General features: G+C 68.9%; 100 protein-coding genes, 1 tRNA gene, 1 other RNA gene and 2 pseudogenes (2 of these 104 only partly in view). 64 read left to right on the plus strand and 40 right to left on the minus strand.

The window, feature by feature from the left end:
* A protein-coding gene (gene rpoD, locus E2F49_RS12775; RefSeq protein ID WP_055246552.1) for an RNA polymerase sigma factor RpoD crosses the window boundary here: on the plus strand, nucleotides 1-1,706 show its 3' portion. The gene continues 178 nt to the left of window position 1, outside the view; the window shows 1,706 of its 1,884 coding nt (coding positions 179-1,884); its start codon lies off the left edge, out of view; its stop codon occupies nucleotides 1,704-1,706.
* 429 nt (nucleotides 1,707-2,135) lie between these two features.
* Here the strand turns inward: rpoD and E2F49_RS12780 are convergent.
* Together E2F49_RS12780 and E2F49_RS12785 are read right to left on the minus strand one after the other, a co-directional pair.
* Nucleotides 2,136-3,803 (minus strand): annotated as a pseudogene (locus tag E2F49_RS12780) (type IV secretory system conjugative DNA transfer family protein); the annotation flags it as partial.
* A 42-nt stretch (nucleotides 3,804-3,845) separates the two neighbouring features.
* A complete protein-coding gene (locus tag E2F49_RS12785) occupies nucleotides 3,846-4,400 on the minus strand; it encodes a hypothetical protein (RefSeq protein ID WP_133394246.1) in 555 nt (184 codons plus the stop codon).
* Nucleotides 4,401-4,904: 504 nt separating this feature from the next.
* On the opposite strand from E2F49_RS12785, the gene E2F49_RS12790 reads away from it, so the two are divergent.
* From E2F49_RS12790 to E2F49_RS12860, 15 genes are all read left to right on the plus strand, one after another.
* Nucleotides 4,905-5,276, plus strand: coding sequence for a hypothetical protein (locus E2F49_RS12790; protein ID WP_208004898.1), 372 nt, complete (start codon nucleotides 4,905-4,907; stop codon nucleotides 5,274-5,276).
* 8 nt (nucleotides 5,277-5,284) lie between these two features.
* Complete coding sequence (locus tag E2F49_RS12795) at nucleotides 5,285-6,145, plus strand: VirB8 family type IV secretion system protein (protein ID WP_133394247.1); 861 nt, start codon at nucleotides 5,285-5,287, stop codon at nucleotides 6,143-6,145.
* Nucleotides 6,142-6,915, plus strand: coding sequence for a TrbG/VirB9 family P-type conjugative transfer protein (locus E2F49_RS12800; protein WP_133394248.1), 774 nt, complete (start codon nucleotides 6,142-6,144; stop codon nucleotides 6,913-6,915). Before E2F49_RS12795 ends, E2F49_RS12800 begins: the two co-directional genes overlap by 4 nt.
* A complete protein-coding gene (locus E2F49_RS12805) occupies nucleotides 6,912-8,099 on the plus strand; it encodes a TrbI/VirB10 family protein (RefSeq protein WP_243713596.1) in 1,188 nt (395 codons plus the stop codon). Before E2F49_RS12800 ends, E2F49_RS12805 begins: the two co-directional genes overlap by 4 nt.
* A gap of 8 nt (nucleotides 8,100-8,107) precedes the next feature.
* A complete protein-coding gene (gene virB11, locus E2F49_RS12810) occupies nucleotides 8,108-9,145 on the plus strand; it encodes a P-type DNA transfer ATPase VirB11 (RefSeq protein ID WP_133394249.1) in 1,038 nt (345 codons plus the stop codon).
* 55 nt (nucleotides 9,146-9,200) lie between these two features.
* Complete coding sequence (locus tag E2F49_RS12815) at nucleotides 9,201-9,959, plus strand: lytic transglycosylase domain-containing protein (protein WP_133394250.1); 759 nt, start codon at nucleotides 9,201-9,203, stop codon at nucleotides 9,957-9,959.
* A 54-nt stretch (nucleotides 9,960-10,013) separates the two neighbouring features.
* On the plus strand, nucleotides 10,014-10,391 hold the full coding sequence (locus tag E2F49_RS12820; RefSeq protein WP_133394251.1) for a TrbC/VirB2 family protein: 378 nt from the start codon (nucleotides 10,014-10,016) through the stop codon (nucleotides 10,389-10,391).
* Nucleotides 10,384-10,704, plus strand: coding sequence for a VirB3 family type IV secretion system protein (locus E2F49_RS12825; RefSeq protein ID WP_133394252.1), 321 nt, complete (start codon nucleotides 10,384-10,386; stop codon nucleotides 10,702-10,704). The genes E2F49_RS12820 and E2F49_RS12825 overlap by 8 nt, the downstream gene beginning before the upstream one ends.
* Nucleotides 10,705-10,706: 2 nt before the next feature.
* Nucleotides 10,707-13,184, plus strand: a complete 2,478-nt coding sequence (locus E2F49_RS12830) for a VirB4 family type IV secretion/conjugal transfer ATPase (protein ID WP_133394253.1) — start codon at nucleotides 10,707-10,709, stop codon at nucleotides 13,182-13,184.
* Nucleotides 13,185-13,218: 34 nt separating this feature from the next.
* Nucleotides 13,219-13,968 (plus strand): hypothetical protein, encoded by a 750-nt coding sequence (locus E2F49_RS12835; RefSeq protein ID WP_133394254.1) that lies wholly within the window; start codon nucleotides 13,219-13,221, stop codon nucleotides 13,966-13,968.
* 18 nt (nucleotides 13,969-13,986) lie between these two features.
* Nucleotides 13,987-15,012, plus strand: coding sequence for a TrbL/VirB6 family protein (locus tag E2F49_RS12840; protein WP_133394255.1), 1,026 nt, complete (start codon nucleotides 13,987-13,989; stop codon nucleotides 15,010-15,012).
* Nucleotides 15,013-15,041: 29 nt separating this feature from the next.
* Entirely contained in the window at nucleotides 15,042-15,491 is a 450-nt protein-coding gene (locus tag E2F49_RS16820) for a DUF4189 domain-containing protein (RefSeq protein WP_133394256.1), read from the plus strand.
* 313 nt (nucleotides 15,492-15,804) lie between these two features.
* Complete coding sequence (gene gap / locus E2F49_RS12850; protein ID WP_133394257.1) at nucleotides 15,805-16,809, plus strand: type I glyceraldehyde-3-phosphate dehydrogenase; 1,005 nt, start codon at nucleotides 15,805-15,807, stop codon at nucleotides 16,807-16,809.
* 111 nt (nucleotides 16,810-16,920) lie between these two features.
* Nucleotides 16,921-19,632, plus strand: a complete 2,712-nt coding sequence (locus tag E2F49_RS12855) for a DUF2339 domain-containing protein (protein ID WP_133394258.1) — start codon at nucleotides 16,921-16,923, stop codon at nucleotides 19,630-19,632.
* Nucleotides 19,629-20,993 (plus strand): DUF3999 family protein, encoded by a 1,365-nt coding sequence (locus E2F49_RS12860; protein WP_165971237.1) that lies wholly within the window; start codon nucleotides 19,629-19,631, stop codon nucleotides 20,991-20,993. Before E2F49_RS12855 ends, E2F49_RS12860 begins: the two co-directional genes overlap by 4 nt.
* Before the next feature lie 36 nt (nucleotides 20,994-21,029).
* Here E2F49_RS12860 and rpiA read toward each other — a convergent pair whose 3' ends face one another.
* The 7 genes from rpiA to E2F49_RS12895 form a co-directional block, all read right to left on the minus strand.
* Nucleotides 21,030-21,680 (minus strand): ribose-5-phosphate isomerase RpiA, encoded by a 651-nt coding sequence (gene rpiA, locus E2F49_RS12865; protein WP_133394260.1) that lies wholly within the window; start codon nucleotides 21,678-21,680, stop codon nucleotides 21,030-21,032.
* A complete protein-coding gene (locus E2F49_RS12870) occupies nucleotides 21,677-22,156 on the minus strand; it encodes an EVE domain-containing protein (RefSeq protein ID WP_055246580.1) in 480 nt (159 codons plus the stop codon). The genes rpiA and E2F49_RS12870 overlap by 4 nt, the downstream gene beginning before the upstream one ends.
* Complete coding sequence (locus tag E2F49_RS12875) at nucleotides 22,153-22,746, minus strand: 5-formyltetrahydrofolate cyclo-ligase (protein ID WP_133394261.1); 594 nt, start codon at nucleotides 22,744-22,746, stop codon at nucleotides 22,153-22,155. The genes E2F49_RS12870 and E2F49_RS12875 overlap by 4 nt, the downstream gene beginning before the upstream one ends.
* Nucleotides 22,747-22,800: 54 nt before the next feature.
* Nucleotides 22,801-22,985, minus strand: a non-coding RNA gene (gene ssrS / locus E2F49_RS12880) — 6S RNA.
* A 92-nt stretch (nucleotides 22,986-23,077) separates the two neighbouring features.
* Nucleotides 23,078-23,377 carry a cell division protein ZapA gene (locus tag E2F49_RS12885; protein ID WP_055246585.1) on the minus strand — a complete coding sequence of 100 codons (300 nt, stop codon included), beginning with the start codon at nucleotides 23,375-23,377 and terminating at the stop codon, nucleotides 23,078-23,080.
* On the minus strand, nucleotides 23,374-23,595 hold the full coding sequence (locus E2F49_RS12890) for a TIGR02449 family protein (protein WP_055246587.1): 222 nt from the start codon (nucleotides 23,593-23,595) through the stop codon (nucleotides 23,374-23,376). Before E2F49_RS12890 ends, E2F49_RS12885 begins: the two co-directional genes overlap by 4 nt.
* Nucleotides 23,596-23,626: 31 nt before the next feature.
* A complete protein-coding gene (locus E2F49_RS12895) occupies nucleotides 23,627-25,837 on the minus strand; it encodes a putative bifunctional diguanylate cyclase/phosphodiesterase (protein ID WP_133394262.1) in 2,211 nt (736 codons plus the stop codon).
* Between the two features lie 128 nt (nucleotides 25,838-25,965).
* Between E2F49_RS12895 and E2F49_RS12900 the strand changes: the two genes are divergently transcribed.
* Both E2F49_RS12900 and E2F49_RS12905 read left to right on the plus strand, forming a co-directional pair.
* Nucleotides 25,966-26,517: a UPF0149 family protein gene (locus E2F49_RS12900; RefSeq protein ID WP_425481380.1), complete on the plus strand. Its 552-nt coding sequence runs from the start codon at nucleotides 25,966-25,968 to the stop codon at nucleotides 26,515-26,517.
* 1 nt (nucleotide 26,518) lies between these two features.
* Nucleotides 26,519-27,841 carry an aminopeptidase P N-terminal domain-containing protein gene (locus E2F49_RS12905; RefSeq protein WP_133394263.1) on the plus strand — a complete coding sequence of 441 codons (1,323 nt, stop codon included), beginning with the start codon at nucleotides 26,519-26,521 and terminating at the stop codon, nucleotides 27,839-27,841.
* 48 nt (nucleotides 27,842-27,889) lie between these two features.
* On the opposite strand, the gene pepQ is transcribed toward E2F49_RS12905, so the two are convergent.
* Nucleotides 27,890-29,239 carry a Xaa-Pro dipeptidase gene (gene pepQ, locus E2F49_RS12910; protein WP_133394264.1) on the minus strand — a complete coding sequence of 450 codons (1,350 nt, stop codon included), beginning with the start codon at nucleotides 29,237-29,239 and terminating at the stop codon, nucleotides 27,890-27,892.
* 147 nt (nucleotides 29,240-29,386) lie between these two features.
* Here pepQ and E2F49_RS12915 point away from each other — a divergent pair, with 147 nt between their 5' ends.
* From E2F49_RS12915 to E2F49_RS12990, 15 genes are all read left to right on the plus strand, one after another.
* Nucleotides 29,387-30,370 (plus strand): LLM class flavin-dependent oxidoreductase, encoded by a 984-nt coding sequence (locus E2F49_RS12915; RefSeq protein ID WP_133394265.1) that lies wholly within the window; start codon nucleotides 29,387-29,389, stop codon nucleotides 30,368-30,370.
* A gap of 72 nt (nucleotides 30,371-30,442) precedes the next feature.
* Nucleotides 30,443-31,474, plus strand: coding sequence for a Holliday junction branch migration DNA helicase RuvB (gene ruvB, locus E2F49_RS12920; RefSeq protein WP_133394266.1), 1,032 nt, complete (start codon nucleotides 30,443-30,445; stop codon nucleotides 31,472-31,474).
* A 19-nt stretch (nucleotides 31,475-31,493) separates the two neighbouring features.
* Complete coding sequence (ybgC, locus tag E2F49_RS12925; protein WP_055246596.1) at nucleotides 31,494-31,934, plus strand: tol-pal system-associated acyl-CoA thioesterase; 441 nt, start codon at nucleotides 31,494-31,496, stop codon at nucleotides 31,932-31,934.
* A gap of 6 nt (nucleotides 31,935-31,940) precedes the next feature.
* Nucleotides 31,941-32,738 carry a protein TolQ gene (gene tolQ / locus E2F49_RS12930; RefSeq protein WP_243713597.1) on the plus strand — a complete coding sequence of 266 codons (798 nt, stop codon included), beginning with the start codon at nucleotides 31,941-31,943 and terminating at the stop codon, nucleotides 32,736-32,738.
* 65 nt (nucleotides 32,739-32,803) lie between these two features.
* Nucleotides 32,804-33,241, plus strand: coding sequence for an ExbD/TolR family protein (locus E2F49_RS12935; protein ID WP_133394267.1), 438 nt, complete (start codon nucleotides 32,804-32,806; stop codon nucleotides 33,239-33,241).
* 2 nt (nucleotides 33,242-33,243) lie between these two features.
* Nucleotides 33,244-34,218, plus strand: coding sequence for a cell envelope integrity TolA family protein (locus E2F49_RS12940; RefSeq protein ID WP_133394268.1), 975 nt, complete (start codon nucleotides 33,244-33,246; stop codon nucleotides 34,216-34,218).
* Nucleotides 34,219-34,446: 228 nt separating this feature from the next.
* Entirely contained in the window at nucleotides 34,447-35,769 is a 1,323-nt protein-coding gene (tolB, locus tag E2F49_RS12945) for a Tol-Pal system beta propeller repeat protein TolB (protein ID WP_055246604.1), read from the plus strand.
* A gap of 66 nt (nucleotides 35,770-35,835) precedes the next feature.
* Nucleotides 35,836-36,348 (plus strand): peptidoglycan-associated lipoprotein Pal, encoded by a 513-nt coding sequence (pal, locus tag E2F49_RS12950; protein WP_055246606.1) that lies wholly within the window; start codon nucleotides 35,836-35,838, stop codon nucleotides 36,346-36,348.
* A gap of 8 nt (nucleotides 36,349-36,356) precedes the next feature.
* Entirely contained in the window at nucleotides 36,357-37,178 is an 822-nt protein-coding gene (gene ybgF / locus E2F49_RS12955) for a tol-pal system protein YbgF (protein ID WP_133394373.1), read from the plus strand.
* Nucleotides 37,179-37,182: 4 nt separating this feature from the next.
* Nucleotides 37,183-37,863, plus strand: coding sequence for a 7-carboxy-7-deazaguanine synthase QueE (queE, locus tag E2F49_RS12960; RefSeq protein ID WP_133394269.1), 681 nt, complete (start codon nucleotides 37,183-37,185; stop codon nucleotides 37,861-37,863).
* Between the two features lie 69 nt (nucleotides 37,864-37,932).
* On the plus strand, nucleotides 37,933-38,610 hold the full coding sequence (gene queC, locus E2F49_RS12965; protein ID WP_133394270.1) for a 7-cyano-7-deazaguanine synthase QueC: 678 nt from the start codon (nucleotides 37,933-37,935) through the stop codon (nucleotides 38,608-38,610).
* 71 nt (nucleotides 38,611-38,681) lie between these two features.
* Nucleotides 38,682-38,757: transfer RNA gene (locus E2F49_RS12970), tRNA-Lys, on the plus strand.
* Nucleotides 38,758-39,541: 784 nt separating this feature from the next.
* Nucleotides 39,542-45,973 (plus strand): Ig-like domain-containing protein, encoded by a 6,432-nt coding sequence (locus tag E2F49_RS12980; RefSeq protein WP_165971238.1) that lies wholly within the window; start codon nucleotides 39,542-39,544, stop codon nucleotides 45,971-45,973.
* Nucleotides 45,974-45,984: 11 nt separating this feature from the next.
* Entirely contained in the window at nucleotides 45,985-49,674 is a 3,690-nt protein-coding gene (locus tag E2F49_RS12985) for an outer membrane protein (RefSeq protein ID WP_208004900.1), read from the plus strand.
* Nucleotides 49,675-49,676: 2 nt separating this feature from the next.
* Nucleotides 49,677-51,113, plus strand: coding sequence for a DUF11 domain-containing protein (locus E2F49_RS12990; RefSeq protein WP_133394271.1), 1,437 nt, complete (start codon nucleotides 49,677-49,679; stop codon nucleotides 51,111-51,113).
* Nucleotides 51,114-51,135: 22 nt separating this feature from the next.
* Here the strand turns inward: E2F49_RS12990 and recQ are convergent, their stop codons facing one another.
* Nucleotides 51,136-52,968, minus strand: coding sequence for a DNA helicase RecQ (gene recQ, locus E2F49_RS12995; protein ID WP_133394272.1), 1,833 nt, complete (start codon nucleotides 52,966-52,968; stop codon nucleotides 51,136-51,138).
* A 109-nt stretch (nucleotides 52,969-53,077) separates the two neighbouring features.
* Here recQ and E2F49_RS13000 point away from each other — a divergent pair, with 109 nt between their 5' ends.
* Both E2F49_RS13000 and tkt read left to right on the plus strand, forming a co-directional pair.
* Nucleotides 53,078-54,397 (plus strand): dicarboxylate/amino acid:cation symporter, encoded by a 1,320-nt coding sequence (locus E2F49_RS13000; RefSeq protein ID WP_208004901.1) that lies wholly within the window; start codon nucleotides 53,078-53,080, stop codon nucleotides 54,395-54,397.
* Nucleotides 54,398-54,486: 89 nt separating this feature from the next.
* A complete protein-coding gene (gene tkt, locus E2F49_RS13005; protein ID WP_133394273.1) occupies nucleotides 54,487-56,475 on the plus strand; it encodes a transketolase in 1,989 nt (662 codons plus the stop codon).
* Between the two features lie 246 nt (nucleotides 56,476-56,721).
* On the opposite strand, the gene E2F49_RS13010 is transcribed toward tkt, so the two are convergent.
* The 10 genes from E2F49_RS13010 to E2F49_RS13055 form a co-directional block, all read right to left on the minus strand.
* Nucleotides 56,722-57,039, minus strand: a complete 318-nt coding sequence (locus E2F49_RS13010) for a BolA family protein (protein WP_133394274.1) — start codon at nucleotides 57,037-57,039, stop codon at nucleotides 56,722-56,724.
* A 74-nt stretch (nucleotides 57,040-57,113) separates the two neighbouring features.
* Nucleotides 57,114-59,102 carry an acetyl-CoA hydrolase/transferase C-terminal domain-containing protein gene (locus tag E2F49_RS13015; protein WP_133394275.1) on the minus strand — a complete coding sequence of 663 codons (1,989 nt, stop codon included), beginning with the start codon at nucleotides 59,100-59,102 and terminating at the stop codon, nucleotides 57,114-57,116.
* 99 nt (nucleotides 59,103-59,201) lie between these two features.
* Nucleotides 59,202-59,660 (minus strand): hypothetical protein, encoded by a 459-nt coding sequence (locus tag E2F49_RS13020; protein WP_133394276.1) that lies wholly within the window; start codon nucleotides 59,658-59,660, stop codon nucleotides 59,202-59,204.
* Between the two features lie 71 nt (nucleotides 59,661-59,731).
* Nucleotides 59,732-60,283, minus strand: a complete 552-nt coding sequence (locus E2F49_RS13025; RefSeq protein ID WP_133394277.1) for a flavin reductase family protein — start codon at nucleotides 60,281-60,283, stop codon at nucleotides 59,732-59,734.
* 55 nt (nucleotides 60,284-60,338) lie between these two features.
* Nucleotides 60,339-60,953: a molybdenum ABC transporter ATP-binding protein gene (locus tag E2F49_RS13030; protein WP_133394278.1), complete on the minus strand. Its 615-nt coding sequence runs from the start codon at nucleotides 60,951-60,953 to the stop codon at nucleotides 60,339-60,341.
* Nucleotides 60,953-61,660 (minus strand): molybdate ABC transporter permease subunit, encoded by a 708-nt coding sequence (gene modB / locus E2F49_RS13035; protein WP_133394279.1) that lies wholly within the window; start codon nucleotides 61,658-61,660, stop codon nucleotides 60,953-60,955. The genes E2F49_RS13030 and modB overlap by 1 nt, the downstream gene beginning before the upstream one ends.
* A 3-nt stretch (nucleotides 61,661-61,663) precedes the next feature.
* On the minus strand, nucleotides 61,664-62,458 hold the full coding sequence (modA, locus tag E2F49_RS13040) for a molybdate ABC transporter substrate-binding protein (protein WP_133394280.1): 795 nt from the start codon (nucleotides 62,456-62,458) through the stop codon (nucleotides 61,664-61,666).
* A gap of 19 nt (nucleotides 62,459-62,477) precedes the next feature.
* Nucleotides 62,478-62,990, minus strand: coding sequence for a molybdopterin-binding protein (locus tag E2F49_RS13045; protein ID WP_133394281.1), 513 nt, complete (start codon nucleotides 62,988-62,990; stop codon nucleotides 62,478-62,480).
* Between the two features lie 83 nt (nucleotides 62,991-63,073).
* On the minus strand, nucleotides 63,074-63,940 hold the full coding sequence (locus E2F49_RS13050; protein WP_133394282.1) for an MBL fold metallo-hydrolase: 867 nt from the start codon (nucleotides 63,938-63,940) through the stop codon (nucleotides 63,074-63,076).
* Nucleotides 63,941-64,022: 82 nt separating this feature from the next.
* Nucleotides 64,023-64,844 (minus strand): S1/P1 nuclease, encoded by an 822-nt coding sequence (locus E2F49_RS13055; protein ID WP_133394283.1) that lies wholly within the window; start codon nucleotides 64,842-64,844, stop codon nucleotides 64,023-64,025.
* 160 nt (nucleotides 64,845-65,004) lie between these two features.
* On the opposite strand from E2F49_RS13055, the gene E2F49_RS13060 reads away from it, so the two are divergent.
* From E2F49_RS13060 to pyk, 3 genes are all read left to right on the plus strand, one after another.
* Complete coding sequence (locus tag E2F49_RS13060; protein WP_133394284.1) at nucleotides 65,005-66,180, plus strand: phosphoglycerate kinase; 1,176 nt, start codon at nucleotides 65,005-65,007, stop codon at nucleotides 66,178-66,180.
* Nucleotides 66,177-66,818 (plus strand): HAD hydrolase-like protein, encoded by a 642-nt coding sequence (locus E2F49_RS13065; RefSeq protein ID WP_133394285.1) that lies wholly within the window; start codon nucleotides 66,177-66,179, stop codon nucleotides 66,816-66,818. The genes E2F49_RS13060 and E2F49_RS13065 overlap by 4 nt, the downstream gene beginning before the upstream one ends.
* Nucleotides 66,819-66,943: 125 nt before the next feature.
* Nucleotides 66,944-68,434, plus strand: a complete 1,491-nt coding sequence (pyk, locus tag E2F49_RS13070) for a pyruvate kinase (RefSeq protein WP_055246647.1) — start codon at nucleotides 66,944-66,946, stop codon at nucleotides 68,432-68,434.
* Between the two features lie 30 nt (nucleotides 68,435-68,464).
* Here pyk and E2F49_RS13075 read toward each other — a convergent pair whose 3' ends face one another.
* Entirely contained in the window at nucleotides 68,465-69,340 is an 876-nt protein-coding gene (locus tag E2F49_RS13075; protein WP_133394286.1) for an energy transducer TonB, read from the minus strand.
* 10 nt (nucleotides 69,341-69,350) lie between these two features.
* The gene (gene gshB, locus E2F49_RS13080) at nucleotides 69,351-70,313 is read right to left on the minus strand and encodes a glutathione synthase (RefSeq protein WP_133394287.1); all 963 of its coding nucleotides are present in this window, start codon (nucleotides 70,311-70,313) and stop codon (nucleotides 69,351-69,353) included.
* 183 nt (nucleotides 70,314-70,496) lie between these two features.
* Here gshB and pilG point away from each other — a divergent pair, with 183 nt between their 5' ends.
* From pilG to E2F49_RS16855, 5 genes and pseudogenes are all read left to right on the plus strand, one after another.
* Complete coding sequence (pilG, locus tag E2F49_RS13085) at nucleotides 70,497-70,901, plus strand: twitching motility response regulator PilG (protein ID WP_055246655.1); 405 nt, start codon at nucleotides 70,497-70,499, stop codon at nucleotides 70,899-70,901.
* Between the two features lie 17 nt (nucleotides 70,902-70,918).
* Nucleotides 70,919-71,284, plus strand: a complete 366-nt coding sequence (locus tag E2F49_RS13090) for a response regulator transcription factor (protein WP_055246657.1) — start codon at nucleotides 70,919-70,921, stop codon at nucleotides 71,282-71,284.
* Between the two features lie 29 nt (nucleotides 71,285-71,313).
* Nucleotides 71,314-71,844: a chemotaxis protein CheW gene (locus E2F49_RS13095; RefSeq protein WP_165971242.1), complete on the plus strand. Its 531-nt coding sequence runs from the start codon at nucleotides 71,314-71,316 to the stop codon at nucleotides 71,842-71,844.
* A gap of 32 nt (nucleotides 71,845-71,876) precedes the next feature.
* Nucleotides 71,877-73,898 carry a methyl-accepting chemotaxis protein gene (locus E2F49_RS13100; RefSeq protein WP_133394288.1) on the plus strand — a complete coding sequence of 674 codons (2,022 nt, stop codon included), beginning with the start codon at nucleotides 71,877-71,879 and terminating at the stop codon, nucleotides 73,896-73,898.
* A gap of 520 nt (nucleotides 73,899-74,418) precedes the next feature.
* Nucleotides 74,419-76,167: pseudogene (locus tag E2F49_RS16855) on the plus strand (FimL-related protein); the annotation flags it as partial.
* Here E2F49_RS16855 and E2F49_RS16830 read toward each other — a convergent pair.
* A complete protein-coding gene (locus E2F49_RS16830; protein WP_425481384.1) occupies nucleotides 76,100-77,479 on the minus strand; it encodes a pentapeptide repeat-containing protein in 1,380 nt (459 codons plus the stop codon). The pseudogene E2F49_RS16855 and the gene E2F49_RS16830 sit on opposite strands and share 68 nt — an antisense overlap.
* On the opposite strand from E2F49_RS16830, the gene E2F49_RS16835 reads away from it, so the two are divergent.
* The 3 genes from E2F49_RS16835 to E2F49_RS13115 are packed head-to-tail and all read left to right on the plus strand — an operon-like array spanning nucleotide 77,365 to nucleotide 82,662.
* Entirely contained in the window at nucleotides 77,365-80,493 is a 3,129-nt protein-coding gene (locus E2F49_RS16835) for a response regulator (RefSeq protein ID WP_425481385.1), read from the plus strand. The genes E2F49_RS16830 and E2F49_RS16835 overlap by 115 nt on opposite strands.
* Nucleotides 80,486-82,198: a chemotaxis protein CheB gene (locus E2F49_RS13110; protein WP_133394290.1), complete on the plus strand. Its 1,713-nt coding sequence runs from the start codon at nucleotides 80,486-80,488 to the stop codon at nucleotides 82,196-82,198. Before E2F49_RS16835 ends, E2F49_RS13110 begins: the two co-directional genes overlap by 8 nt.
* Entirely contained in the window at nucleotides 82,195-82,662 is a 468-nt protein-coding gene (locus E2F49_RS13115; RefSeq protein ID WP_133394291.1) for a chemotaxis protein CheW, read from the plus strand. Before E2F49_RS13110 ends, E2F49_RS13115 begins: the two co-directional genes overlap by 4 nt.
* Before the next feature lie 51 nt (nucleotides 82,663-82,713).
* Here the strand turns inward: E2F49_RS13115 and E2F49_RS13120 are convergent, their stop codons facing one another.
* Together E2F49_RS13120 and bioA are read right to left on the minus strand one after the other, a co-directional pair.
* A complete protein-coding gene (locus E2F49_RS13120; protein WP_133394292.1) occupies nucleotides 82,714-83,451 on the minus strand; it encodes a 16S rRNA (uracil(1498)-N(3))-methyltransferase in 738 nt (245 codons plus the stop codon).
* The gene (gene bioA, locus E2F49_RS13125; RefSeq protein ID WP_133394293.1) at nucleotides 83,442-84,845 is read right to left on the minus strand and encodes an adenosylmethionine--8-amino-7-oxononanoate transaminase; all 1,404 of its coding nucleotides are present in this window, start codon (nucleotides 84,843-84,845) and stop codon (nucleotides 83,442-83,444) included. Before bioA ends, E2F49_RS13120 begins: the two co-directional genes overlap by 10 nt.
* Before the next feature lie 53 nt (nucleotides 84,846-84,898).
* Here bioA and nudE point away from each other — a divergent pair, with 53 nt between their 5' ends.
* The 5 genes from nudE (at nucleotide 84,899) to E2F49_RS13150 (ending at nucleotide 87,846) form a co-directional block, all read left to right on the plus strand.
* Complete coding sequence (gene nudE, locus E2F49_RS13130; protein WP_133394294.1) at nucleotides 84,899-85,450, plus strand: ADP compounds hydrolase NudE; 552 nt, start codon at nucleotides 84,899-84,901, stop codon at nucleotides 85,448-85,450.
* Nucleotides 85,443-86,255, plus strand: coding sequence for a 3'(2'),5'-bisphosphate nucleotidase CysQ (gene cysQ / locus E2F49_RS16660; protein ID WP_133394295.1), 813 nt, complete (start codon nucleotides 85,443-85,445; stop codon nucleotides 86,253-86,255). Before nudE ends, cysQ begins: the two co-directional genes overlap by 8 nt.
* Nucleotides 86,256-86,332: 77 nt before the next feature.
* Nucleotides 86,333-87,160 (plus strand): nucleoside triphosphate pyrophosphohydrolase, encoded by an 828-nt coding sequence (gene mazG, locus E2F49_RS13140; RefSeq protein ID WP_243713598.1) that lies wholly within the window; start codon nucleotides 86,333-86,335, stop codon nucleotides 87,158-87,160.
* Nucleotides 87,157-87,486 (plus strand): YnfA family protein, encoded by a 330-nt coding sequence (locus E2F49_RS13145; protein ID WP_055246676.1) that lies wholly within the window; start codon nucleotides 87,157-87,159, stop codon nucleotides 87,484-87,486. The genes mazG and E2F49_RS13145 overlap by 4 nt, the downstream gene beginning before the upstream one ends.
* A 57-nt stretch (nucleotides 87,487-87,543) precedes the next feature.
* Nucleotides 87,544-87,846 (plus strand): Mpo1-like protein, encoded by a 303-nt coding sequence (locus tag E2F49_RS13150; RefSeq protein ID WP_133394297.1) that lies wholly within the window; start codon nucleotides 87,544-87,546, stop codon nucleotides 87,844-87,846.
* Between the two features lie 9 nt (nucleotides 87,847-87,855).
* On the opposite strand, the gene E2F49_RS13155 is transcribed toward E2F49_RS13150, so the two are convergent.
* On the minus strand, nucleotides 87,856-88,200 hold the full coding sequence (locus E2F49_RS13155) for a DMT family protein (RefSeq protein ID WP_133394298.1): 345 nt from the start codon (nucleotides 88,198-88,200) through the stop codon (nucleotides 87,856-87,858).
* A 149-nt stretch (nucleotides 88,201-88,349) separates the two neighbouring features.
* Here E2F49_RS13155 and E2F49_RS13160 point away from each other — a divergent pair, with 149 nt between their 5' ends.
* The 5 genes from E2F49_RS13160 (at nucleotide 88,350) to E2F49_RS13180 (ending at nucleotide 94,008) form a co-directional block, all read left to right on the plus strand.
* The gene (locus E2F49_RS13160; protein WP_055246682.1) at nucleotides 88,350-89,063 is read left to right on the plus strand and encodes a response regulator transcription factor; all 714 of its coding nucleotides are present in this window, start codon (nucleotides 88,350-88,352) and stop codon (nucleotides 89,061-89,063) included.
* A gap of 20 nt (nucleotides 89,064-89,083) precedes the next feature.
* Nucleotides 89,084-90,394: a sensor histidine kinase gene (locus E2F49_RS13165; RefSeq protein WP_055246685.1), complete on the plus strand. Its 1,311-nt coding sequence runs from the start codon at nucleotides 89,084-89,086 to the stop codon at nucleotides 90,392-90,394.
* Between the two features lie 154 nt (nucleotides 90,395-90,548).
* Complete coding sequence (locus E2F49_RS13170) at nucleotides 90,549-92,033, plus strand: efflux RND transporter periplasmic adaptor subunit (RefSeq protein ID WP_243713599.1); 1,485 nt, start codon at nucleotides 90,549-90,551, stop codon at nucleotides 92,031-92,033.
* Nucleotides 92,030-92,776 (plus strand): ABC transporter ATP-binding protein, encoded by a 747-nt coding sequence (locus E2F49_RS13175; protein ID WP_243713600.1) that lies wholly within the window; start codon nucleotides 92,030-92,032, stop codon nucleotides 92,774-92,776. Before E2F49_RS13170 ends, E2F49_RS13175 begins: the two co-directional genes overlap by 4 nt.
* The gene (locus tag E2F49_RS13180) at nucleotides 92,773-94,008 is read left to right on the plus strand and encodes an ABC transporter permease (protein ID WP_133394300.1); all 1,236 of its coding nucleotides are present in this window, start codon (nucleotides 92,773-92,775) and stop codon (nucleotides 94,006-94,008) included. The genes E2F49_RS13175 and E2F49_RS13180 overlap by 4 nt, the downstream gene beginning before the upstream one ends.
* Before the next feature lie 65 nt (nucleotides 94,009-94,073).
* On the opposite strand, the gene E2F49_RS13185 is transcribed toward E2F49_RS13180, so the two are convergent.
* Nucleotides 94,074-95,297 carry a S8 family peptidase gene (locus E2F49_RS13185; RefSeq protein ID WP_133394301.1) on the minus strand — a complete coding sequence of 408 codons (1,224 nt, stop codon included), beginning with the start codon at nucleotides 95,295-95,297 and terminating at the stop codon, nucleotides 94,074-94,076.
* Between the two features lie 329 nt (nucleotides 95,298-95,626).
* Nucleotides 95,627-96,283 (minus strand): SGNH/GDSL hydrolase family protein, encoded by a 657-nt coding sequence (locus E2F49_RS13190; RefSeq protein ID WP_133394378.1) that lies wholly within the window; start codon nucleotides 96,281-96,283, stop codon nucleotides 95,627-95,629.
* Nucleotides 96,284-96,550: 267 nt separating this feature from the next.
* Here E2F49_RS13190 and E2F49_RS13195 point away from each other — a divergent pair, with 267 nt between their 5' ends.
* Genes E2F49_RS13195 through E2F49_RS13215 form a run of 5 tightly spaced genes read left to right on the plus strand, consistent with a single transcriptional unit; the run spans nucleotide 96,551 to nucleotide 99,966 of the window.
* Nucleotides 96,551-96,931: a diacylglycerol kinase gene (locus E2F49_RS13195; RefSeq protein ID WP_133394302.1), complete on the plus strand. Its 381-nt coding sequence runs from the start codon at nucleotides 96,551-96,553 to the stop codon at nucleotides 96,929-96,931.
* A gap of 52 nt (nucleotides 96,932-96,983) precedes the next feature.
* A complete protein-coding gene (locus E2F49_RS13200; RefSeq protein ID WP_133394303.1) occupies nucleotides 96,984-97,763 on the plus strand; it encodes a TerC family protein in 780 nt (259 codons plus the stop codon).
* Between the two features lie 4 nt (nucleotides 97,764-97,767).
* Nucleotides 97,768-98,667, plus strand: coding sequence for a prolipoprotein diacylglyceryl transferase (gene lgt / locus E2F49_RS13205; protein ID WP_133394304.1), 900 nt, complete (start codon nucleotides 97,768-97,770; stop codon nucleotides 98,665-98,667).
* Nucleotide 98,668: 1 nt separating this feature from the next.
* Nucleotides 98,669-99,463: a thymidylate synthase gene (locus tag E2F49_RS13210; RefSeq protein WP_133394305.1), complete on the plus strand. Its 795-nt coding sequence runs from the start codon at nucleotides 98,669-98,671 to the stop codon at nucleotides 99,461-99,463.
* Entirely contained in the window at nucleotides 99,460-99,966 is a 507-nt protein-coding gene (locus E2F49_RS13215) for a dihydrofolate reductase (protein WP_208004905.1), read from the plus strand. The genes E2F49_RS13210 and E2F49_RS13215 overlap by 4 nt, the downstream gene beginning before the upstream one ends.
* A gap of 26 nt (nucleotides 99,967-99,992) precedes the next feature.
* Here the strand turns inward: E2F49_RS13215 and E2F49_RS13220 are convergent, their stop codons facing one another.
* The 10 genes from E2F49_RS13220 to E2F49_RS13265 all read right to left on the minus strand — a co-directional run bounded on the left by E2F49_RS13220 (nucleotide 99,993) and on the right by E2F49_RS13265 (nucleotide 109,428).
* Entirely contained in the window at nucleotides 99,993-100,841 is an 849-nt protein-coding gene (locus E2F49_RS13220) for a symmetrical bis(5'-nucleosyl)-tetraphosphatase (RefSeq protein ID WP_133394306.1), read from the minus strand.
* Complete coding sequence (gene apaG / locus E2F49_RS13225; RefSeq protein ID WP_133394307.1) at nucleotides 100,841-101,224, minus strand: Co2+/Mg2+ efflux protein ApaG; 384 nt, start codon at nucleotides 101,222-101,224, stop codon at nucleotides 100,841-100,843. Before apaG ends, E2F49_RS13220 begins: the two co-directional genes overlap by 1 nt.
* 38 nt (nucleotides 101,225-101,262) lie before the next feature.
* Complete coding sequence (gene rsmA, locus E2F49_RS13230; RefSeq protein ID WP_133394308.1) at nucleotides 101,263-102,072, minus strand: 16S rRNA (adenine(1518)-N(6)/adenine(1519)-N(6))-dimethyltransferase RsmA; 810 nt, start codon at nucleotides 102,070-102,072, stop codon at nucleotides 101,263-101,265.
* Between the two features lie 16 nt (nucleotides 102,073-102,088).
* Entirely contained in the window at nucleotides 102,089-102,430 is a 342-nt protein-coding gene (locus tag E2F49_RS13235) for a tRNA-binding protein (protein WP_133394309.1), read from the minus strand.
* On the minus strand, nucleotides 102,427-103,407 hold the full coding sequence (gene pdxA, locus E2F49_RS13240) for a 4-hydroxythreonine-4-phosphate dehydrogenase PdxA (protein ID WP_133394310.1): 981 nt from the start codon (nucleotides 103,405-103,407) through the stop codon (nucleotides 102,427-102,429). The genes E2F49_RS13235 and pdxA overlap by 4 nt, the downstream gene beginning before the upstream one ends.
* 1 nt (nucleotide 103,408) lies before the next feature.
* Nucleotides 103,409-104,722, minus strand: a complete 1,314-nt coding sequence (locus E2F49_RS13245; RefSeq protein WP_133394311.1) for a peptidylprolyl isomerase — start codon at nucleotides 104,720-104,722, stop codon at nucleotides 103,409-103,411.
* Nucleotides 104,719-107,187 carry an LPS-assembly protein LptD gene (gene lptD / locus E2F49_RS13250; protein WP_133394312.1) on the minus strand — a complete coding sequence of 823 codons (2,469 nt, stop codon included), beginning with the start codon at nucleotides 107,185-107,187 and terminating at the stop codon, nucleotides 104,719-104,721. The genes E2F49_RS13245 and lptD overlap by 4 nt, the downstream gene beginning before the upstream one ends.
* A gap of 135 nt (nucleotides 107,188-107,322) precedes the next feature.
* On the minus strand, nucleotides 107,323-108,234 hold the full coding sequence (locus E2F49_RS13255; protein WP_133394380.1) for a histone deacetylase family protein: 912 nt from the start codon (nucleotides 108,232-108,234) through the stop codon (nucleotides 107,323-107,325).
* Nucleotides 108,235-108,276: 42 nt separating this feature from the next.
* On the minus strand, nucleotides 108,277-108,828 hold the full coding sequence (locus tag E2F49_RS13260) for a cob(I)yrinic acid a,c-diamide adenosyltransferase (protein ID WP_133394313.1): 552 nt from the start codon (nucleotides 108,826-108,828) through the stop codon (nucleotides 108,277-108,279).
* A 9-nt stretch (nucleotides 108,829-108,837) separates the two neighbouring features.
* A complete protein-coding gene (locus E2F49_RS13265; protein ID WP_133394314.1) occupies nucleotides 108,838-109,428 on the minus strand; it encodes a hypothetical protein in 591 nt (196 codons plus the stop codon).
* A gap of 88 nt (nucleotides 109,429-109,516) precedes the next feature.
* Here E2F49_RS13265 and ubiH point away from each other — a divergent pair, with 88 nt between their 5' ends.
* Genes ubiH through E2F49_RS13280 form a run of 3 tightly spaced genes read left to right on the plus strand, consistent with a single transcriptional unit; the run spans nucleotide 109,517 to nucleotide 112,211 of the window.
* A complete protein-coding gene (gene ubiH / locus E2F49_RS13270) occupies nucleotides 109,517-110,740 on the plus strand; it encodes a 2-octaprenyl-6-methoxyphenyl hydroxylase (protein ID WP_133394315.1) in 1,224 nt (407 codons plus the stop codon).
* Nucleotides 110,737-111,915 (plus strand): FAD-dependent oxidoreductase, encoded by a 1,179-nt coding sequence (locus E2F49_RS13275; protein ID WP_133394316.1) that lies wholly within the window; start codon nucleotides 110,737-110,739, stop codon nucleotides 111,913-111,915. The genes ubiH and E2F49_RS13275 overlap by 4 nt, the downstream gene beginning before the upstream one ends.
* Nucleotides 111,916-111,920: 5 nt before the next feature.
* Nucleotides 111,921-112,211, plus strand: coding sequence for a hypothetical protein (locus E2F49_RS13280; protein ID WP_133394317.1), 291 nt, complete (start codon nucleotides 111,921-111,923; stop codon nucleotides 112,209-112,211).
* A gap of 10 nt (nucleotides 112,212-112,221) precedes the next feature.
* On the opposite strand, the gene E2F49_RS13285 is transcribed toward E2F49_RS13280, so the two are convergent.
* Nucleotides 112,222-112,752 carry the 3' portion of a DUF808 domain-containing protein gene (locus E2F49_RS13285; protein ID WP_133394318.1) on the minus strand. The gene runs 405 nt beyond the window's last position, so 531 of the gene's 936 nt are visible here — the last part of the coding sequence; its start codon lies beyond the right edge, outside the window; it ends in the stop codon at nucleotides 112,222-112,224.

Below are 112,752 nucleotides of genomic sequence, written 5' to 3' on the forward strand. Positions count from 1 at the left end.
AAGTGGCGCCCGATGCCGAGACCCTGCTGCTGGCCGGCGAGTCGAGCGGCAACCGCGAAGTCGACGAGACCGCCGCGGAGGAAGCCGCCGCCGCGCTGACGTCACTCGATACCGAGGGCGGTCGCACCACCGACCCGGTGCGCATGTACATGCGCGAGATGGGCACGGTCGAGCTGCTGACCCGCGAGGGCGAAATCGCCATCGCCAAGCGCATCGAGGAAGGCCTCAACCAGATGATGGCCTCTGTGGCCAGCTTCCCGTGGTCGGTCCAGCTGCTGCTCGAAGAGTACGAACTGCACAAGGACGGCAAGAAGCGTCTGGCCGAAGTCGTGGCCGGCTTCAACGACCAGCTGCTCGAAGAACTCGCCGCCGAGGAAGAAGCCGCCGCGGGCAACGCGCCGGCGCCTGCGGCCGAAGCGGAAGACGACAGCGACAGCGACGACGACGACTCCGACGATTCCTCCGATGAGGAAGAGAGCACCGGCCCGACCGGTCCGGATCCGGCGGAAGTCCTGCGCCGCATGGACGTGATGGCCGACCTGTTCAACAAGTTCCAGAAGTCGTACGCCAAGAACGGTGCGACCGCCAAGCCGGTGGTCAAGCTGCGCGCGGAAATGGCCGAGGTCTTCATGACCTTCAAGCTGCCGCTGCCGCTGACCGACCTGCTGGTCAAGAAGCTGCGCGACGTGGTCTCGGAGATCAAGGATCACGAGCGTCGCATCCTCGACCTGTCGACCCGCGTGGCCAAGATGCCGCGCAAGGATTTCATCCGCGCCTGGGACGGCAACCAGACCAATACGGGCTGGGCGGACGAGATGATCAAGCGCAAGCAGAAGTGGTCGTCGGGCCTGAAGGACGTGCGCGACCAGATCGTCGCCGAGCAGGAAGCCACGCTCGCGATCGAGAAGGCCATGGGCGTCACCCTGGGTGACCTGAAGGAAATCAACCGCGCGATGGCCTACGGCGAGGCCAAGGCCCGCAAGGCCAAGAAGGAGATGGTCGAGGCCAACCTGCGCCTGGTGATCTCGATTGCCAAGAAGTACACCAACCGCGGTCTGCAGTTCCTCGACCTCATCCAGGAAGGCAACATCGGCCTGATGAAGGCGGTCGACAAGTTCGAGCACCGTCGCGGCTTCAAGTTCTCGACCTATGCCACGTGGTGGATCCGCCAGGCGATCACGCGTTCGATCGCCGACCAGGCGCGCACGATCCGCATCCCCGTGCACATGATCGAGACGATCAACAAGCTCAACCGCATTTCCCGCCAGATGCTCCAGCAGTATGGCCGCGAGGCCACGCCGGAGGAGCTGGCCAAGGAAATGGACATGCCGGAAGACAAGATCCGGAAGGTCATGAAGATCGCGAAGGAACCGATCTCCATGGAGACCCCGATCGGCGACGACGAGGACTCGCACCTGGGCGACTTCATCGAGGACACCAACGTGGAGTCCCCGATCGACGCGACCACCAACACCAACCTGATGGAAACGGTACGCGACGTGCTCGCCGGCCTGACCCCGAGGGAAGCGAAGGTGCTGCGCATGCGCTTCGGCATCGACATGAACACCGACCACACCCTCGAGGAAGTCGGCAAGCAGTTCGACGTCACCCGCGAGCGCATCCGCCAGATCGAGGCCAAGGCGCTGCGCAAGCTGCGTCACCCCTCGCGCAGCGAACAGCTGCGGAGCTTCCTCGACGTCGAGTAAGCGCGTCGCGTTCGAGACTCGGAAAAGCCCGCCGCACGGCGGGCTTTTTCGTGTCCGGGCGGCCGCGCGAACCCGTACTGGGACCCACTTCGCGCGGCACCGCTCTCTCACCCGGCACGCGATCTGCGTTGCGCGTCGATCGTCTGCCAGAAGCCACCCCCGCGAGCGGAGGAAGGTTGGGTGGCAAACCGTCCGATGCACGCGTCGGCGCGGATGCGAATCCGTTTGATCGCGGCCTGTTCGCGCGGGCCTCGACCATGCGTGCGCCTGCAGCGCCTCTTCCGGGGCCAAGCGCTGTTCGATCTGCTAAAGGACTGCCCGGCGCAGCATCTAGCCGGGCGCGCGCTCGACTTCGGATCTGACGGCCAGCGGTCGCTCCGTCCGCGTCGAGCGCGCTGCAGGCGCCGGGCCGGCCGCTGCGTCCGCATCGAGCGACAGCGGCGCGACCTCGACCCGCGGCAGCAACCGGCGCGTGAAATGACGGTCTTCGTAATAGCGGATCTTCCGGCAAAGCGCGGGCCAGGCCATGCCCTCGTACAGAATGATCTGGCGTTTCGGCCCCATCGCCTTGAGTTCCTGCGGCAGCATCAGCGCACGCTTCTCCAGCACCTCGTTGTCCGACACGCCATGGCCGCGTCCGTGCGACCGCGTGCGGGCCCGCCGGCGCACGGTGGTGAAGCCGAGCATCTCGGAATAGTCGTTCGCATCCTGCTGTTCACGGGGCGCGTAGACGATCTGCAGCGCATGGTTGGTCAGGATGGTGCGCGAGAGCTCCTTGCCGTAGACCGCATCGAGTTGCGCCATCGACTGCACGATCGGCAGCAGGCGCAGGTTGTAGCCGGCCATGTAGGCGACCGAGCGGGCGATGATGTCGACGCGGCCGATCGCGGTGAACTCGTCCATCAGCAGCAGGCACTGGTGGCGCAGCGACGGATCGTTCTGCGGCAGTACGCGGGTATTGACGTTGATCAGCTGGCTGAAGAACAGGTTCACGATCAGCCGGCTTTCGGCGAGTTTGTCCGGCTGGATGCCGACGTAGATCGTCATCCGCTTGCGGCGGACGTCGCGCAGGTCGAAGTCGTCGGCGCTGGTCGCGGCATCGAGCACCGGATTGAGCCAGGGATTGAGCGGCTCGCGGAACGTGCCGATGATCGATGCGAAGGTGACATCGGCCTGCGACAACAGCCCCGAGAACGCGGTTCTCGCCTGTGCACCGAGGAACGGGGCCGCGGCGAGCGCCTGCAGATGCTGCTTGAGATCGGCGCCGTTCCCGGACGCCAGCCGCAACACCGCGCCGAGTGTCGGACGCGCGCTGGCGGGGCGAGCATCGGCGAGTTCGAACAGGTACAGCGCGAAGGCGAGAAACGCGTTGCGCGCCTGACCGACCCAGAAGCGATCCTTGTCGTCGCCGTCCGGATACAGCATCGCGGCGATCGCCTGCAGGTCGGAGACCCGGAACGCGGGGTCGGCGGACACGTAGGTCAGTGGGTTCCAACGATGCGTGCGCCTGTCCTGCGCGAAGGGATTGAACAGATGGATCTGGTGGCCGATCGACGCACGCCAGCCGGACGTGAGATCGAAGTTCTCCTGCTTGATGTCAAGCACCACGGCGGATTCGCGATAGTCGAGCAGGTTCGGAATCACCACGCCCACGCCCTTGCCCGAGCGCGTCGGCGCGGCGAGCACCACGAACTGCTGGCCCGGCAGCCGCAGCAGGCGTCCGCGGTGCCGGCCGACGACAATGCCGTCGGCCCCGCGACGCAGCAGACCGGCGCGGGCGAGATCCAGCAGACCGGCGAAATGCGCACGGCCGTGGAGGTTGCGGTGGCTGCGCAGCTTGAACAGCATCACCAGCAGCGCCAGCCACACCAGCAGCACCAGTCCGAAGGCGATGCCGCCGGCGGTCCAGATCCGCCAGGCAAACGGCGCGACCTGCGGATGCGCCACCACGCGCGCATAGTCGATCCACGTACCGGGCCCGAGCGCCGATGTCTCGAGGCCCAGCAGCATGAGGACAAGATAGCCGGCGAGGTACAGCGCGGCGATCACGGCCGCGACCGTGACGGCTCCTGCCGCGATCAGGCGCTCAGTCGACATGGCGGGCTCCATCCGCATCTCGACAACCGCCCGGCCGCGCGCTCACGGCTGGCCACGCCGGGTGTCGACGAGGACGTAATCCTCGTTGCCGGTCCACCGCGTGAGGCCGTCTTCGAGCTTGATGCAGGGACGGCCGTCGCAGGCCGTGATCGCGACCTGCTGCAATGCCTCCAGGACCTCGGCACGCACGCCCGCCATTTCGGCGCGCTCGAGATTCAGACGTGCGAGATATCCGGTCGCGCCCACGACCGCTACCGCACCCAGCGCCAGTGCGAGCAGGGCGCCACCGCCGAGCAGACGCGCGTGCGCGCCGAGGCCGGTCTGCGCATGGTCCAGTCGCGCAAGCAGATGCTCGAGCCGACCCGCGACGACCTCGGCACGGGCCGTCGTCGCGTCGAACTCGCCGGTCAGCGCATCGCGCACCGCTAATGTCGTCGCCTGCAGCAGTGCATCGCGTCCGGCTGCGATGTGCTCGGTCACGTGCGCTGCGGCCGTCTGCAGCGCGCCGGCAGCGTCGCGCTGGTCATCGGCGGCCTGCTCGCACTGACGCGTCAGATGCGCCGCCAGCAGCGCCGCATTCGCGACGAACTCGTCCATCTGCTCCCGATCCATGGCGTTCGCAATCCCACGTCTGTGTGTTGACGAGGATGCGGGTTGAGGCTGCAGATTCCGGCGTGATTTCTCCGATGCGACAGGTCAGGGAATCACGCGCCGGAGTGCGGAGATCGTGTCACCGGATGTCGGCGAAGCGGCGAGAGCGCCCTGGCGTTCCGAGGGGCGGGATGCGTGGAACGGGCTGAAAAAGCAGGGGAATACACGCTTTTCCACGAGACGCAGAATGCGCTGCGCGACGGCCTGCCGATTGTCCGAAGACGCAACGGCGCAGCGTTGACGCTGATTTCCGGCCTCGATTAGGTTCGGGCCGTCATCGCTCCGGGACGCCAGTGGCGCAGCCGGAACCTTCAGGGGACGCGCACGCTCGATCGTGGTTGAGCTGCAGAACGCAGACGGGTGTGCGCACATCGGGGATGGGTTGCCGTGATCGTCAGATGCATTGCGAAATGGATGTCCGTCAGCTGCGCCGGGATCTGCGTGCTCGTGATGTCCGGATGCGCCACACCGCAGGCCGCCGAGCCCCGCGGCAAGTGGCGACCGATCCACCAGTTCGCCGAATCGCCGCAGGCGATCCCGCTGCAGCGCGCCTACGTGTTCCAGGCATTTCCGTCCGACCCGACCCTCAAGGCGCTGCTCACGCGCTGGTCTGCCGATGCCGGCGTCGGGCTGTCCTACCGGCATGCGAACGACTACACGCTGCATGCGCCGGTGGCGCAGCTGCGGACGACGAGTCTTGAGCAGGCCGCGCAGGCCCTGTCCATCGCGTATGCAGCGCAGGGCGTGCGGGTCTCCGCAGAACGCGGCGGGCTGGTGGTCAGCGCGGTTGCGGGGGCAGCAACCGACGGCATCTCCGATTGAGCGCCGCCATGTCCGTCCAGCAGACCGACTCGCCGGCGATCGAACGCGCCATCGTACAGGGCGTCAGTTTCGAGTTGACCGTGGTCGACCAGATGCGACGCAGCGAGCGCCGGGCCTGGCGCATCGCCGCCTGCGCGGTGGCGATGTCGCTGCTGCTCGCCGGTGGTTACGTGCTGTTCCTGCCGCTGAAAGAGCGTGTGCCCTATCTCGTGATGGCCGACCCCTACACCGGCACGGCGAACGTGGCGCGACTGACCGGCAACTTCAACGAGCGGGACGTGACGATGGAAGAGGCGATCAACAAGAGCAACGTCGCCCAGTTCGTCCTAGCGCGCGAGTCCTACGATTCGGGGCTCATCGGTCAGCGCAACTGGCGGACCACGTTGTCGATGGCGGGCCCGGCGGTGGCGCCGGCATACATCGGCCTGCATGCCGAACACAATCCCGAGCGGCCGTTCCGGCTGTATGGCAGTGCGCGCTCGGTGCGCGTGCGGATCCTGAGCATCGTGCTGATCGGCGGCGGCGAGGGGCAGCGCCCTACGGGCGCCACGGTGCGCTTCCAGCGCAGTCTCTACGACAAGTCCAATGGGCGCGCCGAGCCGCTGGACGCGAAAATCGCGACGCTGGAGTTCGGCTACCACGCCGAGTTGCGGCTCAATGACGAAGACCGCCTGATCAACCCGCTGGGGTTCCGCGTCTCGAACTATCGCGTCGACCATGACTTCGCGGCCGCGAGTCCGCCGGAGCGGGAGTTTCCCGCGCCTCGTGACACGTCGCACGCGCCTACGCCTCCGCCCGCGATGCCCGAGGCATTCGACGAAGCGCCGATGGATGGATCGGGCGCTGCGCCGGCAGGAGTTCTCCCATGAATCGATCGCTCTCGACGCCATGGACCGCGGTTCTGCTCGCATTCGCGTGGTCCGCCGGACCAGCGCCCGCCTCGGCGCAGACCGTGGAGACCTACGCCTATCAGCCTGACGCCATCTACCAGGTCCGCGCCGGCCTCGGCATCACGACCCAGATCGAACTCAGCCAGCACGAGGACATCCTCGACTACAGCAGCGGCTTCAGCGGCGGCTGGGAGATCAGTCGTCGCGACAACGTGTTCTACGTCAAGCCGCGCAACGTGGACGTCGATACCAACCTGCTGGTGCGAACCGCTGCGCACGCCTACATCTTCGAGCTGAAAGTCGTGGCCACGGACTGGCGCTCGCTCGACCAGGCACGCGCGGCGGGCGTGCAGTACAAGATCCGCTTCGGCTATCCGGCCGACACGCGATTCGCGGCCGACGCCGCAAGCGCGCCGGAAACGCCTGCGGAACTCAGTACCGCGGTGGATCCCGGCCGGCACTACCACTTCCGGTACGACTACACCCAGCACCGGCGCACGCCGCACTGGCTGGTGCCGTCGACCGTCTATGACGACCGCCGCTTCACCTACATCCGCATGGGCGACCGCGGCCGGTTTCCCAGCGGCAATTTTCCGGCCGTGTTCGCACGCGACAACGAGGACGGCGACGAGTTCGTGGTCAATTCGACGGTCGAAGACGACGTGATCGTCGTCCACGGCACCTATCCCTTCCTGGTCGTGCGCCATGGCGCGCACGTGGTCGGTCTGCGCAGGAGTGCCGAGCCGTGAGCGGACATCCGAATGAACCGGATCGCCCGGCCGCCGGGGCCGGCAATCCCTACGAGGCGCGCGCAGGCGTGCAGCCGCTGGATCTGGACGCCGATGCACCGGTCCTGCGTGCATCGGAGGTCCAGCGCCTCAACCGGCGTGCGCTCGTGTTTCTGGCCGGCATCGTGCTGCTGCTCGGCGGACTCGCGTTCTGGGTCTTCGCTGGCGGTTCGGGCGTACAACCCGAACAGGTCCGGACACCGACACCGGAACAGGTGGTGATCCCGGCCGCGCCACGCGACCTGCCGGAGTTGCCGGTGCCACGGCCGGTCGCGTTGGAACCGGAGCTGCCACCGCTGCCGGTGATCGACGACCCGCGTCCGCCCGCGGCATCCGGCGGCCTGATGGAGGCGATGCCGGGCAGCGGCATGTTCTCCGGCACGCCGTTGCCCTCGCTCCTCGAGCGGCGCATGCAGGATGCCGGAGGCGCTGCGATGGCAGGCACCCCGGAACTTCATGGCGGCGGCATGCCGGGCGTGCCCGGGATGGGGGCTTCCGCCACGACGCCGTCGGTCACCCAGGCGCCCGCCGATGGTCCGACCAGTGCGCGTCCGCTCTACGCGCCCGACACCCTGCTGCTGCGCGGCACCTACATCCGCTGCGTGCTGCAGTCGCGCGTCATCAGCGACTTCCCCGGCTACACCTCCTGCATCGTCACCGAGCCGGTGTACTCGGTGAACGGCCGGCGCCTGCTGCTGCCGCGCGGCTCGAAGGTCATGGGCTACTACAACGCCGACAGCGTCATCGGCGACCGCGCGGCGATCGTCTGGGACCGCATCACCACGCCGACCGGCCTCGACGTCAACATGCGCAGCCCCGGTGTCGACAACCTCGGCGCGGCCGGCAATCCCGGTCACTACAGCGCGCACTGGGGCCAGCGCATCGCATCGGCCTTGCTGATCAGCGTGCTCAGCGATGCGTTCAAGTACGCCGGCGCCGAGCACGGACCCCAGCAGAATTCGATCGGCAACGGATTCGTGGTGCAGAGCCCTTACGAAAGCAACACCGCACGCACGCTGGAGCGGATGGCCAACATGGCGCTGGAGCGCAACATGGCGCGGCCACCGACGGTCACGATCAACCAGGGCGCGCTGGTCAACGTCTACGTCGCACGCGACGTCGATTTCTCCGCGGTCGTGCGCTGAGGCCGGACATGGACCTGCCCGCTGCCACCGTCGCCAACCTGTCGAACCGGTTCCTCGACTACCAGTACACGGTACTGGGAATCGAGGCGCACATGCAGTCGCCGGACGTCACAGAAATCTGCATCAACCGCCCCGGCGAGCTGTATCTGGAAACGCGTGCGGGTTGGCGTCGTGAGGAGGTGCCGTCGCTGACCTTCGAACGCGCGCGCCAGTTCTGCACATCGATCGTCAACGAGAGCAACACCGGACAGCGCATCACCGACGCCGACCCGATGGTGTCGCTGACGTTTCCGACCGGACAGCGTGCGCAGTTCGTGATTCCGCCGGCCTGCGACGCCGGGCGGGTGTCGATCACGATCCGGCTGCCATCGCACGCCGCGCGCACGCTCGACGATTACGAGCGCGACGGCTTCTTCGCCGACATTCCCGAACAGGCGACGGCGATCGCCGATCATGATCTCGAACTGCTTGCGTTGCGCCGTGCGCGCGATTATGCGCAGTTCTTCCGCAAGGCCGTGCGCTATCGCAAGAACATCGTGGTGTCCGGCGCGACCGGCAGCGGCAAGACCACCTTCATGAAATCGCTGGTCGATCACATTCCGGACCAGGAACGGCTGGTCACGATCGAGGACGCGCGCGAACTGTTCCTCGCCCAGCCGAACATCGTGCATCTGCTGTATTCCAAGGGTGGGCAGGGCACCGGCAACGTCACAGCCAAGAGCTGCATGGAAGCCTGTCTGCGTATGAAGCCGGACCGGATCATCCTGGCCGAGCTGCGTGGCGACGAGTCCTTCTACTTCATCCGCAACTGCGCGTCGGGCCATCCGGGGTCGATCACCAGCTGCCATGCCGGCAGCACCGCCCAGACCTGGGACCAGCTGGCCCTGATGGTCAAGGCATCCAGCGAGGGCGCGGGCCTCGAATTCGATGTGATCAAGCGCCTGCTGCGGATGACGATCGAGATCGTGGTCCACATCAAGGCGCATGCGGGCCGCCGGTTCATCACCGGTATCGACTTCGATCCGGAGCGGGGGCTGGCGGCATGAGTCTGACGCACGTCACATCTGCGCAACTGTGCCGCCCCGCATTGGAGAAGATCTGATGCTGCCGGGCATGGAGCTGATGGGCTGCACCGATCTCGCCGTGCCGGCAGAGGTGATGCATCACGTCGTGGGGGTCGAGTCGTCATGGAATCCGTTCGCGATCGGCGTGGTCGGCGGACGACTGGCGCGCCAGCCCCGAACGCTGGAGGAAGCCCTGTCGACCAGTCGCATGCTTGAGCGCGAGGGATACAACTTCTCGCTGGGTCTGGCGCAGGTCAATCGGCACAACTTCGCCAGACAGGGCCTGCAGACCCACGAGCAGGCGTTCGACGTCTGTCCGAACCTGCGTGCCGGCGCGCGCATTCTCGCCGACTGCCATCGCCGGGCGAACGGCGATTGGGGCAAGGCCTTCAGCTGCTACTACTCGGGCAACTTCACCACCGGGTTCCGGCACGGTTATGTACAGAAGGTGCTGGCGTCCTGGCAGGGCGCGGCGTCGGCGTCCGCGATTCCGGTGATCCGGCGTACACCGGCGGCGTCGGTGACGCAGCGCACGCCGGCCCTGCCGTCACGCGTGACACGGCGTGTCCAGGAAGCTGCAGCCGTGCAGCCACCAACGGGCGCTGCACCGCAGGCGCCCGCGCCGGCCGCCGAACTCGAGCGCCTGGCGGCGACTCCCGAGTCCGGTCCCTCCACGGATGACGCACCGGTCACGGTGCAGCTGACCGGCGCGCGCCCTGCGCCCGCTGCCGCTCCCGCGGCCGAGAGTTCGCAGACCGGGCAACGCCCGGCGCGCGATACGGCCTTCGTGTTCTGAACTTCCTTCGCGCGCAGCACGGCCGCCCGTACCGATCACCAGAGGAGACACACGATGCAATCGAACATTCGCAAGTCCGTCCACCGGATCTTGGGCCCCCTGCAACGTCCGGTCGCCACGACCGCGATGCTGGCGCTCGTGCCCGGGATCGCCCTGGCGCAGGACGTCGCGGGCGCGACCACCCGCGTCCAGAGTTTCTTCGGCAACATCAATGCGCTGCTGAATGTCGCGTCGATTGCCGTGGTCACCATCGCGATCATTTTCGCGGGCTACCAGATCGCCTTCAATCACAAGCGCATCGGCGATGTCGCACCGGTCCTGATCGGCGGCTTCCTGATCGGCGCCGCGGCACAGATCGCGAAGATGCTGCTGCCGACCGATGTGACATCCACCGCACTCGTCATCGCCGGGCAGCTGTCGACCTATGCGTAAAGACGTGCTCTTCCGCGGCTGCACGCGCCCGCCCATGTTCATGGGCGTGCCCTACGTGCCGTTCGCGATCGGCGCCGGGGCGTGTCTGCTGCTCACCTTCTACATCGACATGTTCTTCCTGGCATTGCTGCCGGTCGTGGTCATGGTGATGCGGCAGATGGCCCGGCGCGACGAAATGATCTTCCGCCTGCTGGGCCTGCGCTGGACGTTCCGGCTGCGCGCCCGCAACGTCGATCGCAAGGCAGAGGGTGTCTGGGTGTTCACGCCCAATACCTACCGTCCCACCTTCCACGCTGGACCGGAGGTCGGCTGAGCATGCGCGCGCCCGCCACCTCGATCGCAGAGTTCGTGCCGTTCTCGGCCCATGTCTCGGCCCACGTGGTCAAAACCACAGGCGGCGACTATCTACTGACGTGGCGACTGGCGGGTCTGCCCTTCGTGGGACGCGAGGCCTGGGAACTCGAGCATCGCCACGGCAGCTTCAACCGCCTGTTGCAGACGCTGCGCGCTCCCGATTTCGTCAACGTGGCGTTCTGGGTGCACGACGTGCGCCGACGCGGCCGCATCGGCATGCGGGGCGACTTCGCGCAGGCCTTCAACCAGGACCTGTCCGATGCCTACTTCGCGGCGCTGTCGTCGCAGAAGATCATGCAGAACGAGCTGTATCTGACGATGCTGTTCCGACCGGTCGTCACCGGCCGCAAGTTCGTCGAGAGATCCAGCGACCGGACGCGCCTGCAGGCCGAGCAGGACCAGCATGTCGCCAAACTCGACGAGCTGGCGGGCAACGTGGAGGCGGTGCTGAAGGACTATGCCCCGGTGCGGCTGGGCATGTACGAGGGCGCCAGCGGCGTGGTGTTCTCCAGCACGCTGGAACTGTTCGCCTATCTGCTCAATCGCATCGACGAGCCGGTGCCGGTGCTGCGTGCCCCGGTCTGCGACTACCTGGCGGTCAGCCGCCACACGTTCTCGGCCCGCAGCGGTGACTTCGTGGTCAGCCCGCCCGGCGCGGACCATCGTTACGGCGCGATCCTCAACATCAAGGAATACACCGACGCCACCTGGCCGGGCATCCTCAACACGCTCAAGTACCTGGATTTCGAGTACGTCATCACCCATTCCTTCAGCCCGATGGGGCGGCAGGACGCGCTCAAGGTGCTCGACCGGACCAAGGGCATGATGATCTCCTCCGGCGACAAGGCCGTCAGCCAGATCGTCGAGCTCGACCATGCGATGGACGAGATCGCCTCGGGCAACTTCGTGCTTGGCGAGTACCACTTCATCATGGCCCTGTACGCCGCCGACCAGCAGGCGTTGGCGCAGCAGATCGCCACCGCGCGCGCCGAGCTTTCGAACGCCGGCTTCGTCTCGGTGAAGGAGGATCTGGCCGTCAGTGCGTCGTTCTATTCGCAGCTGCCGGGCAACTGGAAATTCCGCACACGACTGGCCAGCTTGAGTTCACTGAATTTCCTCGGCCTGTCGCCGCTGCACAACTTCGCGACCGGCAAGGCGGCGCGCAACCCCTGGGGCGATGCGGTCACGGCCCTGCAGACCACCAATGGGCAGCCCTACTGGTTCAATTTCCATGCCACTCACCCGGCCGAGGACTCGCTGGGCGAGAAGGCCATCGGCAACACCATGGTCATCGGCAAGTCGGGCACCGGCAAGACCGCGCTGATCAACTTCCTGCTCAGCCAGGTGCAGAAGTTCGATCCCGTCCCGACGATCTTCTTCTTCGACAAGGATCGCGGCGCCGAGATCTTCGTGCGTGCCTGCGGTGGTGCCTACCTGGCCTTGGAGAACGGGGCGCCCACGGGCTTCAATCCCTTCCAGTGCGCGCGGACCGATGCCAACGTCCAGTTTCTGGCCGGACTCATACGCACGCTGGCCGGGAAGACCCAGTACACCGCGCGCGAGGACGAGGACATCCGTCGGGCGGTCGAGAGCATCCTCGACATGCCACCGCCGTTGCGCTCGATGGGCAACTTCCAGAAGAGCCTGCCCAACATGGGCGACGACGGCCTGTATGCGCGCCTGCGCAAGTGGACTGCCGGCCATGCGCTGGGCTGGGTGTTCGACAATCCGATGGATCTGATCGATCTCGATCGCGCCCACATCATCGGGTTCGACTACACCGATCTGCTCGACAACCCGGAAGTGCGGGTGCCGGTGATCAACTATCTGCTGCATCGGCTCGAAGCGCTGATCGACGGCCGGCCGCTGATCTACGTGATGGACGAGTTCTGGAAGATTCTCGATGGTGGCGGCGCGCTCAAGGACTTCGCCCGCAACAAGCAGAAGACCATCCGCAAGCAGAACGGCCTGGGCATCTTCGCAACCCAGAGTCCGGAAGATGCACTGTCCAGCGACATCTCCGCCGCCCTGATCGAACAGACCGCGACGCTGATCCTGCTCCCCAACCCGAATGCCGCGCGCAAGGACTACGTCGACGGCCTGAAGCTGACCGATGCCGAGTTCGAGGTCGTGCGTGCGCTCGACGAGCGCTCGCGGTGCTTCCTGGTCAAGCAGGGCCACGCGTCCACCGTGTGCCAGCTGAACCTGCGCGGCATGGATGACGCGCTCGCGGTGATCTCGGCGAGTACCGACAACATCGACGTCATGCACCGCGTACTGATCGAAGCGGCGTCGTCGAGAGGTGTCGATGTCGGCGACCTTGCGCCAGAACAGTGGTTGCCCGCGTTCCAGGCGCAACGCAAAGGCGCCGACCGTGAAACAGGACGACCGGGCACGTCCGATACTCGACCGCGCGAGGTTGTCGCGGAAGACCGATGAACGCGCCAGTGCCCGCAGACACAGGAGGTGTCCCATGAAACGCATCGAGCCTTCGAACACCTATGGTTTCGCGAGCGGGCTGCAGAGAACCTGCGGTATCCGCGTCGCCTGGCCGCGCGCGAGGCGACGGTTCGCCGTCGCGATCGCCGTGGCTGGCGTTTTGGCGACGGGCGTCGCCGCAGCCGCCTGGCAGGTCCATGACCGCGACACCTATCGTCAGGTGCAGGAACTCCGCGAACGCATCGGCGGTAACAGCAGCAACACCGTGGTCGGCGAGCTGCAGAAGGTCAACACGCGACTGCGCGTGGACCACACACCGACCGGCGCGACCGTCGCGATGGTGGCCGAGCCGGAAGGCACCGCGAAGCTCGACCCCACGTCGCCATCCGCCGCGCCGCTCAGCATCGGCCGGATGTGCCCGTCCGGCGTGCTGAGCGCACTGGGCGAGCGGCAACGCATCCTGTGCCGGGAACTGGTGCAGACCGAACTCGCCCAGTACACGTTCTCGATGCGCATGTTCGAACGGGCCGCCGAGCATCACGCCAGGCTCGAAGCCATCGAGCAGCGTCGCCGCGCGCTGGGGATCGAGGACTATGCGGACCTGCAGTCCAATTCCAACGAGTTGCTGGCACTGACCGCGCTGATGGACAACGACCGCGACCGCTACCAGACCTACATGCGTGCCTACGAGGCGCGCGTGGCCCACATCCGGCAGACGCAGATCGCGCTGACGCGCAACGTGTTCAAGGGCAGGGGTGGCGTGGACGTGCCCACTTCGCTGTAAACGCACCGGGAGTTCGACATGGACAGTCTGGCCGGCTTCGCCCAGTGGGCATTCTTCGCGCTGATCTTCGAGTTTCTCAATTCGCAGATCGCCTCGTTCCAGTCCGGCCTGATCGCGCGCGGCACCCGGTTCGTCAGCGGCATGGCCCTGACGCTGTGCACACTCTGGGTGCTGATGCAGGGTTTCATGATCGTCACCGGCCGCAGCCGCGAGTCGATGATGGGGCTGGTCGTCGGTTCCCTGCGCGTGTTCCTGATCGTCTCGGCCGCCACCGCGATGTCCTTCGCAGGCACGAACCTGACGAACTTCCTCGCCGACGGCCTGCCGCGATCGATCAACACCGTCGTCGCCGGCATCGACGAGAAACCCGAGGACTCGATCGACAAGAATCTCAAGATCATGGGCCTGATCTTCGCCCTGGTCGACACGGTCGGCATCGGCGACGACGACCCGCAGAACAAGGACATCCAGAACCGCACGGTGGTCCTGACGGGCATCGGCATCGCAGGCCCCTCGGTCGTCGGCGGCGCGATGCTGCTGCTCTACAAGATCGCCCTGGTGCTCTTCGTCGGCTTCGGGCCGCTGTTCATCCTGTGCCTGATGTTCGACCAGACCAAGGAACTCTTCAAACGATGGCTGCTCTACGGACTTGGCACGATGTTCAGCCTCGCGGTCCTGTCCTTCATGGTGTCGGTCGCCACGAAACTGGTCGCGATCACCGCTGCGGCGCTCCTGCTGCAGTACACCCTGATCACGCAGGACGGATTCGGCATTCCCGGCATCGTGCCCTCGGGCGGCCTCAATGCGGCCGCTATGCAGCAGGGTGGCATCGGCCTGCTGATGTCGGTGCTGATGGTGATGGCGCCGCCGATGGCCGCGATGTTCTTCAGCGGGACGCTCGGGCAGTTCGTGGCGAACTCGAGCTTTGGTAGTGTTGGTCGCAACAGCTCTGGTCAGGACTCTGATTTCCGCCAGAAGACTCTGCCAGATGAGACAAGTGGAACGACGTCCGAAACAACGAGATCGGGTCAGAAAACGCGATAACTTGGCACCGAAGCTAAGGAGGGTTTGATATGCGGTTTCTGTTTCGGTTGGCCGTCGCCATCATCGCTCTGTCTGCAGGCGCTGTGCATTCGCAAGAACCTGGATCACAGCAGTACAACTCTGTTTTTCTTCCAGCGCATGGCGTTGGAGATACGCAGCAGCCTCGTAGGCGTCTTTCTTGGGGAGCATTTTCTGTCAGCGAAGCCGATGAGAACGAGGCTGCACTCAGCGGTTGGGCCGTCGGATATCAGACTGAGGCAGACGCCAGTGCTGCTGCGCTGATGATGTGCTCTGAGCGAGGTGGGATTAACTGCACAATCAATCTTGCCTTCGCGAATCAGTGCGCAGCTGTCGCTACATCTGATAACGAAACTGTTGCCTCTAGGGAAGACACGCTCCGGCAAGCACGCAAATCTGCTATGCAGGCTTGCGGGCGCGATTGCGAGATCTTGTACGCAGGGTGCTCGAACGGCAGATGATTTTCATCGAGACGTTCTACTCATAGTGAATTCTCCAGCAGCTAAGGCTTGAGAGCAGCGCATAGCTAGTTGGAGCGGCTGCACGCGGCCCTGCGAGCTTAGGGCGGTGTGTCACTGGGTCCAGCGTGGAGACCAGAAGTGTTTCGCCCTAGCTCTGATCGCGATCATCGAGCGATGCTCTGAAGCCGCTTCGGACCGGCAGCGCACCCAACTGCTAGAATGCGGAGCGCTGTCCAACCGGTGCAGGCGCGCCGCGCGGCCACGTCCCTTATCCATTCTTGCCGCGTGCGCGCGGCTGCAGGAGTCCGGTTCCATGGCGATCAAGGTAGGCATCAATGGCTTCGGCCGCATCGGCCGCAACGTGCTGCGTTCGGCAGTCGAGAACTTCGGGGACGACATCGAGATCGTCGCGATCAACGACCTGCTCGAGCCCGACTACCTGGCCTACATGCTGTCCTACGATTCGGTGCACGGCCGCTTCAAGGGCGAGGTCTCGGTCGACGGCAACACCCTGACCGTCAATGGCAAGTCGATCCGCCTGACCCAGGAGCGCGACCCGGCCAACCTCAAGTGGGACGAGGTGGGCGCCGAGGTCGTGATCGAGTCGACCGGCCTGTTCCTGACCAAGGACACCGCGCAGAAGCACATCGACGCCGGTGCGAAGAAGGTCATCCTGTCGGCGCCGTCGAAGGACGACACGCCGATGTTCGTCTACGGCGTCAACGACAAGACCTACAAGGGCGAGGCGATCATCTCCAACGCCTCGTGCACCACCAACTGCCTGGCGCCGATCGCCAAGGTCATGCACGACAAGTGGGGCATCAAGCGCGGCCTGATGACCACCGTGCACGCGGCGACCGCCACCCAGAAGACCGTCGACGGTCCGTCCAACAAGGACTGGCGCGGCGGCCGCGGCATCCTTGAGAACATCATTCCCTCATCGACCGGCGCGGCCAAGGCCGTGGGCGTGGTGATTCCCGAGCTCAACAAGAAGCTGACCGGCATGAGCTTCCGCGTGCCGACGTCCGATGTGTCGGTGGTCGACCTGACCGTCGAACTCGACAAGCCGGCCACGTACGAGGAGATCTGCGCCGAGATGAAGGCCCAGAGCCAGGGCGCGCTGAAGGGCGTGCTGGGCTACACCGAGGACAAGGTCGTGGCGACCGACTTCCGCGGCGAGACCTGCACCTCCGTGTTCGACGCCGAAGCCGGCATCGCGCTGGATCCGACCTTCGTCAAGCTGGTCAGCTGGTACGACAACGAGTGGGGCTACTCCAACAAGTGCCTCGAGATGGTGCGCGTGGTGGCCGGCAAGTAACCGCCGCGTCGATTCCCGCGATACCCGAAGCCCCGCACACGCGGGGCTTCTTGTGTTCGGGGCGCCCGTGGGTAAGGTGGCCGGGTGCGCCGTCCGGCGCGGCGGGGTGCCATGGAAGAACTCATCGTATTGATCGGTCTGGCGCTACTGACGGTGCCGGTGCTGCTGGTGGTGGGACTGGCCATGCTGTTCGGGCTGCGCCGTCGGGTGGCCGAACTCGAGGACATGACCGAGCGCCTGCGCGCCGAGGTGGCATCGCGCGCGATGCCGACATCGGGCGCCGGGCCTGTCTGGACGCGCGCGTCCGCCTCCGCGCCTCCGGCGGCAACACCCGTCGAACCACCACCCGCGCCGCTTCCGCCGCAGTCCACGGACGATACGCTGCAGCCCCCGACGACCGCGCCGGCGGCGGCACCGCCTCCGCTGCCGCCCGTGCCACCACGCGACACATGGCGCGATGCGGATCGTCCCGCGCCGCCGCCTCCGGACACACCTGCCGCCCCGCGACGTCCGGATGTATTCGCGCGCGGGCTGCGTCTGGTGAAGCGGTGGTTCACCAGCGGCAACGTGCCGGTGAAGATCGGCATGCTGGTGCTGTTTGCCGGCGTCGCGGCGCTGCTCAAATACGCCAGCGACCAGGGCCTGCTGCAGGTGCCGATCTCGCTGCGGCTGGCCGGCGTCTCGCTGGCGGCGGTCGCCGGTCTGGTGTTCGGCTGGCGCCGTCGGATCAGCCACCGAACCTTCGCGCTGAGTCTGCAGGGCGGCATGATCGGCATCCTGCTGCTGGTGGTGTTCGCGGCGTCGAAGATGTTCGGGCTGATCGCGCCGGAGTTCGCGTTCGCCGCCAGCGTGCTGCTGGTCTTCGGTGCCGGTGCGCTGGCCGTGCTGCAGGGCGCGATGGCGCTGGCGGTGTTCGCGGTGCTGGCCGGCTTCCTCGCGCCGATCTGGCTGTCGACCGGCAGCGGCAACCATGTCGCGCTGTTCGGCTACTACGCGGTGCTCAACGCGGCGATCGTGACCATCGCCTGGTTCCGCGCCTGGCGTTTGCTGAATCTGCTGGGCTTCGTCTTCACCTTCGGCATCGGCACGCTGTGGGGCGTGCTCGACTACGAAGCCGCGGACTACCGCTCGGCGCAGGCCTTCCTCGCCCTGTTCTTCGCGATCTATCTCGCGGTTCCGCTGCTGCATGCGCGTCGCCGGCCGGTGGGCAAGCGCGATCTGATCGACGGCTGCCTCGTGTTCGGGACGCCGCTGATCGCGTTCTCGTTGCAGGCGGGCCTGATGCGCGAGGACACGACGACGCTGGCGCTCGTCGCCCTGGGTCTGGGGGCGCTGTATGCCGGTCTGTCGTGGTGGTTGCGTCGCGGTGGCCGTTACGAGGTCCTGCAGCAGTCGTACGCGCTGCTGGCGGCGGGCTTCGCGACGCTGGCGGTGCCGCTGGCGCTGTCGGCGCAGGCGACCGCCTGCGTGTTCGCGCTCGAAGGCGCCGCGCTGGTGTGGCTCGGCCTGCGCCAGCAGCGGCGTCTGCCGCGCTGGTCGGGCATTGCCCTGCAGGGCGCTGCGGTCGTGGCTTATGTCTTCGCAGCCGGGAACACGGTCGTCGACGACACGCCATTCGCGCACGGCCTGTTCGTCGGGGCAATGCTGTTCGCGTTGTCCGGTCTGGCGATCGCGGCCGCGTATGCGCACTGGCGCGCGGTCGTGTCGGCACGGCTCGCCTATCTGTGGGCGATGCTCTGGTGGCTGGGCGCGTGGACGCTGGAACTGCAGCGGGTGCTACCGGGCGCCGCGTTCCCGGATGCGCTGTTGGTCCTCATGGCAGTCACCGGCTGGCTGGCCGCCGAGCGCAATCGCCGCGTGGCCGATCCCCTTCTGGCGGGCACGAGCTGTCTTGCACTCGTCGCGGCGCTGCCGCTGGCCGTGCTGCAGGCCGAGGCGCATCAGCACCCCTTTGCCGGTTACGGCATATGGGCCTGGCTGGTGTTCGCAGCCCTGGGCGTGCGCGCGCTGGTGTGCCTGCGCACGGGCGAGGGCGGCTTTGCCCGCGCTGCGCAGTTCACCTGGTGGCTGCTGTGGCCGTTCGCCCTGTCGCTGCTGCTGGTGCAGGTGGTCGATCGCGTCGTCGGCGGCGATGCCTGGACCTTGGTCGCGGCGATCCTGCCGTGGCTGGCGATCACCGCGATCGCGCTGCTGCGCTGGCCGTGGCTCACGCATCCGCTCGGCCGGGACTTCGACGCGATGCGCATGCCGTTCCGCAGCGTGTGTTGCGCGCTGCTCGCGCTGTGGTGGCTGCTCGCGCTACGCAGCGCAGGCGACCCGGCGCCGCTGCCGTGGGTCGCGGTGGTCAATCCGCTGGACCTGGCGCAGATCGCCGTGTTGATGCTGCTTGCGCGCTGGATGTGGCGCGGTGATGCGCCCATCGGTGCGCGTGCCCGTGTGCCGGTGCTGTCGGCCGGCGCCTTCCTGCTGGTCACCGCGATCACACTGCGTGGCGCGCACCACTGGGGCGGCGCGCCCTGGGATGCGACGCTCGCCTCCAGCAGCCTCGCGCAGACCAGCCTGACGATCGTCTGGAGCGTGCTGGGCGTGCTGGGCTGGGTGCTCGGTTCGCGCCGCGGCCAGCGCGTGCTGTGGCTTGCGGGTGCGGCATTGATGGGCATCGTGCTGGCCAAGCTGGTCATCGTGGACCGTGGCCACCTCGGCAACCTGTGGGGCATCGGCTCCTTCATCGCCTACGGCCTGCTATGCACGGTCGTCGGCTTCTTCGCACCGGCGCCACCGCGCGCCGCCACGCCCGAACCGGCACCGGAGGCCGGCGCATGAGCATTTCGATCCGACGCGTTCGCGCCCTGGCCTGCGGCCTCTTCCTCGCGTCCGCGGCGGTCGCGGCGGACGACGGCGCGTTCGTCGCGCAATGGCCGCTGACCCTGCCATCGGGCGACGCCGGGGCCTATCAGCTCGAACTCGACGCGGCCGTCTACGCCACCACGGTGTCGCCTGCGCTGCGCGATGTCGTCGTCGTCAACGGCGACGGGCGTCAGGTACCGGCGCTGCTGCAGGCCGCGCCGCCGCCGGCCGCGCGGAAAGCGACGCAGGCGCTGGCCTGGTTCCCGTTGCCGGCCGATGCCGCCCGCGCCGGCAGCGACATCGCCGCGATCAGCGAGCTCGATCCCGACGGCCGCCTGCGCCGCATCCAGTGGCGACCCGCCCGCGAGAACGCGCCACCGGCCGCTCTGCTGATCGATGCGAGCGCAGCCACCGCGCCGCTGCAGGCGCTGGTGCTGGACTGGGGCGTCGCCGAGACGGCTTTCGAACGCACGATGCGTGTCGAGGCGTCGGACAATCTGCGCGACTGGCGGCCGGTGTCCGCGGGCGGACGCCTGCTCGACCTTCGGCGCGGCGACGACCGGTTGGTCGAGCGGCGGATCGCCTTCGACGCGCCGGTGCGCACGCGCTATCTGCGGCTGTTGCCGGGCGCGGGTGCCGGCGTGATGCCGGCCATCGTGTCGCTGGTCGGCGAAACCAACGCGGCTGCAGACGCGCCGACCCTCGCCTGGCAGGACCTGCAGGCCCCGGGCCCGGTCGATGCGGACGGCGGCTTCGTGTACCGGCTCGATGCACGTCTGCCGGTGACCCACGTCGACATCGGATTGGAGGGCAATGCGACCGCGCGCTGGACGCTGTCCGTGCGCGAAGCCGACGACACGCCGTGGCGCACGCTCACCAGCAACTGGCTGGTCTACCGCGTCGGCGCGGATGCGGCCTCGCGCACACCGCCATTGGCGCTCGACGCGACGCTGCGCGCGCGCCAGTGGCGTCTGGTGCCGGATTCGCCACATACCGGTGCCACGCCGAAGCTGCGTCTGGGATGGCAGCCCGAACGCCTTGTGTTCGTGGCCGAGGGAGCGCCGCCGTTCGCGCTGCGCGCAGGCAGCGCCACCGCCGTGCGCGGTGATGCGCCGGTCGCGCCGCTGCTGGCGGACCTGCGCGCACGCAATGGGGGCAACTGGCAGCCGGCCGCAGCCACGCTCGGCGCACGCGCCGAACTCGCGGGCGCCGCTGCGCTGGAAAACACGCCGCCGCGCGACTGGGGTACATGGCTGCTGTGGGGCGTGCTGCTGCTCGGGGTGTTGCTGATCGGCGGCTTCGCGCTGAGCCTGCTGCGCGCGCCGAAACCGCAGTGAAGCCGCCGGGCGCCTGTGCGCCCGGCGGCCGTGCGATCAGTCGAGAACGGTCGGTGTTGCGGTACCCACGATCACGACGTCCGCCTTGCGGCGTGCGAACAGGCCGACGCTGACCACACCCGGAATCTGGTTGAGCCTGGCCTCCAGCGCGACGGGATCGGTGATCGACAGGTTGTGGATGTCGAGCACCCAGTTGCCGTTGTCGGTCTTGACGCCTTCGCGCCAGACCGGCTGGCCGCCGGTGGTTTCGAGGATCGTGCGTGCGACCAGGCTGCGGGCCATCGGGATGACTTCGATCGGCAGCGGGAACGCGCCCAGCACCGGCACCTGCTTGGCCGGATCGATGATGCAGACGAACTTCTCGCTGGCCTCGGCGATGATCTTCTCGCGCGTCAGCGCCGCGCCGCCGCCCTTGATCAGGTGCTTGCCCGGATCGCATTCGTCGGCGCCGTCGACGTACAGCGACAGCGGGCCGGTGGCGTTGAGGTCGAGCACCTCGATGCCGTGCGCGCGCAAGCGTTCGGTGCTCTGGTCGGAACTCGACACCGCGCCCTCGATGCGGTGCTTGATCTTCGCCAGCGCATCGATGAAGAACGCCACCGTCGAGCCGGTGCCCACGCCGACGATCATGCCGTCCTCGACGTATTCGATCGCCTTCTCGCCGGCCAGACGCTTGCCTTCGCTCATCGCTTCTTCTCCAAGGACAACAGCAGTTTCCACTGTGCGGCCGTGACCGGCAGCACCGACAGGCGCGCGCCCTTGCGGATCAGCGCGAACTCCTCGCCCAGCTCGGCCGCGTGCTCGCGGATCTCGCTCAGCGGAATGGGGCGGGCCAGCGTGCGCACGTAGCCCACGTCGACCATGAACCAGCGCGGCGTCTCCTGCGTCGCCTTCTCGTCGAAGTACTTCGACGACTTCTTGAACTGGGTCGGGTCCGGATACGCGGCGCTCGCCACTTCGGCGATGCCGTAGATGCCCGGCACGTCCGCATTCGAGTGGTAGAAGAACACCTGGTCGCCGACCTGCATGCCGTCGCGCATGAAATTGCGCGCCTGGTAGTTGCGCACCCCGGTCCAGGGTTCGGTGCCCACGCGGGCGAGGTCGTCGATCGAGAATTCGTCCGGCTCGGACTTCATCAGCCAGTAGCGCTTGCGGGTGCTCATCGCGTCTCGTCGGCAGCAGTGGTCGGAAAGAGGATGCCCGATTCGGTGCAGATCGCATCCAGCGGCACGTCCCAGTCGGCGACGTCCAGCGCGTCGACCTGCTGCAGCGCGAACGCCGCGCCGACCAGCAGCGGTGGCGCGGCCTGCGCCTGCCGGAACGCGAACGTACGGTCGTACCAGCCGCCGCCCATGCCGAGCCGATGCCCGCGTGCGTCGAAGCCGACCAGCGGGGTGACGACCAGCGCCATTTCGCGCGCATCGAGCGCCGAGGCGGGTTCGATGTCGGGTTCGGGAATGCCGTAGCGGTTGGTGACCAGCGGGTCGCCGGCACGCCAGGGCGCGAAGCGCAGCGTGTCGTCGTGGAGCACCGGCAGGCAGTAGATCAGGCCTGCCGGCAGACGCATCTGGAGGACGTGCAACCCGATCTCGCCGTCGCTGGCCCAGTAGCCGGCCACGTAACCGGTGGCCGGCAACGCGGGCAGGGCGAACAGCTGGGTGGCGAGTCCCTCGGCGGCGGCGATGCGCGCGGGCGCCGGCAAGGCGCGACGCTGGTCGCGCAGACGGCGGCGGAGGGCGGAGCGGTCGGTCATGCGGCCGGACTCGTCGTCGGAAGTGCCGGCGACGCGGCGGGCGGGCAGAAAAATACGTTCTCCGCCGATGTCGATGCCTGCGAAACGACCTTGAACCCGAGGTTCAAGTGGGAACGCTGGGATTCCTTCGGGCTTTCCGCTCGAGGGCGGACCGGCACTCCCGGTTTCCTGACGTCCCCGGTGTCGTTATTAAGGGACAAGGCGAATGTTTTGCACGCTGTCGAACACGGCAGAGAACGCAGGCGCAGTATAGCCAAGCGCGTGGATCGATGCCGCCCGTTCGTCGGTCGCGATTGCGGAAATTCAGCTGCGTGCGTGCAGCGCGAAGGCGTCAGCGCTGCTCGGCGTCCAGCGCATCGAGCTTGCCGTGCAGGGCGGCAAGGGCATCATCGACCGCGCGCGAACCGTGCGACTGGCCGTCGCCGAGCAGCTGCAGCTCGTGGGCCAGATTGAGCGCGGCGAGGATGGCGACGCGATCCACCGCGGCCATGCGGTTGGCGCCACGGATCTCGCGCATGCGCGTGTCGAGCACGCGGGCGGCAGCCATCAGGCTGTCGCGTTCGCCCGGCGCCACGCCGACGGTGTACTCGCGGTCGAGCACGCGGACGCTGACGGCCTCGTTGCCACTCATGTGTGCTGCTCCAGGGACTTGAGCCGGGCGATCATCGCCTCGACGCGAGAGCGCGCCTGTTCGTTCTTCGACAGCAGCTGCGCGCGCTCGCCGGTGATCGTCTCCTGCTGCTGGCGCAGGCTGCGGTTCTCGTCGCTGAGCACGCGGACCCGTTCGATCAGCGCATCGACGCGCGACGTCAGTCTCTGGAGCTGGGCGAGAACGTCGGGCTGGGTCATGGCCGCACGATAGGCAGGGTGCAGGTGCCGGTCAAGGCAGCGTCGCGAGGCGTTCCAGGCGCGTGCCGTGCGGCGCATCCGGACGCCAGTTGCGGATGAAGGCCAGGCATTGCAGCGCGTCGAGTGGCGGCGAGATCCAGAAGCCCTGGATCTCGTCGCAGCCGCGGTCGGCCAGAAAGCGCATCTGCGCTTCGGTTTCCACGCCTTCGGCGACCACGCGCAGGCCCAGCGAGTGGCCCATCGCGACGATGGTCGGGGTGATCGCGGCATCCTCTGCGTCGTGCGGCAGGCCGTCGACGAAGGCCTTGTCGATCTTGATCGTGGTGATCGGCAGGCGCTTGAGATAGGCCAGCGAGGAATAGCCGGTGCCGAAGTCGTCGATCGCCAGCGATACACCCAGCGCGCGGAAGGCTTGCAGGCGCGCGGCGGTCTGTTCCGCATTGGCCATCAGCACGCTTTCGGTCAGTTCGAGTTCCAGCAGGTGCGGCGGGATGCCGATGTCCTCGAGCACGCGCGCGACCACGCCGGTGAAATCGCCGCGCAGCAGCTGTAGTACCGAGACGTTGACCGACACCGTCATCTCGTCCAGACCATGCTGGCGCCAGCGCTGCAGCACCAGACAGGCCTCGCGCAGCACCCATTCGCCGATCTCCAGGATCAGGCCGCTTTCCTCGGCGATCGGAATGAAGTCGCTCGGCGCGATGTCGCCATGCTCGGGGCTCGACCAACGCAGCAGCGCTTCGACGCCGGTGATGCGCGCCGGCGACAGCGACATGCGCGGCTGGAACACCAGACGCAGTTCTCCGCGGTCGAGCACCTTGCGCAACGCGCCCGACACCGTCGCGCGCTGGCGCACGGCCAGATCCATGTTGTCGTCGTAGCGCATGAAGGTGCGCCGGCCGGCGGCCTTGGCCTGGTACATCGCGGTGTCGGCCTGCTTGAGCAGTTCGGTCGGCACCTGCGCGTGGTCGGGATAGAGGCTGATGCCGATCGACGGCGAGATCGAGATCTCACGGCGGTCGTCGAGCGCCAGCGGCGCCTCGAAGGCGTTGATGATCTCGCGGGCGATGCGCTCGGCATCGTGCGGGCGTTCGAGATCCTCCAGCACCACGGTGAACTCGTCGCCGCCCAGCCGCGCCACCGTGTGCTGCTCGCCGACCGTCTGCTGCAGGCGCACCGCCGCCGCGCGCAGGATGCGATCGCCGGCGGCGTGGCCCAGCGAATCGTTGATGTCCTTGAAACGGTCGAGATCGAGGAACAGCACCGCCAGGCGCGTGTCTTCGCGATGCGCGCGCACGATCGCGCGCGACAGCCGCTCCGACAGCAGCGAGCGGTTCGGCAGGCTGGTCAGGGTGTCGAAGTTCGCCAGATAGCGCAGTTCCTGCTCGGTGCGCTTCTGCTGGGTGATGTCGTTGAACACGCAGACGTGCAGCACGCTGTCGTCGTCGGCATCGCGCACGGTGCGCAGTTCCATCGCGGTCAGCAGCTCGTCGCCATCCTTGCGGCGCTGCCATACCTCGCCGCTCCAGTGGCCCTGGCGGCCGGCCTGGGCGCGGATGTGACGGTAGAAGGCGCTGTCGTTCCGCTCGCTGTCGAGAAGCGCGGCGCTGCGGCCGAGCACTTCGGTTTCGGCGTAGCCGGTCATGCGCAGGAACGCGGGATTGACCGACACGTAGCGGAAGTCGGCATCCATCACCGCGACCGCCTCGCCCATGCTGCGCAGCACGGCCGCGGCGATCTGGCGTTCGCGTTCGGCCTCGCGCGTGGCGGTGATGTTGAGCGCGGTGCCGGCGATGCGCAGCACGTTGCCGGTGTCGTCGCGCTCGACCGCGCGTCCGCGCACCCGCATCCACGCCCAGCCCCCTGCGCCGTCGGCCACGCGCACCTGTGCCTGGTAGCGACTCACCTCGCCATCGAGATAGCGCCGCAGCGTGTCGCGCGCGACGATCTGGTCGTCGGGATGCACGAGGGCCTCGAACGGCAGGCTGTCCTCGAGCGTGCGGCCGTCGGTGCCGGGCTCCTCCTCAAGCAGCCGGCGCAACTGGCCGCTGCCGACGTCGTAATCCCAGTAGCGCTCGCCCGTCGCCCACAGCGCCAGCTTGAGCCGGTCGCGCCGGTCGTCGATCTCGGCCAGATAGGCGCGCTCACTGCTGCGCCGACGCACCACCATGATCACCAGCAGCACGAGCAACGCGATCAGCACCGCGGCGCCGGGCACGTGCAGCTGGCTGGGATCGATCACGCGTCGGCACTCCGTGCCGGGATGGGCGCCCGGAGTGTAGGCATGCGGGCGCTGCGGCAACAAGCGGGCGGGGCGGCCGCGACGGGGCCGTTGGTACACTGGCGCACCCGCATTCCCGAGTGCCCGCCGTGTCCGACACCCTGCCCAGCCTTGCCGAAGTCGACGCCGAGATCCGCCACCTGCAACTGGCGATGCCCGGCAGCGAACTGCACGGTGGACTGGCCGGCTGGCTGGCCGGGGGCGGCGACGATGCGGCCGGCTGGCTGGCGTCCGTGATGGCAGACCCGACGCTGGCCGCACCCGCCGCCGGCAGCGCGCTGGATCGGCTGCGCACGGCGACCGCCGCCCAGCTCGAGGACCGCGACTTCGCGTTCGCCCTGCTGTTGCCCGAGGACGGCCAGCCGCTGTCGCAGCGCAGTGCCGCGCTGTTCGACTGGTGCCGTGGGTTCCTCGGTGGCTTCGGCCTGGCCGCGGGCCAGCGGCCGTCGCTGTCGGAGGAGGGGCAGGAAGCGCTGGCCGATCTGGCCCGCCTCGCCGCCGCACAGCCCGAAGACGACGGCACGGACGACGCCGGCGAGGAAGACGCGCTGGCCGAGATCGAAGAGTTCGTGCGTGTGGCCGCGCTGCTGCTGCACGGGGATGCGGCACTGGGCCCGCGTCACCGCAACCGGTTGAACTGAGATGCCGGGCGCGACCGGCATCACCGCGGCCAGCTACCAGAAGCGCCGCCGGCAGCTGATGCGGCTGGCCGGCGACGACGCGATCCTCGTGCTGGCCAGCGCGCCCGAGCGGATCCGCAGCCGCGACACGCATTACAGCTACCGGCCCGATTCCGACCTCTGGTATCTGACCGGCTTTGCCGAACCCGACTCGGTGCTGGTGCTGGTGCCCGGCCGCGCGCATGGCGAGGCGCTGCTGTTCTGCCGCGAGCGTGACCCCGAACGCGAAGGCTGGGACGGCCCGCGCGTCGGGCCGGAAGGCGCCGTCGAGGCGCTGGGCATGGACGATGCCTATCCGATCGACGACCTCGACGAGATCCTGCCGGGTCTGCTTGAAGGCCGCTCGCGGGTCTACTACCACTTCGGCCGCGACACCGAGTTCGACCTGCAGCTGATCGGCTGGCTCAATCGCGTGCGCGCACAGGTGCGGGTCGGCGCGCAGCCACCGCACGAGTTCCTCGAGCTGGGGCATCTGCTCGACGAGATGCGGCTGTTCAAGGATGCCGGCGAACTCAAGCTGATGCGCCGCGCGGCCAAGATCAGCGTCGAAGCCCACGCCGCGGCGATGCGTGCGGCGCGCCCGGGCATCCACGAATACGCGCTGCAGGCCGAACTGGAATACGTGTTCCGCCGCAACGACGCGAGTCCCGCGTACGAGAGCATCGTCGGTGCCGGCGCCAACGCCTGCGTGCTGCACTACCGCGCCAACAACGCGCAGGCGCGCGATGGCGATCTGGTGCTGATCGACGCCGGCGCCGAGTACCGCGGCTACGCCGCCGACATCACCCGCACCTTCCCGGTCAACGGTCGCTTCACACCGGCGCAGCGCGCGCTGCACGACGTCGTGGAATCCGCGCAGCAGGCCGCGCTGGCGCAGGCGCGACCGGACGTGGCCTACGAGGCCGGGCATAACGCCGCTGTCGAAGCGTTGACCGAAGGTCTGCTGCGACTGGGGCTGCTCAAGGGCAAGCTGGCGAAGCACATCGCCGACGGCAGCTACAAGCGCTACTACCGCCACAAGACCGGGCATTGGCTCGGCCTCGACGTGCACGACGTCGGCGATTACCGGATCGACGGCGAGTCGCGGCTGCTGGAGCCGGGCATGGTCTACACGATCGAGCCGGGACTCTATGTGCCGGTCGACGACACCAGCGTCGATGCGAAGTGGCGCGGCATCGGCATCCGCACCGAAGACGACGTGCTGATCACCAAGGCCGGGCACGAGGTGCTGACGGCGGGCCTGGCGCGGACCGCCGACGAGATCGAGGACTTCATGGCGCGCTGATCGGCGCGCCGGCAGTCAACGGGCGCGGCCGGAAGCCGCGCCGAGGTTTCAGGCCGCGTCGTCCACCGGCCACGCATCGCGCGTGAGGTTTTCCGGCGCGCCGTCGGTGCAGACCACGTTGTCCTCGATGCGGATGCCACCGTAGGGGCGGAAGGCCTCGACGCGGTCCCAGTCCACCGCATCGCCCTTGCCGGCCTCGCGCAGGTCTTCGAGCAGCATGTCGATGAAGTACACGCCCGGCTCGATGGTGACGACCATGCCCGGTGCGAGCGGGCGGGTCAGGCGCAGGAAGGGATGGCCGGCCGGGGTGGCGATGCGGCCGCCGGTCTCCGACGCGGTGAAGCCGGCGACATCGTGTACCTGCAGGCCGATGCTGTGGCCGATGCCGTGCGGGAAGAAGGCCGCGCTGACGCCGGTCTCGACGGCTTCTTCGGGCGACACCCGCAGCACGCCGAAATCGCGCAGCACACCGGCCAGCGCGAGGTGCGCGTCGAGGTGGATGCGCACGTAGTCCACGCCATCGCGGACCCGGTCGCACATCGCGCGCTGGGCGGCGTCGACCGCGTCGATCATCGACTGGAACTCGCAGGCGGTGTCGGCGGCGTAGGTGCGGGTGATGTCGGCCGCATAGCCGGCGTGACTGGCACCGGCATCGATCAGGAAGCTGCGCACCGGGTCGGGCGCCAGCCGCCCGAGCTCGGTGTAATGCAGCACCGCGGCGTGTTCGTTGAGCGCGACGATGTTGCCGTAGGGCAGCTCGTTCGCGTCCTGACCGGCCGCCTGGCAATAGGCCAGGTGGATGCCGAACTCGCTGGCGCCGGCGCGGAACGCGCGTTCGGCGGCGGCATGTGCGCGGACCGCGCGACGCGTGGCCTCGCGCAGCATCGCCAGCTCGTAGGGCGTCTTGTAGGCGCGGTGGAACTCGAGATGGTCGACGACCGCCTGCGGATTGTTCGGCTTGTAGGCGCCGTACTGACCCAGCGCGCTCTGCGGCTCGCCGAGGATCGCGCAGCGCGCCGCGTTCTTGGGCAGATGCTGCTGCGCTTCTTCCGGCTTGCGGATCACCACGATGTCAAAGTGTTCGACCCAGTCGCCCGACGGCGCCTCGGGCACGACATGCCAGTAGTCGCGCGGCTGCAGATAGACCAGCTTCGGGCGTGCGCCGGGCGTCACCACCAGCCAGCTGCCCGGATTGCGGTTCAGCGGCAGCCAGGCCTTGAATTGCGGATTCGCCGCGTACGGGTAGTCGCGGTCGTCGAAGACCTGGTAGTGCAGGGTGCCGCTGGGGATCACGAGATGGTCGAGGCCGGCGCGTTCCAGTGCGGTGGCGGTGCGCGCCTGCAGCGTCGCGAGGTGGTCGGCGTAGAGGCTGGCGGCGGACGGTGCAGGCGTGGACATCGCGATCCCGGGGTGGCGAGTGATCGGGCCATTCTGCCGGAACGCCGCAGGCGCTGCCGATGGCGGAACACTGCAACGCCATCGCTGCGCTGGTGTTCGCGTCCGGCCGCCCCAAGGTCGATGCCATCCCCCGCATCGCGTCCGCTCATGATCCCCTTCTCGATCCTCGACCTCGCCCCCGTCACCGAAGGCAGCACGGCTGCGCAGTCGTATGCCAACTCGGTCGATCTGGCCCAGCACGCGGAACGGCTCGGCTACACCCGCTACTGGCTGGCCGAACACCACAACATGCCCGGCATCGCCAGCGCCGCGACCGCGGTGCTGATCGGCCATATCGCCGGCGCCACGTCGACCATCCGCGTCGGCTCGGGCGGCGTGATGCTGCCCAACCATGCGCCGCTGCAGGTCGCCGAGCAGTTCGGCACGCTGGCCTCGCTGTATCCGGGGCGCATCGATCTCGGCCTCGGCCGCGCGCCGGGCACCGATGGCGCCACGATCCGCGCGCTGCGCCGTTATTTCGATGGTGCCGAAGGCTTCCCGCGCGACGTCGCCGAACTGCTGCAGTACTTCGAACCGGTGCAGCCGGGCCAGGCCGTGCAGGCGGTGCCGGGCCCCGGTCTGGACGTGCCGGTGTGGCTGCTCGGGTCCAGCCTCTTCAGCGCGCAGCTGGCGGCGGCGATGGGGCTGTCGTTCGCATTCGCCTCGCATTTCGCCCCGGCAATGATGGAAGACGCGCTGGCGCGCTACCGTCTCACGTTCAAGCCGTCGAAATACCTGCAGGCGCCGCACGCGATGCTCGCGCTCAACGTGGTCGCCGCCGATACCCGCGCCGAGGCCGAGCGCCTGTTCACCACCCAGCAGCAGAGCTTCGTGCGCCTGCGCCGGGGCGAGATCGGCCTGATTCCGCCGCCGATCGACGACATCGAAGCGTTCTGGACGCCGCAGGAAAAGGTGATGGTCGCCCAGGCGCTGGCCTGCGCGGTGGTCGGTGATCCGCAGGATGTCCGCGACGGCATCGCCGATTTCGTGGCCAGGCACCGCCCGGACGAGTTGATGCTGACGGCCAACATCTTCGACCACGGCGCCCGCAAGCACAGCTTCGCGCTGGCCGCGGAGGCGATGCGGCACTGAGTCGATCCTGCAAGGGCGGCGCGAGCCGTCTCTGCAGGCGCGTCGGGCCGGTCGCCATGCGATCATGCGCGGATGACCGCAGACCGCATCATCGCCGCCGACGCCACCCGCGAGGACGACGCCATCGAGGCGAGCATCCGGCCACAGCGGCTGGACGACTACCTCGGCCAGGTGCCGGTCCGCGAGCAGATGGCGATCTTCATCGAGGCCGCCAGGCAGCGCCGCGAGGCGCTCGACCATGTGCTGATCTTCGGACCGCCCGGCCTGGGCAAGACCACGCTGAGCCACGTGATCGCCAATGAACTCGGCGTCGCCTTGCGCGTAACGTCCGGGCCGGTGATCGAGAAGGCCGGCGATCTCGCCGCGCTGCTGACTAATCTGCAGCCGCATGACGTGCTCTTCATCGACGAGATCCACCGCCTGTCGCCGGTCGTGGAGGAAGTGCTGTACCCGGCGATGGAGGATTTCCAGCTCGACATCATGATCGGCGAGGGCCCCGCGGCGCGTTCGATCAAGATCGACCTGCCACCCTTCACCCTGATCGGCGCGACCACGCGCGCGGGCCTGCTGACCGCGCCGCTGCGCGACCGCTTCGGCATCGTGCAGCGGCTGGAGTTCTACAGCACCGAGGAACTGACCCGCATCGTGCGCCGTTCCGCGCAGATCCTGGGCATGGCCTGCGAAGCCGACGGTGCGGGCGAGATCGCCCGGCGCTCGCGCGGCACGCCGCGCATCGCCAACCGCCTGTTGCGCCGCGTGCGCGACTACGCGCAGGTCAAGGCCGGCGGGCGCATCGACCGTGACGTGGCCAATGCCGCCATGCAGATGCTCAAGGTGGATCCGGAAGGCTTCGACGATCTCGACCGGCGCCTGCTGCACCTGATCATCGAGAACTTCGACGGTGGCCCGGTCGGGGTCGAGTCGATGGCCGCCGCGCTGAGCGAAGAGCGCGGCACGCTGGAAGACGTGATCGAGCCGTATCTGATCCAGCAGGGCTATCTGGTCCGTACTGCGCGCGGGCGCATGGCCACGACCAAGGCCTGGCGCCATCTGGGCCTGGAGCCGCGCCGCGACGCCGCGGCCGTGCCCGGCAATCTGTTCTAAAACACCGGAGTCCTGCCGCATGAGCGCGACCGCGTCCGGCGTTGCCGGTTTATTCAGTTGGCCGACACGCGTCTATTGGGAAGATACCGACGCGGGTGGCGTCGTCTATCACGCGCAGTACGTCGCGTTCATGGAGCGCGCACGCAGCGAGTGGTTACGTGCCCACGGCTACGGACAGGCCACGCTCCGCGACGATCACGGCACCGTGTTCGCGGTGCGGGCGATGCGGATCGATTTCCGCAGTCCGGCGCGGCTCGATGATGCGCTGGAGGTCAGCGTGGCGTTGCGACAGTGCCGCCGTGCGAGCGCGGTGTTCGTGCAGGAGGTCCGCCGGAACGGCGATCTGCTGCTCGACGCCGAGGTGCGGATCGCGGCGCTGTCGGCCGAGGATTTCAAGCCGCGTGCCATCCCCGACACGCTCTACACCCAACTCAAGTCACTCGAAACGTCAGCGGAGTAAGCCTGGATGAGCCCAATGCCCGTGTTGTTGCAGTCCGCCGCCCAGGTGCAGGCGCTGCCCGAAGAGGCCGCCGCAGGCGCGACCGAACTGGCGAACACCGGGGCCGCAGCGGCCGCGACCGCGCCGCTGCCCAACGACCTCAGCATTCTCGAACTGGTCCTGCACGCGTCGATTCCGGTGCAGCTGGTCATGCTGCTGCTGCTGTTCGCGTCGATCTCCTCGTGGGTCATCATCTTCCGCAAGAAGCGCCTGCTCGATCGCGCCGAGAAGGAAGCCGACCGCTTCGAGGAGCGCTTCTGGTCCGGTGCCGAGATCAGCAAGCTCTACGCCTCGGCGACCGAGCGCAACCGTGAGATCGAAGGTCTCGAAGCGATCTTCGAGGCCGGCTACCGCGAGTACTCGCGCCAGCGCCAGCGCCGCGGCATCGACAGCCGCACCCAGCTCGAAGGCGCCCAGCGCGGCATGCGCGTGGCCGGCGCCCGCGAGATCGACGGTCTGGAGCGGAATCTCGAGTACCTCGCCAACGTCGGTTCGATCGCGCCCTATGTCGGTCTGCTCGGCACCGTGTGGGGCATCATGATCTCGTTCCACGGCCTGGCCAGCGTCAAGGAAGCGACCATCGCGACGGTTGCGCCCGGCATCTCCGAAGCGCTGATCGCGACCGCGATGGGTCTGTTCGCCGCGATCCCGGCGGTGTGGGCCTACAACCGCTTCGCGACCAAGGTCGAGCGTGTCGCCACGCGTTTCGAAGCCTTCTCCGACGAGTTCTCCTCGATTCTCGAACGCCAGAGCGGCGCCGACTGACCCCGACGCGCGCGTGCGCGCGTTCTTTCGATCGCGCTCGACCGTCCACGTATCCGGAACCCGCCATGTCGTCGATCTCCCTTCGCCGCTCCAAGCGGCGCAAGCTCAAGAACGAAATCAACGTCGTGCCCTACATCGACGTGATGCTGGTGCTGCTGATCATCTTCATGGTCACCACGCCGCTGATGAATCTGGGCACCGACATCAATCTGCCCGATTCGAACGCGATGTCGCTCGGCTCGCCGCAGGACCCGGTGGTCGTGAGCGTCTATCCCGACGGCGCGCTCGCGCTGATGGTCGAGCAGCAGAACACCTCGGTCACGCGCGAGGATCTCGTCGCGCGCCTGCGCGGCATCCACAGCCATAACCCCGACGCGACGATTCTCGTGCGCGGTGACAGCGCGGCCAGCTACCAGCTGATCATGAATGCCATCGATGCCATCAACACCGCCGGCATCAACAAGGTCAGCCTGATCAGCCGCCCGTCGGAAAGCGCGGACTGACGATGCGCGAGTCGCGTTCCGACAATGTAGTGTCGATCGGACTGGCGCTCCTGGTCCACCTGCTGATCTTCGGGCTGATCTTCCTTGGCGCGATCTGGAGCGCGTCGTCGCGGCCCGACTCCGCGATGGGCTCGCCGGTCTCGGCCGACATCATCGATCCCAACGCGCTCAGCGCGGCCGATCGCCGCGCGCTGGCGTCGCGTCCCGAACCGTTGCCCGATCCCGAGCCGAAGCCCGAGCCCACGCCGGACCCGGTGCCCGAACCGTTGCCCGAGCCGGTCGAAGAACCCGTGGCGGCGCCGCCGCAGCCGCTGCCCGAACCGCGCCCCGAGGACGCCGTCGAGCCCCGTCAGGTCGCGCCGCAAGAAGTGATTCCAAATCCCGACGAGGTTTCGCAGGAAGCGGTGCGCCGCGACGCGATCGCCGCCGAACAGCGCGAGAAGGAACAGGAGGCCAAGCGGCGCCAGGCCCAGATCGAGCTTGCCGAGCAGCAGAAGCAGCGCGAGGCCGAAGAGAAGCGTCGCCTCGCACGCCAGGAACTCGAGAAGCTGCGCGCCGAGCGCGAACGCACCGAACGCGAAGCCCGTCAGGCCGAGCAGCGCCTGAAGCAGATCGCCGACCGCAACGCGCAGCAGGCCTCGGAGCAGCGCGCCGCCGCGTCGGCGAGTCCGCCGCCCGGACGTCCTGATGGCGACAGCGGCCTGGCCGCGAAGTACGCCGCCGCCTTGCAGGAAGCGATCCGCCGCAACTGGCGTCGTCCTGACAACGTGCCGCTGGGCCAGCGCTGCCGTCTCTACATCACCCAGTTGCCGGGCGGCGAGGTGTTGAACGTCGAGTTCGATGCGTCCTGTCCGTATGACGCGCAGGGTCGCCGTTCGGTCGAAGCGGCAGTGCGCGCCGCCGAGCCGCTGCCGTACGCGGGGTTCGAACCGGTGTTCAACCGCAGGCTCAATCTCAACTTCACCGCGCAGGACTGACGTGTGGGGGCGGCGCGCGGCCGGGTGCCCGGTTCGCGACGCAGTGCGGATCAATATGCCGATGGGAATGCGGACCAAGCGCTTGCCATGGGTGGCGGCGTCGACGGTCTCGCGTACTGACGTCTCGCCCTGACCTTCACGCCTCCGGACGGATGATTGGCCGTCCATTCATCCTGCGCGGCGGACCACCCGCCAAGCTGCCCCGACTTCGTGACTACCGGTAATCCGATGAAGCCCATCCTGATCCGCGGCCTGCTGGCCCTGTTCGCGCTCGCCTTGCCCATGCTCGCCAGTGCGCAGCAGCAGGGCCTGGAAATCGACATCACCGGCGGCAGCGCCCAGGCGATGCCGATCGCCGTGGTGCCCATGCCCTACCAGGGCAGCGCCGCCGCCCCCGACACCGACGTTGCCGCGGTCATCCGCGCCGACCTCGACCGTTCGGGCCAGTTCCGCACGCTGCCCGAGCGCGACATCGTCGAGCGCCCAACCCGCGGCAGCGAAGTGCAGTACCCGACCTGGCGCGCGCTGCGACAGGACTTCCTCGTCGTCGGTCGCGTCGTCGATGCCGGCGGCGGCAGCTACCGCGTCGAGTACGAACTGTTCGACGTCGCCAAGCAGGAGCGCATGCTCGGGCTGGCGATGACCGCACGTCCGAACGCGATGCGTGACGTCGCCCACCAGATGGCCGACGCGATCTACGAAAAGGTCACCGGTGTCCGCGGCGCGTTCTGGACCCGCATCGCTTACGTCACGCAGACGGGCCTCGGCGACAGCGCGCGCTACGCGCTGGTCGTCGCCGACTCCGACGGCCACAACCCGCAGACCGTGGTGCGCTCCAACGAGCCGCTGCTGTCGCCGGCGTGGAGCCCGGACGGCCGCCGCATCGCCTACGTCAGCTTCGAGCGCGGCAACTCGGCGATCTACATCCAGGACATCACCAGCGGCGGTCGCGAGCTGGTCTCCAGCTTCCGCGGCATCAACGGTGCGCCCTCGTTCTCGCCCGACGGTCGCCGCCTGGCGCTGTCGCTGTCGCGCAGCGGCAACCCCGAGATCTACGTGATGGACCTCGGCAGCAAGGCGCTGACCCAGGTCACCAACCACTTCGCCATCGACACCTCGCCCACCTGGGCGGCCGACGGCGGCAGCATCTATTTCATCTCCGACCGCGGTGGTCGCCCGCAGGTCTACCAGGCGCCGGCCTCCGGTGGCAGCGCCACACGCGTGACGTTCGAGGGCAGCTACAACGCCGACCCGTCCGTCTCGCCCGATGGCAAGAAGATCGTCGTGGCGCAAGGTTCAGGCAACGTGTACCGTATTGCACTGCTGGATCGCAGCCTGGGGTCGCCCCGCTGGTCCACGCTGTCGCCAGGGTCGCTCGACGAATCGCCGAGCTTCGCCCCGAACGCCGGCATGGTCCTGTACGCGGCGCGTGAGGGGCGCAGGGGTGTGCTGTATTCGGTCTCGTCCGACGGGCGGGTACGGCAGCGCCTCGTCCTCGCCGACGGTGATGTGCGCGAGCCGGCGTGGGGTCCGTTTAGGGAACAGCGCTGACGCTGCCTGCACGTCCCGTCCAATAACAATTGCCCTGTTGTTCATAGAAAACCAAGGATCGACGAGATGAAGACGACCACCCGTGTGATGCTGGCCGCGCTGCTCTGCACCGCCGCTGTAGCGTGTTCCAAGAAGGTGAAGGAAGAGGCCCCCATGGATACGGGTCCGTCGACCGGTACCGTGGCTCCGACCCAGCCGACCGCGGGTGCCTACACCCCGGCCGACCTCGACAGCGATGCATGCCTGCGTCAGCGCGTCGTCTACTTCGATCTGGACCAGGACACCCTGCGTCCGGAATTCCAGGCCGTGATGGCCTGCCACGCCAAGTACCTGCGTGACCGCAGCTCCTCGCGCATCTCGCTGGAAGGCCACGCCGACGAGCGCGGCAGCCGCGAGTACAACCAGGGTCTGGGCGAGCGTCGTGGCAATGGCGTCTCCTCGGCGCTGCAGGCCAACGGTGGCTCGGCTGCGCAGGTCGCCGTCGTCAGCTACGGCGAAGAGCGTCCGGTCTGCAATGACTCGAACGAAGATTGCTGGGCCCGCAATCGTCGCGTCGAGATCATCTACACCGCGCGTTGATGCGTTCGATGCGTCATTGGCTGGTGCTCCCAGTCGCGTTCGCGGCGACCCTCGTGGTCGCCGCGCCCGCATGGGCGCAGCGGGCGAGCCTCGCCGATCGCGTGGCTTCGCTCGAAGCGCGCGCGGGTGACACCAGCGCGAACATGCAGATGCTCAACCAGGTGGAACAGCTGCGTCGCGAAATGCAGGCGCTGCGGTCCCAGGTCGAGGAACTGCAGCAGCAGAACGAGCAGCTCAAATCCAGCAACCGCAGCCAGTACCTCGACATCGACGGCCGGCTCAACCGCCTCGAGAGCGGGCAGGGCGGCGGTGGCGGTGGTCTGGAGTTGCCCGATCCGGTCGGCGATGCATCGCCGGCTCCGGCGGCCGGCGCGAATGCGCAGGCCGCTCGCGACAACAGCGCCACGGGCGCTTCCTCTGCGCCTGCGACGGTGGCACCCGCCGACGAGCGCGGCGCCTACGAGCAGGCCTTCAACGCCTTGAAGAACGGCGAGTACGCCGAATCCGCCAGGCTGTTCCAGGCATTCCTGCAGCAGCATCAGCAGGGCGGGTACGCGCCGAATGCGCTGTACTGGCTCGGCGAAAGCTATTACGTCACCCAGAATTACGCGCTGGCGCAGGAGCAGTTCCTTTCGCTGCTGCAGCGCTATCCGCAGAGCGACAAGGCCCCGGGCGCCATGCTCAAAGTCGGCTTGTCGCAGTACGGCCTGAAAGACCTCGACGGCGCCGAGACCACGCTCGCCGATGTCGGCAAGCAGTATCCCGGCACCGATGCGGCACGCACCGCGTCCGACCGGCTCCGCGCGATCCAGCTCTCGCGCCTGCGTTGATTCCATGACCGCCGTCGCGCCCGATGCGGTCGCCGCATCCGCGGCCGACCGGCTCAAGCTCACCGAAGTCTTCCTGTCGCTGCAGGGCGAAGCCCGTGATGCGGGCTGGCCGACGGTATTCGTTCGCCTCACCGGCTGCCCGCTGCGTTGTACCTACTGCGATACCGCATACGCATTCCACGGCGGGCAGTGGTGGACGATCGACGACATCCTCGCCGAGGTCGCGCGCCACGGCGTCCGGCACGTCTGCGTGACCGGCGGCGAGCCGCTGGCACAGAAGCGCTGCGTCGGCCTGCTGCGCCGCCTGTGCGATGCCGGCTACCAGGTGTCGCTGGAAACGTCGGGGGCCATCGATATTGCCGCTGTCGACACCCGTGTGAGTCGCGTGCTCGACATCAAGACGCCTGCATCGAACGAAGCGCACCGCAACCGCTGGGAAAATCTAGCCCTGCTGACCCCGCACGACCAGATCAAGTTCGTCGTGTGCTCGCGCGCCGATTACGAGTGGGCGCGCGACATCGTGCTGACCAAGGGCCTGCAGCACCTGTGCGACGTGCTGTTCTCGCCGAGCAAGGGCGAGATCACCGGCCGCGAACTGGCCGACTGGATCGTCGCCGACCGCCTGCCGGTCAAGTTCCAGATGCAGCTGCACAAGCTGCTGTGGAACGACGAGCCGGGTCGCTGAGTCCGGCGCCGACTGTATCACTGCGCTAGCCTTGGCGCCTGTCGTTTCTCCATTGCATCCGATATCTCCATGAAAAAAGCCGTCGTCCTGTTGTCCGGAGGCATGGACTCCGCCGCCGTCGTGGCCATCGCCCAGGAGCAGGGCTTCGACGTGCACGCCCTGAGCGTGCGCTACGGCCAGCGCCACACCTCCGAACTCGACGCTGCGGCGCGTGTGGCAGCGGCGATGGGCGTCACCGCGCACAAGACCGTCGACGTCGATCTGCGCAGCATCGGCGGCTCGGCGCTGACCGACGACATCGACGTGCCGGAAGCGGGCAGCGCGGGCATTCCGGTGACCTACGTGCCGGCACGCAACACCATCATGCTGTCGCTGGCGCTCGGCTGGGCCGAAGTGCTGGGCGCGGCCGACATCTTCTGCGGCGTCAACGCAGTCGACTACTCCGGGTATCCGGATTGCCGGCCGGAGTTCGTCGACGCATTCGAACGCCTGGCCAATCTCGCGACCAAGGCGGGTGTGGAAGGTGCGGGCATCAGTGTCCATGCGCCCCTGCAGCACATGGGCAAGGGCGACATCGTGCGCGAGGGCGTGCGCCTGGGCGTCGACTTCGGCCTGACCGTGTCCTGCTACAACGCCGACGCACAGGGCCTGGCCTGCGGTCACTGCGACGCGTGCCGCCTGCGCGCGGATGGATTCGATGCCGCCGGCGTCCCCGACCCGACGCATTACGCCCATGCGCCCGGCTGAGGCCGACGCGCTGGCCACATTGCGCTAGAATGCGCCCCCTGCATCGGCCAAAGCGCCGATGACTGTCTTCCGGGTCGTTAGCTCAGTCGGTAGAGCATCGGACTTTTAATCCGCTGGTCGATGGTTCGAATCCATCACGACCCACCAGCCTCTTCATCTCCAGGCGTCAGTCCGGCGTCGGCATCCGTGCTCGCGGGTCAAGGGTCGCGTGCGCGCAGAAGCGCGGTTGCAGCCGATTCTTCGACAGGCCCAGCGCTGGATGCGTGTGACGCTTGCATTCCCAGCACGCGGCGGTCGCGCACGGACGGCGGATCGATCGCAGGCAAGTTCCTTCCCGCGTAATTGGCGGGCGCTCGCGCTTGCTGGATCGGGCATCCATCGTGCATGCGACTGGTTGTCCTGCCAGTTCGGCCTGCCTCGTCGTGGGGGAGGGCGAGGCGCGATACGCCGCCGAGGGTATGGAATCAACGCGCCATCCCCAAGTGGCCCAGTGATGTCTCGTCGCGCCCGCGAGTACTGGTGAGGTGTCCTTGATATAGGCCCTTCGACACCCGGCCAAGACGAGCCCCGATATCCCAGCCGCGTTCTACGCCTGCGATTTGGCGCTGCTCCGGGAGGAGGGTGGGTCTACCGAGCGAGGGAGGCCCGCTGCAGCGGTTTGGTGGCATGCCCTCGCCGCTCCAGGGCTCTCGCAGAGAGGGACTGGCCCTGGGACCCGGCAACTGAAGGCAACGCAATAGGACAAGTCTCAAAAGCACATGAATTGCGGAACTGCATCACATAGAATGCGCGAAGTTTGCCGCACGTTCGGCGTGCGGGCGGTTCGAAAAAAGGGGCGCTGCGGTCGTGTTCGCACGGTACGCAGGCAGAAACGGGCGGCCTGGTGTCGCCCCGGCGACCCGGAAGGGCGCTGGATCAAGGGGCTCAACACGTGTTCGACAACGGAACGACCGGTCCGGTCCGGGCGCTTGCCCGCGGCTTCTTCCTCGCGCTCGGCCTGGTGGCGGCCGCCGCCTCCGTCAGCAACGTGGGCGCACAGACGACGGTGGTCAACACCGCGACGGTGACGACACCCGCCGGTGTGACCGATCCCCAGCCCCAGAACAACACGTCGAGCGTCACGCTCAACGTCTCGCCCGCGGCGACCGCGATCGACTTCTGCGCGGCGGACGACATCTACAGCATCGTCAACGGCGCCGAGATCTACCGCTATACGCCGGCGACGGCGAGCGACGTCCGTGTGGACGCCCTGCGCATGCCGGTCGGCAACAACGTCAATGCGCTGATGATCAGCCCGGCCGTGAACGGACAGGCGAGCCGCCTGCTGTTCCACAGTGGCACCACCGGCCCTGCGGCAACGCGCGGAAAGATCTGGGCCTACGACGCCACGCATCCAACGTCCCCAGGCTGGTACGACACCGGTGCGACGATCAATGCCGACCTCCCGCGTGCCGGCATGACCACGCAGGGCGTCGGCTATCTCGTGTCGTCGGTGAGCACTGCGGGGGGCGTCTCCACCGCGCAGGTCTACACGCTGACGCCATCGGGCGCCTACGGGTACACGGTCTCGGGCCCGCAGACGCTGACCTACGATACGCGTCCGTCCGACACGGGCTCGGGCGACATCGCCTTCGACCAGGACGGCTTCGGCTGGCTCGTCGCGGGCGCGGACCTGTACCGCGTGGACGTCGCGACGATGCGCGCGACCAAGCAGACCGCGTTCACGAATGCGCCTTCCGGTACGAACTACGCGGGGGCGGCCTTCGATCGCGGTGGCCGTCTGCATGTCGTCGTCAATGCCAGCGGCGCGTACTACGAGATGAACCTGGGCACGGCAACGATGCGCCAGGTCGCCACGTCCACATCGACCGTTGCCAACGATCGCGGTCGCGATCTCGCCTCGTGTCCGCATCCGCGCGTGACGCCCGCGCAGCTGGCAGTCACCAAGACGCTGTCCCAGGTGAACGGTGTGGCCGCCGTTTCCAGCCAGAAGATCTCCGCCGGAGATCGTCTGACCTACTCGATCCAGGTGTCGCACAGCGGCGGCACCGTGGCTGCCACGCTGTATCCCGGCGACGTCGTCGAGACCATTCCCGCGCACACCACGCCGGTTCCCGGTCTCAATACCGAGTTCATCTGTACGACGACGACGTGCAGCAACAACGCCAACGCAAACGTGATCGTCGGCGGCAGCAAGACCTACCAGTTCACTGTGGACGTCGACCAGACGCTCGCGCCATCCGTCACGTCGATCACCAATACCGTCGCTGTCGACGGCGTGACCTGCGGTACCGCGGGGAACGTGTGCTCCGTGACGAACGCGGTCTCGCAGCCGATCAGCGCCGTCGACGACACCTTTGGTCCGGTCGACGGCGTCGTCGGCAATGCGAACGTCGGCAATGTGCTGACGGGCGACACCCTGGGCGGCATTGCGGCAACGCCATCCACCGTGACGATCACGCCCGGCGTGCTGCCGACCGGCATTACGGTCGACCCGGCAACGGGCGTGATCGGCGTGCAGCCGGGGACCGCCGCAGGCACGTACGCGTTCGAGTACACGATCTGTGAGATCGGCAACACGTCCAACTGCGATACGGCAACCGTCACGGTGACCGTGCAGGACGTGATCGTCGCGAACGACGACGCGATTCCCGAGGTCGATGGCGCGACGGGCAATCCGAATGCCGGCAACGCGTACGACAACGACACGCTCGGCGGCGCCCCGGTCGATCCGGCCGACGTCAGCGGTCGCGTGGTCACGCCTGCGACACCGATCAACGGCGGCCCGGTACCGGTGCTCGATCCGGCGACCGGCATCGTCAGCGTGCCGCCCGGCACCCCGGCGGGCAACTACACGATCGGCTACGAGATCTGCGAAGTCCTGAATCCGACGAACTGCGCGACGGCCACGATCACCGTGCCCGTCGGCGCATCGCCGATCAGCGCGATCGACGATTCGTTCGGTCCGGTCGACGGCGCCGCCGGTAATCCGAACGCCGGCAATGCCTACGGCAACGATACGCTCGGCGGCGCCCCGGTCGATCCGGCCGACATCATCGGACGCGTGGTCACGCCGGCGACGCCGATCAACGGCGGCCCGGTCCCCGTGCTCGATCCCGCGACCGGCATCGTCAGCGTGCCGCCCGGCACGCCGGCGGGCAGCTACACGATCGGTTATGAGATCTGCGAAGCGCTGAATCCGACGAACTGCGCGACGGCCACGATCACCGTGACCGTCGGCGCGTCGACGATCAGCGCGCTCGACGATCCGCTGGGGCCGGTCAACGGCGCCGCCGGTAATCCGAACGTCGGCAACGCCTACGACAACGACACGCTCGGCGGCGCGCCGGTCGATCTGGCCGACATTATCGGTCGCGTGGTGACGCCGGCGACGCCGATCAGCGGCGGCCCGGTACCGGTGCTCGACCCCATGACCGGCATCGTCAGCGTCCCGCCCGGCACGCCGGCGGGCAGCTACACGATCGGTTACGAGATCTGCGAAGCGCTGAACCCGACGAATTGCGCGACGGCCACGATCACCGTGACTGTCGGTGCGTCGACGATCAGCGCGCTCGACGATCCGCTGGGGCCGGTCAACGGCGCGACGGGTAATCCGAATGCCGGCAATGCCTACGACAACGACACGCTCGGCGGTGCTCCGGTCGATCCGGCCGACATCACCGGACGCGTGGTCACGCCGGCGACGCCGATCAACGGCGGTCAAGTCCCCGTGCTCGATCCCGCGACCGGCATCGTCAGCGTGCCGCCCGGCACGCCGGCGGGCAGCTACACGATCGGTTACGAGATCTGCGAAACGCTGAATCCGACGAACTGCGCGACTGCCACGATCACGGTCACCGTAGACGCACCGGTGATCTCCACCGAGGACGACATCTACAGCGGCGTCAACGGTGCCTCGGGCAATCCTGCGATCGGCAATGTGCTCGACGGCGACACGCTCAATGGCACGGCGATCACCGATCCGTCGCTGGTCGACATCACGATCGTCGGCGCGCTGCCGCCGCAGGTCACCGTCGACCTCGCGAGCGGCGTGATCGGCGTGGCGCCGGGCACCCCGGCGGGCGACTACACGTTCGACTACACGATCTGTGAAGTCCTCAACCCGACCAACTGCAGCACCGCGTCGGTGACGATCACGGTGGTGCCGCCGGTCATCAGCGCGGTCGACGACGCCTATACCGGCGTCAACGGCGCCTCCGGCAATCCGAACGTCGGCAATGTGCTCGATGGCGACACGCTCAACGGCACGCCGATCACCGATCCGTCGCTGGTGACGATCACCACCGGTGCGCTGCCGCCGGGCGTGACCGTCGATCCGAGCACGGGTGTCATCGGTGTCGCACCGGGCACGCCGGCCGGTCCGTACACGTTCGACTACACGATCTGCGAAGTCCTCAATCCGTCGAACTGCGAGACGGCGTCGGTGACGATCACGGTCGATCCGCCGGTGATCGCTGCGGTCGACGACCGCTACACGGGCATCAATGGGGGCTCGGGCAATCCCGTGGTCGGCAACGTGCTCGACGGCGACACGCTCAATGGCGTTGCAGTCGATCCGGCACTGGTGACGATCACCACCGGCACGCTGCCGAATGGCATCACCGTCGACCCGACCACGGGCGTCATCGGCGTCGCGCCGGGCACGCCGGCGGGCAGCTACACGTTCGAGTACACGATCTGCGAAGTGCTGAACCCGGCGAACTGCAGCACGGCGACCGTCACGATCGTCGTCGACCCGCCGGTGATCACCGCGGTCGATGACCGCTACAGCGGCGTCGATGGGGGTTCGGGCAATCCGAACGTGGGCAACGTGCTCGATGGCGACACGCTCAACGGCGCGCCGATCGCCGATCCGTCGCTGGTGACGATCACCACCGGCACGCTGCCGCCGGGCGTGACCGTCGACCCGACCACGGGCGTCATCGGTATCGCACCTGGCACGCCGGCGGGCAGCTACACGTTCGAATACACGATCTGCGAAGTGCTGAATCCGTCGAACTGCAGCACGGCCTCGGTGACCATCGTCGTCGAGGCACCGGATGTCACCGCGGTCGACGACTCCACCACGACTGACCAGAACACCCCGGTCACCATCCCGGTGCTGGGCAACGACACGCTGGGCGGCGCGCCGGTGAATCCGGACGACGTCACCATTACCGTGACGCCGCCGGCCAACGGCAGCGTGGTGGTGAACCCGGACGGCACCGTGGTCTACACCCCGGCGCCGGGCTACTCGGGCGAGGACCGCTTCACCTACACCGTCTGCGAAACGCTCAATCCGGACAACTGCGCGACGGCGACCGCCGTCGTGACCGTGCGTCCGAACGTGGTCGAGGCGATCGACGACGACGCGGGCATCGCGGAGTCGGGCGTGCCGCTGCAGATCGTCGTCGTCGGCAACGACCGCAGCACCGGTGCGCCACTGGATCCGGGTTCGGTCACGGTGATCACGCCGGCCGGCCACGGCAGCGTGGTCTGCGCGAACGGCATCTGCACCTACACGCCGGAATTCGGCTTCTCGGGCGAAGACCGCTTCACCTACCGCGTCTGCGATACCTCGGTGCCGGCGCCGGTCTGCGACACGGCGACCGTCACCGTGCGCGTGCAGGACGTTTCGCCGCTGCGCGTGACCAAGACCGCCAGCGTGCGCGAGGTCAAGGTCGGCGACCTGGTGCGCTACACCGTCGTGGTCGAGAACGTCGGCAATGCCGTGGTCACCGGCGCCAGCGTGGTCGACACGCCGCCTGCGGGCTTCAGCTACGTCGACGGTTCGCTGGCGAGTGGAGACGGCCGTGCGTTGTCGGTGTCGGGCGTGCGCCCGATCCGCATCGCCAGCCTCGACCTCGCGCCGGGCGACAGCGTGACGATGACCTACCTGCTGCGCGTCGGCGCCGGCATCCGGGCCGGCGGCCACATCAACCAGGTGCAGGCGCAGAGCGGCAGCGGCATCGCCCTGTCGAACGTGGCGACGGCGCAGGTGCAGACCGCGTTCGATCCCATGCTCGACGACAGCCTCGTGTTCGGCACCGTGTTCGACGACCGCAACGGCGACGGCTGGCAGGCCAGCGCGGCGATGCGTGGCGTGCGCGTGCAGGGCGGTTTCGCACCGGACGCCTACGTGGCCGGTTCGACGACCATCGACACCGGCTCCGGCGCACAGCCGGTTGCCGATGCCAGCGCACCGCTGCTGCACGGTATCGAGGTCGACGCGATCGCCGGGCGCCAGTCGGTGGCCGATCCGGTCGAGGCAACGCAGGTGGTGATCCGCCAGCGTCTGCGCAGTGCCGCGTTCACCGGCGACTTCGTGCTGACGTCCGCCGAGGGCGCGACGCTGCGTATGGCCGCCGACGGCAGCACACGTCTGGAGCGCAGCGGCGATGCGGCCAAGGGCCTGTCGGCTGCCGAGCCGGTCGTGTCGCGTCGCGTCCTGACCGATGCCGAAGGTCTGATCGTCGAGTACGTGATCGGCAATGCCGGTATCGACGAGCGCGGCATTCCCGGCGTGCGCATCGCCTCGGTGGAAGGCTTGCTGATCGAGACCGACCAGTACGGCCGCTATCACCTGGTCGATGTGCCGGGCGGCACCAGCGCGCACGGTCGCAACTTCATCCTGAAGGTCGATCCCGCGACGCTGCCGCCGGGCACCGCGTTCACCACGGCCAACCCGCTGGTGCGTCGCGTGACCCCGGGCCTGCCGGTGCGCTTCGATTTCGGCGTGCGTCTGCCGGTGGTGGAACTGGAACAGCCGGGCGAGACGGTCGAGCTGGAGATCGGCGAGGTCCTGTTCGCGCCCGACAGCAGCGCGCTGCGCGACGACATGCAGCCCGCGATCGACGCGATGGCGCGGGAGGTCGACCGCCACGGCGGCGGCACGGTCGTCGTCACCGGCGAGGGCGGCCACGAGGCGCTGGCATTTGCGCGGGCGGCTGCGGTGCGTGATGCCTTGCAGTCGGCGGTGACGCCGGCGGCGGCGTCGGGCCTGCAGGTCGAACTGCGGACATCGGTCGCCGATCCAAATGCGCTGGTGGCCGGCGTCGGCAACGGCGACGTGCTGCTCGGCACGGTGCTGTTCGATACCGATCGCGCCAGCATCCGCCCGGAATTCGCCGGCCTGCTGGACGCCGTGGCCGCGCGTCTGGAAGCACTCGGTGGCGGGGTGGTCGGCATCGTCGGTCATACCGATGTGCGCGGCTCGCATGCCTACAACGTCGATCTGGGCCTGCGCCGTGCGCGTGCAGTCTACGACGCACTGGCCACACGATTGAGCCCGGAGGTGCGTGCGAATACGCGGGTCGAGGCGAGTCGGAACACGACGGCGCCTGTCGGGGAGGCACGCAAGTGAAGGGGCGCAACATGAAGATCAAACTGCTCGACGCCACCCTGATCGGCATGCTCGCCGGCATGGCGTCGGCAGCCGCGACCGCGCAGGATGCGGTCGCCGTGGAGACCTCTGCCGGGGAGGCGCCGCAGGCCGCGCTCGACTGCGACAGCGATGGCTGCCGCAGCGGCGAGGAAACGCTGTTCCGTCTGCGCACGCGCAGCTACGACCAGCCGGTGACCACGGGCACCAGCGCACGTTCGTCGTCGGCCGCGCTGCAGCCCGACCGCCGCGTCAGCGTGGCGCTGGAACAGCCGGGCCGCGCGACCGCGCTGGGCCGCTTCTCGGTGCAGCTGCCGGGCGGCGGTGCGATCTGGGCGACCGAAGATCCCGATCTCGGCCAGCCCGAGCTGTCGGTGTCCGGTCCGTCGATGGTCCCCTTCGAAGCCGGTCGCATCACGCGCCCGGTGCGCTTCTATGCGCGCAGCAACTACGTCGACTTCATCGATCGCCTTGAGCTGACGCTGTATCGCGCAGGCGATGCCGACCTGATCGAGCCGATCGCGCAGTTCGACCTGCCGCGCGCCGGGTTCGCGGACGGCGAGTGGGACGGCACGTTGCCGGCCGGCCGCCAGTTCCGTCCCGGCGACGAACTCGTGTACGTACTGCGTGCCTACGACGCCGACGGTCACTTCGACGAGACCTACACCCATCGCCTGCAACTGGTCACGCCGGCCGAAGCCGAACGTGGGGACCAGCTGCTGCGCAGTGGCGTGGAGAATGCGCTGGGCACCGCGCTGACCGCCGACCAGGCGGCCACGCAGTCGCTGATCGACACGGTGTTCTCGGGCAATGGCCTGCGCCAGCAGAACATCCAGGTCTACGGCTCGCGCGTGCGCATCCAGGGCCGCAACCTGGCCGAGGGCCAGACGCTGTTGATCAATGGCGACAGCTATCCGGTCGATCTGGAGCGCAAGTTCGTCGCCGAGTACCTGATGCCGGTCGGCCAGCACCGCTTCGACATCGGTCTGAAGAACCGCGACGGTGCGACCGCGCACCACGCGCTGGATGTCGACGTCAGCGGCCGCTACTTCTTCGGCGTCGGCATCGCCGACGTCACCGTGTTCCAGAACAAGGCCAGCGGCCCCGGCCGCGAGATGGCACTGGCCGGCCGCGAGGACGACATCCTCAGCGACGGCCGCCTGGCGTTCTACGGCAAGGGCAAGATCGGCGGCAAGTACCTGATCACCGCGCAGGCGGACACGCAGAACCGGCCGCTGGGCGATCTGTTCGACGGCTTCACCGCCGCCGATCCGCAGGACATCTTCCGCCGCGTCGATCCGGACCTGTACTACCCGACCTACGGTGACGATTCGACGGTGCGCCGCGACGTCGACACCATGGGCCGGTTCTACGTCCGCGCCGACTGGGACAAGAACCAGGCGCTGTGGGGCAACTTCTCGACCGGCTTCACCGGCACCGAGTACGGCCAGTACCAGCGTGCGCTCTACGGCGCGGCGCTGGCGTGGCGGTCGCGCGCCGCCAACGCTTGGGGCGACCCGGTCAGCGAGCTGCGCGCGTTCGGCTCCGAAGCGCAGACCGCGCCGGGCCACAGCGAGTTCGTCGGTACCGGCGGCAGCCTGTACTACCTGCGCCACACCGACGTGCTGCCGGGGTCGGAGCAGGTCGTCATCGAGACGCGCGATCCGACCACCGGCCGCGTCGAAGCGCGCACGGTGCTGCTGGCCGGCGCGGACTACGAGATCGACGAACTGCAGGGCCGCATCATCCTGTCGCGTCCGCTGATGCCGGTCTCGCGTGACAACGTGCCCACGATCACCCGCGATGCACCGCGCGACGGCTTCGAGCAGCGCCTGATCGTCGATTACGAATGGGTCCCCGCGGGCTTCGATCCCGACGAGATCGCGGCCGGCGTGCGCGCCAAGCAGTGGTTCGGCGATCACGTCGGCCTCGGCGCGACCTGGGTCGACGAGAACCGCGCCGGCGAGGACTACACGCTGATGTCGGCCGACCTGACCCTGCAGGCCGGCAAGGGCACCTACCTCAAGCTCGAGCACAGCCGCACCGAATCCACCGGCGCGCCGGTGTTCTTCTCCGACAACGGCGGCTTCACCTTCACTCAGCTCAACCCGACCGGGCCGCGCGAAGGCGAGGCGAGCGCGGTGGAACTGCGCGCGAACTTCCGCGAGCTCGGCTGGACCGCGCAGGACTGGAGCACGGGCGCGTGGTGGCGCCGCGTCGACGCCGGCTTCTCGGTCGCACGCTTCGACACCGGTGCCGACATCGAGGAATGCGGCGCCGAGGTGCTGGGCGAGCTCACGTCCGAAATCGGCTTCTACGCGCGCTACAGCCGCGCCGAGCGCGGCGTGGAGGCGCTGACGCAGGCGCAGGTCACGACCGAATGGCGGTTCTCCGACATCGCCTCGCTGGCTGCGGAAATCCGCCGCGTGCAGGAAGAACGCGCGAGCTTCGCGGATGTCGCCGGCACGCTCGGCGCACTGCGCTACATGCATCGCTTCGGCACCGCGCTGGACGTCTACGGCGTCGCCCAGGTCACGCTCGACGACGATGACGGGCGCTACGTCGACAACGACGCCTTCACCCTCGGCAGCCGCTACAGCTTCGCCAACCTGTCGACGCTGGGCGGCGAGGTGACCACCGGCGACCGCGGCGATGCGGCGCAGGTCAACGGCGAGTACCGGCTCACGCCGCAGCACGCGCTGTACGGCGCGTACACCTACTCGACCGATACCACCGAGTACGACCCGCTGTTCAACCAGACCCGCCAGAACGGCTGGACGCTCGGCCAGCGCTGGCGCCTGTCGAACCAGGTCAACCTGTTCAACGAGAGCCAGTTCCTCAAGACCCGGCGCGAATCCGGTCTGGCGCACACCTACGGCATGGATTTCTATCCGGGCGTGGGCTGGAACCTGGGCTTCACGCTGTCCGATGGCGAGCTGACCAACCGCGACGGTGGCCGGATCGATCGCCGCGCGATCAGCGTCTCCGGTGGCCGCACCTCGAACGTCACCGACTGGCAGAGCAAGCTCGAGTGGCGCGAGGACACGGGCGCCGAACGTCGCACGCAGTGGATCACCACCAACCGCGTGCAGCATCGCCTCAACGAGAGCTGGCGCGTCGCCGCGCGCTTCAACTACGCCGATACGCAGGACGATCTGGATCCGCGTGCGAGCGCGAAGTTCATCGAAAGCAATCTCGGCTTCGCCTACCGCCCGTGGGACGGTTCGCGCTGGGGCCTGTTCGGCCGCTACACCTATCTCTACGACCTCGCGACACTGGGCCAGGTGGGCGGCGCGGACTACGACCAGAAGTCCCAGGTGCTGTCGCTCGAGGGCGTTTATCGCGTCGACGACCGTTGGGAAGTCGCCGGCAAACTCGCCCGCCGCGAAGGCGAAGCGCGCTACGGCCGCGGCACCGGCGCCTGGTTCGATTCGGCGACCACGTTCGCCGCCTCGCAGGTCCGCTATGAGCTGCTGCAGAAGTGGCACGCGATGGCCGAGTACCGCTGGCTCGACGTCGACAACGGCGGCACGCGCCAAGGCTGGATGGCCGGCGTGGACCGCGACATCGGCCGCAACTTCCGCGTAGGCGTGGGCTACAACTTCACCGACTTCAGTGACGACCTCACCGATCTCGACTACGACCACCGCGGGTTCTACATCAACTTCGTCGGCAGCTACTGATCATGCGTAATTTCTGTTCCGGTTCCCGCTCGTCCGGCCGTCTGGCCGCAGCTGTGATCGCGGCTGCCGTCGTCCTTTTGCCGGGCCTCGCGCAGGCGCAGCAGGCCACCGTCGTGCAACGCAGCTTCATCAATCTCAGCTTCGAGGAGCCAAACCTCCAGACTGCCGGTTGCCGTGTCTACATTGGCGAACAGTACGTGCCGGGGTGGACCACGACCCACAATCCCTTCGGTCAGCAGAATGTCGGTGGCTGCGTCGCGCCTTCGGGATTCGTGCCGGGAGAACTGGCACGCATCATCGAACTCTGGCGTACGCCGCGTACCAACGCGGGCTTGACGGTGAACGCGCGCAGCGGTTCGCAGCTGGCGGAACTGAATGCCGAACAGCTGTCTCGCATCTCCCAGAATGTGTGTCTGGTGCAGGGCGATGAGATCCAGTGGCGCTTCAGCCATCGAGGACGTGCAAGCGCCACGACCCAAGACCGGATGCGTTTCCTGCTCGGCCCGTCACCCATCGTGGAGGTCGGCACGACAAACAGCGGCGCCGGCGGTGTCATCACGACCTTCCAGGGAAGTGCAACGTCCGCGGCTGGCCCTAACGGTTGGCGCGACTACCAAGGCACGTTCGCCTATGCAGGCATTGGCGGTACTACCGACATCGGTTTCGAAGCGCTTTCCGGCACGGCGACGACGGGCAACTTCCTCGACGACATCCAGGTCGTGCTCAAGCCGTTCGTCGAGCTCGCGGGAGGCACCTACGAGACGACGGAAGGAGTCACGAGCGGTCTGCCTGCGCTGCGCGTCGCCGGGCAGCTGGACAGCGATCTTGTGGTGCAGATCACCACCAGCAGTGGCGCCGGGAACCCCGTGCTGGGCGTGGATTACACCACTCCGACCGGGACGAGTACGTTCACGGTGCGGATTCCCGCACGCAGTGAGCCCTATCACGGTGAGCTGATTTCTCTCGGCCTCACGGCGCCCGCGAACACCGTCTTCGATGGCAGCCGCGTCGTCGGCCTGCAGCTGGTGCCCGATGACAGCAGGTACTTCACCCGCTCATCCACGCAGTGCGGCGCGGCCGGCGTCGCCACGTCGGCGTGGACCATCCTCGACGACGACGTCGACCTGTCGATCAGCAAGTCCGTCTCGCCTGCGAATGCGCGCTCGGGCGACAACGTGACCTACACGCTGACGACGACCAGCAACGCCAACGCCCGGATCAACGTGACCGGCGCGGTGATCCGCGACCCGGCCGTCACCGGTCTGGACTGCAGCGCTGCGACACCGACGTGTACCGCCACGCGGCCGGCCCTGTGTGCGCCGGACCACTCGCTCGCGACGCTGCAGGGCAGTGGCATGGTGTTGCCGGAGTTCCTGCCCGGCGAGCAGGTCCAGCTCCGGCTCGCCTGTCGCGTCACCGCGAGCGGCGTCGCACCATAACGCGGCAGCTGCTGGACGCGGCTCAGTCCGCGTCCAGCACCGTTTCCAGCACGGCGTCGCCGTAGCGTTCCAGCTTGCCGACGCCGACGCCGCCGATGCCGCCGAGCTGGCCGTGGCTGATCGGGCGCAGGCGCGCGATCTCGCGCAGGGTCGCGTCGTGGAAGATCACGTAGGCGGGCACGTTCTGTTCGCGCGCGAGTCGACCGCGCAGGGCGCGCAGCGCTTCGAACAGCGGCCGGTCGGTCGGCGCAATGTCGATGTCGGCACCAGCCGCGGCGCGCGTCGTGCGCGCGCGTTCCTTCGTGTTCGTCGGCTTGCGCAGCATTACCTGCATGGTGCCCTTGAGCACGCCGCGGCTGGCTTCGGTCAGGCGCAGGCCACCATAGCCTTCGGCATCCACGTCCAGCAGCCCCTGCGCGACGAGCTGGCGCAGCACGCTCTTCCAAACGCGGGTGTCGATGTCGGTGCCCACGCCGTAGGTGCTGAGCTGGTCGTGGCCGAACTGGCGGATGCGCTCGCTCTCGCTGCCGCGCAGGATGTCGATGATGTGCGCGGCGCCGAAGCGCTGGCCGCTGCGGTAGACGCAGCTCAGCGCCTTCTGCGCGGCGACGGTCGCATCCCAGGCGTCGGGCGGGTCGAGGCAGTTGTCGCAGTTGCCGCAGGGCTGGCCGGCGCCCTTGGCCGCGTAGTCCTCGCCGAAGTTCGCCAGCAGCACCTGACGGCGGCAACGCATGGTTTCGCAGTAGCCGACCAGCGCGTCGAGCTTGCGGTGTTCGAGCCGCTTGCGTTCCTCGCCCGACTCGCTCTGTTCGATCATCTGTCGCAGCAGCACCAGATCGCCGAGGCCGTAGCACATCCACGCATCGGCCGGCTCGCCGTCGCGGCCGGCGCGGCCGGTTTCCTGGTAATAGCCCTCGATGGATTTGGGCAGGTCGGTATGCGCGACGAAGCGCACGTCGGGCTTGTCGATCCCCATGCCGAAGGCGATCGTCGCGACGACCACCACGCCGTCGTTGCGCAGGAACCGGCGCTGGTTGGCCGCGCGAAGTTCGGCATCCATGCCCGCGTGATACGGAATCGCGTCGATGCCCTGGCCGGCGAGATAGTCGGCGGTCTCCTCGACCTTGCGCCGCGACAGGCAGTAGACGATGCCGGCCTCGCCACGATGTCCCTGCACGAAATCGAGCAGCTGGCGCTTGGCGTTCTCCTTCTGCACCACGGTGTAGCGGATGTTGGGCCGGTCGAAGGAACTGACGAAGCGTCGCGCCTCGTCGAGCTGCAGGCGCTCGGCGATCTCGCGCTGGGTCGGCGGGTCGGCGGTCGCGGTCAGCGCGATGCGCGGCACGTGCGGCCAGCGCTCGTGCAGGATCGTCAGCTCGCGGTATTCGCGGCGGAAATCGTGGCCCCACTGCGACACGCAGTGCGCCTCGTCGATCGCGAACAGTGCCAGCGGCGCGCGGTCGAGCAGCGACAGGAAGCGCGGGGTGAGCAGGCGTTCGGGCGCGACGTAGAGCAGGTCGAGTTCGCCGGCCAGCAGTTCGCGCTCCACGCGCTGCGCAGTCTCGCCATCGAGCGTGGAGTTGAGGAACGCCGCGCGCACGCCCGACTGCAGCAGTGCGTCCACCTGGTCCTGCATCAGCGCGATCAGCGGCGAGACCACGATCGCCACGCCATCGCGCAGCAGCGCCGGCACCTGGTAGCACATGGACTTGCCGCCACCGGTGGGCATCAGCACCAGCGCGTCATGGCCGGCGGCGACGTGTTCGACGATCGCGGCCTGTTCGCCGCGGAATGCGGCATGGCCGAACACGCGCTGCAGGACCTCGAGCGCGGCGGCATCGGGAGACGAAGACATCCCACTAGGATACCGGCTGCACGCGGACGGCCGATCGCCGGCAAACGGCGGCGGACCGGACACGCGGGCGCGTTTGTTAAGGTGTGCGGTCTTCCAGCTGGACGCCCGCATGACCTCGACGCCCGGAACCGGCGATATGCCGTTGCATACCAAGATGCTGATCGGCTTCGTGATCGGCACAGCGGCAGGCCTCGCGGCGAATTTTCTGGTAGCCGAGGCCGGCTGGCTCGACGCGCTGATCACCTACGTCGCCGATCCGGTCGGCCAGATCTTCCTCCGTCTTCTGTTCATGCTGGTGATCCCGCTGGTGTTCTCGGCGCTGGTGCTCGGCGTGGTCGAGATCGGCGACCCGGCATCGCTGGGCCGCATCGGGGTCAAGACGCTGGTGTGGATCGTTGCCGTGACGACGATCGCGGTGACGATCGGCCTGCTCGCGGTGAATCTGTTCCAGCCGGGCCAGGGCATCGACCCGCAGATCGCGCAGACCCTGCTGGCGCAATCGTCCGACCGGGCCACCGAGATCGCCGGCGCGCGCGAGGGCGTCTCGGGCGTGCAGGTGCTGCTCAACATCGTGCCGCGCAATCCCGTCCAGGCAGCGGCACAAGGCGATCTGATCGCGGTGATGTTCTTCGCGCTGATGTTCGGCATTGCCGCCACCGTGCTGCGCACGCCGGGCACGCGCAGTTTCGTGGGCGCGGTGCAGGGCATCTACGACATCTGCCTGAAGCTGATCGGCTGGGTGATCGCGCTGGCGCCGTATGCGGTGGCCGCGCTGCTGTTCTCGATCACCGCGCGCCTGGGCGTGGATGTGCTGGTGCAGCTGGCGCGCTTCGTGGGCACGGTGATCGCGGCGCTGGGTGTGCACTTCTTCATCGTGATCCCGATCCTGCTGTGGATCTTCGGCCGCATGACGCCGCTGGCGTTCTTTCGCGGTGCGCAGCCGGCGTTGCTGACCGCGTTCTCGACGTCCTCGTCCAGCGCCACCCTGCCGACAACGCTGAAGGTGACCGAAGAGAATCTGGGCGTGCCGCGACGCGTCGCGCGCTTCGTCTGCACGCTGGGCGCGACCGCCAACATGAATGGCACGGCGCTGTTCGAAGGCATCACGGTGCTGTTTCTGGCGCAGTTTTTCGGCGTCGAACTGGGGATGGGTCAGCAGGCTTTGATCCTGCTGCTGTGCATCCTGGGCGGCATCGGCGCGGCCGGCGTGCCGGGCGGCTCGCTGCCGGTGATCGCGATGATTCTGGTCATGTTCGGCATTCCGCCTGAGGGCATCGGCCTGATCCTCGGCGTCGACCGCTTGCTCGACATGTGCCGCACCGTGGTCAACATCGGCGGCGACATGGCCGGTTCGGTGGTCATCGGCCGCAGCGAAGCCGGCCACGAGGCCACAACGGTGGACGCGGCGGTGCCCGCGCAGGCGGACTGAGCGCCGCCCGCCGCTCCGCGCCCGGCAGCGGCGCGGCGCTCGTGGGACAATAGCGGGCTCCCGCCCGCCGCCGCCCGTCCCCGAGACCCATGACCACGCCGACCCGTCGCGAACTCGCCAACGCCATCCGTTTCCTCGCCATCGACGCCGTCGATGCCGCCAAGTCCGGTCATCCCGGCATGCCGATGGGCATGGCCGACATCGCCGAGGTGCTGTGGAACGACCACTACAGCCACAGCCCGGCGAACCCGCAGTGGCTCAACCGCGACCGCTTCGTGCTGTCGAACGGCCACGGCTCGATGCTGCAGTACGCGCTGCTGCACCTGGCCGGCTACGACCTGCCGATCGAGGAACTGAAGAACTTCCGTCAGCTGCACAGCCGCACCGCCGGTCACCCGGAGCGCCACGAAACCCCGGGCGTCGAGACCACCACCGGCCCGCTCGGCCAGGGCCTGGCCAATGCGGTGGGCTTCGCGCTCGCCGAGAAGCTGCTGGCGCAGCGCTTCAACCGTGACGGCTTCGATGTCGTCGACCACCGCACCTGGGTGTTCCTCGGCGACGGCTGCCTGATGGAAGGCGTCTCGCACGAGGCCGCGTCGCTGGCCGGCACACTGGGCCTGGGCAAGCTGGTCGCGTTCTGGGACGACAACCGCATCTCGATCGACGGCAACACCGAAGGCTGGTTCACCGACGACACGCCGGCGCGCTTCGAGGCCTACGGCTGGCGCGTGATCCGCGGCGTCGACGGCCATGACGCCGAGGCCATCGCTGCCGCCATCGCCGACGCCAAGGGTGATGCGAGCAAGCCGGTGCTGGTCTGCTGCCGCACCACGATCGGCTTCGGCTCGCCGAACCGTGCCGGCAAGGAGTCCTCGCACGGCGCGCCGCTGGGCAAGGACGAATCCGATGCCACGCGCGCCGCGCTCGGCTGGACGCACGCCGCGTTCGAAGTGCCGCAGCCGATCCGCGATGCCTGGCACGCCGTCGAGGCGGGCAAGCAGCGTGAGGCCGCGTGGGACGCGCTTTTCGCCGGCTACCAGGCGCAGCACGCCGAGCTCGCCGCCGAATTCCTGCGTCGCTCGAACGGCGACCTGCCGGCGAACTTCGAAGCCGACGCCGATGCCTTCATCGCCAGGCTGCAGGCCGACGGCCCGACGATCGCGTCGCGCAAGGCATCGCAGATGTCGATCGAGACCTTCGCGCCGCTGCTGCCGGAACTGATCGGCGGCTCGGCCGACCTCGCGCATTCCAACCTGACCACATGGAAGGGCAGCACCTCGGCCGCCGGCACCGATGCCAACGCGAACTACGTCTATTACGGCGTGCGCGAGTTCGGCATGAGCGCGATCGCCAACGGTCTGGCGCTGCATGGCGGCTTCATTCCGTTCGACGCCACGTTTCTGGTCTTCAGCGATTACGCGCGCAATGCCGTGCGCATGAGCGCGCTGATTCCGGCGCATGCGATCCACGTGTACACGCACGACTCGATCGGCCTCGGCGAAGACGGCCCGACCCACCAGCCGGTCGAGCATCTGGCCTCCTTGCGCTACATCCCGAACAACGACGTGTGGCGCCCCTGCGACGCGGTCGAGTCGGCGGTGGCGTGGAAGTCGGCGATCGTCCGCCAGGACGGCCCCAGCTGCCTGGTGTTCTCGCGCCAGAACCTGCCGCACCAGACGCGTGATGCGGTGCAGGTCGGCGACATCGCCCGCGGTGGCTACGTGCTGAAGGATTCGGCCGGCACGCCGGAGATCATCCTGATCGCCACCGGCTCGGAGGTGGGCCTGGCGATGGACGCCGCCGCGCAGCTCGGCGACGCCGTGCGCGTGGTGTCGATGCCGTCGACCGACGTGTTCGACCGCCAGGACGCCGCCTATCGCGAATCGGTACTGCCGAAGGCCGTGCGCAAGCGCGTCGCGATCGAGGCCGGCGTCACCGGTTTCTGGCGCGCCTACGTGGGTCTGGACGGCGCGGTGATCGGCATCGACAGCTTCGGCGCCTCGGCGCCGGCCGACCAGCTGTTCAAGCACTTCGGCATCACCGTCGACAAGGTGGTCGAGGCGGCGAAGGCGCTCTGATCGCCGGCATCCCCCGATACGAAGACGCCCGCGCAAGCGGGCTTTTTCGTGTCTGTAGGATGGGTAGAGCGCAGCGAAACCCATCATTGCCATTTGCGCGCTCGCGGCGCCGACAAGCGGAATCTACTTGTCACGCGCTGATATGCCAGCGCCGTGGCTCGAATGCTGTCCTCGCCGGTTGTTCCGGCAAACGGATGTCCCGCAATGATGGGTTTCGCTTTGCTCTACCCATCCTACGAACGCGCCTCAGTTCTTTGGCTTGTCGTGCTTGCTGCCGCCGCGACAGTGCGGTGAGTCGGGTACGAGCACCTCGGCCGCCCATTCCTCGGGCGTGAACGTGTGCAGCGCCAGCGCATGGATCTGCTGCATCTGCGCGCCGAGCGCGCGATAGACGGCCTGATGCCGCTGGATCGCGCGCTTGCCGTCGAAGGCCGCGCTGACCACGACCGCCTTGTAATGCGTTTCCAGCCCGCGGCTGTGCATGTGGCTCTCGTCCTGCACGTCGAGATGCGTGGGCTGCAGCGCGGCGAGTGCGTCGCGAAGCTGGTCGGCGCGGGTGGTCATGGTCGGGTCCTGCGAACTGTCGTGCGGCGACGATCGAAATGGTGGCGGCCGCGAGGATCGCAAGCCGCCGGTGTTCATGCCGCCGATGTCGGCCGCACCACGTCCTCGGCCGCCGCGCGCGCGGTGCGCCGCAGGCCCAGCGACACCAGCCGCGCCATCAGATGTTCGTCGAGCCCGCGTGGCGCCTGCAGCTGCATGCGCGCCAGTGCCGGCGTGTCGTCGCCGATGCCGGCGCGCAGCGCTTCGAATACCGTCGCCAGCTTCCCGCGGCGCGTCGCGGTGCGCGTGCGCAACCAGGCCAGGGCGCGCAGCAGACGCTGTTCGACGACGTCGAAGTCGCTGCCGAGCGGGTAGTCCGGCAGGCTGCCGTCGCGGCGCAACGGCGCCAGCGCGGCGCGCAATGCATCGGGCGTGTTGCGGGTTCGCCATGTCTCCGGCGCGACGAAGCGCGCGTCCAGCTTGCCGGCCGCGCGCGCCCGCTCGAGCAAGCCGTCCTGGTGCGGTGCCTCGGCAATGCGCACCATCGCGCGTACGCAGTCCTCGTCGGTCGCGCCGCGGATGTCGGCGATGCCGTACTCGGTGATGTAGACGTCGCGCAGGTGCCGCGGGATGGTCGTGTGGCCGTAGTGCCAGCGGATGTTGGCCTCGCGCCCGCCGCCGGCATCGCGCGCGGCGCGCAGCAGCAACACCGAGCGCGCGTCCGGCAGGGCGTGGCCCATCGCGACGAAGTTGTACTGGCCACCCACGCCGGACACCACGCGGCCGTCCTCGAGCCCGTCAGACACTGCCGCGCCGAGCGCGGTTGCCATCATGCAGCTGTTGAAGAAGCGCGCGTCGCGGCGCTGCAGACGTTCCAGGCCCTCGTCGAGCCCGTACAGCGCGTTGACCTCGCCGACGCGACGCATGCCGATGCCGCGACGCGTGTCGTCGTCGAGGCCGCGCAGCCAGGCGTAGAAATCCGGCGAGCCCAGGTAGAAGGCGCCGTGCAGGAATTCGCCGTCGCGGTCGATCAGTTCGCGGTCCAGCGCGCTCAGCGTGCCGTCGTTCGCGCGCCGCATCAGGCTGGCCTTGTCGACGACGCGGCGCTTGATCACGCCCACTTCGACCAGCCGCTTGAAGCCTTCGTTGATCATCTCGCTGCAGCCGTACAGGCCGGTCTCGAACGGCTCGAGGCCGCCGACGGCCTGCACCGCGGGGTGCTTGGCGAGATCCGGATCGAGCGCATGCAGCACGCCCCGGTAGGCGGCGTTGTCGGTGTGGCGCAGCGCGAGTGCGTGGCACAGCGCGTCGGCCAGCGCACCGATGCCGATCTGCAGCGTGCCGCCATCGCGGACCAGCGCGCTGGCGTAGAAGCCGATCGCGTAATCGGCATCCGAGACCGGCTGGCGCGGCAGCCCGAACAGACGCGGGTAGGGCGGCGGCGGTGCGATCACCACGTCGAAGAACGACGCGTCCACCGCGGCGGTGCCGTCCAGCCACGGCAGGGCCGGGTCGACCTCGCCGACGAGCAGCGGCCGCGGATGTCCGGCGGCCACCAGCGCATCGATCGCGTCGAAGGTCAGGTCGGTGTTCGACGACAGCGAGAAGCGCGTGCCGTCGTCGTTGGCCGCGACCTTCTGTACCAGCACGTTGACGCCGCGATCGACCAATGCGCGCGCCACGTGCGTGTAGTTGAGGCTGGCGTAGCGGCGCTGTGCCTGGCTCGAGCGCAGCATGGCGCCGGACTGCATGTAGAACTCTTCGATCTCGACATGCGGCGGCAACGCATTGCGCCGCAGCGCGTCGACATACTTCAGCCGCACAAAGTCCTCGCCGAAGTGACGTTTCGCGAACGGCCCGATGAAACGGCCCTCGAGATCACTGCCGCCCGAGGGCGGGTCCAGCGACAGCGCGGTGTAGAGCGTGAACGGTCGCGTGGGATCCGCCACCGCCGCGTCGTAGAGCGCATTGAGCAGGCGATGCGGCTTGCCGATCCCGAGTGGCGCACCGACGTGCAGGGCGCCGTCGACGTGCGCGCGGATGCGGCTGACGGCGTCTTCGATGGAGTCGACGTAGGCGGTCATGGCACGAGGATACGCACGCGCACGTGAATAGGTGGCGCCTCACGCGTCGTGCCCGATGGTGTCGGAACCCGGAAGCGCCGGGTTGCCGACGTACGCGCCTCAGCCGGCAGGCGCGGCGCCGGGTTGCACGCGGATCGCATCGGTATCGGCAGCGATCGGCGTCGAGGATTCCTGTGCGATCAGTTCCAGCACGGTCCGCAGCGGCACGCGGTCGAAATTCATGGTCACCTGCCGGTCCAGATCGATCCGGGCGTCCCGGGCGATCTCGAGCGGCACGCCACTGATGGACGCAAGCCGTTCGAGCACGTCACCGATGCGTTGATCCTGTGCATGCAGGACCAGTTCGGCGCGATCGCCCGTGCTCGCATAGCCGGTGCCCGAAACGAACTCCGCATGCAGGCGGCGATCCGGCGACGCATCCGCAGCCTGCGCGGCGGTCGGTGTCGACGTGCCCGGCGCAGCGGCGGCCTGCGGGGCGTCGTCGCGGCAGCCGGCCAGCGTGCCGACGGTGAGCAGGCACAGCAGCGCGTTCGAATGCAGGCGGCGGGCGTGATGCATGGACGCCTCCTCGTTCCGGAATGCAGCGGCGGGCAGGCGCTCACCTTAGCGTCGCCGATGGCCGACGCCGTTCACGAGTCCAGCATGTCCGGGCGGAAGAGCGCACGGCGCCTGCGCTCGTCGCCGCTGACCATGAAGCAGCCATCGCCGCGATAGTGCACGGTGCGCGGCCACTTCGGCCGTCTGGCGGCGTGCGCGGCGACGACGCGCCAGACGAACAGCGGGTAGTCGGCGGTGATGCGGGTCTCGTGCAGCACGCATTCGAAACGCGCGTGGCATTCGCCGATGCCGGGAGCATCGACGTGCGCGCTGTCGACCGCGGCCAGTCCGAAGCGCTCGAACTTGTCGGCTTCGGCGCTGCTGCAGTTGCCGATGCGGATTACCGTGTCGAGCAGGTCTGCGGTCGGCAGGTTGATCACGCATTCCCGGCTGCCGCGTGCGAGTGCGTGGCTGCGGTTGCCGGGGTCGATGTAGGTGCCGACGAGGTCGTAGCCGAGCATCATGTGCCAGCCCAGGGTCATGATGCCGCGCTCGCCCTTGTGGGCGCTCGACAGCAGCACGACCGGGCCGGGTTCGAGGAAGCGGCGCGCCTGATCGGGTGCGATCGCATGCGTGCGGGGCATCGGCGTGACCTGTGTGGGGGCGCGTGATTGACGCGCCGCGCCGGTGAACGCTGCGTCAGTCCAGCGTATGCACCACGTCCGCCAGCCGCCGTACGTCGTCGCTGGTGTGGCTGACGTAGAGCATCGGCAGGCGCACCTCGTCGCGCACGCGCTGCAGCCAGGGAATGAGTTCCTCGCGCCGCGCTTCGTCGAGCGCCGACAATGGCTCGTCGAACAGCAGCAACGCCGGCTGCGACAGCAGGGCGCGACCGATCGCCACGCGCTGCGCCTCGCCGCCCGACAGGTTCGCCGGCCGACGTTGCAGCAGGCCGTCGATGCCGAGCAGCTCGATCACCTGCTCGAACGCGAAGGTGTCGGCGCCGGCGTGGTGGCGGCCGAAGCGCAGGTTGCGCGTCACGTCGAGGTGGGGAAACAGCCGCGCGTCCTGGAACACGTAGCCGATGCGGCGGCGATGCGTGGGAACGTCGATGCGTGTGGCGCTGTTGAACAGCACGCGGCCGTCGATCTGGATGCGGCCCGCGCGCGGACGCACGAGTCCGGCGATCGCATTGAGCACGCTGGTCTTGCCGGCGCCCGAGGGACCGGTCAGCGCGACGACGCGCTGCGTGGCCTCGATGCGGACGTGGCGGGCGAACTGCCCGCGGCGCAGGTCGATGTCGATGTGCAGCATCAGTCGTGCACCTCGCCGCGCTGGCGCCTCACCAGCCATTCGGAGGCCAGCAGCGCAGCCAGCGAGATCGCCACCGACACCACGGCCAGCCGCCAGATGCCGGCCTCGCCGTCGGGGACCTGCATCAGGTTGTAGATCGCGGCCGACACGGTCTGCGTTTCGCCGGGGATGTTGGACACGAAGGTGATGGTCGCGCCGAATTCGCCCAGCGCCTTGGCGAACGACAGCACCGCACCGGCGATCACGCCGGGCCACGCCAGCGGCAGCGTGACGGTGCAGAACACGCGCAAGGGGCTGGCGCCGAGCGTGGCGGCGGCCTGCTCGAGACGCCGGTCGACGTTCTCGATCGAAAGACGGATCGTGCGTACCAGCAGCGGGAATCCCATGATCGCGCTGGCCAGCGCGGCGCCGGTCCAGCGGAAGGCGAAGCTGACGCCGAGCGTGTCCTCCAGCCAGCGGCCGATCACGCCGTTGCCGCCCAGCAGCACCAGCAGTGCGTAGCCCACCACGACCGGCGGCAGCACCAGCGGCAGATGCACCAGAGCATCGAGCAGCGACTTGCCGAAGAAACGCCGGCGCGCGAGCAACCAGGCCACGGCGATGCCGAACGGCAGACTGCAGAGCGCCGCCGCGGCGGCGACCTTGAGGCTCAGGCGGATCGCGACGAGTTCGTCCGGCCCGAATGCGAAGAGCGACGACGGCGCCATCGATCAGCGGATCGAGAAACCGTGCTGGCGGAAGATCGCCGACGCGGCGTCGCCGTCGAGCCAGCGGACGAACGCATCGGCCTGGGCGTTGCGGCTGGCGGCGATGCGCGCGACCGGGTAGACAATGGCCGGGTGGCTGTCGTCCGGGAACGTCGCCAGCACCTTGACCCGCGGCTCGGCCTTGGCGTCGCTCCCGTAGACCACGCCCAGCGGCGCCTCGCCACGCGCGACCAGCGTCAATGCGGAGCGCACGCTATCGGACTCGGCGACGCGCGGCCGCAGCGCCGACCACTGACCCAGATGTTCGAACGCGGCCTTCGCGTACTTGCCTGCCGGCACGCTGGCGGTCAGCGCCAGCGAGATGCGACCGCGCGGCCCGAGCAAGGGCAGCAGATCGATGCCGCGCGCCAGTGTCAGCGGCTGCGCCCGGCTGGCGGCCGGTGCCACCAGTACCAGCGTGTTGCCGAGCAGGACGCGGCGCGAGCCGGCATCGATGAGCTGTCGTGCCTGCAGCCAGTCCATCCATTCCAGATCGGCCGAGACGAAGACGTCGGCCGGCGCGCGCTGTTCGATCTGCCGCGCCAGCGCGGAACTCGCCGCGTACGACACGCGCACCGGCTGGCCGGTCTGCTGCTGGTACCGCGCAGCCGCGGCGTCCATCGATTCCTTGAGGCTGGCGGCGGCGAACACGGTGATCGGGGTGCGTTCTTGCGCGACCAGCGGCGATGCGACGATCAGGCCCAGCAGCAGGGCGGCGGTGGCGTGCAGCCAGCGGCGCGGAAAACGGAAGTGGTTCATGACGATTCCGGTAGACGGGTCAGGGCGCGGCGACAACGGTGATGCCTTCGACCTGGCGCACGCCGCGTGCCGGTCGCGCATCGTCGGGGACGAGCAGACGCAGCGGCCCGCTGGCCGCGTCGAGCGGCGCGTCGTCGCAACGGTCGACAAGGTAGACGCCACGGTTGCCGAGCGTCGCGTCGAGTTCGCCGAGCGAGAACACCGCGCGGTAGCCGTCGCGTGCGGTGACCAGCACGTAGCGGTCGAGATGGGCGCCGCGCAGCGGCGTGTCGGGCATTGCGCCGCTGACCTGCAGCAGCGCGGGCAGCGACACGCCTTCGCAGCGCAGCGTGCGGCCGTGCGCTTCGGCTTCAACCGTGTGGCGGGTCAGCGCGGCCCGCGCGGCCGGCGCCAGCGACACGACGACGGGCGAGGGATCAGAAGGCGAGGACGCGCGCTGGTGGGCGCCGTGCGCGTGGTCGCCCGGATCCTGCGCATGGGCAAGCGGCAGGCACAGCAGGAGCGGCAGCAGCAGATGGCGGGCGCGCACCATGGCGGATCCTTCGTTATGAACGCACGAGCATAACGATGCGGCCCGCGCCGGACAATCGACCACCCAGCCGGCAGTGGGGCGGTTCAGACGGTATCGATCGGCAGCTTGAGATAGCGCACGCCGTTGCCCTCGGGCTCGGGCAGCGCGCCGGCGCGGATGTTGGTCTGCACGGACGGCAGCAACAGGGCCGGCATCGGCAGGGTGGCGTCGCGGGCCTCGCGCAGGGCGACGAAGGTGGCCTCGTCGATGTGGTGGCCGACGTGGATGTTGTCGGCCTTCTGCGCGCCGATCGTGGTTTCGCAGGCGACGTCGCGTCCGCCGGGGCCGTAGTCGTGGCAGACGAACACGCGCGTGGCATCGGGCAGGGCGAACAGTCCCTGGATGGAGCGGTACAGCGTGGCCGCATCGCCGCCCGGGAAGTCGCAGCGGGCGGTGCCGCCATCGGGCATGAACAGCGAGTCGCCGGTGAACAGCGCATCGCCGATCAGGTAGGCGTTGCTGTCGCTGGTGTGGCCCGGCACCGGGATCACGCGTGCAGGCACGCTGCCGATGTCGAACGTCGCCCCCGGTTCGAACAGGCGGTCGAACTGCGAACCGTCGACGGGAAAGTGGTCCCCGAGGTTGAAGATCGGCCGGAAGGTCTTCTGCACGGTGCGGATGCCCTCGCCGATCGCAAGCCGCGCGCCGGGCAATTGCACGCGCAACCAGTCGCCGGCCGACAGGTGATCGGCATGCGCATGCGTTTCGAGAATCCACTGCACGTCCAGGCCATGCGCGCGGACGTATTCGAGCAACACCATCGCCGAGGTCGTCGAGGTGCGCGCCGCAGCCATGTCGAAATCCAGCACCGGGTCGACGATCGCCGCCGCATTCGACGCCGGATCGCGGACCACGTAGCTCCAGGTGCCGCTGCCGCGGTGATGGAACGGGGTGACGTGGGGGATCGCCATGCAACCTCCTGTGGCCGGATGTGCCGTGCCGTGGGCCGATCCTAGTGCAGGTGCCGGCCCGGGCTGTTGCAGCGACGTGCGCTCAGCGTTCCGCAGGCGCGGCCAGCGCCGTGTTGAGCAGCGCGGCGAGTCGTGCGCCGCCGTCGCGCAGCTGCTGCTCGATGCGCGGCAGCTGGGTGGCGACGTAGTCCGGCCCGACGCGGGCGCTCTGCGGATAGACGCCCGGCGCGATGGCGATGCGGCACGAGGCCTGCGCCCACTGCGCCGCAGGCGGCGGCAGACGCACGCGGCCGGCGGCGTCGCGCGAGGGTGCACGCGCGCCGATGCGCGCCAGCCAGGCGTCGCCCGACAGGCGCTGGCTGTTGAGCATGCCGCTGTCCCAGAACGCATGCAGGTTCGTGCCGCGGCCGTCGAAGTTGATCTGCTCGTGGTTGCCGCCCAGGTCGTGACCGTAGCCGGCATGCATGGGCTGGTGCACGTCGCCGGTGAAATGGACCACGAATTTCAGCGCCTGCGCGCGCTCGGCGCGCGGACGTGTGCGGTCGGCGAGGATCGCGGTCTGCGTGCGCAGCGCTTCGATCACGCAATCGCCGTTCGGACAGTCGCGCCGCGGCGTGTAGCGGCAGTTCGATTCGGCGATGTTGACGTAGTGCCACTTCGCCGAACGCTTGCCGAGGTCCGGATCCTGCTCGCGCAGTTCGTCGGCCCAGCTGGCGATGCCGGGCAGGGTGGGATCGGCCTCGCCAGCGAGCAGCCGATCGACTTCCGCGCGCGCAGACGGCGTCAGGTCGCGCTCGGCGATCTGCGCGACCAGACGGTGGCCGAGCTTGCCCCAGGCGTGGGCGGGAGACGGAAGGGCGAACGCGGCCAGCAGACCGCCGCAGAACAGGATTCGACGCAGCATGGTGCGAATTCTAACCGGCGCGGATCGCGGCTTAGACGACGGGGCGGTGTGGAGATCCGCGCCGGTCAGCCGCGATTTGCCCGTGCGTGGCCGCTGCACGGACAATGGGCGATCGACGCGATCGCGTTCTCCCTTTCCGATTCCAGCGAGCCCAGTGCCCATGACCATCGTCCGCATGACCGACCTCGACCTTTCCGGCAAGCGCGTGCTCATCCGGCAGGACCTCAACGTCCCCGTCGAAGGCGGCAAGGTCACCTCCGACCAGCGCATCACCGCGTCGTTGCCGACGCTGCGGGCCGCCCTCGACGCCGGCGCGGCGGTCATGGTCACCTCGCACCTCGGTCGTCCGAAGGAAGGCAGCTGGAGCGAGGCCGACTCGCTGGCACCCGTCGCCGCGCGCCTGTCGGAACTGCTGGGCATCGACGTGCCGCTGGTGCGCGACTGGGTCGACGGCGTCGAGGTCGCGCCCGGCCAGCTGGTGCTGCTGGAGAACTGCCGCATGAACGTCGGCGAGAAGGACGACGACGAGGCGCTGTCGAAGCAGTATGCGGCGCTGTGCGACGTCTTCGTCATGGATGCCTTCGGCACCGCGCACCGCGCGCAGGCCTCGACGCATGGCGTGATCCGCTTTGCGAAGACCGCAGCCGGTGGCCCGCTGCTGATGGCCGAACTCGACGCGCTGGCCAAGGCGCTCGACGCGCCGGCACGGCCGCTGCTGGCGATCGTCGCGGGCAGCAAGGTCTCGACCAAGCTCGAACTGCTGGGCTCGCTGGTCGGCAAGGTCGACCAGCTGATCGTCGGTGGCGGCATCGCCAACACCTTCATCGCCGCGCTCGGTCACGACGTTGGCAAGTCGCTGGTCGAGACCGATCTGCTCGACACCGCGAAGCAGATCATGGCCGACGCCAAGGCGCGCGGCGCCGAGATTCCGGTGCCGACCGACGTCGTCGTCGCGCCCGCGTTCGCGGCCGACGCGCCGGCCACGGTCAAGGCGGTCGATGCGGTGGGCGGCGACGACATGATCCTCGACATCGGTCCGGACACCGCGCAGCGCTACGCCGACATGATCGCCAAAGCCGGCACCGTGGTCTGGAACGGCCCGGTCGGCGTGTTCGAGTTCGACGCTTTCGGCAAGGGCACCGAGGCGCTGGCGCGTGCGATCGCGGCTTCGAAGGCGTTCTCGATCGCCGGCGGCGGCGACACGCTGGCCGCGGTCGACAAGTACGGCATCGCCGATGACGTGTCCTACATCTCGACCGGCGGCGGCGCGTTCCTGGAATTCCTGGAGGGCAAGACGCTGCCGGCGGTCGCGGCGCTCGACGCGCGCGGCGCATGACCGACGCGCTGTTCTTCGATCTCGACGGCACGCTGATCGATTCGGAGGCGGGCATCCTCGGCGGCATCGCCCACACGCTCGACGTGCTGGGCCATCCGCCGCTGGACCGCGCGCAGCTGCTGCCGTGGATCGGTCCGCCGCTGCGCGACAGTTACGAGACCCTGTTCGACGGAGACCGCGAGCGCGCCGAGCAGGCGGTCGCGCTCTACCGCCAGCGTTACGACGCGGGCGGCTGGCGCGAGCACAGCGTCTATCCGGGCATTCCCGAGTTGGTCGGCGCGCTGCAGGCGGCCGGGCGCCGGCTGGCGGTCGTGACCTCGAAGAACGAAGGCTTCGCGCGGCGCATTCTCGAATCGCTGCCGTTTGGCGCGGCCTTCGAGACCGTGGTCGGCGCCAGCGAGGACGGCATCCGGCGCTACAAGCGCGAACTGATCGCCGAGGCATTGGCGCGGCTGGCGATCACCGCGCAGCAGGCCACGATGATCGGCGACCGCCTCTACGACATGGCCGGCGCCCGCCAGCACGACATGCGCGCGATCGGCGTGCTCTGGGGATTTGGCGACGCAGCGGAATTGCGCGCGGCGGGGGCTGATCTCGTGGTCGACACCCCGGCGGCGCTGCACGCCGCGATCGGCTGAGGGCGCTGCGAATCCGCCGCCCGGTTTGGCAGTAAGCTGCGCGATCACGCGCGGACGTGATCGATGCAATGCCGATGCTGCCGCGCAACGTGCGTTTGACCACCGGTGGACATTAGACTCGGACCATGACTTCGACCGACCTCCCTCAAGTTCCGGCGCATCGTCGCCGCACCCGCATTCTCGCCACGCTCGGTCCCGCGACCGACGCGCCCGGCGTCCTCGACGCCCTGATCGCCGCCGGCGTCAATGCCGTGCGTCTCAACTTCTCGCACGGCGATCCGGCCTCGCAGCAGGCGCGCGCCGACGCGGTACGTGATGCCGCCGATCGCGCCGGCGTCGAAATCGGCATCCTCGCCGACCTGCCGGGTCCGAAGATCCGCATCGAGAAGTTCGCCGACGGCAAGGTGCAGCTGCGCGCCGGCGCTCGTTTCGATCTGGTCGCCGATCCCGATGCACCCCTGGGCACCGTCGACGAAGTCGGCGTGAGCTACCTCGGCCTGCCCGGCGACGTGGCGGCCGGCGACGTGCTGCTGCTCGACGACGGCCTGATGCAGCTGCAGGTGACGGGCGTGGAGGGCGCACGCATCGCGACCACCGTGCTCAACGACGGCGTGCTGTCGAACCGCAAGGGCCTCAACAAGCAGGGCGGCGGCCTGTCGCTGGGTGCGCTCACCGACCACGACCGCAACCTGATCAAGGTCGCCGCCGACATCGGCGTGGATTTCATTGCCGTCTCGTTCTGCCGCAACGCGGCCGACATGGAAGAGGCGCGTTCGATCGCGCGTTCGCACGGCAGTGACGCCGCGCTGGTGTCGAAGATCGAACGCACCGAGGCGATCGAGAACCTGGCCGAGATCATCGACGCCAGCGACGTGGTGATGGTCGCGCGCGGCGATCTGGGCGTGGAGATCGGCGATGCCGAGCTGCCGGGCCTGCAGAAGAAGATCATCCGCGAGTCGCTGGCGCGCAACAAGGTGGTGATCACCGCCACGCAGATGCTGCAGTCGATGGTCGAATCGCCGATGCCGACGCGCGCCGAGGTGCTGGACGTGGCCAACTCGGTCATCGACGGCACCGACGCGGTGATGCTGTCGGCCGAAACCGCGGCCGGCGCCTATCCAGTGCGCGCGGTCGAGACGATGGCGCGTATCTGCGTCGGTGCCGAGCGCCAGTTCGCCCACGACACCGATTTCGAGAAGGCCCAGCGCAACCTGGAACGCGCCGACCACGCGATCGCGATGGCGGCGATGTTCCTGTCCGAGCACATCGGCGTGGCTGCGATCGTCGCGATGACCGAGTCCGGCGGCACCGCGCGCTATCTGTCGCGCTTCCGCGGCGGCGCGTCGATCTACGCGTTCTCGCGCCACGACGGCGCGCGCCGGCGCATGTCGCTGATGCGCGACGTGTTCCCGTTCGACTACGACAGCCGGGGCCAGACCCCGCGCGAAGCCGCGCGCGGCAGCGTGCGCCTGCTGGTCGAGGCCGGCCTGCTCGGCGCCGGCGAGCGCGTGGTGTTCACCAGCGGCGAGCACATGGAAACGCACGGCGCGACCAACACGCTGCGTCTGCTGCAGGTGGGTGCCGACGGCCGCGCGGAAGGGCTCGGCGAGCTCTGAACGCATCGGCGGTCCGGCAATGCCGGACCGTCAGCGGTCGTCGATCAACGTCCCGCCCGGCAGGAAATTCCAGGTGCGGGTGACGTGCAGCACGTCGACCTCATCGCCGGTCGCCGGCAGCGGTGGATAGGGTTCGGCCAGCCGCGCGATGGCGAGCGCGGCATCGTCGAGCATCGGCGTGCCGCTGCTGCGGATGATGTCGGCGCGCTCGACCGAACCGTCGCGGCGGATCGCCACGCTGATCACCAGTTCACCGGCGAGCTGCCGGCGGCGCGCCTCGTCGGGATAATTGAGATTGCCGACGCGCTCGACCCGATCGACCCATTGCCGCAGGTACGCCGCGTAGGCGTACTCCTGCGTGCTGGCCGAGACGAACTTGCGCTTGGGTCGGCGCGCATAGCGTTCCGAACGCATGTGGATCTCGGCCGCAAGCCGCGCCATTTCCAGATCGCGCTCGATCTTCTCCGGCCCCCGCGGCAGCGTCGACGGGTCGGACTGCACGGTCGGGTCCTCGGCCGGCAACGTGGTCTCGCCGCGCGTGCTCGCGACCACGCGGTCGAGCGGGGCGGGCTGCGCGTCGGGCGACTGCGCGCGCAGTTCCATCGGCGCCACGCCGGTCGTGTCCTGCGGCATCTGGCCGATCTGCGCCTCGCGCGGCCGGTGGGTCTGCTCGTGCTCGCCGCCACCCTGGTTGCTGGCCTGGGCGAGGAAGTCGGCCTGGGCCTGGGTCAGCGGGCTGGTCGTCTCGGTCAGGATCACGTCCAGCGTCGGCATCACCGGCGCGGCGTCCTCGGTCGCGAAGCCGATGCCCAGCACCAGCAGGCCGTGCACCAGCAGCGACAGCACCAGCGTCGCACCCAGGCGCGCGCCGTCGTCGATCTGCGGGGGCGGCGCGGCGGCCTGCATGCGGGGTCGATCAGCGGGCGTCGGCGACGTACGGCCCGCGTTCGATCGCGTCGAACAGCAGGCCGGCGATGTTGGTGCCGTAGGCGGCGTCGATCTCGCGGATACAGGTCGGACTGGTGACGTTGACCTCGGTCAGCCAGTCGCCGATGACGTCGAGGCCGACGAAGCGCATGCCGCGTGCGGCCAGCGCCGGGCCGACCTGCGCCGCGATCCAGCGGTCACGGTCGCTGAGCGGCCGCGCCTCGCCGCGCCCGCCGGCGGCGAGATTGCCGCGGAACTCGTCGCCCTGCGGAATGCGCGCCAGGCAATAGTCCACCGGGACGCCGTCGATCAGCAGGATGCGCTTGTCGCCGTCGACGATCTCCGGCAGGTAGCGCTGCGCCATCGCCAGACGGCGGCCGCCGTCGGTCAGCGTCTCGAGGATCACGTTGAGGTTGGCGTCGCCGGCGACGGCGCGGAAGATCGACCGCCCGCCCATGCCGTCGAGCGGCTTGAGCACCGCGTCGCGGTGTTCGGCGACGAAGGCCTTGAGCGATGCCGCATCGCGGCTCACCAGCGTCGGCGGACAGCACTGCGGAAATGCCAGCGCGCCGAGCTTCTCGTTCATGTCGCGCAGGCCCTGGGGATCGTTGACGATCATCGCGCCCTGGCGCTGCGCCACCGACAGGATCTGGGTGTCGCCGACGAATTCCGGATCGACCGGCGGATCCTTGCGCATCAGCACCACGTCGCCTTCGCCGAAGCGGCGCAGCGCCGGTGTGCCGAGGGTGTACCAGTCCCTGGCGTCCTCGCGGACGCCCAGCGGCGCGACCCGCGCGACCGCGTCACCGCCGGTCATCGCCAGACCACCGGGCACCACGTAATGCAGCCGGTGACCGCGGCGCTGGGCCTCGAGCAACATGGCGAACGTCGAGTCCTTGGCGATCCTGATCGACCCGATCGGGTCCATCACCACGACGACATCGAGGGACATGCGTTCGACCTGCTGCAGATGGGCGTCCGATCTTATCAGGGGGCACCCGGGATGCCGCGGCGCGGCATTTGAGGCGTCGCGCACAAAGCCGTCGGAAATATTGACAGTCCGACATCGCCCCGCGGTATAACTCCGTCCTGCACCGGCGTGCGAAATCCCGCGCCGCGCATCAGGGGAGATTGCATGAGCAGTGACGACAAGCCGTCCACCGGCAGCCTCGACGGCTTGCGGGTGATGGTGATCGACGACTCGAAGACCATCCGCCGGACCGCCGAGACGCTGCTGCGTCGCGAGGGCGCCGAGGTGGTCACGGCCGTGGACGGGTTCGAGGCGCTGGCGAAGATCGCCGACCAGAAACCGCAGATCATCTTCGTCGACATCATGATGCCCAGGCTCGACGGGTATCAGACCTGCGCGCTGATCAAGAACAACCAGGTCTTCCGCAACACGCCGGTGATCATGCTGTCGTCCAAGGACGGCCTGTTCGACAAGGCCCGCGGTCGCATCGTCGGCTCCGAGCAGTACGTCACCAAGCCGTTCACGCGCGAGGAACTCCTCGACGCCATCCGTACACACGTCACCGCCTGAGCAGGGGAGAGCAGGGCATGGCACGCATCCTGTTGATCGAGGATTCGCCGACCGACACCGCGGTGCTGACCCAGTGGCTGGAGCGCCACGGGCATCAGGTCACCGCGTCGGGCAGCGCCGAAGACGGCCTCGAGGCCTGCAAGCGCGACCGTCCGGACCTGGTCCTGATGGACGTGGTGCTGCCGGGCATGAGCGGCTTCCAGGCCACCCGCGCGCTGGCCAAGGACGCCGATACGGCCGGCATTCCGGTCGTCATCATCAGCACCAAGGGCATGGAAACCGACCGCATGTGGGGCATGCGCCAGGGCGCCAAGGGCTACATCGTCAAGCCGCCGACCGAAGACGCGCTGATCAGCCAGGTCAACGCGGTCCTGGCAGGCTGATGTCCACCACCCGATCCGGCGATGCACCCGTGACGGGTGCGTTCGCGCTGCTGGCCGAGTACGAGCGGCGCAGCCTGGCGCACAGCGTCGGCCTGCCCGACCAGCTCGACGCGCCCGGCCTGTGGCGCGGCGTCGGCTACCGCATCGGCCGGCGGATGCTGGCGTCCTCGTTCGACGAGGTCATCGAGATCCTGCCGATGCCGCCGGTCACCGCCGTGCCCGGCGCGCAGCCGTGGATGCTCGGCGTGGCCAACATCCGCGGCAGCCTGCTGCCGATCGTCGATCTCAAGCAGTTCCTCGAAGGCGAGCGCACCGTGCTGCAGGAAAGCCAGCGCGTGCTGATCGTGCGCCAGCCCGGCGGCGATGTCGCGCTGACGATCGACGAACTGTTCGGCCAGCGCAGTTTCCTCGAGGAAGACGAGGTCTCGGCCGACCGCATCGCCGAAGGCCGCTACGGCCACTTCGTCGATCGCGCGTATGCGCACGCCAACGCGACCTGGGGCGTCTTCAGCCTCGACCGTCTCGGTCGCACCCCGGAATTCAGACAAGCCGCGGCCTGACGGTCGCACCAGGACAGGAACGGAACGCCCGAATGAGCACAGCCGCCGACACCCTTGCCGCCAAGCGCCGCACCTTCGGCACGAACTTCTGGGTCGTGCTGCTGGTCGTTTCCGGCGCGGTCCTGGTCCTCAACGCCGGCTACGGGCAATGGAACGCCTCGCGGCTGGGCGGTGCCAGCGCGTCGGCCTCGAACCTGCGCGTGGACAGCCAGCGCCTCGCCAACCAGGGCACCGAGGCCGTGCGCGGCAGCACCGAGGCCTTCACCGCGTTCAAGGCCACGCGCGCGCAGATCGACGGCGACATCCAGCAGCTCAATGCCAACTACGGCAGCACCGTCGGCGTGTCGGGCCCGATCGCCAAGGTCACCGAAACCTGGACGCCGCTGGGTGCGAGCGCGCAGCGTCTGGTCGACAGCGAGGCCGCGGTGACCGCGTTCGCCGGCCAGGCCCAGCGCTTCGTGCAGGGCGTGCCGCAGCTGCAGGCGCAGCTCGACGAACTGGTGCGTGCGATGTCGAGCAGTGGCTCGCCGTCCTCGCAGGTCTACATGGCGCTGCGCCAGGTGGTGGTGGCCGGCGACATGGCGCGCCGCGTGACCGAGGTGCAGGCCGGTGGCGCCAGCGCCGCGATCGCGGGCCAGGGCCTGCGCCGCAATGCCGAGGATTTCCAGCAGGTCATGAGCGGCCTGCGCGAGGGCGACCCGACCCGCGAACTGCAGGCCCTGACCAACGGCAACGCGCTGGCCGCGCTGGCGCGCGCCGACGAGGAGTGGACGCGCCTGCGCGCCGAACTCGAGGCGATCCTCGGCAGCAGCGAACAGCTGTTCCAGGCCCAGGCCGCCGCGGCCGCGCTGGTCGCCAATTCCGACCAGCTGCTCACCGACAGCGAATCGCTGTTCAACGCCTTCACCTCGACCGGTTCGATGGGCGACGGGCAGATCCTGGGCAGCACCTGGATCAGCATCGTCGCCGGCATCATCGCGCTGGGCGCGATCGCCGGCCTGCTGGTGGCGCTGAACCGCGCGCAGCGCGAGCGCTACGAAACCACGATGGAACTCAACAACCGCAACCAGGAGGCGATCATGCGCCTGCTGGACGAAATGGGTTCGCTCGCCGAAGGCGACCTGACGGTCAAGGCCACGGTCACCGAGGACATGACCGGCGCGATCGCCGACTCGATCAACTTCGCGATCGAGCAGCTGCGCAGCCTGGTGCAGACGATCAACGACACCTCGGTGCAGGTGGCGTCCAGCGCGCAGGAAACGCAGGCCACCGCGATGCATCTGGCCGAGGCCGCCGAACACCAGGCGACCGAAATCAATTCCGCCTCCGACCGCATCAACGAGATCGCGGTCAGCATCGACCAGGTGTCCAAGAACTCGGCCGAATCGGCCGACGTGGCGCAGCGCTCGGTGCAGATCGCGACCAAGGGTGCGGGCGTGGTGCGCGAGACGATCGCCGGCATGGACTCGATCCGCGACCAGATCCAGGAAACCTCCAAGCGCATCAAGCGCCTGGGCGAAAGCTCGCAGGAGATCGGCTCGATCGTCGAACTGATCAACGACATCTCCGAACAGACCAACATCCTCGCGCTCAACGCCGCGATCCAGGCCGCGTCGGCCGGTGAAGCGGGCCGCGGCTTCGCGGTCGTGGCCGACGAAGTGCAGCGCCTCGCCGAACGCGCCACCAACGCGACCCGCCGCATCGAAACGCTGGTCCAGACCATCCAGTCCGACACCAACGAGGCGGTGACCTCGATGGAACAGACGACGTCCGAAGTGGTCGCCGGTGCACGCCTGGCCGAAGACGCCGGCACCGCGCTGGGCGAGATCGAAAGCGTGTCGACCAGCCTGTCCGACCTCATCCAGGGCATCTCCACCGCCGCGCGTCAGCAGTCCTCGGCGGCGACCAACATCACCACGGCGATGCACACGATCCAGTCGATCACCCGGCAGACGTCGCAGGGCGCCAACCAGACCGCCGAATCGATCGGCAACCTGGCGCAGCTCGCGGCCGACCTGCGCCGCTCGGTCGCCGACTTCAAGCTGCCGGCCTGAGCCTCGGAACGGATTTCATGACTGTCAGTTTCCTTCGCGCACGCGCGCGCGGCTTCCGCGCCGGAGCCGCCGCATGAGCGGGCTGCGCGATGCCATCGACCACACCATGCTCGGCTGGATCAAGCCGGAGCTGGACGAGGTGCTGCGCCAGGCGCGGATCGAACTCGAAGGCTTTGTCGACACGCCCGACGACCCGGGGCGCATGCGGCTGTGCGCGGGTTACCTGCACCAGGCGCAGGGCACGCTGCGCATGGTCGAGCTGTACGCGCCGGCGATGGTCGTCGAGGAAATGGAGCGGCTGGCCGACGCCCTGCGCGACAACGCCACCGCCGATCGCGACATCGCCTCGGCGGCGCTGCTGCGCGGCATGCTGCTGCTGCCCGATTACCTCGAACGTCTGCAGGGCGGCCACCGCGACATTCCGATCGTGCTGCTGCCCCTGCTCAACGAACTGCGCGCCGCGCGCGGCGAGTCGGGACTGAGCGAAAGCATCCTGTTCGCGCCGGATCTGGCGCGCGCGATGCCGGGCGACGCGCCCGCGGCCGATCCGGGAATCGATCCCGAATCGGCCTTGCGCCAGCTGCGCGTGGCCCTGCAGGCCTGGCCCGCCGGCGGCAGTCCGGGCGACACCGGCGCCCTGGTCGCCGGGTTGTCGACCCTGGCGGCGCAGGCCGGTCCCGAATCGCAGCGGCGCATGCTGTGGGTCGCGGCCAAGGTCGCCGATGCGATCGCCGACGGCGCGTTCGCGCCTGCCGCGCATCCGGCGCTGCGCCAGGTGTTCGCCGGCGTCGAGCGCGAGGTGCGACAGCATCAGCAGGCGCCGCGTCTGGAAGCCGCGCTGTCCGACGGCGCGCAGGAATCCACGCGCCAGCTGCTCTATCACGTCGCCCACGGCGACGCCGCGCATCCCGCGCTCGACGCGTTGCGCGAGACCTTCGATCTGCAGGCACAGCTGCCGAGCGAAGCCGAACTCGAACATGCCCGCGGCAGCCTCGGCGGCCGCAACCGCGCGCTGCTCGACACCGTCGCCGGCGCCGTCAAGGAAGACCTGCTGCGGGTCAAGGACGCACTGGATCTGCATCTGCGCACCGGCTCGACCGACATCGCCGGCCTGCAGCCGCAGGTCGAGGTGCTCGCCGGCGTCGCCGACACGCTGGGCATGCTGGGCCTCGGCGCGGCGCGCACGGTGGTCCAGCAGCAGCGCGACACCATGCGCGGCATCGTCAGCGGCGCCACGCCGGCCAGCGAGGACACCTTGCTCGACGTTGCCGGCGCACTGCTCTACGTCGACGCGACGCTCGACGATCAGGTTTCGCGTCTCGGCGATGCCGGCGAGACGTCCGAGGACACGCTGGCGGTCGAAGCGCAGCAGTCGATGGCGGTGCTGGTGCGCGAGGCCATCGCCAACTTCTCCGACGCGCGCCAGGCGCTGGTCGCGTTCGTGGAGACCAGCTGGGACCACGCCGAGCTGCAGGAAGTGCCGCGCCTGCTGGCCGAGGTCGGCGGTGCGCTGTCGATGCTCGAACTGCAGCAGGCCGCCGATTATCTGGCCGGCGTGCGGCTGTACGCCGAGCGCGAACTGATCGCGCGCCAGCGCGTGCCCAACGGCCGCCAGCTCGACACCTTCGCCGATGCGCTCGCGAGCCTGGAGTACTACCTCGAAGCGCTGCGCGAGCAGCGCCCCAACCGCGCCGACATCCTCGATATCGCGCGCAGCAGTCTCGAAGCGCTCGGCTACTGGCCATTGCCTGCCGCTGTCGATGCATTGAAGACGGCGTCCGACGTACGCGACGCGAGTGACGCGGATGCGGAACTCGACGCATTGCGCGAGATCGACCTGGGCCAGCTCGCACGCGGCGGCGACACCTGGGCGCCGCCGGCCGACACGCCGGCGCCGGTCACGCCCGTGCCCGCACCGGTCATCGAGAGCACGCCCGCGGCCGCCGGGCCCACGCGCAATACGCCCGGTGGCTTTGCCGATGTCGGCGACGAGATCGACGACGAGATCCGCGAAGTCTTCCTCGAAGAGTTCGCCGGGGAGATCGAGAACCTCGACGCGCTGTTGCCGCCGTGGCGCGCGCAGCCGCACAACCTCGAACTGCTGCGTCCGATCCGCCGCGTCTTCCACACGCTGAAGGGCAGCGGTCGCCTGGTCGGCGCCAAGGCGCTCGGCGAGTTCAGCTGGTCGATCGAGACCATGCTCAACCGCGTGCTCGATGGCCGCCCGGCGAGCCCGGCCGTGGTCGAAATGGTCGACCAGGCTTTCTACGCATTGCCCGAACTGCAGGCCGTACTGCGCGGTGAAGCGACCCTGCGCACCGATCTCGACGCGATGCAGGCCAGCGCGGCGCGCATTGCGGCCGGCGACGACACGCTGCCGGTCCGGCCGGCGCCGCTGTCGACGGGCGCCGAGCCTGCTGCCAGCGCTGCAGCTGTCGCGCCGGTCGTCGAGTTGGAGATCCCGGAAACCGCCGTCGACATCGCGCCGGCCGACACGTCCACGCCCACACCCGTCGAGGTCGAGACGGTGCCGGCGTCGGTCGATGCTTTGCTGCTGGAAATCCTCGACAACGAAGTGCAGGGCCACCTGCAGACCGTCGGCGACTGGCTCGGCGCGATTGATGCGGGCACGCCGGCTGACGGTGAGCGGCTGTTGCGCGCGCTGCACACGATGCACGGCGCGTTCGCGATGGCCGAAGTGCCTGCGATCGGCCTGCTGCTCGGTCCTGCCGAGGAGTACGCGCGGCGCCTCGTCGCCGCCGGAACTGCGCCCGACGCCGATGTCGCGCCGGTCCTCGACGCGGTCTGCGTGGCCGCGCGCGAGGCCCTGCGCCAGCTGCACACGCCCGAGCCGCGGATCGCGGTCCTGTCCGCACTCGCAGCCGAAGTCGGTGCACTGCGCGACCGGCTGCCCGAAGCACCGGTCGAGCGTTTCGATATTGAGATGCCGGAGACGTTCGACGCCGACCTGGACGAAGCAGAGCGCCTCGAAGCGGAACAGACCGAACCGTCGCGGCTCGACGCGGCGTCTGCCGCGCAGGAAGAGGCCGAACGCCGCGACCGCGAAGATGCCGAACGCGCCGAGCACGAAGCGGCAGGCCGTGCCGAAGACGCGCGCGACGAGGCCGAGCGACTGGAGGCCGTGGCGGCCGAACAGGCCCGTCTCGAAGCCGAGCGGGTCGCACGCGAAGACGCAGCGCGCGCCGAACACGCACGCCTCGAAGCCGAACGTCTGGAGGCCGAGCGCCTGGAGCAGGCGCGCCTCGATGCCGAGCGTCTCGCACAGGAGGAGGCCGAGCGCGCCGAACTGGCGCGACTGGAGGCTGAACGCGTCGAAGCGGAGCGTGCCGAAGCCGAACGTCTCGAAGCAGAGCGCGCCGAAGCCGAACGTCTTGAAGCCGAGCGCGTCGAGGCAGCGCGCATCGAGGGCGAACGCATTGAAGCAGAGCGTCTCGAAGCCGAACGCATAGAGGCAGAGCGTCTCGAAGCCGAACGCGTAGAGGCAGAGCGTCTCGAAGTCGAGCGCGTCGAAGCTGAGCGCATCGAAGCTGAGCGCATCGAAGCAGAGCGCGTCGAAGCAGAGCGCGTCGAAACCGAACGTCTCGACGCAGAACGCCTGGAAGCAGAGCGCGTTGAAGCCGAGCGCGTTGAAGCCGAACGCCGCGAGGCAGAACGCCTTGATGCGGAGCGTCTCGAGCAGGCACACGCTGCTGCGGAACGCGAGCGCCTCGAGGCCGAGCAGGCCGCCCGGAATGCGGCCGCCCAGGCGGAACAGGACCGACGCGAAGCCGGATCCGCGCTCGATGCCGAGCGCCAGGCGGAGGCGGCGCGCGTCGCCACGCAGGCCTTCGAGGCCTTGCGACGACAGGCCGATATCGATGCCGGCGTGCTGGAATCGGAGCGCGTGCGTTTCGAGCAGGAGGAAGCCGGCCGCGAAGTGCAGGCCGTCGTGGATGCGGCGGTCCAGATGGATGCCGCCGACGACGACGCACGGGTGGACGAACCGCTCGAAGGCGCGGACACGTCCACTTCGCATGACGCGTCCGAAGGCGATGCACCGGACCTCCAGGACGACGCCGCCGCGACATCGGACGAAGACCTCGCCACCGGAGCGTCCGATGCCTCGGCTGCGGAGCCGGCGATCGATGCCGATCCGGAGCCGGAAGAGGACGCCGAACCGCCGGTCGAAATCGGCGCCGAGGCGGAACGGACGGACGCCCAGACCCTCGACCTGCCGGCCGCACCGGACGATCCCGACGCGCCGCTGGCGCTGGACGGGCTCGATCCCGAGCTGATCGACATCTTCGTCGAGGAAGGCATCGACCTGCTCGACCATTCGGATGCCTTGCTCGCGCAGTTGCGCGAGTCGCCCGACAGCCGCGACGCGGTCGCCGGACTGCAGCGCGATCTGCACACGCTCAAGGGCGGCGCGCGCATGGCCGGGCTGATGGAGATCGGCGAGCTGGGCCACGCGATGGAAACCCTGCTCGAAGCGGTCGCCGAACGCAGGCGCGCATTGCGACGCGCCGACGTGATGCTGCTCGAGCGCGGCTTCGACCGGCTGCACACGATGGTCACGCGCGCCGGCGAACGCCGTGCGATCGGCGATTCGCAGGCGCTGGTCGATGCCTTCAGCGGCAAGCGCGCCAGCGATGCGCCGGCCTCTCCGGAACCCGCGCAGGAAGCGCCGAAGATCGAACTGGCGCCGCTGTCGGCCCCGCTGCAGCTCGACGCCGGCGCCGCCGACGACGAGGACGCCGCACTGCGCGGTTCGCAGGAACAGGTGCGCATCCGCGCCGACCTGCTCGACAAGCTGGTCACCTACGCCGGCGAGGTCGCGATCTATCGCGCGCGCCTGGAACAGCAGCTCGGCGCCTTCCGCAGCGCGATGAACGAACTGGGCCAGACCAACACGCGTCTGCGCGACCAGTTGCGTCGTCTCGACATCGAGACCGAGGCGCAGATCGTCGCGCGCTACCAGCGCGAGGGCGACACTGCCGACACCACCTTCGACCCGCTGGAACTCGACCGCTTCTCCACGCTGCAGCAGCTCTCGCGTGCGTTGGGCGAAACCGCGTCCGACTTCGGCAGCCTGCAGCAGACGCTCGACGACCAGACCCGCCAGTACGAAAGCCTGCTGACCCAGCAGTCGCGCGTCAGCTCGGACCTGCAGGAAGGCCTGATGCGCACGCGCATGGTGCCCTTCGACGGTCTGGTGCCGCGCCTGCGTCGCGTGGTCCGCCAGGCCGCGCAGGACACCGGCAAGCAGGTCCAGCTCAAGCTCGAAGGCACGCAGGGCGAACTCGACCGGAACGTGCTCGAACGCATGGTCTCGCCGCTCGAGCACATGCTGCGCAACGCCGTCGCGCACGGCCTCGAAGCCCCCGACGCGCGTCGCGCGGCCGGCAAGGCCGAAGAGGGCTGCGTGCGCATCGCGGTACGCCGCGAGGGCTCGGAAGTGGTGCTGGAGGTCGGCGACGACGGTGCCGGGCTCGATCGCGTCGCGATCCGTCGCCGTGCCGAGGAACGCGGCCTGCTGCAGGCAGGCGCCGAGATCGCGGACGTCGATCTCGACGCGATGATCCTGCAGCCGGGCTTCTCGACCGCGACCGAAGTCAGCCGTCTCGCCGGTCGCGGCGTCGGCATGGACGTCGTCGCCAGCGAAGTGCGCCAGCTCGGCGGCAGCTTCGACATCCGCTCGCGGGATGGGGCGGGCACGGCGTTCACGCTGCGCCTGCCACAGACGCTGGCCGTCACCCAGGCCGCGTTCGTGCGCATCGGCGAAACCAGCTTCGCGGTGCCGATCGCGTCGGTGCGCGGGGTGGGCCGTATCGGACGAGACGAGGCCAAGCCGGGCGCGACCTATCGCTACGGCGGCGAGGACTACCAGCTGCACGACCTCGGGCGCCTGATCGGCCAGCCGGCCGCGCGCGCCGAAGGCCAGCTGCAGATGCCCTTGCTGCTGATCCGTGCCGGCGATCTGCGCGCGGCGGTCGCGGTCGACGAAATCGTCGGCAACAAGGAAATCGTGGTGAAGCCGGTGGGGCCGCAGATCACGTCGATCCCCGGCATCTTCGGTGCGACGATCATGGGCGACGGCCGCGTGGTCGTGATCCTCGACATCGCACCGCTGGTGCGCCGTCACGGCGCGATGCTCGCCGCCCAGCCCGAGCTCGTCGAGCAGGTGCCCGAGCCGGTGGTCGAACGCCGCGCGGTGCCGCTGGTGATGGTGGTCGATGACTCGGTGACGATGCGCAAGGTCACCGGTCGCGTGCTGGAGCGCCACAACTTCGAGGTCATGACCGCGAAGGACGGCGTGGATGCGCTCGAACGCATGGACGAGCGCGTGCCCGATCTGATGCTGCTCGACATCGAGATGCCGCGCATGGATGGCTACGAACTCGCGACCCAGATGAAGGCCGACCCGCGCCTGCGCGACGTCAGCATCATGATGATCACCTCGCGCACCGGCGAGAAACACCGGCAACGCGCGTTCGAGATCGGCGTCGACCGTTACCTCGGCAAGCCGTATCAGGAACCCGAACTGCTGCGGCACGTCTACGAGCTGCTGAAGCTGGAGCGCGACGATGACTGACGCGATCCGTACCGTGGTGCTGGCGCGCGCAGGCGCGGCCTGCGACCGCGTCGTCGAAGGCCTGGTCGAGGCCGGCGCGGAACTGGTCGGCACGCTCGACCCCGCGCAGCATGCGCCCGACGCCCTGGAAGCACTGGCGCCGTCGGTGCTGGTGGTCGTGCTGGAACCGGCTGACGAGGACGTGCTCGACGCCTTCGAGCCCGCGTTCGCCGCGCCGGGCCGCACGGTAATCTTCGAGGAAGCGGCGCTGGTGCTCGAACGCACCGGCTGGGACGCCGCGCGCTGGGTCCGGCATCTGGGCGCGAAGCTGCGCGGCCTCGGCGACGTGCTGCCGCCGTCGGCGTCCGCCGATGCGACGCCGGTGCCCGTGGCGGATCCCGACACGGCCGCGTTCGAACTGCCGCCCGCGGGCGAGCCGCTGGTCGTCGCGCCGCTCCCGCTGGAGTTCGACGCGAACGCCGACGCCGGCACCTTCGCCGCGCCCGATGTCGAACACGCGCCGGTCATTTCACCCGATCCCGACGTGGTCGCGCCGTTGGTGCTGGAATTCGATGCGAACGCGGACGTCTCCCCGTCGACCGACGTCGAGCGCGAGACCACCGGAGACGAGGCGACCGCGCCGCGCGCGGACACCGGCGACACGTCCGGTCATCTCGCCTTCGACCCGGTCGCGGCCGAGTTCGACGACCACGCGGCGGCACCGTCGCAGGCGGTCGAGTTCGACTTCGACTTCGAACTCGCCGAGTACGACGAGATGAGCTACACGCCGCCGGCGGAAGCGCCGGGCGAAGTGCGCGATCTCGACGAGAATCTCGCCGCGTTGTCGGATGCGTCGCCGGCAAAGGCGCCTGCGCCTGCACCGGTCGTGCCGCCGCTGCCGCCGCCGATGCCCGAACGCGTGCCGCTGTCGCTGCAGGACGACGACGCCCCGCTGGTCCCGTCGGCAGTGGCGCCGCCGGCGGCGCCTGCCGCGCCGCGCATGTCGCTGTCTCTGGTCGACGAGGATGCCGACGCGACGACGACCGCCGCGGCAACGCCTGCGGCCGACGCGCCGGCGAAGTCGCTCACCCGCGACCTGTCCGCGCTCGAATCGCGCATCTCCGGGTTGAGCCTGGCCGATGCGGACAGCTACGGACACGGCCCGGTCAAGGGCGTGGTGCTGATCGCCGGCGGTCTCGGCGGGCCCGATGCGGTGCGCCAGTTGCTGGGCGCGCTGCCGGAAGGCTTCCCGCGTCCGGTGCTGGTGAGGCTGCAGCTCGACGGCGGGCGCTACGACCGGCTCGTGCGGCAGATGGAACGTGCCACGGCGATGCCGGTGCAGCTGGCCGAAGCCGGCATGACCCTGTCGCCGGGCGAGGTGTATTTCCTGCCGCCGGATCTGCTGCCGGTCGCGACCGCGGGCGAGCTGCGGTTCGCCGAATCCGCCGACATCGCCGCACTCGCGGACGCGGTGCCGGCCGACGACAGCGCGGTGCTGTTCCTCAGCGGCGCCGACGCGTCACTGGTCGACGTGGCGATGGGCCCGGCCTGGCAGGGTGCGCTGGTCGGCGGGCAGAGCGAGGAAGGCTGTTACGACCCGATTGCCGCACGCGCGGTCGCACAGCGTGGCGGTCCGGCGGGCAGCCCGACCGACATCGCCGACTGGCTGCTCGCGCGCTGGATGCCCGGCGCGCGCAATTTCGATTCCGGAGGCCTGTCGCTGTGAGCGCCCATCACGAAATCCGCGGGGTGCTGATCCGCGCCGGCGCCACCCAGCTGCTGCTGCCGAACGCGACGATCTCCGAAGTGCTGTCCTATTCGCCGCCCGAAGCGGTGGCGAATGCGCCCGAGTGGCTGCTCGGTCGTCTGCGCTGGCGCGGCTGGCGTCTGCCGCTGGTCGCGTTTCCGGTGCTGTCGGGCCAAGGCGACGAACGTGCCGATCTCGCCAGCAAGGTCGTCGTGCTCAAGAGCCTCGGCGGCGATGCGCGCCTGCCGTTCTTCGCACTGCTGACCGAAGGCTTTCCGCGGCTGGTGACGATTTCCGAGGAGAACCTGCTCGACGAGTCCGAAGGCCACGACGATGCGCTGCCGTTCGCGGTGCGTGCGCGGGTGCGTCTCAACGACGACGTCGCGCTGATCCCCGACATCGACCTGATCGAGCAGTCAGTGCGCGAGGCGCTCGCCGCCTGACCTGTCGCGCCGGCACGATGCCGGCGGAATGCATGATCCGTACGCCGGCGCTCAGCCGGCGAGGTCGCCGAACCGCGCCTGCAATGCGGCGATCGCGGCCATGCCGGCGGTCTCGGTGCGCAGGATCCGCGGCCCCAGACGCAGGCCACCGAAACCCGCGGCGACCAGCGCCGCGCGATCGTTCGGCGACCAGCCGCCTTCCGGACCGATCGCAAGCACGACGCCGTTCGACGGTGCCGGCATCGTCGCGATGCCGGCCTCCGCTTCGGGGTCGAGCAGCCAGCGCGAAGCCTCCGCCGCCAGGTCGGCCAGTGCGGCCGCGAGTGATCGCGGCGCCGCGACCTCAGGCACGCGCGTGCGCCAGCTCTGTTCGCAGGCCGACACGACGACGCTGCGCCAGTGCGCATGCCGCTTGCCCGCGCGTTCGGCATCGAGTTTCACCTCGCTGCGGTCGCTCGAGACCGGCACGAACGCGGTGACGCCCAGCTCGGTCGCCTTCTGCAGGATCCAGTCCATCTTTTCGCCGCGGGCGATGCCCTGGACCAGGGTGATCGACAGTGGCGATTCCAGGTCGATGCTGCGCGTGGCGACGATCTCGGCCACCGCACCGCGCTTGTCGGCACGCACCAGCCGCGCGTCGTGGTCGTGGCCGTCGCCGTTGAACAGCACGCAGGCATCGCCTTCGCGCAGGCGCAGCACGCGCACCAGGTGCGCGGCCGCGTCGTCGGGCAATTCGACCTGGTGGCCGACCGTCAGCGGCCGGTCGACGAAGGCGCGGATCACACGCACGACGTCGCCACCTCGATGGCTTCGGCGGTGACCTCAGCCAGCAGTTGCAGCTGCGCGTCGTCGATGCAGTAGGGCGGCATCCAGTACAGGATGTCGCCGAGCGGTCGCAGCAGCACGCCGCGCTCGACGGCGTGGCGATAGGCGCGCAGGCCGATCCGCAGCGCGGGGTCGAACGGCATGGCCTTGTCACCGTCGCGCGTCAATTCGAACGCCACGACCATGCCGGTCTGGCGCAGGTCCGCGACATGGCGGTGCGCGCCGATCTGCGCGGCCAGCGTCGCCATCTTCGTGGCCGTGTCGCGATTGCGCGCGAGCACGTCGTCGGTTTCGAAGATGTCGAGAGAAGCCAGCGCCGCCGCGCAGGCCAGCGGATTGCCGGTGTAGCTGTGCGAGTGCAGGAAGGCGCGTTCGCGCGAGACGTCGAGGAAGCCGTCGTACAGCGCCTGCGTCGCCAGCACCGTCGACAGCGGCAGGAAGCCGCCGGTCAGGCCCTTCGAAAGACACAGCAGATCCGGCTGCACGCCTGCCTGCTCGAAGGCGAACAGCGTGCCGGTGCGGCCGAAGCCGACCGCGATCTCGTCGGCGATCAGGAACACGCCGTGCACGTCGCACAGCTCGCGCACGCGCTTGAGATACACCGGGTCGTGCATGCGCATGCCGCCGGCGCACTGGATCAGCGGTTCGAGGATCAGCGCGCAGATCTCGCCGGCGTGTTCGTCGAGCAGATGCGCCAGCGCATCGGCCGTATCCTCGGCGTGGCCGGCAGCGCTCTGGCCTGCGCGTGCCTCGTAGGCGTCGGGGGAGGGCGCGAACACCGCTTCGCACAGCAGCGGCGCATACACCCGGCGGTACAGCGGAATGTCGCCGACCGCCAGCGCGCCCAGCGTTTCGCCGTGATAGCCGTTCTGCAACGCGACGAACTTGGTCCGGCGCGGTTCGTCGCCGCGGTTCTGGAACCACTGGAACGCCATCTTCAGCGCGACTTCGACACCCGCCGAACCGTTGTCGGCATAGAACACCTTGCGCAGCGGCGGGCGACCGGGCTCGCGCGGCGCGATGGCGAGCAGGCGTTCGGCCAGTTCGACCGCCGCCGGATGCGTGCAGCCGGCGAGGATCACCTGCTCGAGCGTGCGTGCCTGCCGGCCGATCGCTTCGGCGATGCGCGGTTCCGCATGGCCGTGCAGATTGGTCCACCAGCTGCTGCCCGAATCGAGGATCCGGCGGCCGCCGGCCTCGACGAGCCACGCGCCTTCGCCGCGCACGATCGGCAGCAAGGGCTGCGTATCGGGATGCTCGCGCATCTGGGTGCAGGGGTGCCAGACCGCGGCGAGGTCGCGGGTCCGCCAGTCGTTGCCGTCGGCTAGAATGGCCGCATCGTGAGTCTGTCCAGTCATCCACACATTATCGCCCCGCATCGCCGGCCCCGTGCAGGCGGAGGCGCGCGGGCATGAGCAGGGCGCTGCCGACCATCCACGACGTCACCGAGCACGAAGCCGCGCTGTATCGCATGGAGCGGCTCGATCTGGAGTTCTCCAACGGCGAGCGGCGCCTGTACGAGCGCCTGCACGGACGCGGCCATGGGGCGGTCATCGTCGTACCGATGCGTGATGACGACACCGTGCTGCTGGTGCGCGAGTACGCGGCCGGGTTCCATCGCTACGAGCTCGGCCTCGTCAAGGGCCGCATCGATGCCGGCGAGACCGCGATCGAAGCGGCGAACCGCGAGCTGAAGGAAGAGATCGGCTTCGGCGCCCGTCGCGTCGAGGCGCTGCGTTCGATCTCGCTGGCGCCGCAGTACATGAGCCATCAGGCGACGCTGGTCGTCGCCCGCGATCTGTATCCCGAGCGTCTGGCCGGTGACGAGCCCGAAGAGCTCGAAGTCGTGCCGTGGAAGCTCGACGACCTGCACGAGCTGATCCTGCGCGAAGAGTTCTCCGAGGGCCGTTCGATCGCCGCGCTCTTCATCGTCCGCGACTGGCTGCGCCACCACGGTGGCTGAGGCTGCCGGTCCCGTGAGCGCGCAGGTGCGCGAGGGCGTGATCGCGATCGCGCATGCGGCGGCCGCGGCGATTCTCGAGGTCTATGCCGAGGACTTCGACGTGGTCCGCAAGGCCGACGCCAGCCCGGTCACGGCCGCCGATCTCGCCGCGCATCGCGTCATCGTCGACGGCCTGCAGGCGCTCACGCCGGACATCCCGATCCTGTCCGAGGAAGCCGTGCACGCGGTGCCGTTCGAGACGCGCCGCCATTGGCCGCGCATGTGGCTGGTCGATCCGCTCGACGGCACGCGCGAGTTCGTCAAGCGCAATGGCGAGTTCACGGTCAACATCGCGCTGATCGAGGATGGCGTGTCGGTGTTCGGCGTGATCCAGGCGCCGGTGACGGGCGTGCTGTGGCACGGCGCGCCGGGCGACGGTGCGTTCCGGCGCGATGGCGAGGCGGAGGTCGCGATCCACGCGCGACGCATCGCCAGCGGCGACGTGCTGCGCGTCGCGGCCAGCCGCTCGCATCGCGACCCGCGCACCGATGCGCTGCTCGCACGATTGGGCGACAGCGAGCCGGTCGCGCTCGGCTCGTCGCTGAAATTCTGCCGGCTCGCCGAAGGGGGCATGGACGTCTATCCGCGCTTCGGGCCGACCAGCGAATGGGACACCGGCGCAGGGCAGGCGATCCTCGAAGCCGCCGGCGGCGTGGTGCTCGACCCGCAGGGCCGGCCGTTCCGCTACAACCGGCGCGACACCATCCTCAACGGCGACTTCATCGCGCTCGGGGATCCGACGCTGCCGTGGCGGGACTGGGTCTGAGCGGACGCCGCGCGCATCCTGCCGGTGCCGCAGCTGCGATTGAGCCAGCTTCGACCGGCGCACACCAGGACACGACGATGCACGACACCAACCCGGGACTGGCACGGCTGCTCGGGATCATGGCGCGCCTGCGCGATCCCGACGGCGGTTGCCCCTGGGACCTCAAGCAGGATTTCTCGACGATCGCGCCCTATACGATCGAGGAAGCCTACGAGGTCGCGGATGCGATCGATCGCGGCGACATGGCCGGCCTGCGCGACGAACTCGGCGACCTGTTGCTGCAGGTGGTCTTCCACGCGCAAATGGCCCGGGAGCAGGGCGCGTTCGGATTCGAGGACGTGGCGACCGCGATCGCCGACAAGATGGTGCGCCGGCATCCGCACGTGTTCGGCGATGTGGACGTCGACGATGCCGATGCGGTCAAGCGCAACTGGGAGCAGATCAAGCAGGCCGAGCGCGCGGCTGCCGGCGACACCGACACCTCGGCGCTGGCCGGCATCGCGCGCGGCTTGCCGGAATGGCAGCGGGCGGTGAAGCTGCAGAACCGCGCCGCGCGCGTCGGCTTCGACTGGCCGGGCGCGCTGCCGGTGATCGACAAGCTGCACGAGGAGATCGAGGAAGTCCGCGCGGAATTCGCTGCGGTCGCCGCCGATCCGGACGATGCCGCCGCGCAGGACCGGCTCGAGGAGGAACTGGGCGATCTGCTGTTCGTCGCCGCCAATCTCGCGCGCCATGCGAAGGTCGACGTCGGCGCCGCCCTGCGTCGCGCCAACCACAAGTTCGAACGTCGCTTCCGCGCGATGGAGGCGATGGCCGACGCGGACGGCCAGACGCTCGCGGGCCAGTCGCTCGACGCGCAGGACGCCTACTGGAATCGCGCCAAGCAGGCCGAGCGCGACGCATGAAAACCTTCGCGCTGTTCGTGGCGACGGCGTTCTTCGAGATCGTCGGCTGCTACCTGCCGTGGCTGTGGCTGCGCAAGGACGGCAGTGCGTGGTGGCTGGTTCCCGCCGCCGCGGCGCTGGCCGCGTTCGTATGGCTCCTGACGCTGCATCCCACCGCATCGGGTCGCGTGTACGCCGCCTACGGCGGTGTCTACGTCGCAGTGGCGCTGGTCTGGCTGTGGCGCGTGGACGGCATCGTGCCCAGCCGCTGGGATCTGGCCGGCGCCGCGCTGTGCCTGTTGGGCATGGCGGTGATCATGTTCGCGCCGCGTCCGGCTGGCGGTTGACGCGCTGCGGCGCCGGTGCGATCAATGTCGCATCGAACGCCTGCCCTGGGAGGATGCATGCGCCGGTTCGCGAGCTTCCGCGAGTTCTATCCCTTCTATCTCGGCGAGCACGCGCATCCGGTGTCGCGGCGCCTGCATTTCATCGGCAGTTGCGGCGTGCTGGCGCTGATGGGCGTCGCGCTGTGGCAGCGCAACGGCTGGTGGGCGCTGGCCGCGCTGGTCTGCGGCTACGGTTTCGCGTGGGTAGGGCACTTCTTCTTCGAGAAGAACCGCCCGGCCACGTTCAAGCACCCGATCTATTCCTTCATCGGCGACTGGGTGATGTTCAAGGACATCCTGACCGGCCGCATCCGCTTCTGAGCGGCGCCATCACTCCAGGAAGATCAGCCACGCCGCGACCACGATCATGCCGAAGCCGGCCCAGTGGTTCCATTTCAGCGGCTGGCCCAGATACCAGGTCGAGAACCCGGCGAACACCAGCAGGGTGATCACTTCCTGCATGCCCTTGAGCTGCGGCGCGGAGTAGACCGCTGCGCCGATGCGGTTGGCCGGCACCATCAGCAGATATTCGAAGAACGCGATGCCCCAGCTGACGACGATGACCGTCAGGATCGGCACCGTACGGTGCTTGAGGTGTCCGTACCAGGCGAACGTCATGAAGATGTTCGAGCCGACCAGCAGCAGGATGGGCAGATAACGCTCGTAGCCGGGCATGACGGCGGGTCCACAGACGGGGAAAGGCGCAGAGCGTAGCGCCAAGCCCGGTGCGATGGTGCGGCACACGAAATCTTCACGAACCGTGCACTGCCAGCACATGTAAATTCACAAAGCTTAATCCACGCATCCAGCACGGGAGTTCGTACATGCGCGCAGGTCAGGAACCGGGGGGCCTCGTCCTCATCGTCGAGGACAACCGCAATATCTCCGAGATGGTCGGCGAGTATCTCGAAGGCCGCGGCTTCGAGGTCGACTACGCCTCCGACGGTCTGGACGGCTACCGTCTGGCGACCGAGAACAGCTACGACGTGATCGTGCTCGACCTGATGCTGCCGCGTCTGGACGGCATCGAGGTCTGCAAGCGCCTGCGCGAGGATGCGCGCAAGTCGACGCCGGTGCTGATGCTGACCGCGCGCGACACGCTCGACGAAAAGCTGACCGGCCTGAGCTCGGGCGCCGATGACTATCTGACCAAGCCGTTCGCGATCCAGGAGCTCGAGGCGCGCCTGCGCGCACTGATCCGTCGCGAGCGCCGCCAAGTGGGCTCGGAAGTGCTCAAGGTCGCCGACCTCGTGCTCGACCCGGCCAGCATGCGCGCCACCCGCGGCGGCACCGAGCTGCAGCTCTCCCCGATCGGCATGAAGCTGCTGACGATCCTGATGCGCGAGTCGCCGCGCGTGGTGAACCGCCAGGAGATCGAGCGCGAGATCTGGGGCAACAGCCTGCCCGACTCCGACACCCTGCGCAGCCATCTCTACAACCTGCGCAAGATCATCGACAAGCCCTACGACAAGCAGCTGCTGCACACCGTGCAGAGCGCGGGCTACCGCATCGCCGACATCGAGCAGTCGCCGGCCTGAGCCGACGACGCGCTTCGACGATGCCCCAGGGGCTTCCCAACCGCATCCGCGATGCGTTCACCTTCCAGGCGGTGATCGCCGGGATGACGCTCATCGTCTGCGTGATGACCGCGGCCTTCATCGGCCGCGAGGTCGTCGCGCGGCAGTGGCTGCGGGCCGAGGCCGACGCATGGTGGCAGGTGCGACGCACGGACGCGGCGTATCCGCCGCCGTTCGGCGTGAACCTGCAGGGCTATTTCCTGCCCGACGACGGCGAGCTGCAGGCGATCGTGAGCGGCGACCGCGCGGTCGCCAACCTCGTCTGGTTCAAGGGCGCGCCGGAAGGTTTCTCTTCGCGTCGCGACACCGAGGGCGTGCTGCTGGTCGACCGCCGCGAGGGCGGCACGCTGTACCTCGCCGCCTCGCTGTCGCTGTTCGACCGGATTCTCGCGCTGGCGGCAGGGGGCCTCGCGCTGCTGATGGTGGCGACGATGTTCGTGGTCTCGTGGATGACCTACCGCACCTCCAAGCGCATGGTGCTGCCGATCCACCGGCTCGCCGACGAGGTGGGCCGCTGGAACCCGTCCGACGACGACGACGGCGTGCCGCCGGCGCTGTCGCCGCGCAGCGATGCCGGACGCGAAGCGCAGGCGCTGTCGAGCGCCCTGCACGGTCTGGGCGAACGCATCGGCTCCTTCGTGCGCCGCGAGCGCGAGTTCACCCGCGATGCCAGCCACGAGCTACGCACCCCCTTGACGGTGATCCGCGTCGCCAGCGACATGATCGCCGCCGACCCGGCCACGCCGCCGCACCAGCAGCGACCGCTGCTGCGGATCCGCCGTGCGACCCAGGACATGGAAGCGGTGATCGACGCGCTGCTGGTGCTGGCGCGCGAGCGCGGCGTCATGCCGCAGAGCGAAGTGTTCGACGTCGTCGAGGTGATCGAAGAGGAACTCGACAAGGTGCGGCCGCTGTTCGAGGGCAAGCAGCTGACATTGGATCTCGACATCCGCAGCCGACCGAAACTGGACGCGCCACCGCGCGTGCTCGGCGTGATGCTCGGCCATCTGCTGCGCAACGGCTGGGCGTTCACCGAGAGCGGCGGCGTGGACGTGGTGGTCGAGCGCGACCGCATCATCGTCCGCGACACCGGCATCGGGATGAGCGCCGACGTGCTCAAGCGCGTCTACGACCCGTTCTACCGCGCTGACCCGTTCGCGCAATCCGGCAAGGGCATCGGTCTGTCGATCGTGCGCCGGCTCGGTACGCGCTTCGGCTGGCCGGTGGCGCTCGAGAGTGCGCCGGGCGAGGGCACGACGGTCACGATCGTGCTCGGCGACCGGCTGGTCTGAACCGGGGCCCACTCCGCCGCGTGTGCTGACGTCGCGGGGAACGAAAAAGCGCATGCGCCGGTCAACTGGACGTCACGCGATGCGTTAGCGTCTCCAGTTGCCCGCAAAGACCATCTCCATGTCGACTCGCCCCAAGCCCCGCCGTCGTTCCCTCATGCGTTTCCTGCCGCTGGTCGTCATCGTGCTCGTCGCTGCCGGCGGTCTGTGGTTCTGGTCGCAGCGCAGCGCCGCCGATGCCGAGGGCGCGTGGCGCACCACGCCGGTCGAGCGCGGCGACATCCGCGTGGTGATCTCGGCCACCGGCACGCTCAGTGCCACTTCGACCGTGGTCGTGGGCAGCCAGGTGTCGGGCCAGATCACCGAGGTGCTGGTCGACTTCAACGACGCCGTCGAAGAGGGCCAGGTGCTCGCACGCATCGATCCGGCGACCTACCAGGCGCAGATCGAGCAGGGCTCGGCGCAGATCAACAGCGCGCGTGCCTCGCTGTCGCAGGCGCAGGCGACGCTGCGCAATGCGCAGCTCGATTACGACCGCAAGGCCGCGTTGTCGGACCAGCAGCTCGTGGCCCGCAGCGACGTGGACCTGGCGCGCGCGGCGCTCGACCAGGCACGCGCGCAGGCGACTGCGGCGCAGGCGCAGATCGTGCAGCAGACGGCGTCGACGCAGACCTCGCGGATCAACATGGAGCGCACCGTGATCCGGTCGCCGGTGAACGGCACGATCCTGACCCGCTCGATCGAGCCCGGCCAGACGGTGGCCGCCAGCCTGCAGGCGCCCGAGCTGTTCACCATCGCCGAAGACCTTCGCAAGATGCGCATCGAACTCGCGGTCGACGAGGCCGACATCGGCCAGGTGCAGGTCGGCCAGACGGTGACCTTCACCGCCGACGCGTTCAATGACCGTCGCTTCAAGGGCACCGTGGAGCAGGTGCGTCTGGCGGCGACGACGACCAACAACGTGGTGACCTATCCGGTGGTCGTTGCCGTGGACAACGCCGACGGCACCCTGCTGCCGGGTCTGACGGTCAACGCCGAGATCGAGGTCAGCAATCGCGAGAACGTGCTGAAGATCGCCAACGCCGCGCTGCGCTACCGGCCGGCCGATGCCGCCGACATCGCCGCGGCCGCGCGTCCGGAGGGCGGCAACGCACCGCGCGGCGGCGGTCTGGCCGATGACCTCGTCGCGGCGGCGGCGTCGATGCAGCTCACCGCGTCGCAACAGGCTGCATTCGATACCGCGCTGGCAGCGATGCGCGAGCGTCAGCAGGCGCAGCGTCCGGCAGCGCAGGGCGCCGGCGCGCGTGGCAATGCCGGTGGCCCGCCGCCGGGCATGATGGTGATGGGCGGCAGCCGCGACCCGAGCGTGCAGGCGCAGATCCGCCAGCGGATGATGGACCGGTTCCAGCAGACCTTCGCCGGGTTCGCCGCTACGCTGGATGCGAACCAGCGTGCGCAGTGGAACCGCACGCTGGCCGCGACCGTCGGCGCGACGCGCGTCACCGTGTACCGGCTCGTCGACGGCAGTCGCGAAGCGGTGCCGGTGCGGCTGGGGGCCAGCGACGGCAGTTCGACCGAGGTGTCGGGCGGCGTGTCCGAGGGCGATCTGATCGTCACCGGCGAGCGCGCGGCCGCACGATGAGCACGCCCATGGACGTCGCGCGGCCACCGGTCATCGAGACCCGCGCGCTGGAAAAGGTGTACTCGGCCGGCACCGAGGCGGAAGTCGTCGCGCTGCGCGGCGTGTCGCTCGCGATCGCGCATGGCGAGTTCGTCGCGATCATGGGGCCATCGGGCTCAGGCAAATCGACGCTGATGAACCTGATCGGCTGTCTCGACACGCCGACGGGCGGGCAGTATCTGTGTGACGGCATCGACGTGGCCACGCTCGACCGCGAAGCACTCGCGCAGCTGCGCCGCGACAAGATCGGTTTCGTGTTCCAGGGCTTCAACCTGCTGCCGCGCATGAGCGCGCTGGAGAACGTGGCGATGCCGCTGGGGTACGCGCGCGTGCCCAACGAGGCGCGCGCCGACCGCGCGCGCGAAGCGCTGGCGGCGGTGGGCTTGGAGAACCGCGGCAGCCACCGGCCCAGCGAACTGTCCGGCGGCCAGCAGCAGCGCGTGGCGATCGCACGTGCGCTGATCAACCGGCCGCCGGTGTTGCTGGCCGACGAACCCACGGGTGCGCTGGACACGAAGACCGGCGAGGAAATCCTCGCGCTGTTCAAGCGTCTGCGCGACGACGGGCACACCGTGGTGCTGATCACCCACGATCCCGAGGTCGCCGCACACGCCGACCGCACCTTCGTCATGCGCGACGGGGAGCTGCACGAGGAAGGCCCCTACGACACGCGCGTCCGCGCGCACACCGGAGTCGTGCCATGACCTTCATCGACGTGCTGCGCACCGCGATCTTTGCGCTGCGCGGCAACTGGATGCGCAGCGCACTGACTTCGCTGGGCGTGATCATCGGCATCGCGGCGGTGATCGTCATGGTGTCGGTGGGCCAGGGCACGCAGGCCGAGATCGACCGCATGGTCTCGGGCCTGGGGTCGCAGCGGCTCGACATCTCGCCCGGCTCGCGCCGCACGCCCGGCGGCGCGCGCCAGGCCGGCAGCAGCTTCTTCACCCTGAGCGAGGGTGATGCCGAGGCGATCCGCAGCGAGATTCCCGAAGTGCAGCTGGTGTCGGGGTCGCTGCGCGGCAGCAGCCAGATCGTGTTCGCCGAGAAGAACTGGGCCAGCAGCTGGCAGGGCGTGCAGCCGGATTTCTTCGAGATCAACGGCTGGACGATCGTCGACGGCTCGGGCTTCGAGCCGCAGGACTACAGCGGCGCCGGCAAGAACGTGATCATCGGCGAGACCGTACGCCGCGAACTGTTCGGCGACGACAGCGGCATCGGGCAGACGGTGCGCATCGGACGTACGCCCTTCGTCGTGGTCGGCGTGCTCAATGCCAAGGGACAGGGTGGGTTCGGCCAGGACCAGGACGACGTGATGATGGTGCCGCTCGAGACCGGGCGCCGGCGTCTGCTCGGCGCGATGGGCATGCCGGCCGGTGCGGTGATGCAGATCGCGCTGACGGTCGGCAATGCCGATGATCTGCCCTACGTGCAGGGCGAGGTCGAAGCCCTGCTGCGGCAGCGGCACCGCATCGCCCCGGGCGCCGACGACGATTTCAGCGTGCGCAACATCTCCGAGATCGTCGCCACGCGCACCGCGACCACGCGGTTGATGTCGCTGTTGCTGGGCGCGGTCGCGACCATTTCGCTGATCGTCGGCGGCATCGGCATCATGAACATCATGCTGGTGTCGGTGACCGAGCGGATCCGCGAGATCGGCCTGCGCATGGCCGTCGGTGCGGGTCCGGCAGACGTACGCCGACAGTTCCTCGCCGAGGCGATGCTGTTGTCGTTGGGCGGCGGCGTGCTGGGCATCGCGATCGGCGTGGGAGGCGCGCTGCTGGTCGGGCGCTTCAGCGATCTGCCGACCGCGCTCAACAGCCAGGTCGTGCTGCTGGCCGCGGGCTTCTCGGTCGCGACCGGTCTGTTCTTCGGCTACTACCCGGCGCGCAAGGCGTCCGAGCTCGATCCGATCGACGCTTTGCGTCAGCAGTGATCCGCCGCGCGATGAAAAAGGGCGCCCGAGGGCGCCCTTTTCCGTGCGTGCCGGGTCGTGCCCGGTCAGCGCGTGTAGAGCAGGCGATTGGGCGAACCGCTGCCCGGGTTGCTGATCCGGTTCGTGGTCGCGTTGCTGTAGAGCCAGTTGCGGACCGTCGCCGGCGAGGCCGACGGATTGTTGGTCAGATACAGCGCGGCGGCGCCGGCGACATGCGGGGACGCCATCGAGGTGCCGCTGATGGTGTTGGAGGCCGACGTGCTGGTGTGCCAGGCCGACGTGATCGAGCTGCCGGGCGCGAAGATGTTGACGCAGCTGCCGATGTTGGAGAACGACGACCGCGCATCGGTCGAGGTCGTCGAGCCGACGGTCACCGCGTTGGCCACGCGCGCGGGCGAGTAGTTGCACGCATTGGCACCGTTGTTGTTGCCGGCCGCGACGACCACGGTGACGCCGCTGTTGATCAGGTTGTTGGTCGCATTGTCGGTCGCGGTCGACGCCGGCCCACCGAGGCTCATGTTGGCGACGGCCGGCAGCACGCGGTTGGCGCGCACCCAGTCGATGCCGGCGATGATCGTGGAATTGGCGCTGCCACCGGTGCAGCCGAACACGCGCACCGGCACCAGACGCACCTGTTTGGCCACGCCCCAGGTCGTGCCGCCGACGGTGCCGGCGACGTGGGTGCCGTGACCGTTGCAGTCGTTGCTGCCGCGCCCGTCGTTGATCGCCGAATATCCCGACAGCAGGCGCGAGCCGAACTGCGTGTGACCGGTGCGAATGCCGCTGTCGATGATGTAGGCGCGCACGTTCGCGGCCAGCGGGTCGTAGACGTAGGTGCCGTTCAAGGGGCGATCGCGCTGGTCGATGCGGTCCAGCCCCCAGGTCGCGCCGGTCTGCGTGGCCGACAGTTCGACGTAACCGTCTTCCTCGATGAAATCCACGCGTGGATCGTTGAGCAGCGCGGCCAGCTTGCGCTTGTCGGCGTTGACGACCATGCCGTGCAGCGCGTGCGTGTAGAGCTGCGACACCTTGAGGTCGTGCTGGGCGGCGATGTCGACGACGCGCTTTTCGACCTCCGCGGCGATGGCGGCATCGGGTGAGGCGACCAGCGCCTTGTCGAGCCGGCCGGCCAGGCGGTCGGCGTCGACGCGTTCGCGGATCTCGTCGCTGTTGAACACGACGATGTACTGGCCGGGGATCGGGTTTTCGACGGTCTTCAGCTCGGCAGCGAAGACGGGCGGGACGAGGACAGCGGACACGGCGAGAGCAAGCAGGCGCTTCTGGATCATCGGTGCATTCCCTTGGAAGATGGCTGTCGACTTGCGATGGATCCCCTGTTCCGCCGGCATCGCGATGAGCTGCGCCGCACCGGTCGAGCGACGCTGGCGGGCATGGTTGCGACTGTCAATGAATGCGCACGCCTGCACACGCTGTCGCCAGTCGCGACGTGCCGGGCGGCACGGAAAACGGCCTGAAATCGTTTCAATGCCGGATGGGACGCATTCCCATCGCGCAGGATCGGCAAGATCGCGAGGCGCCGCACGGTACGCGTCACGGCATCACCGGCATGAAAAAGGCCGCGTCGAACGACGCGGCCTCTCGTCGACGGACGCGACGGTCAGCGCACCAGGAAGGGCCCGATGATGTCCTTCCACAGCGCATAGCCGGCGGCGTTCATGTGCAGCCGGTCGGCGATGAAGAGGTCCTCGCGCGGTACGCCCTCGGCATCGAGCATCGGCGTGAACACGTCGATGTAGGCGACGTTGCGCTGGGTCGCCGCCCAGGCGCGCAGTGCGTTGTTGGCATCGCGCTGGACGTCGAGCAGGTTGGCGCGCGAGGGGCTGGGCTTGATGCCGAGCAGGGCGATCGGCGTCCCGGGCTGGGTGTGGCGGATACGTGCGACGAAGGCCTCGGTGTCGGCCAGCACCTGGGCCGCGCTGCGGCCTTCGGCGATGTCGTTGTCGCCGGCGTAGAGCACGATCTGGCGCGGCTTGTAGCGCAGTGCGACTTCGTCGGCGTACCACACCGCGTCACGGACCTGCGACCCCCCGAAGCCGCGGTTGAGGACGACGACGTCCGGGAAATCGGCAGCCAGCGTCTCCCACATCCGCACCGACGAGCTGCCGGTGAAGACGACCGGGCGGGCAGGCGGCGGCGTGGCCGCGTCCTCGGCGGCGAAGCGCGCCATGTCGGTGGCCCATTCGGGCGACGACACCGGGTCCAGATCGGCGGGCACGCCGCCACCGGTGGCGCAGCCGGCGAGCAGTGCCGCCATCAGGATCGCGGCGGCGCCGGCGGCGCGGAACGGGGTCGAAAACGGGATGCGCACGGGTCGCTCCTGGTCGGATCGGCCGGCCAGTCAACCAGCCGTCGCCCGGCATTGCAAACCGCGACGCCCTTGGCGCGGCGGACGATGTGTCAGAATTGCCGCAACACGACCGGACCACCTTCCGCCCTCATGTCTCCGACTGTTCCGCGGCCCGCGACCGGCCGCTGCGTGGCGCGCCCCGTGCGTCGTGCCGCCCGGCAGGCGCGCTGAACGATGGCGGACGGGATTGGGCATCGCCCGCGGGGGCTGGGCCGCATGTTCAAGGCGACCGTCTGGTCCTGCCAGGGTCTGCGTGCCGCGTGGCTGCACGAATCCTCGTTCCGGCTCGAGGTCTACCTGCTCGCGGTGCTCGCGCCGCTGGCGATCTGGCTGGGCGCGAACGGCGTGGAGCGCGCGCTGTTGATCGGCAGCTGCCTGCTCGTGCTGGCGGTGGAGCTGTTGAATTCGGCCATCGAGGCGGTGATCGAGCGCTATGGCCCGGAATTCCACGAACTCGCCGGCCGGGCCAAGGACATGGGCTCGGCGGCGGTGTTCGTCACGATGATCAACGTACTGGTGGTGTGGAGTCTCGTTCTGCTGCCGCGCTGGCTGTGAGCGCGGCGACCGGGCACCGCACCGATCGACTTTCAAAGAGGATGTCTTCCCCATGATGGAATTGATCACCGATCCGCAGGTCTGGATCCTGCTGGTCACACTCAGCGCGATCGAGATCGTGCTCGGCATCGACAATCTGGTTTTCATTTCGATCGCGGTGTCGAAGCTGCCGCTCGAGCAGCGCGAGTTCGCGCGCAAGTTCGGCATCGCGGTGGCGTGCATCACGCGCATCGGCCTGCTGCTCACGCTCGCTTGGCTAGCCGGTCTGACCGATCCGCTGTTCGAAGCCTTCGGGCGCGGCATCTCGGTGCGCGACCTGATCCTGATCCTCGGCGGCCTGTTCCTCATCGTGAAGGGCGCGCTGGAGATCCGCGAGCAGCTCAAGGGCGACGACGACGAAGCGCACGGCACAGCCGGCAAGGTGACCGCCTCGTTCGGCGCGGTCATCGCGCAGATCGCGGTCATCGACATCGTGTTCTCGCTGGACTCGGTGATCGCGGCGGTCGGCATGGCCGGCGACTACGTGCCGGTGATGGTCTGCGCGATCCTGCTGGCGGTGACGGTGATGCTGATCGCCGCCCAGCCGCTGGGCAAGTTCATCGACGCCAACCCGACGGTCAAGATGCTGGCGCTGGCCTTCATCGTGCTGATCGGCGTGTACCTGCTGCTCGACGGCGTGGGCATGCACATTCCCAAGGGCTACATCTACGGCTCGATGGGCTTCTCGGCCGCGGTGGAACTGCTGAACCTGTGGGCCAAGCGCAACGCGATGCGTCAGCGCGGCGAATACACGCCGCCGGTGGACGAGCCGCGCGACCCGATGCCGCGCTGATCCGATGTCGATCATCCTGCACCAGATCGATCCGATCGCCCTCCACCTGCCGCAGGTGGGGTCGTTCCATCCCTCGGTCCACTGGTACGGCGTGATGTACCTGTTGGGCTTTGCCAGCGCCTGGCTGCTGGGCCGCGCACGCATCCGCGCCGGGCGTCTGCCCGGCGTGGACGCCGAGAAGTTCGGCGACCTGCTGTTCTACGGCATCCTCGGCGTGATCCTCGGGGGCCGGATCGGCTATGTGCTGTTCTATGCGACCGGCGAGCTGTTCGCCAACCCGCTGATGCTGTTCAAGGTCTGGGATGGCGGCATGAGTTTCCACGGCGGCCTGCTGGGCGTACTGGCGGCCGCATGGTGGTGGTCGCGTGCGCAGCGCCTGCATTTCTTCGACGTCATGGATTTCGTCGCGCCGCTGGTGCCGCTGGGCCTGGGCTTCGGCCGCATCGGCAACTACATCGGCGCCGAACTGTGGGGCAAGTACACGCAGGCCGGCTGGGGCGTGGTGTTCCCCACCGACCCGGCGTTCCGCGGCTGGTCGGCCGAGCGCCTGCAGGCGGAATTCGCCACCGGCGCGCTGGACCAGTTCGCCCGGCATCCCTCGCAGCTCTACCAGGCCTTCCTCGAAGGCCTGACGATGTTCGTGCTGCTGTGGGTGTTCTCGCGTAAGCCGCGACGCCGCTATGCGGTCTCGGGTCTGTTCGCGCTCCTCTACGGCGTGTTCCGCTTCCTCGTCGAGTTCGTGCGCGTACCGGATGCGGATCTCGGCTACCTGGCCTTCGGCTGGCTGACGATGGGGCAGGTGCTGTCGCTGCCGCTGGTGGCGCTGGGCCTTTTCCTGCTGTGGCGTTCGCGCACCGCGCCGATGCTGATGCCGGTGGTGTCCCTCGCAGGCAAGGCGGACTGACATGCAGCCCTATCTCGATCTGCTGCGCCATGTGCTCGAGCACGGCAGCGACAAGTCCGACCGCACCGGCACCGGCACGCGCAGCGTGTTCGGCTGGCAGATGCGCTACGACCTGCGCGAAGGCTTTCCGCTGGTCACGACCAAGAAGCTGCACCTGCGCTCGATCATCCACGAGCTGCTGTGGTTCCTGAAGGGCGAGACCAACATCGCCTATCTCAAGGACCACAAGGTCGGCATCTGGGACGAATGGGCCGATGCGAACGGCGAGCTCGGTCCGGTCTATGGCAAGCAGTGGCGCCGCTGGACGGGCAGCGACGGCCGGGAGATCGACCAGATCCGCTGGGTCGTCGACGAGATCCGTCGCAACCCCGACTCGCGCCGCCTGATCGTCAGTGCCTGGAACGTCGGCGACCTGCCGGCAATGGCGCTGATGCCCTGCCACACGATGTTCCAGTTCTACGTCGTCGACGGAAAGCTCAGCTGCCAGCTCTACCAGCGCAGTGGCGACATCTTCCTCGGCGTGCCCTTCAACATCGCCAGCTATGCGCTGCTGACCCATATGGTCGCGCAGGTGTGCGAGCTGGGCGTAGGCGATTTCGTGCATACGCTGGGCGATGCGCACCTGTATTCGAACCATTTCGAGCAGGCGCGCGAGCAGCTCTCGCGCACCCCGCGCTCGCTGCCGACATTGAAGTTGAATCCGGACGTCGACGATCTGTTCGCGTTCCGCTTCGAGGACATCGTGATCGAAGGCTACGACCCGCTGCCTGCGATCAAGGCGCCGGTCGCGGTGTGAGCGCGGTGCGGCTGTCGCTGGTCGCCGCGATCGACCGCAGGCGTGGCATCGGTCGCGGCAACGCGATGCCCTGGCATCTGCCCGACGATTTCCGCCACTTCAAGGCGCTGACGCTCGGGCGACCGGTGCTGATGGGCCGCAAGACCGCCGAGTCTCTGGGGCGCGCACTGCCGGGCCGGACCAATCTCGTGCTGACCCGCAGCGGTCGCGTGCCGTTCGAGGGTATGCAGGCGGTCGCGTCGCTGGACGCGGCGATCGCGATCGCCGCGGAGCAGGGCGCGGGCGAACTCTGCGTCATCGGCGGCGGCGAGATCTACGCCCTGGCCCTGCCGCACGCGGACGTGCTGCAGCTCACCCGCGTCGATACCGTGGTCGAAGACGCCGATGCATTCTTCCCGGCGTGGGATCCGGCGCAGTGGCGCGAGGTCTCGCGCACGCACCACCAATCCGACGCGACACACGCGCACGTCTTCGATTTCGTCGAGTACCGCCGGGCGGACTGAAAACGCGCGCCCGCGCAGGATCGCCCTCAGCTCGGCTTGCGCGGCGGCAGGCCGGACACATCGCGTCCCGGTACCTGCACCACGCGCAGCGTCTCCGCATCGAGCTGCAGCGCGGTGAGCTTGCCGCCCCAGACGGCGCCGGTATCGAGCGCATGCACGCCGTGGCCGATGAACAGACCCAAGGTGGACCAGTGGCCGCAGACGATCTTCAGATCGCGTTCCGCGCGGCCGGGCACTTCGTACCAGGGATAGATGCCGGGCTGCTGGGTGCCGGGCGTGCCCTTCTCCTCGAACGCGATACGTCCGCGCGGCGAGCAGTAGCGCATGCGCGTGAACATGTTGATGATCGCGCGGTCGCGGTCGTAGCCGGTGAGGTTGGGCGACCACGCCGGCCGATCGCCATACATGTTGCGCAACAGCTTCTTGTAGCCGGGGCCGCGCAGCTTGTGCTCGACCTCGCGCGCGTGCCGCTGGGCGAGTTCGACATCCCAGCGCGGCGCGAGGCCCGCGTGCAGCATCATCCAGCCGAGCTCGCGATCGACGTGCAGCAACGGGCAGGTGCGCAGCCAGTCGAGCAGCACGTCGCGGTCGGGCGCGAACAGCACGCCCTGCAGATCGGCATTGACCTTGCGCTGGTCTTCCTCACGGCGCTCGGCGATCGCCAGCAGCGACAGGTCGTGGTTGCCGAGCACGCTGACCACGTTGTCGCGGAGCGAATGCACGAGGCGCAGGGTCTCGACCGATTCACCACCGCGATTGACGAGATCGCCGCAGAACCAGAGCGTGTCCACGGCCGGGTCGAAGCGGATCGCCTCGAGCAGCCGCTGGGTCGGGCCGTAGCAGCCCTGCAGATCGCCGATCGCCCAGACAGCCATCAGTGCAGGGTTCGCGGGATCGAGAGCGTGAACGCGGGAATCGGCGCGTCGAACTGCGCACCGTCGTCGCCGACCATGTCGTAGGAACCTTCCATCGTGCCGACGGCCGTCGAGAGCACCGCACCCGAGGTGTAGGTGAAGGCTTCGCCGGGTTCCAGGCGCGGCTGTTCGCCGACCACGCCGTCGCCGTGCACTTCCTCGATCCGCCCGTTGGCGTCGGTGATGACCCAGTGGCGGGCCATGAGCTGGGCCGGCAGGCGGCCGATGTTGCGGATTCGGATGGTGTAGGCGAACACGTAGCGGTCGTCGTCAGGCGTCGATTCCTCGTCGAGGAAGCGCGTCGCGATCTGGATCTCGAGGGTGTAGTCGGCAGTCTCGTCCATGTCGTGGACAGTGTAGCCGCAGGCCATGAATGCTTCGACTACGCAGGCGGCACGTAATTGGCCAGACGCACGAAATCGGCGACCGCGAGCTGCTCGGCGCGCGCCTGCGGATCGATGCCGGCGGCGGCGATCGTGTCGGCCTCCATCAGGGTCGACAGCGCATTGCGCAGCGTCTTGCGGCGCTGGCCGAACGCGGCGCGGACGATGTCGGCGAAGCGGCGCGGATCGTCGATGCCGACCTGCGATGCGGGCCGCGGTGTCAGACGCACGACGGCCGAGTCGACCTTCGGCGGTGGGCGGAACGCGCCCGGGCCGACGACGAACAGCATCGTCACCGTGCAGTAGGCCTGCAGCATCACCGACAGGCGGCCGTAGACCTTGCTGCCGGGGCCCGAGGCCATGCGCTCGACGACTTCCTTCTGCAGCATGAAATGCATGTCGGTGATGACCGCGGCATGGTCCAGCGCGTGGAAGAGGATCGGCGACGACAGGTTGTAGGGCAGGTTGCCGACGAGACGGATCGGCCCGTCACCCGCGAGCGCGGTGAAGTCGACGTCCAGCACGTTGGCGTGGATGAGATCGAGCGTGCCGTGCGCGGCGGCCTGCAGCGTCAGCGGTTCAAGCAGGTCACGGTCGAACTCGATCGCGGTCAGCGCGCCGTGACGCTTGAGCAGCGGGAACGTCATCGCGCCCTGGCCGGGGCCGATCTCGACCAGACGCTCGCCCGGCTGGGGATTCACCGCGAGCACGATGCGCTCGACGACGCCGCGCTCGTGCAGGAAGTTCTGGCCGAGTGATTTCTTCGGCGGTTCGGTGAAGCTGCCGGGTGTGGCGGAATGACGGTTCATGCGGTGCGTGTTCGGTTCAAAGGAGGCGCGTGCCGGGCGCGACGTCGCCGTCCGGCACGCACAGGCGTACGTGGCCGTCGGCATCGTGGAAGCCGGTAACCAGACACTCGGACATCAGCGGTCCGATCTGCTTGGGCGGAAAATTGACCACGCCCACCACCAGCCGGCCGACCAGCGTCTGCGGCGTGTAATGCGCGGTGATCTGTGCACTGGACTTGCGCACACCCAGTTCCGGGCCGAAGTCGACGTGGAGGATGTAGGCCGGGCGACGCGCCTGCGGGAACGGCTCGGCCGACACCACGCGGCCCACGCGCAGGTCGACGGCCATGAAGTCGTCCCAGCCGATGACGCCGCTCATGCGCGCAGCCGCCGGTTGCGGCCGAGGATCGCGCACTGGTCGATCGCCGCGAACAGGCTCGACGGATCGGCGCGACCGGTGCCGGCCAGCTCCAGCGCGGTGCCGTGATCGACCGCGACACGCGGATAGGGCAGGCCGAGCGTGAGATTCACCGCCGACTCGAAACCGCTGTACTTGAGCACCGGCAGGCCCTGGTCGTGATACATCGCCAGCACAGCGTCCACGCCCTCGAGTCGCGCGGGCAGGAATGCGGTGTCGGCCGGCAGCGGGCCTTCCAGATCGAGTCCTTGCGCACGCAGGCGCTCGAGCAGCGGCGCGATCGTTTCGACCTCCTCCATGCCCAGGTGCCCGGACTCGCCGGCATGGGGGTTGAGGCCCAGCACCGCGATGCGCGGCGCGGCGATGCCGAAGTCGCGGCGCAGCGAGGCGTCGAGAATGCCGATCACCTGTTCGAGCAGCGGCGCGGTGACCGCGTCGGGCACCGCACGCAGCGGCAAATGCGTCGTCGCGAGCGCGACGCGCAGGGCCGGGTTGGCCAGCATCATCACCACGTCGCAGCCGGCGTCGTCGGCGAGCAGTTCGGTGGTGCCGGTATAGGGCACGCCACCGGCATTGATCGCGGCCTTGTGCACGGGTCCGGTGACCATGCCGTCGAAGCGGCCATCGCGACAGCCGGCCGCGGCATGCAGCAGACCGTCGATGACGCTGCGGGCGTTGCGCGGGTCAGGCGTGCCGAACGGCGTGGCCGCGGCATGGGGCAGTTCGATCAGCCGCAGCGTACCGGGCGCCACGTCGGCGGCTTCGGCATCGGTGAAGTCGATGTCCAGGCCGATCGCATCGGCCGTGCGCTGCAGCGTGGCGCGATCGCCGATGGCGACCAGATCGGCGTCGACCTCGCGCCAGGCGGCGCGGATGCACAGTTCCGGCCCGACGCCGGCCGGCTCACCCGGGACCAGCGCCAGACGGGGGCGGGACACCTCAGCCGCCGATCTCGGGATCGCGGTTGGCGCCGATGCGGATGCTGACGTAGGCCTCGCCGCGCAGTTCGCGCACGTAGCGGTCCCACTCGTCCTCGAGCTTGCGCTGGCCGATGGCCTCGCGCGCCTGCGCACGACGGTTGCTGTCGTCGCCGGCGGTCTGGCGCGTGGCCTGGCGCTGCACGATGTGCCAGCCGGCCTGGGTGCGGAACGGCTGCGACACGTCGCCATCTCCGAGCGCCGCGACTTGGCCGCCGAAGTCGGGGCCGAATTCGTCCTGGGTGAACCAGCCGAGATCGCCGCCGTTGGCCTTGGTGCTGGCGTCCTCGGAATCCTCGCGCGCGACCTCGGCGAAGTCCGCGCCACCGGCGATGCGGGCACGCAGGCTGTCGGCCTTGGCCTTCGCCGCGGAATCGTCGCCGGGCTGGCCGCGGATCAGGATGTGGCGGGCCTGGTACTGGGTGACCGTGCCGGCCGCGGCACCGTCGGCGGCCTCGCGACGATCCACCAGCTGCAGCAGCTGGAAGCCGCTGGGGCCGCGGATGGGGCCGATGACCTGGCCGGGCTCGAGGCTCGTGACCGCGTTGGCGAACGCGGCCGGGATTTCCTGCGGGCTGCGCCAGCCCAGGTCGCCGCCTTCGAGCGCGTTCGGGCTGTCGGAATAACGCACCGCGGCCGCGGAGAATTCCATTTCGTTGCGATCGAGCAGGCTCTTGATGCCGTCGACCTTCTGCTGGCCGGTCTGGATCTGTTCCGGGGTCGCGCCTTCCGGCAGCGCCACCAGGATGTGCGCGAGACGGTACTGGGTGCCCGTCGCCTGCGCGGACAGCGCGGCGTCGACTTCGGCGTCGCTGACCGAGATGCGGGTCTGGGCGAAGCGCTGGCGCATGCGCTGGATCATCAGCTCCTCGCGCAGCGAGGTACGGAAATCGTCGAACGACATGCCGTCACCGGCCAGCTGCTGGCGCAGCTGGTCCATCGTGAAGCCGTTCTGCTGCGCGATCGCGGCGACGGCCTGATCGACGTCCTGGTCGCTGACGCGCACGCCGGTACGCGAGGCATTGGCGGTCTGCAGACGCATCGAGATCAGGCGCTCGAGCACCTGGCGCTCCAGGATCTCCTGCGGCGGCAGCTGGTCCTGGCGGGTCGCGTACTGGCCGCGGATGTTGGACACCGCACGGTCGAGCTCGCTGGCGAGGATCACGTCCTCGTCGACGACGGCGGCGATGCGGTCGAGCGGCTGCAGGTCCTGGGCGTGCGCGGTCGCGGCGAACAGCAGGGCGGCGGCCGCGAGGGTGTGGATCAGTGTCTTCATTGGCTCAGGCCGGGAGTCAGGGTTTCATCGTCGTCGCTGTTGCGCAGCTCCGACGGCGGCACGAGATAGAGGTCGTCGCGGTAATACCCGAGAATAGCACGGCGCAAACGGTCTTCCGTGTTGGGGCCGGCCGAGCCCAGACCCTTCAGTTCAAGTTCGAACATGATCGCGTTGTTCAGCTCGCCCTGGCGATTGCGCAGATAGCGGCGGCCGACCACGCGGGCGGCGAGACAGCAGCTGTCCCACTGCACGCCGGCGACCGCTTCGAGCAGCCGGTTGTCGGTGAACGAGTAGTAGTAACGGCCGACCAGGCTCCATGCGGGGCTGATCGGATACAGGAAGGACAGGTCGGCCTGCTCGATGAGCTCCGCGCGGCGGCGATAGGCGAAGTTGACGATGCCCTCGTCGCCGATCAGGTACCGCGTGCGCAGCGACATCAGGTCCTCGCGGCGGAACTTGGGATCCCACTGGTAGCCGGCGCTGACCGTCCAGCGGTCATTGATGGCGTAGGTCGCGTCGCTGACCCAGGCCGAGCGGCCCTGCTCCACCAGCGCCTCGCCAGGCGTGGTCACGCGCGAGTCGGACAGGTAGACGATCTGGCCGAGGCTGGCCGAGAGCTTTTCCTGGCCGTCCGACTCGCGGATCAAGCGCGTGCTCACGGCGAGCGTGACCTGGTTGGCGTCGGCCTGGCGGTCGGCGCCGGAGTAGCGGTTGTCGCGGAACAGCTGGCCCCAGCCGAAGGTCAGCGGCGAGGTGTCGAACAGCGGCAGCGCGTCCTGGTTGCGGTAGGGCGAGTGCAGGTAGAACAGGCGCGGCTCGAGCGTATGCAGATAGTCCTCGTCGCCCCAGCGCGTGTTGCGGTCGAAGAACAGGCCGGCATCGAGCGAGGTGATCGGCTGGCCACGGCTGGGCGCGTCGTCGCGATACTGCGCCAGCGCATCGGCCGGGACCGGCTGGCCTGCCGGAATGCCGAGCTCGGCGCGGGCGCGCTGGTCGGCGATGCGGTCGGCCAGCACGCGGTCGAGCGCGTAGTTGGTCTGGCGATAGGCGACGGTCGGACGCACGAACCAGGCCGCGCCTTCGAACGGCAGCGAGACGTAGGGTTTGACGTCGACGCGCGTGCCGCCCGGACGCGCGGCCTCGTCGATGTGCGCGAAGCGCGTGGCCGTGGTGTCGACGCCGGCGACAATCCAGTTGCCGTACGGGCGCTGCCAGTTGAACGAGGCATGCGGCAGGCGGTTGTAGGGCAGGATCGACTCGGGCAGCGTGTAGTCGGTCAGCAGCTGGTAGTCGCCGAGCACCGAAGCGTTCCAGTAGCCGCGATCGCCCGAGCTGCCCTGGCCGAACACGCCCAGCGTGCTCAGGGCATTGATCGACGAAATGCCGTCGACGTTGTTGCTCGAATCCTCAAGGTAACGCGGGTCGCTCATCCAGGTCAGGTTGGTGCGGCCCTGCCAGCCGGGGCTGATGTCGTAGGAGCCGCCGAAGGACAGGAACGCGCGGTCCTCCTTGCGGCGGTTCTCGACGATCGGCACCTGCTCTTCCTCGAGCTCGCGCTCGCGGGTGGTGAGCTTGTCGGAGGGCAGATACGCCACGTCCAGCTCGCCACGCGTGCGGTCGCCCATGAAGCGGAATTCGGTCCCCAGCTGCACGCCGCGCCGGCTCATGAAGCGCGGCTCCAGCGTCATGTCGAAGTTGGGCGCGAGGTTGAGGTAGACCGGCTGGGTGTAGTCGAAGCCGTTGCGGCCGGACTGCGAGATGCGCGGGAACAACAGGCCCGACAGGCGGCGCTCGTCGATCGGGAAGCGGAACCACGGCACGTACAGCACCGGCACCTTGCCCACGCGCAGGGTCGCGTTGCGCGCGGTGCCCATGCCCATGTCGCTGTCGATGTCGATCTGGCCGGCCTTGAGTTCCCACCAGCGATCGCTCGGGGTACAGGTCGAGTAGGTCGAGCCGAACAGCGCGCCGATGGTGCCGTCCATGCGGATGTGATCGGCGCCGCCGTTGCCGCGGCGGGCGGTCAGCTGGTAGCGAACCGCGTCCATGCGATAGGACTCGGCGATCGTGTCGCCCTCGACGCGGTCGGCGACGATGCGCATGCCGCGGTCCTGGTAGCGCACGTTGCCCTGGGCGACGAAGGTGCCGTCGTCCTGGGAGAACTGCAGATCGTCCGTGCCCAGGAACTGGTCGCCGCGGCGCAGGGTCACATCGCCACTGACGTTGCCGGTGAAGTCGCTGTCGATGCCGGCCAGCCCGTCGAACTGGTCGCCGTCGATGTCGGTCGGCTGCTTCTCGCGGTCCTCGACCGTGCCCACCGGGGCCTGCGCATCCTGGAACGCCGGCACCGCGTCCTCGATCGGACACAGCACCCAGTAGTTCGGTCGGAGCGGGTCGGCGGCGTGGGCGGACAGCGAGACGGCGATGCAGAACGGAAGGGGAAGCAGGCGGAGGGCTGTGCGCACGGCGGGTCCGTTCAGCGGGAAAAACGGGCGCCAGCATGACCGATCGCCGGTGCAGCGGCAATGCACGTCCCACACATCCTGTTCACCTGTGATCCGGGCGTTTTCCCGGTCTGGAAACGGGCTGCGGCGGGGCGCTCAGCCGGCCAGTGCCCGCAGGTGCGCGACGCTGCATTCGCGCAGCGCCTGGAGGTCGTAACCGCCTTCGAGCATCGACACGATCCGGCCCTCGCAATGCCGGTCGGCGAGGGTCGAAAGTTCGCCGGTGAGCCAGCCGAAATCCTCGGCGTCGAGCTGCAGCTGGGCCAGCGGATCGCGCGCGTGCGCATCGAACCCGGCCGAGATCATCAGCAGCTGCGGCGCGAAGGCGTCGATCTCGGGCAGCAGCCGCTCGCGCCAGGCCTCGCAGAACCGCTGGCTGCCCGTGCCCGGCGGCAGCGGCAGGTTGACGATGTTGCCGACCCCGCGCTCCTCGCGCCGGCCGGTCTCGGGGTACAGCGGCAGCTGGTGCGAGCTGAGGTACTGCACGCGCGGCTCGGCTTCGAAGATCGCCTGGGTGCCGTTGCCGTGGTGCACGTCGAAATCGACGATCGAGATCCGCGTCAGGCCGTAGCGGTCCAGCGCATGCGCGGCGGCCACGGCGATGTTGTTGAACAGGCAGAAGCCCATCGCAATGTCGGCCGTGGCGTGGTGGCCCGGCGGCCGCACCGCGCAGAACACCCGGCGCGCGGTGCCGCCGAGGACCGCGTCGACGGCGGCGACGCCGGCGCCGGCGGCATGCAGCGCGGCCTGCGCCGAGCCGGGCGACAGCACCGTGTCGCTGTCGAGGGGGATGCGTCCGGTCGGCTGCGAATCCAGCACGGTCGCCAGCAGCGTCGCATCGTGCACGCGCAACAGCTGGCCGCGCGTCGCGGGCGGGGCCTGGCGCAGGTCGAGATCGGGAAACGCGCCGCGCAGTGCCTCGATGACGGCGGCGAGGCGCTCGGGTCGCTCGGCGTGATCGGGGCCGGTGTCGTGATCCAGCAGGCCCGGGTGCGAGAACACCGGCACCTGCCGGACGTCACCGCCGAAGCCGACCGGATGATGCATCGCTCAGCGCCGCCGTTGGTGGTGCCACAGCACCTCGCCGTGGCCGCTGGCGCGCGCCAGCACCCGGGCGAGCACGAACAGCAGGTCCGACAGGCGGTTGAGATAGCGCACCGCCTGCGGCCGCACGTCCTCCACGCGCGACAGCGCCACCGACTCGCGTTCGGCGCGGCGCACCACGGTGCGCGCGATGTGGCAGCGTGCCGCCGCCTCGCCCCCGCCAGGCAGGATGAAATCCTTCAATGGCGGCAGGTCGTCGTTGTAACGGTCGAGCTGCTGCTCGAGGCGTTCGATGTCGGCGTCCTCGATCGCGGCGTGCCCGGGAATGCACAGCTCGCCGCCCAGATCGAACAGCTGGTGCTGCACGGTCGTCAGCAGGGCGCGGATGTCGTCGGGCACCTCGGTCGCCAGCAGCAGCCCGATCGTCGAGTTGGCCTCGTCGACGGTGCCGTAGGCGGTGACCCGCAACGCGTCCTTGCCGACGCGGGTGCCGTCGCCCAGACCGGTAGACCCGTCGTCGCCGGTGCGGGTGTAGATCTTCGAAAGGCGGTTGCCCATCGGACGCGATCAGTCCGCGTGCAGCGGACGCGCCTGCGCAGTCGGCCTGGGCAGCACGCGGGTCAGCAGCACGTGCGCCATCGCGGCGGCACCGACGTACATCGCGGTCACGCGCATGTAGGGCAGCAGCCAGTCGCTGTAGTTCTTCCACCAGCCGGCAACCGTCGGATTCGCGACCGATTCGCTGATCCAGTAGAAGCTGCCTTGGGCGATCAGCTGGCAGACGATCACCGAGGCGACCACGGCGAGCACCAGCTGGCCGGTCGCGACCGGCGCGGAGGCCGACAGATGCCGGCGCAACAGGCCGCCACCGGCCCACAGCGCGAAGTACGCGGGCACCAGACACCAGTAGGCCGGCGACACGCAGTAGTGCTGCCAGAACGACAGACCCTGACTGGTGATCACGAACCAGTCCACGGCCACCGCCAGCAGCATCAGGGCCGGAAACGCCCAGCGCTGCCAGTTGGCGAGATAGAAGCCGCCGATGAAGAACACCGCCCACGAGGCATCGGGAACCGCGGCGAAGTGATGCAGCCGGGTCGCGGCCATCAGCGCGGCCAGCAGGGCGAGAATCGTGGCGCGGCGGGCGGTGACGGACATCGCGGGCTCCGGTGCGGATGACAGGTGACGCGCGCATTCTAGCGGAGGCGCGACGCAGGGCGCAGAGGGCGCCGCGTATCATCGCGGCATGGTGCATTCACATCCCCCGCAGGACACGCAGGTCCTGATCGTCGGCGGCGGCCTGGTCGGCGCCAGTCTGGCGATCGCGCTCGACCGCGTCGGCGTCGAGACCGCGCTCGTCGAAGCCACGCCGGCCGGCGCGATGCCGCCGGTGTTCGATGAGCGCAATCTCAGTTTCGCCGAGGCCACGGTCAACGCGCTGACCGCGCTCGGCGTGCTGCAGAAGCTGCGCGCGCCGACCGGTCCGATCCGCGAGATCCATGTCAGCCGCGCCGGCGATTTCGGACGCGTGAAGCTGGCCGCGCGCGATTACGGGCGCGAGGCCTTCGGTCAGGTCGTGGTCGCCAGCGACTTCGGCGAGGCGCTCGAGGCGCGTCTGGCCGAGCTGCCGCGGCTGGTCCGGCATCGGCCGGCGCGTTTCGTCGGCTTCGATGGCATCGAGGACGGTCGACGCGTCGTGCGGTTGTCCGGTCCCGATGGCGAGTACCGCGTGCGTGCGCGGCTCGTGGTCGGTGCCGACGGCATCGACAGCGCGGTACGACAGGCGCTCGGCATCGCGGTCGAGTCGCACGATTACGGGCAGACCCTGTTCATCGCCCGCCTGCGCGCGTCGCGCGCGCCGGACGGGCGCGCGTTCGAGCGCCTGACCGACGCCGGCCCCACCGCGTTGCTGCCGCGCGGCGACCGGCACTACGGACTGGTGCACGGTGTCGCGGCTGCCGATACGGACGCGGTCGCAGCGCTCGACGATGCGGCGTTTCTCACCCGCGTGCAGGCCGCGTTCGGCTGGCGTGCCGGGCGGTTCGTCGACGTCGGTCCGCGCAGCCGGCACGTCGCGCGGCGTGTCGTCGCGCAGCGCTGCGTCGACACGCGCGCGGTGCTGGTCGGCAATGCCGCGCAGAGCCTGCATCCGATCGGCGCGCAGGGATTCAATCTCGGCCTGCGCGATGCACTCACGCTTGCCGAGTGCGTCGCGGGCGCCGACGACGCGGGCGCGCCGGCGTTGCTCGAACGCCATGTCGCGCGGCGCCGTGACGATCGCACGCGCACGCTCGCGTTCTCCGATGGCCTCGCGCGGATCACCTCGAACCCGGGCGCGCTGATGCGGCCGCTGCGCAGCCTCGGCCTGCTCGCCATCGACCGCGACAGCGCGCTGCAGGCGATGCTCGCCGGCGGTGCGATGGGCTATCGCGGTGACGTGCCGGCGCTGTGCCGCGGAGCCGCCGCATGAACCGGCGCGGGCAACGCGATGTCGTGATCGTCGGCGGTGGCGTGGTCGGCGCGGCGTGTGCGCTGGCGCTGGCCGCGCAGGATCTCGACGTGGTGCTGATCGAGGCGCGCGCCCCGGCGCGCTGGTCGGCCGATGCGCCGGACCTGCGGGTCTACGCCTTCGCCCACGACAGCGCCGGCCTGCTCGGGTCGTTCGGCGCGTGGGAGGCCGTGCGCTCGACGCGGGCGCACGCCTATCGGCGCATGCAGGTCTGGGACGCCGGCGGCGGCAGCGAGCTGGTCTTCGATGCCGACGCGCTCGGCATGCGCGAGCTGGGCTGGATCGTCGAGCACGGCCTGCTGGTCGATCGTCTGTGGGCGCGTCTGGCCGCGGCCGGTGTCGACGTGCGTGCGCCTGCGCAGGTCGAGGCGCTGGAGGAGGACGCCGACGGCGTGTCGCTGCGTCTCGAGGGCGGCGGGCGCATCGACGCGCGGCTGGCGATTGCCGCCGATGGTGCGGCGTCGACGCTGCGCACCCTGGCCGGCATCGGCGCGCATACGCACGACTACGCCCAGGCCGGTGTGGTCGGCTACATCGAAAGCGCCGAGCCGCATCGCGATACCGCCTGGCAGCGGTTTCTCGCCACCGGCCCGCTGGCGCTGCTGCCGGTGGACGGCGGCCGCAGTTCCATCGTCTGGACCTTGCCGGCCGAGGAGGCCGCGCGCGTGCGCGCGCTCGACGACACTGCATTCGCCGACGCGTTGACCCGCGCGTCGGGCGGTCGCCTCGGTACACTGACGCCGGTCTCGCCACGTGCGGCGTTCCCGCTGCGACGTCAGCTGGCCGATGCGCAGGTACAGGGGCGTGTCCTGGTGATCGGCGACGCCGCGCACGTCGTGCATCCGCTGGCGGGGCAGGGCGTGAATCTCGGGCTGCGCGACGTGATCGGCCTGGCCGACAGCGTGGCCGATGCACGTCGTCGCGGCACGCGCTGGGATGCGCCGCAGCGGCTCGCGCGCTGGGCGCGCACGCGTCGCAGCGAGAGTGCTGTCGCCGCACACGCGTTCGACGCGATCAATCGCACCTATTCGAACGACGCGCTGCTGCCGGTGCTGCTGCGCAGCCACGCGCTGGGCATCGCACAGGCGGTGCCGCCGCTGCGCAATCTGCTGTGGAAACGGGCGGCCGGGCTTTGACTGCGTTGCGGTGGCTGACGGCCCTGCTGGCGGCCTGCGTCGCAGCACCGGCAATGGCGATGGCCAGGTGCCCGGTCGAATCGGTCAAGCCGGGCTGGTTCGTGGCGCTGGGTTACGGCGTGCTCGCAATCGCGTTCGGGTCGGGACTGGCCCTGGTGCTGCTGACCTGGCGGCGCACGCGTGCGTTGCGGCCGGGCAGGCGCGCGCTGTGGCTGCTCGGCGCGTGCGTGATCATGCTGGGCGCGTGGCTGGCCGGTCTGATGATCTGGCTCGGCGCTTTCGTATTGCCCTGCTGACCGCGCGACTTCAGTGCGCGAGCGCCGGCTTGCCACGCAGCTTTCTGACCAGCGCGACCAGTCCCACCACGATGCCGCCGGCGATGATGCCGACGACCGCGTTGATCAGGGTCGGCAGCACCGCGCCGAGCACCATGCCGATCTCCGGCAACGCGCCCAGGCCGGTGGCCGCATCGTCGATCCAGGTCTGCACATCGTGCACGCCATGGGTCAGGATGCCGCCGCCGACGAGGAACATCGCCGCGGTGCCGACGATCGCCAGCGTCTTCATCAGCCACGGCGCGATCCACAGGATGCCGCGGCCGAAGGCGCTGGCGGCCGACGACGGGCGCTTGCTCAGGTACAGGCCGGCGTCGTCGAGCTTCACGATGCCCGCGACCAGGCCGTAGACGCCGACGGTCATCAGCGCGGAGATGGCCGCCAGCGCGCCGAGCTGGGTGAGGAAGGCCGCGCCGGCGACGGTGCCGAGCGTGATCGCGATGATCTCCGCCGAGAGGATCATGTCGGTACGCACCGCGCCGCGGATCTTGTCGCGCTCGAA

This window comes from Luteimonas terrae, assembly GCF_004358165.1.
Classification (GTDB): Bacteria; Pseudomonadota; Gammaproteobacteria; order Xanthomonadales; family Xanthomonadaceae; genus Luteimonas; species Luteimonas terrae.

What these genes read in the sequence shown, in the direction of transcription:
- E2F49_RS12785 (WP_133394246.1), bottom strand. Translation starts at nt 4,400, where the DNA reads ATGGACGAGTTCGTCGCGAATGCGGCGCTGCTGGCGGCGCATCTGACG.
- E2F49_RS12790 (WP_208004898.1), top strand. Translation starts at nt 4,905, where the DNA reads ATGTCCGGATGCGCCACACCGCAGGCCGCCGAGCCCCGCGGCAAGTGG.
- E2F49_RS12795 (WP_133394247.1), top strand. Translation starts at nt 5,285, where the DNA reads ATGTCCGTCCAGCAGACCGACTCGCCGGCGATCGAACGCGCCATCGTA.
- E2F49_RS12800 (WP_133394248.1), top strand. Translation starts at nt 6,142, where the DNA reads ATGAATCGATCGCTCTCGACGCCATGGACCGCGGTTCTGCTCGCATTC.
- virB11 (WP_133394249.1), top strand. Translation starts at nt 8,108, where the DNA reads ATGGACCTGCCCGCTGCCACCGTCGCCAACCTGTCGAACCGGTTCCTC.
- E2F49_RS12815 (WP_133394250.1), top strand. Translation starts at nt 9,201, where the DNA reads ATGCTGCCGGGCATGGAGCTGATGGGCTGCACCGATCTCGCCGTGCCG.
- E2F49_RS12820 (WP_133394251.1), top strand. Translation starts at nt 10,014, where the DNA reads ATGCAATCGAACATTCGCAAGTCCGTCCACCGGATCTTGGGCCCCCTG.
- E2F49_RS12825 (WP_133394252.1), top strand. Translation starts at nt 10,384, where the DNA reads ATGCGTAAAGACGTGCTCTTCCGCGGCTGCACGCGCCCGCCCATGTTC.
- E2F49_RS12830 (WP_133394253.1), top strand. Translation starts at nt 10,707, where the DNA reads ATGCGCGCGCCCGCCACCTCGATCGCAGAGTTCGTGCCGTTCTCGGCC.
- E2F49_RS12835 (WP_133394254.1), top strand. Translation starts at nt 13,219, where the DNA reads ATGAAACGCATCGAGCCTTCGAACACCTATGGTTTCGCGAGCGGGCTG.
- E2F49_RS12840 (WP_133394255.1), top strand. Translation starts at nt 13,987, where the DNA reads ATGGACAGTCTGGCCGGCTTCGCCCAGTGGGCATTCTTCGCGCTGATC.
- E2F49_RS16820 (WP_133394256.1), top strand. Translation starts at nt 15,042, where the DNA reads ATGCGGTTTCTGTTTCGGTTGGCCGTCGCCATCATCGCTCTGTCTGCA.
- gap (WP_133394257.1), top strand. Translation starts at nt 15,805, where the DNA reads ATGGCGATCAAGGTAGGCATCAATGGCTTCGGCCGCATCGGCCGCAAC.
- E2F49_RS12855 (WP_133394258.1), top strand. Translation starts at nt 16,921, where the DNA reads ATGGAAGAACTCATCGTATTGATCGGTCTGGCGCTACTGACGGTGCCG.
- E2F49_RS12860 (WP_165971237.1), top strand. Translation starts at nt 19,629, where the DNA reads ATGAGCATTTCGATCCGACGCGTTCGCGCCCTGGCCTGCGGCCTCTTC.
- rpiA (WP_133394260.1), bottom strand. Translation starts at nt 21,680, where the DNA reads ATGAGCGAAGGCAAGCGTCTGGCCGGCGAGAAGGCGATCGAATACGTC.
- E2F49_RS12870 (WP_055246580.1), bottom strand. Translation starts at nt 22,156, where the DNA reads ATGAGCACCCGCAAGCGCTACTGGCTGATGAAGTCCGAGCCGGACGAA.
- E2F49_RS12875 (WP_133394261.1), bottom strand. Translation starts at nt 22,746, where the DNA reads ATGACCGACCGCTCCGCCCTCCGCCGCCGTCTGCGCGACCAGCGTCGC.
- E2F49_RS12885 (WP_055246585.1), bottom strand. Translation starts at nt 23,377, where the DNA reads ATGAGTGGCAACGAGGCCGTCAGCGTCCGCGTGCTCGACCGCGAGTAC.
- E2F49_RS12890 (WP_055246587.1), bottom strand. Translation starts at nt 23,595, where the DNA reads ATGACCCAGCCCGACGTTCTCGCCCAGCTCCAGAGACTGACGTCGCGC.
- E2F49_RS12905 (WP_133394263.1), top strand. Translation starts at nt 26,519, where the DNA reads ATGCCGGGCGCGACCGGCATCACCGCGGCCAGCTACCAGAAGCGCCGC.
- pepQ (WP_133394264.1), bottom strand. Translation starts at nt 29,239, where the DNA reads ATGTCCACGCCTGCACCGTCCGCCGCCAGCCTCTACGCCGACCACCTC.
- E2F49_RS12915 (WP_133394265.1), top strand. Translation starts at nt 29,387, where the DNA reads ATGATCCCCTTCTCGATCCTCGACCTCGCCCCCGTCACCGAAGGCAGC.
- ruvB (WP_133394266.1), top strand. Translation starts at nt 30,443, where the DNA reads ATGACCGCAGACCGCATCATCGCCGCCGACGCCACCCGCGAGGACGAC.
- ybgC (WP_055246596.1), top strand. Translation starts at nt 31,494, where the DNA reads ATGAGCGCGACCGCGTCCGGCGTTGCCGGTTTATTCAGTTGGCCGACA.
- tolQ (WP_243713597.1), top strand. Translation starts at nt 31,941, where the DNA reads ATGAGCCCAATGCCCGTGTTGTTGCAGTCCGCCGCCCAGGTGCAGGCG.
- E2F49_RS12935 (WP_133394267.1), top strand. Translation starts at nt 32,804, where the DNA reads ATGTCGTCGATCTCCCTTCGCCGCTCCAAGCGGCGCAAGCTCAAGAAC.
- E2F49_RS12940 (WP_133394268.1), top strand. Translation starts at nt 33,244, where the DNA reads ATGCGCGAGTCGCGTTCCGACAATGTAGTGTCGATCGGACTGGCGCTC.
- tolB (WP_055246604.1), top strand. Translation starts at nt 34,447, where the DNA reads ATGAAGCCCATCCTGATCCGCGGCCTGCTGGCCCTGTTCGCGCTCGCC.
- pal (WP_055246606.1), top strand. Translation starts at nt 35,836, where the DNA reads ATGAAGACGACCACCCGTGTGATGCTGGCCGCGCTGCTCTGCACCGCC.
- ybgF (WP_133394373.1), top strand. Translation starts at nt 36,357, where the DNA reads ATGCGTCATTGGCTGGTGCTCCCAGTCGCGTTCGCGGCGACCCTCGTG.
- queE (WP_133394269.1), top strand. Translation starts at nt 37,183, where the DNA reads ATGACCGCCGTCGCGCCCGATGCGGTCGCCGCATCCGCGGCCGACCGG.
- queC (WP_133394270.1), top strand. Translation starts at nt 37,933, where the DNA reads ATGAAAAAAGCCGTCGTCCTGTTGTCCGGAGGCATGGACTCCGCCGCC.
- E2F49_RS12985 (WP_208004900.1), top strand. Translation starts at nt 45,985, where the DNA reads ATGAAGATCAAACTGCTCGACGCCACCCTGATCGGCATGCTCGCCGGC.
- E2F49_RS12990 (WP_133394271.1), top strand. Translation starts at nt 49,677, where the DNA reads ATGCGTAATTTCTGTTCCGGTTCCCGCTCGTCCGGCCGTCTGGCCGCA.
- recQ (WP_133394272.1), bottom strand. Translation starts at nt 52,968, where the DNA reads ATGTCTTCGTCTCCCGATGCCGCCGCGCTCGAGGTCCTGCAGCGCGTG.
- E2F49_RS13000 (WP_208004901.1), top strand. Translation starts at nt 53,078, where the DNA reads ATGACCTCGACGCCCGGAACCGGCGATATGCCGTTGCATACCAAGATG.
- tkt (WP_133394273.1), top strand. Translation starts at nt 54,487, where the DNA reads ATGACCACGCCGACCCGTCGCGAACTCGCCAACGCCATCCGTTTCCTC.
- E2F49_RS13010 (WP_133394274.1), bottom strand. Translation starts at nt 57,039, where the DNA reads ATGACCACCCGCGCCGACCAGCTTCGCGACGCACTCGCCGCGCTGCAG.
- E2F49_RS13015 (WP_133394275.1), bottom strand. Translation starts at nt 59,102, where the DNA reads ATGACCGCCTACGTCGACTCCATCGAAGACGCCGTCAGCCGCATCCGC.
- E2F49_RS13020 (WP_133394276.1), bottom strand. Translation starts at nt 59,660, where the DNA reads ATGCATCACGCCCGCCGCCTGCATTCGAACGCGCTGCTGTGCCTGCTC.
- E2F49_RS13025 (WP_133394277.1), bottom strand. Translation starts at nt 60,283, where the DNA reads ATGCCCCGCACGCATGCGATCGCACCCGATCAGGCGCGCCGCTTCCTC.
- E2F49_RS13030 (WP_133394278.1), bottom strand. Translation starts at nt 60,953, where the DNA reads ATGCTGCACATCGACATCGACCTGCGCCGCGGGCAGTTCGCCCGCCAC.
- modB (WP_133394279.1), bottom strand. Translation starts at nt 61,660, where the DNA reads ATGGCGCCGTCGTCGCTCTTCGCATTCGGGCCGGACGAACTCGTCGCG.
- modA (WP_133394280.1), bottom strand. Translation starts at nt 62,458, where the DNA reads ATGAACCACTTCCGTTTTCCGCGCCGCTGGCTGCACGCCACCGCCGCC.
- E2F49_RS13045 (WP_133394281.1), bottom strand. Translation starts at nt 62,990, where the DNA reads ATGGTGCGCGCCCGCCATCTGCTGCTGCCGCTCCTGCTGTGCCTGCCG.
- E2F49_RS13050 (WP_133394282.1), bottom strand. Translation starts at nt 63,940, where the DNA reads ATGGCGATCCCCCACGTCACCCCGTTCCATCACCGCGGCAGCGGCACC.
- E2F49_RS13055 (WP_133394283.1), bottom strand. Translation starts at nt 64,844, where the DNA reads ATGCTGCGTCGAATCCTGTTCTGCGGCGGTCTGCTGGCCGCGTTCGCC.
- E2F49_RS13060 (WP_133394284.1), top strand. Translation starts at nt 65,005, where the DNA reads ATGACCATCGTCCGCATGACCGACCTCGACCTTTCCGGCAAGCGCGTG.
- E2F49_RS13065 (WP_133394285.1), top strand. Translation starts at nt 66,177, where the DNA reads ATGACCGACGCGCTGTTCTTCGATCTCGACGGCACGCTGATCGATTCG.
- pyk (WP_055246647.1), top strand. Translation starts at nt 66,944, where the DNA reads ATGACTTCGACCGACCTCCCTCAAGTTCCGGCGCATCGTCGCCGCACC.
- E2F49_RS13075 (WP_133394286.1), bottom strand. Translation starts at nt 69,340, where the DNA reads ATGCAGGCCGCCGCGCCGCCCCCGCAGATCGACGACGGCGCGCGCCTG.
- gshB (WP_133394287.1), bottom strand. Translation starts at nt 70,313, where the DNA reads ATGTCCCTCGATGTCGTCGTGGTGATGGACCCGATCGGGTCGATCAGG.
- pilG (WP_055246655.1), top strand. Translation starts at nt 70,497, where the DNA reads ATGAGCAGTGACGACAAGCCGTCCACCGGCAGCCTCGACGGCTTGCGG.
- E2F49_RS13090 (WP_055246657.1), top strand. Translation starts at nt 70,919, where the DNA reads ATGGCACGCATCCTGTTGATCGAGGATTCGCCGACCGACACCGCGGTG.
- E2F49_RS13100 (WP_133394288.1), top strand. Translation starts at nt 71,877, where the DNA reads ATGAGCACAGCCGCCGACACCCTTGCCGCCAAGCGCCGCACCTTCGGC.
- E2F49_RS13110 (WP_133394290.1), top strand. Translation starts at nt 80,486, where the DNA reads ATGACTGACGCGATCCGTACCGTGGTGCTGGCGCGCGCAGGCGCGGCC.
- bioA (WP_133394293.1), bottom strand. Translation starts at nt 84,845, where the DNA reads ATGACTGGACAGACTCACGATGCGGCCATTCTAGCCGACGGCAACGAC.
- nudE (WP_133394294.1), top strand. Translation starts at nt 84,899, where the DNA reads ATGAGCAGGGCGCTGCCGACCATCCACGACGTCACCGAGCACGAAGCC.
- mazG (WP_243713598.1), top strand. Translation starts at nt 86,333, where the DNA reads ATGCACGACACCAACCCGGGACTGGCACGGCTGCTCGGGATCATGGCG.
- E2F49_RS13145 (WP_055246676.1), top strand. Translation starts at nt 87,157, where the DNA reads ATGAAAACCTTCGCGCTGTTCGTGGCGACGGCGTTCTTCGAGATCGTC.
- E2F49_RS13150 (WP_133394297.1), top strand. Translation starts at nt 87,544, where the DNA reads ATGCGCCGGTTCGCGAGCTTCCGCGAGTTCTATCCCTTCTATCTCGGC.
- E2F49_RS13155 (WP_133394298.1), bottom strand. Translation starts at nt 88,200, where the DNA reads ATGCCCGGCTACGAGCGTTATCTGCCCATCCTGCTGCTGGTCGGCTCG.
- E2F49_RS13160 (WP_055246682.1), top strand. Translation starts at nt 88,350, where the DNA reads ATGCGCGCAGGTCAGGAACCGGGGGGCCTCGTCCTCATCGTCGAGGAC.
- E2F49_RS13165 (WP_055246685.1), top strand. Translation starts at nt 89,084, where the DNA reads ATGCCCCAGGGGCTTCCCAACCGCATCCGCGATGCGTTCACCTTCCAG.
- E2F49_RS13170 (WP_243713599.1), top strand. Translation starts at nt 90,549, where the DNA reads ATGCGTTTCCTGCCGCTGGTCGTCATCGTGCTCGTCGCTGCCGGCGGT.
- E2F49_RS13175 (WP_243713600.1), top strand. Translation starts at nt 92,030, where the DNA reads ATGAGCACGCCCATGGACGTCGCGCGGCCACCGGTCATCGAGACCCGC.
- E2F49_RS13180 (WP_133394300.1), top strand. Translation starts at nt 92,773, where the DNA reads ATGACCTTCATCGACGTGCTGCGCACCGCGATCTTTGCGCTGCGCGGC.
- E2F49_RS13185 (WP_133394301.1), bottom strand. Translation starts at nt 95,297, where the DNA reads ATGATCCAGAAGCGCCTGCTTGCTCTCGCCGTGTCCGCTGTCCTCGTC.
- E2F49_RS13190 (WP_133394378.1), bottom strand. Translation starts at nt 96,283, where the DNA reads ATGGCGGCACTGCTCGCCGGCTGCGCCACCGGTGGCGGCGTGCCCGCC.
- E2F49_RS13195 (WP_133394302.1), top strand. Translation starts at nt 96,551, where the DNA reads ATGGCGGACGGGATTGGGCATCGCCCGCGGGGGCTGGGCCGCATGTTC.
- E2F49_RS13200 (WP_133394303.1), top strand. Translation starts at nt 96,984, where the DNA reads ATGATGGAATTGATCACCGATCCGCAGGTCTGGATCCTGCTGGTCACA.
- lgt (WP_133394304.1), top strand. Translation starts at nt 97,768, where the DNA reads ATGTCGATCATCCTGCACCAGATCGATCCGATCGCCCTCCACCTGCCG.
- E2F49_RS13210 (WP_133394305.1), top strand. Translation starts at nt 98,669, where the DNA reads ATGCAGCCCTATCTCGATCTGCTGCGCCATGTGCTCGAGCACGGCAGC.
- E2F49_RS13220 (WP_133394306.1), bottom strand. Translation starts at nt 100,841, where the DNA reads ATGGCTGTCTGGGCGATCGGCGATCTGCAGGGCTGCTACGGCCCGACC.
- apaG (WP_133394307.1), bottom strand. Translation starts at nt 101,224, where the DNA reads ATGGACGAGACTGCCGACTACACCCTCGAGATCCAGATCGCGACGCGC.
- rsmA (WP_133394308.1), bottom strand. Translation starts at nt 102,072, where the DNA reads ATGAACCGTCATTCCGCCACACCCGGCAGCTTCACCGAACCGCCGAAG.
- E2F49_RS13235 (WP_133394309.1), bottom strand. Translation starts at nt 102,430, where the DNA reads ATGAGCGGCGTCATCGGCTGGGACGACTTCATGGCCGTCGACCTGCGC.
- E2F49_RS13245 (WP_133394311.1), bottom strand. Translation starts at nt 104,722, where the DNA reads ATGAAGACACTGATCCACACCCTCGCGGCCGCCGCCCTGCTGTTCGCC.
- E2F49_RS13260 (WP_133394313.1), bottom strand. Translation starts at nt 108,828, where the DNA reads ATGGGCAACCGCCTTTCGAAGATCTACACCCGCACCGGCGACGACGGG.
- E2F49_RS13265 (WP_133394314.1), bottom strand. Translation starts at nt 109,428, where the DNA reads ATGTCCGTCACCGCCCGCCGCGCCACGATTCTCGCCCTGCTGGCCGCG.
- ubiH (WP_133394315.1), top strand. Translation starts at nt 109,517, where the DNA reads ATGGTGCATTCACATCCCCCGCAGGACACGCAGGTCCTGATCGTCGGC.
- E2F49_RS13275 (WP_133394316.1), top strand. Translation starts at nt 110,737, where the DNA reads ATGAACCGGCGCGGGCAACGCGATGTCGTGATCGTCGGCGGTGGCGTG.